Below are 115343 nucleotides of genomic sequence, written 5' to 3'. Positions count from 1 at the left end.
CGAATTGCGCCGGACCCTGGCCGGCGCACAGGGCGATATTACGCGCTGCGCGGCGGCGCTGAGGACGCCCAGCGAAAGCCTGCGCCGGCAGTTGCGCAGGCATGGCTTGATCGGCTGAGCGGAGAAGCTGGCTTAGCCCTTGAGCGTGCCGCTGCCGCCGACCTCGGCTTCAGGGTCAAATCCGAAGACCCGCACCTCGTCCACCGCGCCCATGCCGCGCGTGATGCGCACCGTCATTGAGAACGACAGCTTCCATAGGCCAGGGGACAGGGCGATGTCCAGCGTGCGCTTCCAGTATTGGCTCACCACCCGTTCGGCCCGCGGCGGCATGATGTCGACGTTCTCCACCACGCCGGAGAAGTCGAGCGCCATCGGGTAGCAGGCGCCTATGGCTTGCTGGAATGGCGAAGGCGCCGCGTATAGCGTGTCCAGTTCGACGCCGCGCTGGATGATTTGGGGCCGGGTGATGAACACGGCGTCGATGATTTGAAACGAATCGAATTCGTTGGCGAGCGATCCGCTGCAGCTCACCTTGACGCTGAGCTGTTCGCCCGGGATGAAATACAGGCTGTCGGCATATGTCCCTTCGGTCGGATCCGGTTCCGGTGTGTTGGGCGTATCGCGCGTCAGCGTGTGTGCCAGGTTGCTGCTGGTCTGATCGGCGTCGAACGTGAGATTCAGCGTGACACGAGGGGGAGGCGGCAGGGTTCCAGTGTGGCTCATCGGGTATTCTCCATGGCAAGTGTTTGAAAACGGGAATCGCGCCGTAGCGCGACCAACTCAGGTTCCGACTCGATCAGCGAAAACGGATAACCTAAGGCTATGGCGCGGGCCAGATGGGCAAGGGCGGCGTCGCGCTTGCCGCCGATCTCATTGGCCAACGCAGCGCGAAAGCGCACGTCGGGATTGCGCGGGGCGGCGGTAACACCACGCTCGCTCCAATCGAGCGCCTGCGGCTCATGGTCGAGGTGGACCGCATACAGCCCCATGCGGGTCAGGAAGGTGGGGTCGTCCGGCGCACGCGCCAGTATCGGGCGCAGCAGTTGCATGGCGCGCCGATAGGCGTCGCGCGAGGCTTGCTCGCGCCCTGGTATCCAGCGCAAGGCGTCGGCCAGGTTGGCCCACTTCAGGTAATCGTTGGGACCGCCTTTAGCGGCGGATACCGCGTGCTCAAACGCGGTGCTGGCGCCGAGAAAATCGCCGCGGCTGAACAGTACCGTGCCCAGGTTGCTGTACAAGACGCCACTATGTTGGACGCTCAAGCCTTGCTGCAGCACCGCCAGCGCCTCATCGCCGCGCCCAAGGCGCAACAAGGCGGCGCTGAGGTTGGCATGGCTCTGCACGGCGTCAGGTTCAAGCCGCAAGCTGCGCCGAAATGCCTGTTCGGCGCCGGCATAGTCGCCTTGCTGGAAGTGAAGCGTGCCTTCGAGATCGGTGAAAGTACGTTCGTCCGGCATGCGTGCCTGGGCCTGGCCGATCAGCGCGGCGGCCGCGTCATAGCGCTGCATGCGCAACAGCACATTGATTTTGGCGTTGAGCGCCGACATGTCCCCGGGATCGAGCGCGAGCGCGCGATCGGCCGCCGCCAGCGCTTCGCCGCCGTGGCCCTGCAGCGCCGCGACCCAGGCCTGGGCCGCGTGCGCCAACGCCAGTTGATCGTTGTCGCGCAGGGCCAGGCTGGCAGCTTGCGCCGCGCGGGTCAGCCAGGTCTCGTCGCGGCCGTCGCCGATATAGCGCATGCTGTATGCCAGCGACTGACCGGCGGCGGCGGCGGCATGGTCGGGGCGGCGGGCCAGGATGGCGCCGAAATCAAGCAGCGCCTGATCGATGGCGCCGTCGCGGTCAAAGTGGCGCAAGGCATCCATGCCAGCCTGCATCGAGGCCGATTCGGAATGCGCCGGCGCCGACGGCGCCAGCCAGGCCGGCGCGCGCAGGGCCAGCCCGATTAAGCCGGCGCCGGCCAGCAAGGCGGCGCCCAGCAGCACTTGCGCGCGGATGCCGGCGGGGCGCCGCCGGCGCCATGGCTCCACCGGCGCGCTGACGCCAGCGACGCCGCGCAGTTGGGCGATGCGCTCGCATACTGCCAGCATGCTCGGCAGACGCAACTCGGTGTCGCGTGCGGTCATCGCCAGTATCAATTGCAGCAGACCGTTATCCATCGAGTTCGCGTATTGCCATTGATGAGAGCTGGTTTGCATGAGGGCGGTGGCCAGCGCCAGCCCTTGCAAAGCGGCGAACGGCCGTTCACCGGTGACCAGCTGGTACAGCACCACGCCGAGCGCATAGATGTCGGTGCCGGCAGTGGGAGGGCGGCCCGCCAGCCGCTCCGGCGCCATGTAGGCGATCGTGCCCAGCGGATCCTCGGGCGCGCCCGACTGAGTGGCGAGCGGATCGATATGGCGTGCCAGGCCGAAGTCGAGGATGCGCACCGTTCCGCCTGGTTCAAGCATCAGATTGCCCGGCTTTAAGTCACCGTGGATCAGACCGGACGCGTGCGCCTCCGCCATGGCTGCAGCGACCTGGCCGATGATGTCGAGCGCGCGCGATGGGTCGGACGCACAGTCGGCGACGTGGCTGCGCAGGGTGTTGCCGCGCACCAGTTCCATCACTATGTATTGGGAACGGCCATCGTCCTCGAATCCGAAGATCTTGACGAAGGCGAGGTGCTGCAGCGACGCGGCCAGACGCGCCTCGCTGATCAGCTTATCTGTGCCTGGTTCGACAGCGGCAATATTCAGGCATTTCAGCGCGACGCTACGATACAGCATCTGGTCCCATGCCTCGTACACCTGGCCATATCCGCCTTCACCTAAACATTTACGCAATTGGTAATGTCCGACACTTTCCATACGTTGATCGGGCGCCAGGGGAATGGCCATAAGTGCCTGCTCCAATGTAAATGGCCTCACAGAGGGAGGGATGAAATGGTCATAGAATACCATTCAATCTAAGATTAATGTCAATATTGCCGCTGGATAGGAGGGACTGCCGGGATAGACAATGTCCGGCCGTGACCATGCGCGCATGGTCACTCAAAAGAAGAGCGATTGAGGTGCGGCTATGGCAGCGATACCGCGCTCTTGCGCGGCGACGCTTTTTATGAACGATCACCCCTGGTGTCGGTTGGCGGGTGATGAAAAATTCCTGCGCCGTAACAGCAGATACACGGCCGGCACCACGAACATCGACAGCAGGGGCGCGGTGATCATGCCGCCGACCATCGGCGCCGCGATGCGCTGCATGACCTCGGAGCCGGTGCCCGAACCAATCATGACCGGCACCAGGCCGGCGATGATCACGGCCACCGTCATCGCCTTCGGCCGGACCCGCAGCACGGCGCCTTGCCGAATGGCGTCCAGCAGCTCGGCCTCGCCTGCCGGACCTTTCGCCAGCCGCGCCTCCCACGCGTGCTTCAGGTACAGCAGCATGATCACGCCGAATTCGGCCGATACGCCCGCCAGCGCGATGAAGCCGACGCCGCTGGCGACCGACAGGTTGTGTCCCAGCGCCCACAGCAACCAGATGCCGCCGGCCAGCCCGAACGGCAGCGTCGCCATGATCAGTGCCGCCTCGTCGACGCGCTTGAAGGTCAGGTACAGCAGCACGAAGATGATCAGCAAGGTCATGGGCACGACGATCTTGAGCTTGGCGGTCGCGCGTTCCAGGTATTCGAACTGCCCGGACCAGGACACCGAGTAGCCGGCCGGCAGCGCGACCTCCTTGGCGACCAGCTGCTGCATCTGGTGCACCGCGGAGCTCAGATCCCGGCCCCGGATGTCGACATACACCCAGCCCGACAGGCGCGCGTTCTCGCTCTTGAGCATGGGCGGTCCGTCGTTGATGCCGATCGTGGCCACATCGCCAAGGCGGATCTGGGCGCCGCGTTCGGTCAGCATCGGCAGCTCGCGCAATTTTTCGACGGAGTCGCGCACTTCGCGTGGATACCGCACATTGATCGGAAAGCGCTGCAATCCCTCGACCGTCTCGCCGATATTGTCGCCGCCGATGGCGCTCGACACGATGCTCTGCACGTCCGCGATGTTCAGGCCGAAGCGCGCCGCCGCGTCGCGGTCGATATGGATGTCGACGTAGCGGCCGCCGTTGAGCCGCTCCGCCAGCGCGGACGACACGCCAGGCACGCCCTTGACGACCCGTTCGATCTCGCCGGTGATGCGGTCGATCTCCCGCAGGTTCGCGCCGGCCACCTTGACGCCGACGGGACTCTTGATGCCGGTGGCCAGCATGTCGATGCGGTTGCGGATCGGCGGCACCCAGATGTTGGACAGGCCGGGCACCTTGACGATGCGGTCCAGCTCGGCAACCAGCTTGTCGGTGGTCATGCCGGGCCGCCACTGGTCACGCGGCTTGAACTGGATGGTCGTCTCGAACATCTCCAGCGGTGCCGGATCGGTGGCGGACTCGGCCCGGCCGGCCTTACCGAACACGGTTTGCACCTCCGGCACGGTCTTGATCAGCCGGTCAGTCTGCTGCAGCAGCTGCGCCGCCTTGCCGGCGCCCATGCCGGGCAGGGCGGACGGCATGTACAACAGGTCGCCCTCGTCGAGCGGCGGCATGAACTCTCCGCCCAGGCGCGCCATCGGCCAGGCCGTCAGGAGCGCGATCAGGCCGGCCGCGACCAGCGTGGCCTTGGGATGGCGCAGCACAATCTCCAGCAACGGCCGGTAGAGCGCGATTAGCCACCGGTTCAGCGGGTTTTTCTGCTCGTCGGGAATGCGTCCGCGTACCAGGTAGCCCATCAGCACGGGGATCAATGTCACCGCCAGCCCGGCGGCCGCCGCCATCGCGTACGTCTTGGTGAAGGCCAGCGGCGCGAACAATCGCCCCTCCTGCGCCTCCAGCGTGAATACCGGAATGAAGGACAGCACGATGATCAGCAGCGAGAAGAACAGCGCCGGGCCGACTTCGGCCGCCGCGTCGCCGATCACCGTCCATTGGGCTTCGCCGGCCAGCTTCTGGCCGGGGTGGGCGTGATTCCACGCCTCGATGTGCTTGTGGGCGTTCTCGATCATCACGACGGCCGCGTCGACCATGGCGCCGATGGCGATCGCGATGCCGCCCAGCGACATGATGTTGGCGTTCACGCCCTGGTAGGACATGACGATGTAGGCGATCAGGATGCCCAGCGGCAGGGACACGATGGCCACCAGCGCCGAGCGGATATGAAACAGGAATGCCGCGCACACGAGGGCGACGACGATGAACTCCTCGATCAGCTTGTGCTGGAGATTGTCGACCGCGCGTTTGATCAGGTTGGACCGGTCGTACACGGGGATGATTTCGACGCCGGCCGGCAAGCCTGCCTTGAGCTTGGCCAGTTTGGCCTTGACCGCTTCGATGGTTTCCAGCGCGTTCTTCCCCGAGCGCATGACGATCACGCCGCCGGCGACTTCACCCTGACCGTCGAGGTCGGCGATGCCGCGCCGCATCTCCGGGCCCAGCTGCACCCGCGCCACGTCGCCCAGGCGTACCGGGACCCCGGCATCGCTCGTCATCAGCGGAATGCTCCGGAAGTCGTCCAGCGTCCGCAGGTAGCCCGACGCGCGCACCATGTATTCCGCCTCGCCCAGCTCCATGACCGAGCCGCCGGTCTCCAGATTGGCCCGCCGCACCGCCTCGATCACCTTGCCGTGCGGGATGGCATAGGTGCGCAGCTTGTCGGGGTCCAGCACGATCTGGTACTGGCGCACCATGCCCCCGACGCTGGCCACCTCGGAAACGTTGGGCACCGCCTTCAGCTCGAACTTCAGGAACCAGTCCTGGTAGGCGCGCAGCTGTGACAGGTCGAGCTTGCCGCTGCGGTCGACCAGCGCGTATTCATAGATCCAGCCGACGCCGGTCGCGTCCGGGCCGAGTGCCGTCTTCGCCTGCGCCGGCAGGCGCGCTTGCACCTGGTTCAGGTATTCGAGCACGCGCGACCTGGCCCAGTAGGGATCGGTGCCGTCCTCGAACAGGATGTAGACGAAGGAGTCGCCGAAGAAGGAATAGCCGCGCACGGTTTTCGCGCCGGGCACCGACAGCATGGTGGTGGTCAGCGGGTAGGTCACCTGGTTCTCCACGATCTGCGGCGCCTGGCCCGGATAGGTGGTGCGGATGATCACCTGTACGTCCGAGAGGTCGGGAATCGCGTCGAGCGGCGTGCGCGCCAGCGACCACACACCCCACGCGCCGATGAACACGGTCGCCAGCAGGACCAGGAAGCGGTTGACGATCGACCAGCGTATCAGTTTCGCGATCATTGCTTGACTCCCGCGGGAGCCTGGGAGGTGCCGTCCTGGCGCTGTCGGAGGTCGAAGGCGACGCGGTCGCCCACGCCGACATTGCGCGGCAGGCCCGCCGGCGGCGTCTTGAACCCCATGCTCATCGCGCCCCTTTGCAGCGGGGCGATGGGAGCGGACGACTGGGCGTCGCCCATCCGGGTCGCCGTCCCCTTCAGACTGGCCTCGGAATCGAGCAGGAACTGGCCCGACAGGACGATCTTCTGCCCGGCGGCCAGACCCTTGCGGATCTCTGTCATGCCATTGCCTTCGCCTCCCGGCTCCACCTCGACGGGCTGGAACTTTCCGCCATCCTGCGCCAGTATCACGACGCTGCGCGTGCCGGTCTGGATCACCGCCTCCGACGGCACCAGCAGCACGTCGGCGCCGCGATTGGACGCGAAGGTGATCGTGGCGAACATGCCAGGCACGAGTTGTCCGCCGGTGTTCGCCAGTTCAATGCGCGCCCTGAGCGTGCGCGTGGCAGCGGTCACCTCCGGCAAGACCGCGCCGACCTTGCCCTTGAAGACGCTTCCCGGCAGCGCCGGGGTTCGCGCCTCGACCGCGTCGCCCGCCCGCACCTTGGCCGCCAGGTTCTCGGGCACGTCCGCGTTCACCCACACCGTGGACAGGCCGTTGATGCGGAACAGCAGCGCCCCCGGCGCCACCGTCATGCCTTCGCGCGCGCCCAGCTCGGCGACCACGCCGCCGACAGGCGCGGAGACGGTGATGCGAGGGTGCACCTTGCCGCTCGATTCGACCAGCCGGATCTGCGCCTCGGACATGCCGGCGAGCCGCATGCGCTGGCGGGCGCCGTCGACCAGCGATGTGGTGTCGCCTCCCTGCATGCGGCGGGCGGCCAGGTAGTCTTCCTGCGCCGCGATCCAGTCGGGGATGTACAGCTCGGCCAGCGGCTGTCCCTGTTTGACCGGGTCGAGCGGCGCGCGCACATGCAGGCGCTCGATGTATCCATTGCTGCGGGCCTGGACCACCGCCACGTCGCGTTCATTGTAGGCGACGCTGCCGACCGCGGCGACGCCGGAAGGCAGCCTGCCCGTGGTGACCAGCGCCGTGCGTACGCCCAGGTTCTGCTGCACGCGGGGGCTGATGGTGACGGCACCGTCGTCGTCATCAGCGCCGGCATAGACCGGCACCAGTTGCATGTCCATGAACGGCGACTTGCCGGGCTTGTCGAACTTTTGGCCTGGCACCATCGGGTCGTGCCAATAGAGTGGCTTCTTGGCGGTCGCGGCGGCGGAAGCCGCTGCTGTGCCGGTGACTGCCGGCATCGCTTGCATGCCCTGGTGCAGGCCGAACCGGTAGGCGGCGTATCCGCCGGCGGCGACGGAGATCGCGAGCAGCAGCGCGGGTATGTTCTTGTTCTTCATTGGGATTCCTGTTGATGATTCATGGCCGCATGCTTGACCATTTCGCCGTCTGGAAAGAGGAAGTTCAGTTGCGCCCATAGCCGCGCGGTATCGAGCTCCAGCTGGAGCGCCTGCAGACGCATCTCCGCCTCGTTGCGCCTTGCCGCCAGCACTTCGGCCAGCGTCGCCTTGGCGCCGCGGTAGGCGGCCAGCGTCGCCTGGCTGCGGTCACCGGCCAGCGGCAGCACTTCGCGGTTGTACCGGGAAACCCGCTCCTTTCCACTCTGCCACTCGACGATCAGGGTGCGTGTCTCGGCGACGTGGTCGCGCTGCATCTCGTCGCGCTCGGCCTTGGCCTGCTCGACCTGCGCGAGCTTGGCGGCCAGTTCCCGGTCCTGCCGGTTCTTCCTGTCCCATTGCAGCGGCACCGAAATCCCGATCGACACCATGTTCGAATAAGCCGAGCCGCGCTGTTGGAACGCGACCTCCACGCTCCAGTCGGTGCGTCGGTTGGCCTGGGCCAGATTGACGTCCGCCAGCGCGATGTCCTCTTGCCGGTTCAACACCGCGATCTGCGGGTGGTGGGCGAGGGCGGGGTCGAGTGAGGCGGGATCCAGGCGGATGCTGTCGACGTCGGGCGCTCCGGCAACGGTGCTCTCGCCGCCGGTCCAACGGGCCAGCCTGGTCTGGGCGACACGCAGCCGGCCGCCTATCTCGCTGCCCCGGTCATTGAGCGTGAGCAGGGCGGCGCGGGCCGCGAGGATGTCGGACTGGCCGCCGCGCCCACCGCGGTAGGCCGCCTCGGCGGCTTCGATCTCCTGGCGCGACGTGGCCGCCTGCTGTGCGACGGCCTCGGCCATCTGTCCCGTGTAAAACACCTCCAGCCAGGCAAGCGCGGTGTCGCGCTGGATCGCGGCGATGGCAACGTCCTTTTCAGCCTGGGCCTTGTCCGCCTCGCGTTCAAACCGCGCCGAGCGCCAGCGCAATTTGTCGGCGCGCGTCCATTCCTGCGACACGCCGACACGGCGCATGGTCATGAAATCATTGCCCAGACTGAGCCGATCGGCGCCGCTGACCGGCAGATTGTCGATGCCGACCTTGAGGACGGGGTCGGGCAGCTGGCCGGCCGCGACCGCCATCTCAAGCGACGCCGCAGCCGCTTGATCCAGGGCGCTCATCTGGCGCGAGCGGGCGACTGCTTGTTGTTGGGCCTGCCCCAGCGTCAGCGGTTGGGACTGCGCCGGCGCTGCGGGCTCTGCGGCAAGGAAGGCGAGGGCGACACCGATCACCGACCAGGTGCGTGGACTGCCAGTGCGCGCATGAAAACGCACGAATTGCGGGGATGACATGGAACCTCCAGAATGCGATGGACAACATTGCGCTCGCCAGCCTCGGCGACGCGATGACGAACTAGGCGGTCTGGGGGATTAAATGCGGAAACAGCAGTTGCGGATGGCGATGGGCGGGGCGGTCGAGCGCGCCAGGGCGATCGACCGGTAAGACGGTGTGTCGGACTACAAGCCAGTGTCGATATGCCGCAGTTCCAATATCAGCGCGCTCGGCGCGAATGGCGGCACGTCCGCCGCCGGTGACTTGTCGAGCGGCTGCTTGGCGGGTTCGCCATGCGCGTGCAGATCACAGAGCTGGGGCTGTCCGGGATCCATGCCCTGGCAGTTTGGCATGCCGGCCATGGTGGCCTGGGTCGCTGCGGCGTCATCCTGGCTTCCCGCCGGCGCGCCCGGGCACACGTACGACGCCATGGCAAGCTGCATATACAGCATGCTGAGCAGCGCGACGATGGCCGTCAGAAGGCGCGTGGATCGGGAGGTCTTCATGGGGAAAGCGATGTTGATGGTCCGGTTAGCGTATGTTGGTTCACATGTGGTGTCAAGTACCTGGCCCAGTTGGCGCAGCCGCGTCGCAGCGAATGGCCGCAGTACTCCTGCGCGAACGGGACACCTGCGGCATCGAACAGGGAGCGCGGCAATGGCACCAGGCTGTTGATATGCGGCCCGGCATCGCCGATGTGTCCCCAACGGTCGATGCCCCGGAAAAGAGGCGCTCATCGCGATTTTGGCCTCGGGCGAGATTCCGCCAGCCTTTTTACTTCCGTTAATCGGGCACTTTTACTTCACCGGACGCCGGACGGTTTGTCCGTAAGAGGCGACATAAGTGATGGATTAAATTTGACATAATATAAATTATGCGAAGAGTTTCAGATCGAACTAAAATATCCCGGTCGGAGCCACGACATTGATTTTGGTATATCATTGACAATCAAGAAAGTGTGTCGAATCGATTTCAAAGTCGGGATTCCAGCTTATGCAGCATCCGCTTGCTAGCCTCTGGCGCCATCCGGCACGCGCGCTGTTCTACCAATCCACGGAGCGACCCGAGTACGCTTCTTCCGGCCTGGACGGATCGGACCGACCACAGCCGATGGGCACCCGGCGGCGCTTTGTTTCTGAGGTCGACGCTTTCGACTATTTGCGCTACTGGCTGGGCGAGCCAGGTGCGCGCTCCGAACTCAAATCGATCCTGCAACGCTCGGGCCCGTCATTGGCCGGCGCGCATTCGGGCGTGGACGGTTGGCAGCATGCGCTGGCGCGGCGCATGGCAACGGGCGCCGTGGTGATCGTGGAAGAAAATACCCGCCTGGGCGCCCCTGGGCGGCTGATCGCTCCAACAACTGCCGGCACGACAGATGCTGCTTTGGCCGCCCTGCCGCTGCTAACTGACGCAACGTCCGTCATGCCACCGCCAGTACCGGAACCAGCGGCGGCAACGACCACAGCGGAGACCAGCGACGCCCCACCTATCGTTGCATCGGAATTATCGGCGACCGATGTTGACCAGATTGCGCAGGCGGAAGCGCTGGAGACGGCCGCCAAGGATGGCACGCCATTTTGCGAGGTATGCGAGGCAGCGCGCAAGGCAGCACAACAGTCGGCGGAAGCCGAAGCAAATCAGATTGCACAGGCTGATACATTGGAAAAGGCTGCGCACAATGGAGCACCATTCTGCGAGATTTGCGAGAAAATGCGAGCAATTCAGGAGTCTTCGGATGAATGACGTCACACTGCAGCCCCTGATCGATAAGCTCTGGGCTGATAACACCGAGCTGGAAGGCTGGCACGTCCATTGGATACTCGATGGAGCGCGCGATCCTGACATCGTTACACTAGTCCGTGCCAGTGGCTTGGAACATGCCTGCCTGTTTTCGGGACAGATTCACCCCCGGCTACAGGCTGCAGCCCCCTATCTCGTGCATTTGCCCGCAGACTCGCCGGCGACCACCGAACTGCTGAAGCGCGGCTGGGGTAAGGCATGGGGCATCTTCACCGTCGCCAAGGCTGACGTCACGCTGGCCGAGCAGCGCCTTCATCTGAAGAAATTCCTGCGCGTACAGACGGAAGACGGGAAAGTACTAGCCTTTCGCTACTACGACCCGCGCGTGCTCACCATCTATCTCCCCACGTGCACAGGCGTAGAGTTTCGTGCATTTCTAGGCCCGTTGTCCAGGCTCATCGCAGAATGTGACGAGGGCAGCAAGGCGCTGGAATTCACGCTGCACGAGGATGCCATGCGCATCCAGGAACACGCCGTCGTACCCGTACCGCTTTGATACGCGTACGACAGTTGGCCTAGCTGGACGCAGCCGACGCCTTGGCGCGCGCCACATGCAATTTTTTGTAACTGTCGATCAGGCGCTGATGCCGGTCGAGCCCCTCCAGTTTCATACTGGTCGGCGTCAAGCCGAAGAAGCGCACGCTGCCGTCCACTGAGCCGATCACCGCGTCCATCCGCGCATCACCATACATCCGGCGGAAATTGACCAGGTAGTCATCCAGTTCCAGGTCGTCGTCCAGGATCACCTCCAGCACCACGTTCAAGGCCTGGTAGAACAAGCCGCGCTCCAGCGTGTTGTCGTTGTATTGCAGGAAGGCTTCCACCAATTCTTGCGCCGCCTCAAAATCCTGCAAGGCGAGCTGGATCAGCAGCTTCAACTCCAGCACCGTCAATTGGCCCCAGACCGTGTTCTCGTCGAATTCGACGCCGATCAAGGTGGCGATATCGGAGTATTCATCCAGTTCGCTGTTTTCCAAACGCTCGATCAGCGCTTCCAGGCTGGCATCATCCAGGCGATGCAAGTTCAAGATATCGGAACGGAACTTCAATGCCTTGTTGGTGTTATCCCAGATCAGATCTTCCACCGGATAGACTTCCGAATAGCCCGGCACCAGGATGCGGCAGGCGGCAGCACCCAGCTGGTCATACACCGCCACGTACACTTCCTTGCCCATGCCTTCGAGGATGCCGAACAGGGTCGCAGCCTCCTCGGCATTCGAGTCTTCACCGTGACCGGAGAAATCCCACTCGACAAATTCGTAGTCCGCCTTGGCGCTGAAGAAGCGCCACGAGACGATGCCGCTCGAGTCAATGAAGTGCTCGACAAAGTTGTTGGGCTCGGTCACGGCGTTGCTGACAAAGGTAGGCCGTGGCAAATCGTTCAGGCCTTCAAAACTGCGGCCTTGCAGCAACTCCGTCAGGCTGCGTTCCAGTGCCACTTCCAGGCTCGGGTGTGCGCCGAACGAGGCGAACACGCCGCCGGTGCGCGGATTCATCAAGGTCACGCACATCACCGGATACTCGCCGCCCAGCGACGCATCCTTCACCAGCACTGGGAAGCCCTGTTCTTCCAAACCGCGTATGCCGGCTAGAATGCCGGGATATTTCGACAGCACTTCCTGCGGCACATCCGGCAGCGCGATTTCACCTTCCAGAATTTCGCGTTTAACCGCCCTCTCGAAAATCTCCGACAGGCACTGGACCTGGGCTTCGACCAGGGTATTGCCGGCGCTCATGCCATTGCTGACGAAGAGGTTTTCGACCAGGTTGGACGGGAAATACACCACCTCGCCATCCGACTGCCGCACATACGGCAGCGAGCAGATGCCACGCTCCACATTGCCGGAATTGGTGTCATACAGATGCGAGCCGCGCAGCTCGCCATCCGGATTGTAGATTTCCAGGCAGTACTCATCCAGAATTTCCGCCGGCAGCGCATCTTTGCGGCCAGGCTTGAACCAGCGTTCGTTCGGGTAGTGCACAAACGCCGCCTGCGCGATGTCCTCGCCCCAGAATGTGCCGGCGTAGAAGTGATTGTTGCTCAGTCGTTCGATATACTCACCCAAGGCCGACGCCAGCGCGCTTTCCTTGGTCGAGCCCTTGCCGTTGGTAAAGCACATCGGCGAATGCGCATCGCGGATATGCAGCGACCACACATTGGGCACGATGTTGCGCCACGATGCGATCTCAATCTTGATGCCCAGACCCGCCAGCAGGCCCGACAAATTGGCGATGGTCTGCTCCAGCGGCAGGTCCTTGCCCGCAATGTAGGTGCTGGCCTCGGAAGCCGGGTTCAGCATCAGCAAGGCCTGGGCATCGGCGTCCAGATTGTCCACCGCCTCGATGACAAACTCGGGGCCGGCCTGGACCACTTTTTTCACCGTGCAACGGTCGATCGACCGCAAGATGCCTTCGCGGTCCTTGTCGGAGATATCGCTCGGCAACTCAACCTGGATCTTGAAAATCTGCTGGTAGCGGTTTTCCGGATCAACGATATTGTTCTGCGACAGGCGGATATTGTCGGTCGGAATATTGCGTGTCGAGCAATACAACTTCACAAAATAGGCGGCGCACAAGGCCGACGAGGCCAGAAAATAGTCAAACGGCCCCGGCGCCGAGCCATCGCCCTTGTAGCGGATAGGCTGGTCGGCGATGACCGTGAAGTCGTCGAACTTGGCTTCCAGGCGTAGCTTATCGAGAAAGTTGACCTTAATTTCCATGGGTAAATTCCAATTTTTGCGCAAAATAATCCGCCATTATCCGCCCTTCTCGCCTTGCAGCAAAGGCCGTTGAACACGCTCAGGCCGGGAACGGTGCGCCGCCGCCGGCATGAACAGTCGCAACGAACTTATTGCGTACCAGCAGCAACGCCGCCGCCAGGTTCCAGACCGCCTGCGCCACCAGGATGCTGAGTATGGCCGCCAGGCTCATATTGGCGCCAACCACAATGACGGTGCCCACCACCAGCGCGCCTGACAGCAGTCCAAGCAGCCCCACGCCCCGCTGAAGTCCGCGACCGCCCAGCAACACCAGCGACCACCCTATTCCGGCCGCCGCTTGCAGCACCCAGCCCACCCGCGCCAGATCGGTCAAGGCGACACCTATGAAAGCGATCATGTTGTAGCCCTGTTTGGCACTGTCGGGCGAGGCGCCGGCGAACATCACGGCCAGGTCGCCGCTGACAAAACCGTCGAGCGTGGTCGCGCCTATCATCGCCACGCAGCCGATCAGATACGTCGTCAAACTGGCCAGCACCAGCGGCCGCCGCACATCCAGCCGGGTCGCCAGGCTGGCGTAGCCGAAGGCATAGGCCAGCACGCTGGCGATCGCCACCGCATGCACCAGCGACTTCATCGGCCGCATGGCCGCCATGCTGGCCATGATCTCCTGCGGTGTGGTGCCGGTCGCGCCCTGGTCCAGCGCGACAAAGAGGGTCGATAATATCGTTGCGGCGGCGATCGCCAACCCGGCGGTGCGGGCCGACGACCGGTGCTGCTGGTCAGCCAAGGTCATTGCAGAGTGGTGCATGGTGTCCCCTTTTCTGGTCTAAGGCATGAGGTTTATTCCGCATGCCGGGGACGACTTTAAGGGGACTGCGATGCTGGTTTATGTAGTTTTTGTAAATTAATGTGAAGCTGCGGCGTCTTGCGCCACCACCTGTTCCAGCGAGTTGAAGAAATGCGGCCAGCCATACTGGGCGCCTTGGTAGGCCTGCTCCTGGTCCGGACGGAAGCCGGTTTGTTCCATCCGCAAATGGGTGCCGGTCGCGGTGGCGGCCAGCGTCCACGTCACCACGCTTTCCAGACCCAGCGCGTTCCAGGTGTAGGCAAGCGTCTTTTGCGGTTCGACTTCCATCACCTGGCAATCGACCGTGCCCCAGTCCGCGCGGAAATTAAAGTGATGGCCCGACACGGCCAGAAAGTCATTCTTCATCAACCAGGCTTCGATCAGATGCGGCTGGGTCAGCGCCCGCCACAGTTTTTCCGGCGGATGTGAAAACTCCCGTTCGACGACGACGGTGCGGAGTTGGTGTGCGATATCGTTCATTATTGATCCATCCTTTTGAGTAGGTCATCAAGATCGTCGAACTTGCCATCCCAGAAGCGGCTCATCTGGCTGGTCCAGTCCAACAGCGGGGTCAGCGCCTTCAGCTGCGCGCTATAGTGGGTTTGGCGTCCCGCATGCCGGTCCCGCACCAGCCCGGCTTGCTTCAGCACGGCCAGATGCTTGGACACCGCCGGTTGCGACACCTGCGCATGGGTGGTCAACACCCCTACGGTTTGTTCGCCGCCTGTGCATAGCTGTTCGAAGATGGCCCGCCGGGTGGGATCGGCAAGCGCGCGAAACAGCTCGTCATGGGAGTTTGTCATTTCAATTCATAGCCACTAAGTTATGGATTGAATCATAGCCATCGGGTTATGAATAGTCAAGCGAAAAAATGGGGACGCCGCGCCGGTGCCGCTATGCCGCCCCGGCTATAGCAACTGTAAGCATTTGCCCTGCCGCCAATCATGCTTATCGGATAACATAACGCCCTTGAACCACACCACCATCAAGGAGAAAACATGTTTACCAGTGCCCGCAACCAACTGAGCGGCAAAGTCTCGGCCATCCAACGCGGCGCAGTGAATGACGAAGTCGCCATTACCTTGCCCGACGGCCAAGTGATCGTCGCCATCCTGACCCACAGCAGCACCGAATCCCTGGGCTTGCAAGCCGGCTCGGACGCCTTCGCGCTGATCAAGGCTTCGTCCGTCATCCTGCTGACCGACACCACGGGCATACGCCTGTCGACCCGCAACCAGCTGAGCGGCACCGTGAGCGAAGTGATCAAGGGCGCGGTCAACTCGGAAGTCATCCTGACCCTGGGCAGCGGCACCGTCATCACCGCCATCATCACCAACGACAGTGTGCAAAGCCTGGGCCTCGCCGCTGGCAAGACTGCAACCGCGGCCTTCAAGGCGTCCAGCGTCATCGTCGGCGTCAAAATCTAAGCCGGACGCGCGCCGTGCAACGGTGCGTGGCGCGCACGCTTGACATGTCTGACGACTCGGGATATCTTCACAATCATTGCCCTATTGAAAGTTTTCATAAAACTTAATCCGGGCGAGTTTCATCTGCACCCACCCAGCAAGCCCAACCTTAACTGAATCGCAGTACCCGACAGGAAAGCCACGCCCGGATGTGGAATCGCTTCCACGCCCTCCGATTTTCGCCACCACGAATCAGGACCGAAGGACGCACCATGAATAATCGTTGCAGGAATCTAGCGCTAGCGGGTCTCCCCGTAGCGTTGTCGCTACTGCTGGCCGCTTGCGGCGGTGGTGGCGAACAGGCCGCCACACCGCAAGCGGCGCGCATGCTCAGCGCGATGAGGCTCCAGGGTGGCGCCGCCGCCTCGGCCGAAACTGCGCTGACGCCAATCAACGCCACGGCCAGTTCGTCCGAACGGGGCGATTTGTCCGCGGCTGCGGCCATCGACCATAACGACAGCACCCGCTGGAGCAGCGGTTTCAGCGACGACCAGACCCTGACGCTGGACTTCGGCACGTCTCAAACCATCAGCCGTGTCCACATCGCCTGGGAAAACGCGCATGCCGCCCAATACCAGCTGCAAGTGTCCGACGACAACGCGACCTGGACCACGATCAAGACCGTCGACAACAGCCAGGGCGGCATTGAAGACTGGATCGGCCTGACCGGCCAGGGCCGCTACTTGCGCGTGCAAGGCCTCAAGCGCTCCAGCCAGTACGGCTATTCGATCTTTGAAATCCAGGCTTACACCGGCACGCCGGTTACAACACCGCCGGTGGACAACACGCCACCCGTGGTGATCGACCCGAGCAAGCCAGGCGTGGCCATCAAACCGCTGGCGGCGACCTCGTCGGCGGTGGAGAACGGCGGCCTGTCGGCGAGCATGGCCATCGACGGCAAGGCCACCACCCGCTGGGCCAGCACCGCCGAAGACGGCGCCTGGATCCAGTTCGACTTCGGCGCCAAGACCCAGGTCGGCTACATGAAGCTGCAATGGGAGAACGCCTACGGCAAGCAGTACGCGCTGCGCGTGTCCGACGACGGCCAGGCCTGGTCGCAGGTGCGTTACGTCGGCGCCGGCCAGGGCGGCACCGAAGAGTTCTACAACCTCGGCATCAACGCCCGCTACATCCGCCTGCAAGGCGTGGCGCGCGCCACCCAGTACGGCTACTCGCTGTACGAAGTCGAATTCAAGACGCCGGGCAGCGACAATACGCTGTCCAGCACCACCACCTCGCCGCTGAAATACCCGGCCAGCGGCGCCGGCTGGGCGCCCTTGCCCGCCGCCACGCAACCGCTCGAAACGCTGCAATTCACGCTGCCCGACGGCACCCTGGTCACCCGCTTCGGCGCGCGCGGCCTGGCCCGCCACGGCCGCGAGCGCGGCGAAGAGTGGAACGAGATCGGCTACGGTCCGAACGAAACCGTCGATCCGGCCACCGGCCTGCCGCTCGACAAGGGCCCGGGCAACTACCTGACCTTCGTGTCGAACTACTTCAAGAACCGTACCTGGGGCGTGGAGATCATCGACAACAGCCGCGTACCGGGCGTGACCAAGCCGGTGCTGATCGTCAACCAGTACACCACGGTCGACTTCCTGTCCGGCGGCATCGCCTTCTTCCGCGGCTTCGACCGCCCCGGCGTAACCGGCTATGGCTGGATGGCGCCGGGGGAACTGGTGGACCGCAACGTCCCCGTCTGCAATCCGGTGGCCTTCCCCGCCGCCGGCAAGCTGGCCAGCGTCGACGGCATCAACGGTCCCTGCACGCTGCGCATCCGGGACTATCCAGGCCACGGCGCGCTCGACGCCAACGGCATGCCCAACGGCCAGAACGTGCCGGCACGTCCGCTGGTGACCGGCGATATCATCGAAGTCTCGCCGTCGATGTTCTCCACCACCGCATCCATGACCGCCAACGGCGACACCGGCGGCATACGCTACTACTCCTACGAGTGGACCTACGTGGTCGGCGCCGGCCTCAAGCCGTGGTACGGCGTGCAACCGCGTTTGAACTCGGTGCCGCTGCCGGAGGAAACGCTGTCCGGCGGCCAGGGCTCGGTGTCGTACAACTACTCGGACAACGGCCTGTTCATGTTCCAGCAGCCGCACAACAACATCGGCATGCAGAATATGCAGCGCTTTGTTGAAGGCCGCCGCCTGGTGCACACCAACTTCACCACCGGCGACCACAACGAACCGGGCAACGACCGCTACCTGCCGGCCGTGGGTTTGCAGGGACAGCGCTTCAACCAGTCCGCCTGCATCGCCTGCCACGTCAACAACGGCCGCAGCGCGGCGCCGACCGCCATCAACCAAAAGCTCGACAACATGGCCATCCGCGTGGCGACGACCAATGCCCAAGGCCAGCAACTGCCGCACGCGCTGTACGGCACCGCCATCCAGATGAACGCGGTATCGGCCAGCGGCGCGCCGCAGAATTGGGGCAGCACCGTTAGCGTGGGCGGCTTCGAATCCCGCACCGTCAAGCTGGCCGACGGCACCACAGTCGAACTGCGCAAGCCTACGCTGGCCTTCGAGGGGCCTGCGCCGGACATCTACTCGCTGCGCGCCGCCCAGCCGATGATAGGCGCCGGCCTGCTGGAAGCCATACCGGAAGCGGACCTCATCGCCCGCGCCCGCACCGCGCCGGACGCCGATGGCGTGGTCGGCGTGGCCAACTATGTCTACGAACCGGAAACGGGCGCTGTGCGCCTGGGGCGCTTCGGCTGGAAGGCCGGCAAGTCCACACTGCGCCACCAGGCCAGCGAAGCACTGCTGCTGGACATGGCGGTCACTTCACCGGTCTACCCCAACCGCGCCTGCGCCACCGGCCCAACCGGCTGCGCCGCCGGCGGCACGCAGAAAGGCATCTCGGAAGCCGACCTGCAATCGATCTCGCGTTATCTGTCGCTGGTGGCGGTACCGGCCCAGCGCAGCATACCGAGCGGCTTCCCGAAAGGCGTGGCTCCGCTGGATGAACATCGCGTCGATGCCCAGCAAGTCGCCGCCGGCGCCAAACTGTTCCAGGGTATGCGCTGCGTGGCTTGCCACACCGCGGAAATGAAGACTGGTTCCGGCCACCTGTTTGCAGAGCTTCGCAACCAGACCATCCGTCCCTACTCCGACCTGCTGCTGCACGACATGGGCACGGGGCTGGCCGACAAGTTCGTCGAAGGCCAGGCCAAGGGCGGCATGTGGCGCACGTCGCCACTGTGGGGCATAGGATATACGGACAAGGTGATGGGCAACAGCAGCAAGGTCGGCTACCTGCACGACGGCCGCGCGCGCAACCTGACCGAGGCTGTCATGTGGCACGCCGGCGAGGCCGAAAAATCGCGTCAACGCTTCGAGAATTTGTCGAAGGCTGATCGCGATGCCTTGCTGGCTTTCCTGAAGTCCCTGTAGAGACAGCGGCCGCCGTCAGAGCGCTGACGGTGGCTGTTGGGAGGTGAGGATGGCGGCGGCCAGTATGGCGCCAAGCAGCAGCGCCATCTCGATACGCAATGCCAGCCGCACCGTGACTACACCCTGGTACGAACGCGAGGCGGCTGGCAAACCAATGAATTTGTTATAGCCGCCGATGCCGATGGCAGCCAGCACCAGGGCGATCTTGCCCAGCAAGATAATGCCGTAAACGGTATTAATCAAATTCCCGGCGTTGCCGACGCGATGCCAACCACTGTAAATGCCGGTGACAACGATGGCAATAACGGCTCCCATCGCGGCACGCGACATCCAATCCAGATACCGGTTCCTGTCGGCCGCCGACATCTGCGCCGACAGCACGCAGCAGCCAGACACCGCCACCACGCCGACCCAAACCGCGATCGCCGACAAATGGATGGACTCCGCCGCCATCGGCATAGTCCAGATGCCCTCCTCGCCTGCATGTCCCATGGAGGCGCGCGTGACCGCAAACACCAGCATGGCCGCCGCAACGGCCATCTCGCGCCCCGCCGACCGGCCCCGCGGCCAGCGCAGCGCCAACACCACAAGCAGCGCAGCGATGGCGGCGCAGCAGGTCAGGCCGTAAGCCGTGCTGGTGACCATCATCCAGAACATGCTACATGCTTCCAACAGGCCAGTGCCGCCCATGACGGCGGTTGCCGCCAGCAACGACAGAACGCTGGCGACTACGGCAACGCCGGCCGCCAGCAAATCGAAGGAGTGCAACCGTACATCAATACCGGACGGCAGCCAGCGCCGCGCACACCAGGAACCGGCCAGCCAGCTGAAGCCGCACACCAGCAGGAATGCAGAGCTGATTTGCAGCAGCCACACCGCATCGTAGCCAGCCCCCATTATTTGACCGTGAACGTGAAATCGCCTTTGCGGCGATGGCCGTCATGGCCCGCGACCGCCCAGCCGACCGTGTAGGAGCCAGCCGGCAGCTGCGGCAAGACCAGTCGCAGGATCGCTGGATTGGCCTCGTCAACGGTTGCCTTGGCTTTGTCAGCGCCGACAACTACTTGGCCTCCCGCATCCGTCAACGTGATGCTGCTGAAGGCCGGCTCCACCTTTTCGTTGAACGTGAGCGCGATCGCCTTCGGCGCCGCGGCCAGCACGGCATTGGCCGCCGGATCGGAACTCTTCAGGCTTGCGTGGGCGGCGGCGAACGGCGCGGCCAGCGTGGCTGTCACGACGATCGCCGATGCCAGCATGGTTTGTAATGTTTTCATCTGTTTTCTCCTTAATGTCCGCTATGGCCGCTCGGCTTGCGCACGGTCAGCTCAACGTCCGGTTGGTTCAATGCCGGCATGGACTGGCCGCCGGCGGTATATTTGCGTGCTGGTTCCGGCAAGGCGCCGGTCCATTCGTAGGCCTGCGTGCCCGGTGGGTGCTTGTACCAGCCCGGGTCCGTGTAGTCGCCGCGCTTCTGCTCCTTGCGCACTTTGACCACGGTGAACATGCCGCCCATGTCCACGCCGCCAAACGGGCCATCGCCCGACATCATCGGCAGCGTGTTTTCCGGCAGCGGCATCTGCATGCCGCCCATCGAACCACCCTTGTCGCCCATGGTCATGTAGTCCGGTACGATCTTGTTGATCTTTTCGGCGATGCCGCTGTGGTCCACCCCTATCATGGTCGGCACGTTATGGCCCATGGCGTTCATGGTGTGGTGCGCCTTGTGGCAGTGGAAAGCCCAGTCGCCCGGATCGGTGGCGATGAACTCGATCGCCCGCATCTGGCCGACCGCGACATCGGTCGTCACTTCCGGCCAGCGCGAAGCTGGTGGCGTCCAACCGCCATCGGTGCCGGTGACGTGGAATTCGTGGCCGTGGATGTGGATCGGATGGTTGGTCATGGTCAGGTTGCCGACGCGGATGCGCACCTTGTCGCCCTGCCGCACCGGCATCGAGTCGATGCCGGGGAATACGCGGCTGTTGAAAGTCCACAGGTTGAAGTCCAACATGGTGTTGGTCTTGGGCGTATAGCTGCCTGGATCAATGTCGTAGGCATTCAGCAGGAACACGAAGTCCCGGTCCACCGCGTACTGCGTATGGTCTTTCGGGTGCGTGACCCAGAAGCCCATCATCCCCATCGCCATCTGCGTCATCTCGTCGGCATGCGGATGGTACATAAAGGTGCCGGGCCGCCTGGCGACAAACTCGTAGACAAAGGTCTTGCCCGGTTCGATGCCAGGCTGCGTCAGCCCGGTCACGCCGTCCATGCCGTTCGGCAGGCGTTGGCCGTGCCAGTGCACGCTGGTGTGCTCCGGCAGCTTGTTGGTGACGAACACGCGCACCCGGTCGCCCTCCACCACTTCGATGGTCGGGCCGGGCGACTGGCCGTTGTAGCCCCACAGGTTGGCCTTCATGCCGGGCGCCACTTCGCGCACCACCGGCTCGGCGATCAGGTGGAACTCCTTGACGCCGTTATTCATCCGCCACGGCAGCGACCAGCCGTTCAGCGTCACCACCGGGTTGAACGGGCGGCCGTTGGACGGCGGCGGCGGCACGTGGGTGTTCGCATTATCCATCGTCATCGCTTCCGGCAGCGTCGCCGCGCCGGCCTTGCTGATGGCGGCCGCGCTGACTGCGATGGCGCCCGCGCCTTTGAAGAAGTCTCTACGTGAGGTCATGGGTTCATCCTTGTTTCGTTGGCGCTGCCGCCGTTGACGGCTGCTTGCAGGCGGGTCTCGGCGATCCAGAAATCGCGCTGGGTATCGATGGCGGTGTTGACGCTGTTGAGCTGTTCGCGCGAGTCGGCCAACAGTTCGAACACGCTGGCCAGCATGCCGTTGTAGCGCAGCAGGACCTCGTCGGAGATTTTTTTACGCAGCGGCACCACCTCGTCGCGGTAGTTGCGCGCGATCTCGTAGGTTGTGCGGTAGGACGAATACGCCTCGCGCACTTCGGAGCGGGCGCGCACCGCCGTATCGGCAGCGCGGTGCACGGACTGCATGTACTGCGCCTGCGCACGCGCCACCTTGGCGCTGCCCCAGTCGAAGATCGGCAGTTCAAACGTCACCTGGTAGCCGTTTTCACGCGGCAGCCCGATGCTGCTCTTGTTGGCGTAGCCGGCGTCGAACACGTTGATGAAGCCGGTGGCCTTGGTCAGGCCGAGGGCGTCGGCCATGGCTTCGGTATCACGGCGCGCGGCCAACATGTCCAGCCGTTGGGACAAGGCCTGGGCTTCGGCGTTGTTCATCTCGCGCGGTTGCGGCGGCAGATCGGGCAAACGATCCGGCAGCACGAAACTCTGCTGCTCGCCGGACAAGCCCAAAAGCCGTATCAATTGTTCGCGCGAGGCCACCGCTTCGTGGCGGCTACGGGCCAGCTGCGTCAACGCATCCTGGTAGAAGGCGCGCTCGCGGGCCTGATCCAGCTTGCTCCAGTTGCCAGCCTTGGACATTTTTTCCGCCAGCTCGGACGACGCTTCGGCGGCGCCCCGTACCTGATCCGCAAACGCGGCCGATTGCGCTGCCGCCACGGCCATGTAGTAGGCGCGCCGCGTGTCGCTCGCCAGCTGGACGGCCTGCGCGGCGGTGCGCAGCTTGGCCTGTTCGAAGCGCCGCTGTTCGATGCGCGAGCGGGCCGGCAACGTCAGCAGACCGGCGATGTCGAACATCACGCTGCGATCGATTTCGGTCTCGCCGCCGCCGCGTATGCGGCCGAAACCCAGGCTGGGGTTACGCATGCGGCCCGCCTGGACGAACTCGGACTCGGATACGCCCAGCTCCGCAAAGGAAGCCTTGAGCGCGGGGCTGTTGAGCAGTGCGATCTGCACCGCGGTTTCCGGGGACAGCGTTTGCGCCAGCAGCGTGCTTACTTGTCGGTCATTATTGGTGTCGCGGGAGAAGCCGGCCGGCTGGCCAATGCGCTCTTGCGTCAGCCGCGAGACGTCATTCAGCCCGCCGTCACTGGACAGGCTGGCGCACCCCGTCAGCAGAACGAGCGAAAGTCCTGCGGGTAGCAGTATAGGGATGTGTTTCATAGAATTCCTGAAAAATTACGGATACGCGGGACCAGCCCGCAGCGTCGGCAAAGTCAGGACAGGCGCGGCGGACGCTCCAGCGTGGCGGGAATATAGGCGGTCATCGACGGGTCGGCTGCGATGAAGCCGGCGCCGGATACCGATGCGGGCAACACAAGGGACGGCACGGCGGGTGGCGCCAAAGCACCCACGCAGCTGACGCAATGACTGCACTTGCCATGCGCGCCGGACGCCTGCTGATCCGATTTCGCAGGTGCGCAGTGCCCTGCTTTCGCCGCCGGTTGGCTGGCCACCTGCATAGTCGTTGTCAACGCAGCGCACGGAATCAGGACGACAGCAGTCCCTTGCAGCGGCAGGGCTGCTATTAACATCCAGAGCAGGAAACGAATGAATAGGCGCATGGTCGGCTAAATGGTACAGCAGTCTCTCTAAAACAGGCAACTTCGCACACCTTACACCTTCCCACTGCGGTAAGGTCAAGTCCTATTTGAGGATGACCCGTGCGACCACCGGGTGATGGTCGGATGGGTAGCGCCGGTCCAGCGAGTCGCTTAACACCGCATATTTTTGCACGTCGAAATGGCGGTCGACGAAGATGTAGTCGATCCGCTCCGTCATCGCCGCGTCCAGGTGGAAGTCGTTGAAGGTGCCGATGGGGCCATATGGCGGCGCCGCACTGACCCGGAAGGCGTCGCGCATGGCCTTGGCCATGGTCTGTATCTGCACCGTTTCCGGCGTCGAGTTGAAGTCGCCGACACAAATAGCCGGTGCGCCACGGGTGATCTCGGCCATTTTGCGCAACACCAGGTCGGCGGAAGCTCGTCGGGCCTGTTCGCCCTGGTGATCGAAATGGACAGAGAAGACGAAGAACGAGCGGCCGTTGCTCCGGTCACGCAGGCGCGCCCACGACGCCAGCCGGTGGCAGCAGGTCGCGTCCCAGCCGAACGAGGGGCGGTCCGGCGTTTCGCTCAACCAGAAGTCGCCCTTGCCCTGCAAGGCGAAACGGCGCTTGCGAAAATAGATCGCTGAATGTTCGCCGGCGCTCTTGCCGTCGTCACGGCCAACGCCGACATGGTCGAATTCCTCCATCTGGGCCAGATCGGCGATTTGATCGGCCAGGCCTTCCTGGGTGCCGAAGATATCGAACTCGTGGTAGCGGATCAGCGACTTGACCATCTCCTTGCGCGCCGGCCAGGCGTTGGCGCCGTCGCCGGCATTGTTGTAGCGAAGGTTGTAGGTCGCGACATTGATCGGCGCCGCCATCACTGGCGCGCAGGCGATGGCGAGCAGCATGGCAAACATGGACACACGTGCGCGCAGCGAAAACATCATCAGATTTGCTCCGAGAAACCCCGTCCTTCAGGGCGGGGAGTGAAAGGAGCCGACTGCAAAGCAGTCGTCGCCCTTTGGTTAAGATAACTGTATATAATCACAGTATGATTTTGGTCTATCGTTACCGAGTGAAGTCGCTGATCGGCTTGCTGAACAAGCAAAGCCGGGCGTGCAATTTCGTCTGGAATTTTTGCAACGACAGGCAGAAAGACGCTCTGCGGTTTGGTCGTCGTTGGCACACAGGTTTCGACCTGAACAAGCTTACGCAAGGCAGCAGCAAGGAACTGGGCCTGCACTCGGGCACGATCAATGCGGTTTGCGAGCAATACGCCAAGTCGAGAGCGCAGAAAAAGCGCCCTTTTTTGCGCTACCGAGGCAAAAAGAACCTCGGATGGGTTCCGCTCAAGGGGCGCGAACTGAAACGCGAAGGTGATGCGTTCCGGTTCGCCGGCAATACGTTTCGCGTGTTTAACAGTCGCCCGCTCCCGGAAGGCAAGATCAAGGACGGTACGAATTTTTCCCGCGACAGCCGGGGTAACTGGTTTCTCAACATCGTGATTGAAGTTGATGCGACGGCCGCTCACGCGCGCGCGCCGGTGCGAGGGGTGGGAATTGACCTTGGACTGAAAGACTTCGCGACGCTGTCCACTGGCGAGAAAATCGAGGCGCAGCGGATTTACCGCGGTATGGAACAAGCGCTTGCTGTCGCCCAGCGTGCGCGCAAGAAGCGCCGGGTGAGAGCGATCCACGCCAAGATAGCCAATTGCAGAAACGATTTTCACCATAAATTGTCGAGCCGTCTGGTGCGTGAGTTCGACTACATCGCGGTGGGCAATGTGAGCGCCGCCGGACTTGCCAAGACCAGCATGGCGAAGTCCGTTCTCGATGCCGGCTGGTCGTCCTTCCGAAACAAACTGGCGTACAAGGCCGTTAAGCATGGCGCATGGTTCGTAGAAGCGAATGAAAGATTTACCTCCCAAACCTGTTCGAATTGCGGCGCCTTGCCCGGTTCGAGGCCGAAAGGTATCGCAGGCCTTGGAATAAGAGAGTGGCAATGTAGTGATTGTGGTTGCGTACATGATCGCGATCTCAATGCTGCGTTGAACATTCTCCGTCGCGGACGTGCGACGCTAGATGTAGGAATCCCCGTGCTTTAGGACGGGGAGGACGTCAAGGTGCATGCAGCGTATATCGGTTTATCAGCCGCCGCAAGCCCGCTAGACTTCAGGCGTATGGAAACGGAGGCTGCGATGGATACAAGAATTGTCTTTGGAATTGGTGTCGCGTTCGGACTGCTGGCCTGGTCCGTGTTCGGCGCGCTTTATGTGTGGCCGCAGCTGCGGCAGCGCTCCTTCGCCGACGCGCTGCGGCCCTTGCTGGCCATGCACGCGTTTCGCTTCATCGGCATGTCGTTCCTGGTGCCGGGCGTGGTGTCGGCCGATCTGCCCTTGCGGTTCGCCCACAGCGCCGCCTGGGGCGACCTGCTGGCGGCGCTACTTGCCCTGTTGGCCCTGGCGTCATTACGCAGCCGGGCGGGATATGCGTTTGCCTGGGTCTTCAATCTGTGGGGTAGCCTGGACCTGTTTAACGCCTTTTACCAGGCCGGCGCTTCCGGCCTGGCGCCCGGCCAGTTCGGGGCCGCGTACTTTCTCCCCACTTTCCTGGTGCCGTTGCTGCTGGTGTCCCACCTGCTGATATTCCGTATTTTGGTGAGCAGGCGATGATATCTGCTAATCGGCGAGCCCTGACGGGATGATCTCGGCGATCATCTCGCCTTCCTCATCGATGCCGCATTCGTGGAAGCCGAAGCTGCGATAGAACTCGCGCGCCACCGCATTATCCGGCTTGTAGTAGATGATGATGCGCTGGACATCGGGCTTCGCGCGCAGTTCCGCCAACAGCAGCGCCATCGCCTTGCGGCCTATGCCCTTGCCCTGCCGTGGATAATCGACCATGAAGCGGTAGATGCCGTACAGGCCGGGGACATCGTCCGCGCGGCAATCGTATAGCAGGAAGCCGGCAGGCTCGCCGTCGCAGTAGATCCCGTGGGTGAAGAAGTCGGGATAGAACTTGGACTGCGCGATCGAATAGGCATTGCTGTCCAGGTAATCGCGTTGATGTTCCGGCAGTTCCATATCCATGAAACTCTCGAAATTGTCTTCATCGATGTCTTGCAGTGTGACGTGGGCAGCCATTGAGATCCTCAAGCGATGATATTCAGGCCGCCATCGACATACACGGTGCTGCCTGTCAGGCGATGCGCATATTGCGAAGCCAGGTAGGCGCAGGTGTTGCCGACATCGAGGATATCGACCAGTTGCCCCAGCGGCGCCCGTGTCGCCGCGTCGCGCAGCAGCAGTTCGAAGTCCTTCAGACCGGAGGCGGCCCGCGTTTGCAGCGGTCCTGGCGAGATGGCGTGTACGCGGATGCCGTGGGGACCCAGCTCATAGGCCAGATAGCGGCAGCACGCTTCCAGCGCCGCCTTCACCGGGCCCATGACGTTGTAGTTCGGGACGACCTTCTCGGCGCCGTGGTAGCTCATGGCGAACATGCTGCCGCCGTCCGTCATCAGCGGCACGGCCAACTTGGCCATGCGCACGAAGGAGTGGCAGGATACATCCATCGCCTGCAAAAAACCTTCCAGCGAACAGTCCAGCAGTCCGCCTTGCAGATCGGCCTTGGGCGCGAAGGCGATCGAATGCACCAGGATATCCAGCTTGCCTTGCTTCGCCAGCGTGGCAAACAGCGCTTCCATCTCGCCGGGCTTCGTCACGTCCAGCGGCAGCAGCTGCGCGTCGATTTCCGCAGCCAGCGGCGCTACGTACGGCAACGCCTTTTCGTTCAGATAAGTGAGCACGACTTCCGCGCCCAGCTTGCGGAACGCCAGCGCACAGCCCCAGGCGATCGAATGTTCGTTGGCCACGCCCACCACCAGCGCGCGCTTGCCGGCCAAAATCGGATAAATCGTTTCCGTGTTCATGCATGCTCCAATAAGGTCAGCGTGTGACGGGCTATCATCAATTCTTCATTGGCGGGCACCACCCAGACCGCCACTTTGCTATCGGCGGTGCTGATGCGCGCCACGCCGCGCGGATAGTCCGCGTTGGCGGCGGCATCCAGCTTCACGCCCAGCCAGGCCGCGTCGCGGCAGACGGCGGCGCGCAAGGCGACACTGTTCTCGCCTATGCCGCCCGAGAAGACCAGCGCATCGAGCCCGCTCAAGGCGGCCGCCAGCGAACCAAGTTCGCGGCCGATGCGATAGACCATTAAATCAATCGCTGCCTTGGCGCGTGGATCGTCGCTCTGCTCCAGCGTGCGCATGTCCGACGAAATCCCGGAGACGCCGAGCAGGCCCGATTCCTGGTACAGCATTTTCTGCACGGCGCCGACATCCATGCCCAGTTCATCGATCAGGTAGAGCACCACGCCGGGATCGAGCGCGCCGCAACGCGTGCCCATCGGCAGGCCGTCCACGGCGGTAAAACCCATCGAGCTGGCAACGCTGCGTCCCGCCGCCATCGCGCACATGCTGGCGCCGTTGCCCAGATGCGCAGCCACCACCTTGGCGCCGGACAGCGATGGATCGGCGTCCGGCAGGCGGCTGGCGATGTATTCGTATGAAAGTCCGTGGAAACCGTAGCGCCGCACGCCCTGCTCCGTGATCCGCGCCGGCAGCGCGAAAGCCTGGGCTTGCGCCGGCTGCCCAACGTGGAAGGCGGTGTCGAAACAGCCGATCTGCGGCACGCCCGGCGCCATCGCCATCACGGCGCGCACCGGCGCCAGGTTGTGCGGCAGGTGCAGTGGGGCCAGTGGTATCAGCTTCTCCAGCGCTGTCAGCACTTCAGGGTTCAGGCGCTGCGGCCCGCTGTAGGCCACGCCGCCATGCACAATGCGATGCCCGACCGCCACCACGCGATGGCCTTCGAGGTGGGTCTGCGAGAAATCGATCAGGAAGCGCATGCCGGCTTCGTGGTCCAGCGGAGCGTCCGGCCAGCTGCGCTCTCCAATGGATTTGCCCTGCGCGTCCTGGGCGCTGAAGCGCGTGACGCCGCTGTACAGGTTCTCGATCTTGCCCTTGAAGGTCAACGCCAGCGCGCCGCCGCTGAACAGCGAGAACTTGATGCTCGACGAGCCGGCGTTGATGACGACGATGCTATCGTTGGGGGCCATCGCGTCAGTCTCCGAGGATGCGGGCGCTGGCCAGCTTGTCGTGCGCCACCAGCACCGCCACCGCGCAGGAGGCGAGGCGCGCGGTCACCGAATCGGCGCGGCTGGTCAGGATGATCGGCACGCGGGCGCCGAGCACGATGCCGGCCGCCGCGGCGCCCGCCATGAAGGTCAGGCTCTTGGCCAGCATATTGCCTGCTTCCAGATCCGGCGCCACCAGGATGTTCGCCTTGCCGGCCACCGGCGATACAAGATGCTTGATGGCCGCCGCCTCCGGATCGATGGCGTTGTCCATCGCCAGCGGACCATCGAGGATGCCGCCGGTGATCTGGCCACGGTCCGCCATCTTGCACAGCGCGGCTGCGTCGATTGTCGACGGCATCTTGGCGCTGACCGTTTCGACCGCCGCCAGGATGGCCACCTTGACGGGATCGAACTTGAGCACATGGGCCAGGTCGATGGCGTTCTGGATGATGTCGACCTTGTCGTCCAGCGTGGGATTGATGTTGACGGCTGCGTCGGTGATGATCAGCGGCTCGCTGCGGCCCGGCACGTCCATCACGAAGCAGTGGCTCAGGCGGCGGCCGGTGCGCAGGCCGGTGTCGCCGGCCACCACGGCGCCCATCAACTCGTCGGTGTGCAGGCTGCCCTTCATCAGTACCGAGGCTTTTCCTTCGCGGATCAGCTCCACCGCGCGGAACGCCGACGCGTGGCTATGTTCAGTGTCGATCAAGGGTAGCGCCGAGATGTCCAGTCCCGCCTCTTCCGCAGCCTTGCGGATGCGCGCCTGCGGACCGACCAGTATCGGGCTGATTAAACCCATGCGGGCGGCGTCCAGCGCCGCCTCCAGCGCATGGCGGTCGCACGGGTGCGCGACGGCGACCGTCACGGGGCCTACTTTGCGCGCCGCAGCGATCAGTATGTCGTAATTCGGGTGAGACGTGTTCGGGGCATTCATCTACTCTCCTCGGCGGTAAGCCAGGGAAATGATAGCAATAACTGCAAATAAAGCAATTGAAAATTGCTGCGCTGCCGCATGGATTTTTTTCAGATGGTTTAACCCCGTTTGCTGGGCTGCGCCGTTTCATGTTGGACGCCGGGCTTTTCCGGTGAAGGAGACGTCATGTTACGCCCACTGCTAGTCGTGTTTTTTATGGCGGTATCGACGATGGCCCACGCCATCGCGCCGATACCGCCCATCATGCCGCCCCGCCTGATCGTGCCGCGCGCGCAAACGCCGGTGCGTCTGCAAAGCCTGCACCTCAACGCAGAGATTAGTGGAGGCCTGGCGCAAACCACCGTGGAGATGGTGTTCTACAATCCCAATACGGTTCAACTGGAAGGCGAGCTGCAATTCCCGCTGCTGCCCGGACAACGGATAACGGCCTTCGCGCTGGATATCGACGGCGCGCTGCGGCCGGCCGTGCCGGTCGAGAAGGCCAAGGGCCGCATGATCTTTGAAGAGGTCGAGCGCCGCCGCATCGATCCGGCGCTGCTGGAGGTCACGCAGGGGAACAATTTCAAACTGCGCGTTTATCCGATACCGCCGCGCGGTACCCGCACCGTGCAGCTGAAATACGCCGAACCGCTGGCGCGCAATGAAGGCCAGCGCCTCTATCGCCTGCCTCTGGCGTACGGCGACGCCATCGCCGAATTTGATCTAGAACTAAACGTGCACGGCGCGACCTCCGCGCCGCAGCCTCGCGGTGTGTTGGGCGGCATGCAGTTCGAGCGACAGCAGGACGGCTATCGCGCCCGCGTGACCAAAAGCGCTTACCGCGCCGATGGCACGCTGGAACTGATACTGGCCGCCTCCACGCAGCCGCAAACGTTTGTGCAGGAATTTGACGGCGATACCTACTTCCTCTGCGAGATCGCCGTCGGCGGCAACAGCGCGCCACAGGTGCGCATGCCGCCTGCCGTATTGGGACTGTTGTGGGACAGCTCCGGCTCGGGCGCACAGCGCCAAACCGAAGCCGAACTGGCCGTGCTGGATCACTACTTCAGAGCCGTGCCCAATGTGGAAGTGCGCCTGATCCGCCTGCGCGACCGCGCCGAGGCCAGCCAGCGCTTCCGCATCTTCAACGGCAATTGGAGCACCTTGCGAACCGCACTGGCGGCAACCGCCTACGATGGCGCCAGTGCGCTCGGCGCGTGGAAGCCGGAAGCGGACATCAACGAATACCTGTTGGTCAGCGACGGGCTGTCCAACTATGGCGATGCGCCCTTCCCCACACTGGCCAAGGCCCAGCGCTTGTTTGCCTTGAATTCGGCGCTGGTGTCGGACAGCGGGCGCCTGGCCGCGCTGGCGGAACGCAACGGTGGCCGCCTGGTGCAGCTGCAAGCGGACCAGCCGGCGCAAGCCTCGCAAGCGCTACTGGCGGATACGCTGCGATTGAGCGATATCACCGCCAACGGCGCCAAGGATATTTCGGTGGAATCGCATGAACCGCAAGACGGCGTGCTGCGCATCACAGGGCGACTGGCGCAGCCCTCGGCGGAACTGACACTGACCTTGACGCAGCAAGGCAAGAACCACACTGTGACCCTGCCAGTGAATGACGGTGCGCCATATCATCCGCTGGCCGCCGGCGTGTGGGCCGGTTACCGCCTGCAAGCGCTGGAGGCGGACTATGACTTGAAGCGCGGTGAAATCCGCCGCATCGGCCAACGCTTCGGCATACCCACGCGCGAGACCTCGCTGCTGGTGCTGGATCGCCTGGACGACTACATACGCTACGACATCGAACCACCGGCAGCCTACAAGGAGGCCTACGCCCAGCTCAAACAGAACCGGCTTGTATCGCAACGGCGCGTCACCGTTCAGCACACCGACCAGATTGTGCGCGAGTTCGAACAAAAGGTCGCATGGTGGGAAAAGAGTTATCCGAAGTCCGGCGTGCCAAAGCGGATAGACCTCAAGGAGTCCGGCGAAGTATCAGCCGACGCCGCGCCAGAGTCAATCAGGGCGGCACGCTCGGCATACGCGCCGCCACCGGCGCCTCTGGCAGCGCCCGTGGCAAGCTATGGTCGAATGGAGTCACAACGCGCGGAAACGACCGCTAAGCCTCAGGCGGCAGCGGTCGGCGACCCAGGCACCGCCAGCATCCAGCTCAAGAAGTGGTCACCCAACGAGCCGTACCGCGCCCGCATGAAGTCCGCCAAAGCGGCCGACCTGTATGCGATTTACCTGGACGAGAAACCGAACTACACCAACAGCAGCGCCTTTTTCCTGGACAGCGCCGACATGCTGCTCGAACAAGGCCAGCGCGACCTGGCGCTGCGCGTACTCTCGAACCTGGCGGAAATGAACCTGGAAAACCGCCAGGTCTTGCGCATCCTCGGCTACCGCCTGCTGCAGGCTGGTGAGCCGGCGCTGGCGATTCCGGTCTTCCAGCAGGTGCTGCGGCTGGCCGAGGAAGAACCGCAATCGTATCGCGACCTGGGACTCGCCTACGCCGCCGCCGGCCAGGTGCAACCCGCAATCGACCAACTTGCGGAGGTGCTCAACCGCCCGTGGGACGGCCGCTTCGCCGAGATCGAACTGGTGACGCTGGCGGAGCTCAACGCCATCGTCGCCAAGGCCGCCGCCAAGCCGGATACCAGTCGCATCGACCGCCGCCTGCTGCGCAACCTGCCGCTGGCCTTGCGGGCAGTGCTGACCTGGGACGCCGACAACACCGACATCGACTTATGGGTCACCGATCCGAATGGGGAGAAATGCTACTACGCCAACCGCTACACCTACCAGGGCGGCCGCATGTCGCGCGACTTCACCGGCGGTTACGGGCCGGAGGAATTTTCACTACGGGTGGCCAAGCCGGGCAAATATCGCGTGGAGGTCAACTCGTTCGGACATAGCCGGCAGATCGTGGCCGGCGCCACCACTGTGCAACTGCGCCTCAGCACCGGCTTCGGCACGCCGAAACAGCGCGACCAGATGGTGACGCTGCGCCTGCGCGACACTGGCAGCACGGTACTGGTCGGGGAATTTGACGTTAATTGATCGCGTCGAGCTGCTGCCGTAATTCTGGCGGCACCTCGGCATCGGGATAGCGCATGCGGAACTTCAGCCACTCCGCCTGCGCTTCTTTCGTTTGGCCGGCCTTCAGCATGTCGGTCATGCGCGCCAGCCAGGCCGGCGCCGACAAGGTTTCCGCCGCTGGCGCGCTCCGCATCGACACTGGCGCCGCAGCGGAATAGCCCAGCGCCTTCGGATCAGGCGCGGGCGCAGCAAGCATCATAGGCTTCTGCGCGCGCGCGTAGTCGGCGCTGGCCGACGATTCGACAGCAATTGGTTTGGGTGGCGACGGCGCCGCTGCGATGGCGCCATCCGCGATGACGATATCAGCGACAGGGGCCGGCCGCGTCGCTGTCCGAACCGTTGACCGCTTCACCTGCGCGAGCTTCGGCGGGGGCGGCGGTGGTGCCGACACGGCAGCGGAAGGCGCTTGCTCCGCCGGGCTTGCGGCAACCATTTTTGCATCCGGCGCCGCAGCCTCCTGCGAGACCACCTCCGGTCCGAACGCCTGCGGCATCAAGCCGCGCACCACAAACAAGGCCAGCACCACGCTGGCGGCAAGGCCGAGCGGAACCCGCGCGCGCCGCAGATAGTGGCGCGCCGGCGGTGCTGCAGGCACGGCATGATGCACAGTGTCGTTGGCCGCCGCACCCGGCACGGCGGCACCGTCCAGGTCCGAGGCCGCCCGCGCCAGGATGGCGGCCGACAAAGCCTCCGGCAGCTGCGGCTGCGGCAGCTCCCGCAGCTGACGCGCCACATCCCCCTCGCCTTTGAGGAAGTCTTCGAACTCTGTGTCTTCAGTGTGATCGTGTGGATTCATGCTCTCGCCTCTTCGGCCGCCGGCGCCAACTCCTGCCGTAACTTGCGCATCGCATAACGCAGGCGGCTTTTCACAGTCTCCACCGGCGCCGCCACCAGTTCCGCGATTTCTTCCAGGCTCATGCCGTTGAACTGCTGTAGCACCAGCGCCTCGCGCTGGTCGACCGGCAGCAAGCGTATCATCGCATGCAAACGGCTGGTCTGCTGCTTGCGTTCCAGTTGGCCGTCGGGCGCCGGGCTGTCATGTGCGGCGTCGGCCATGTGATCGAACCAATCGTCCTCGCCGCCGTCGCTGGCCAGCAGCACGTGCTCGTTCAGGCGTATCAGGTCGATCAGGCGGTTGCGGGCGATCTGGAAGAGATAGGTGCGGAAGCTGGCGCCGGGCTCGTAGCGCGCGCGGGCCTGGTGCAGATTGGCCCAGCTGTCCTGCATGATGTCGTTGACCCACTCGCGGCGCGGCGATCGCCATGCCAGGAATAGATACAAGCCCTGGCTGTGCCGCCGATACAGTTCCGCGAACGCCGCCAGATCGCCATCGCGATAGCTGAGCATCAGGACTTCATCGGATCGTGGCGCGGACATGGCGTAATGATAACGCAAGCGCCTGGCCGCGAAAGCCCGCGTATTGTTACCAAATATTGCCGGCCCCGAAAGGCGTCATCGTCCGTTACATTGTCCAGGTGCGCATGCCGATCCAACCGATCGACCATGCATAAGCGGCGATGACCAGTATCCCTGCCGATGTGAGCCCGGCATGCCAGCGCACCAGCCGGCTGGCGTGCCTGGTCCTCAGCGCGTACCACATGCCCGCCGCCGCAAGCAGCGGGAAGGCCACGCTGCACAACAAAATCAGCAGTGAAAGCAGGCTCGGCGTGGCCAGCATTGCCATGGTCCCGATTCCTCCGGACAGGCCGATCAAGGGCAAGATAAAGGTGGCGCACAAGCTGCCCACGGCCAACAACGGCATGACCCGCACCTTCCAGCCGCCCCTCGCTTGCAGGGTCTTCCGATATGCGGCCACGCCCCAGACAGGCAAAGCCAACAGGTCGAATACGCCGCCTAGCAAGGCCAGCGCAGCCACCGTGGCGTAGCCGGCGATGCGCCACGCGGCTTCGCGCTTGCGGTCACCCAGGCCGCCCGACAGCAGGTAGGTCTCTCCGTCTTGCACGGCGAAGGCCAGGCTGGTCGCTTCCCGATCGGCGCGGCGAAAAGTGTGTTTGCCGGTCGGCAGATAAGGCTTGCCACTGATGCGCAGGCCGCCATCGGCCAAGGTGACCCGCGACATGCCCAACACCTCCGCATAGGGACGCATCAAGTCCTTGGCCGGCGTCACATTGCGATAGAAACCGGTCAGTGCGGCGAGTTCCGCCTGGTCGACGGGGAACAGCGGCGCTGGGGAAAACACATGCTTGCGGCTCAGGTAAGCCTGGATCAAGCCGGTAACCGGCGTCCGGAAATCCACGCCTTCGCCGCCATTGGCCAGCACCACATAACCACTGCCTTGCGCAACGGAATAGCCGTACACGGAAGTAAAGGAATCGATCTCTCCGTTGTGCCCTCGAAAGCTCGGCCCGGCTTCACTCAACGGGAAGTTGCCCAGGCCATAGCCTTCGTCCAACCCTGCCCGCGCGGCCAGCGAGGACTCGCCATGCTCGATACGCTCGACTGCCTGCGCCGACAAAATCCGCTGTCCATCGACCGTGCCCCTGCCCACAAAGAATAGAAGCAGGCGCGATAGTTCCCGCACGCTGGTGGCCAGCGATCCGGACGGCGGCATGATGATGTGCTGGTACGGCGTCGGCTTGCCGTCGGGGGCGTAGCTCTTGGCCAGCCTGGCCGCCGGTTCCGGCGTCAGCGTGAAATCGGCGCTCGCCATGCCCATCGGCCGCAACACGTGGTCACGCTCGTAGGCAGCAAAGTCCTGTCCTGAGACTTTTTCCAGCACATAGCCCGCCACCGCCGGGCCAGCGTTTGCATAGACGGCAAACTGGCCCGGCCGCCAACGACTGACATACTCGGGGCTGGCGAACTCGACACCGCGCCGCACCGGCCAGCCGGGACCGTTCTGCAGCTCGACGCGCGTACTGATGTCAGGCCACCCCGTCGTATGTTCGAGCAAGTGAACGAGCCGTACCGGGTCGCTTTGTTCCCATGGATTATGGAAGCTGATTTCGGGCGCCAGGTCGGCCAGTCGCGCGTCCAGTTTCAGTTTGCCGTTTTCGACCAGCTGCATGACGGCGATGCTGGTGAAGCTCTTGGAAATCGAGGCGGCACGGAAGATCGTATCCGGCGTGACCTGTGCGGCGCTGGCCTTGTCCGCCACGCCATAGCCCTTGAGCAGGACTACCTTGCCATCTTCCACCAGGGCGAGCGCCGCGCCCGGAATGCCGCGCTGCGCAAACATTTTCGCCAGGCGCTGGTCCAGCTCTTGCAGGGTGGATGGCGCGGGCTCTGCGGCGACGGCCGACGTGCCGCTGGCCATCGCCAGCAACAGCGCGCCAAGCAAACGGAGGGTTTTTGCGCGGACAGTGCCGGGCATGCAGTGATCTGGCGACGATGGCATTGATGCTCCATTGAATGTGTTTAGTGTGCTAGTGAAGTAGCACAGTATCGCAATCATAGAGCATCTTGGCTGAAATGCAAGCCGATTTTTAAGGCTTAGTAAATCTCGCGGCGCAGACGCTGCATTTGCTGTTCGTGACGCTCCACCCAGCGGCGGGCGTCGTCCAGCTGCCGCTCCAGTTGCCGGATATAGTCGACCAGATCGCGCCGCTCCTGCTCGCGGCGGGCATCCTGCTTCCTGGTGTCGTCGTTGACGACGCGGTCCTTGGCCTCCAGGTTCGAGCGGATCTCGCGCAGCAGCCGCTCCAGTCGACGGTGCGCGTCGTTCAGGCGCCCCGAAACCTCGTTGGCGTCGTCAACCGCCTGACGATGTTTGGCCGCAGCCACTTCATAATCCTGCCCGCTGACATAGGCGTGCTTTAACTGGTTGCGCAATTCGACGCGGCAGACGTCGACCGCCATGCCGCTGTTGGTGCGGCCACGTTCAAAGGCATTCTCCGGCAAGCAGTATTTGGCGTTCTGCGCGTCCCATGCCGACGTGTACAGGTCGCGCGTCGCCGCGATCACAAACACGCCATTGCGGCCGGCGTTGGCGATGCGATCGTCCAGCATGAAAGGCTTGCCGTAGCCGTCGTCGGCGCCGGCCTGGCGCCAATAGTCGGTCAGGCGCGCTTCCCAGGCCTGGCGATACTCGGATTCGAAAATCTTCAGGCCCTTGGCGCGCGCCTCCTTGCTGCGCAAGCCGAAGTCCTTGCCGCTGACGGCATCCTGCGTGCCGAGATTGCGCCAGTAGTTGACGATCTCCCCGTTCCAGGCGGCGCGATAGGCTTCTTCCTGCACCTGTACGCCGGCGCTGCGGGCGCTGGCCGCACGGTCACGGAAGGCGCTGTCCGGCGTGCCGTTGCGCGCATCGGTGTAGCCGGCGTCCTGCCAGAAGGTGCGGTTGCCGATCTGCCAGCCATCGGTGTAGGCGGCTTCGTCGAAGCGCAGCTGCATGCCGGCAGCCTTGGCGCGGGCGGCATCCTTCTGGGCTGACAAGGGCTGGCCGTCGGTGCCTGAGCGTTTGCCCATCCCTTTCCAGTAGTCGGAATTGCCGATCGCCCAGCCGGCATCGTAGGCGGGACGGTTCAGGGGTGTCTTGTGTTTGCGGACCTCGTCGCCGGCGGCGTGCGCGTCATATTGCGACTGGAGTCCTTTGCCGCCATCCTGCTGGCCAAGCTGCGACCACAGGTCCCAGTTGCCCTGCGCCCAACCGGCGATGTACTGCGCCTCGGCGCCGATGGCTGCGGGCTTCTTGTCATCGGCATGATCCTCGCAGAAATCCTTGCGCTCGGAGTAGTCGGACGGCTCGCCCGACACACCGTCCTTATGCCCGATGGCGGCCCAGTCGCCGACTTTGCAATCGGCGATGCGCTGCATGGTGGATTGGCAGCCGGCCAGCAGCAGCGGCACGGCGAGGATCAGCGGTCGAAAACGGGTCAGATAGTTCATGGCGGCTTTTGAGAGTGTCAGCGGCCCGATTATATGGCATAAATAACAAAGAAAATATACGTCACTCCCTTACATCGGCAAAGCTCACCGCGACCAGCAATCCCGGCCCATCCTCGCGATTGGCCAGCTGGATGCGCCCCTGGTTGCGCGCGGCGGCGCGTTCGGCGATGGCCAGGCCCAAACCGCTGCCCGCCTGGTCCTGGTCCGGCAGACGGAAGAAGCGTTCGAATACTTTGCGCTGCATTTCCGGCGCGATGCCGGGCCCCTGGTCGGCGACCGAGAGGACAATGCGGCCCTCCGCCTGGGTCAGAGCCACCGTCACGCGGCCATCTTCCGGCGAATACTTGACGGCGTTGCTGACCAGGTTATCGATCAACGACGCCATGCTTTCCATGTGCATGGCCAGCATGCAGCGCTCCGGCGCCTGCAATTCGATTTCGATATGGCGGGTGGCGGCGATCTGCCCGGCCAGCGCCAGCCGGTCCGCCACCAGTTCGACCAGGTCGCGCGGCACCAGGCTGGCGTGGTCCCGATCACCGCCCGAGCGGGCCAGGGCCAGCAACTGGTGCACCGTGTGCGTGGCGCGCTGCACGCCTGTACGCAAGCCCTGCCCCGCCTCCTCCAACCGCTGTGCGGTGCGTGTCGTGGTCAGCGTATCGGCGTTGATCTGGATGATGGACAGCGGCGTCTTGAGTTCGTGCGCGGCATCGACCAGAAATTCCTGCTCGCGCTCCAGCCTTTCAGTCAGCCGTTCCATCAGGCGATTGACCGATCCGACCAGCGGCGATAATTCCAGGTACGGCGACGGCGCCAGCGGCGACAGGTCGGTGGCCGAGCGTTCTTCGATCTCGCCGACGATGGACTTCAACGGCCGCAACCCGACGCGGATGATGAACCACGCCGGCAGCAACAGGAACGGTACGCTGAACAGCAGCGGCGCAAAATAGTAGCCGATGCTGGACACCTGCAGCATCCACTCGCCGATCACCTCCGTCGCCATGCGCACGGTGACGCCGGTGGCGGGATCGTCTTCGACCGACACCACCCAGCCATCCTTGAGCGGCTGGCCGCGCGGGCCGGCGGCGGCATCGGTGGGCGGCAGGCCCGGGTCCGGCGAGGTGTAGACCAGCTGTCCATGCCGCCATACCTGCGTTTGCAGCGCCGGGATGTACCAGCCCAGCTCCGTGTAGAGCGCGTAGTGCAGCTGCTCCATCTTGCGCACCAGCGGCTTGACCTGTTCCGGCGGACGCTCGCCGACCGTTTGCATCAGCACGATGATGCGCAAGGCGCTGGCGCGCAGTTCGCGTTGCATGTCGCGCCGCTTGCTGGTGCGGGTTTCATAGACGTCCAGCGCCAGGTTCGCCAGCCAGATCAACATCATCACCGAGATGAAGCCGAACAGCAGGCGCTTGAACAGCGAACGGTTGTGCATCGTCATTTGTCGACCACGTAACCGACGCCGCGCACGGTGCGGATATAGCCCTCGCCGATTTTCTGCCGCAGGTGCGACATGTGGACGTCCAGCGCCGCGCCCTCGCTGTGCGGCAGCGCGCGCGATTCCAGCTCGCGCCGGGTCAGCACGCGGTCCGGATAGCGCATCAGCGCGTGCAGCAGCGCGAATTCGGTTTTCGACAGGATGACGTTGGCGCCGGCGCGGGTCAGCAGCATGCGCTTATCGTCCAGCACCAGGTCCTTGACCTTCCACACCGGCTCACCGGCTTCGCTCCAGCCGGTGGCGCGCCGCATCACCGCGCGCAGCCGCGCCAGCAGTTCCGTGACGACGAATGGCTTGACCAGGTAATCGTCGGCGCCACGATCCAGGCCATTCAAGCGGTCTTCCAAACTGTCGCGCGCGGTGATGACCAGGATCGGCAGCGTGTGGCCGGCCGAGCGCAGTTCGCGCAGCACGTCGATGCCGTTCCCGTCCGGCAGGCCCAGGTCCAGCAGCACAGCGTCGAACGGCTCGTTCTCCACCCAATGACGGGCGTCGCTGGCGCGGCGCACCCAGATCACTTCCTGTCCCGCATCCTGCAAGGCCGCTTGCAAGGCCTTGCCCAATTCCAGGTCGTCTTCGACCAGGCAAATCTTCATATGTCGCTACCTCATTCGTGAAGCCCGTATCTACGCATCTTCCCGCCGAACTGTCAATCGTCTGCGCGCCACAGCGTTAGGACAACCTTAAGGTTCCTTTTGGATGGCGTTAAGGAAGACTGGGGACAATCTGCACACACTAAAAACGAGGGAGAGCAGATGGACAGCAACGCAGGGATCAAAACGACACTCACGCCTATCGCTGCGGCGGTGGGATTGATGCTGGCATGCGCAGCCGCAGCCGCGCCGGCGATGGCGCAACAGCAGGCCGGCGACAGCGCCGCCCAACCGCTCGAACAGGTGGTGGTCACCGGCATCCGCGCATCCCTGCAGCAGGCGCTGGCCCGCAAGCGCAATAGCGACACGCTGTCCGAAGTGGTATCGGCCGAGGACATCGGCAAGATGCCGGACAAGAACGTGGCCGACGCCATCCAGCGCGTACCGGGCGTGAACATCTCGTCCTCCGCCGGCGGCGAAGGCGGTTTCGCCGAGAATGACCGGGTCAGCATCCGCGGCACCAGCTCCAGCCTGACCCAGACGCAGGTCAACGGCCACGCGATCGGCACCGGCGACTGGTTCGTGCTCGACCAGGCCGGCGCCGTGGGACGCAGCGTTAGCTACGCGCTGCTGCCGTCGGAGATCGTCGGCGCCGTCACGGTGCAGAAAAGCCAGCAGGCCGACATGGTCGAAGGCGGCGTGGCCGGCTCGGTCAACATCGAGACCCGCAAGCCGCTCGATTTCAAAAAGCAGCTGACGGTGGAAGGCACGGTGCAAGCCATCTACTCCGACCTGCCGAGCAAGACCGATCCGCAAATGAATGCGCTGATCGGCTGGAAGAACGACGCCAAGACCTTCGGCGTGCTGGTACAGCTGTTCTCGGAAAAGCGCCACGAACGCCGCGACGGCCAGGAGTTCTACGGTTACACCGCCATCGCCGCCGACAGCAACGCCGCCAAGGCGCACCCGGAACTGGCCGGCATCCTGGCGCCGGCCGGCATCAGCGCCTCGCTGTTCGAACAGACCCGCAAGCGCACCGGCGGCGCCTTCGACCTGCAATTCAAGCCAAGCAAGGACCTGAGCTTCGACATCAACGGCTTCAGCTCGCAGCTGGACGCGGCCAACTACAACCGCAGCTTCTACAACAACATCGCCGCCAACATCAACGCCACCAATCCGGATACCGGCGCTTCGGTCGGCGTGATCCCGTCGGCCTACACCATCAAGAGTGGCACGCTGGTGGCAGCCACCATACCGGCATCGCAATACCCGGCCGTCAGCGCCACCCAGACCTACAACTCGTCGCTGTACTCGGCCTTCGGCGACCAGATCTACCGTCCCGGCTCATCGTCCTCGTCGGCCTACCTTGACCTGGACGGCAGCTACAAGGTCAACCAGGACCTGCGCATCAGCGGCAGCGTGGGTTACACGCGCGGCTCCGGCAAGACTCCGGCCGATATCGGCTACGAGGCCGGCCTGACCGGGGCCGGCTCCAGCTACACGCTGAACGGCATGTCGCCGGCCACCATGTCCTTCCCCGGCGCGGACACCTCCAAATTCACCAACTACGTCACCGCTTCGGCATGGGGCTCGCACGTTATCACCAAGGACAGCGAAAAATACGCGCAGGCCGATGGCGAGTTGCGGCTCGATCGCGGCGTCATGGAATCAGCCAAGTTCGGCGTGCGCTTCTCCGAGCACCATCGCAGCGTGAGCCAGCCGGAGAACCGCGGTTGCAAGGCCTGCGACGGCACCACCTCGGCGCCGCTGCCGGCCTGGAACGGCGCCACCTACCCATCCAACTTCGGCAACGGCATCACCAACAGCGCAAACTTCCTGCGCAATGTGTGGCAGATCAATCCAGGCGACATCGCCGCATGGGCGGCCAAGTACGACTTGGCAGGCGGCCCGACCACCGAAAACTGGGCCGGCGAAATGGACGTCAAGGAGAAATCCAGCGCCATCTACGGCATGGTCAACCTGGCCGGCGACGGCTGGCGCGGCAACGTGGGCGCGCGCTATGTGCACACCAACCAGGCCACCATCACCAACATCCCTGGCGGCGACCATCCCATCGGCCAGGACAACGTGAACGGCGTCTACACGCCAACGCTGAACCAGACCGGTTACAACGACTTCCTGCCAAGCGCGAACTTCAAGTTCGACCTGTCGCCCAAGCTGGTGGCGCGCACCGCCGTCGCCAAGACGATGGCGCGCCCCGACTTCAGCGCCATGGTTGGCGCGGTCACGCTGAACGACACCAACCTGACCGGCAGCAGCGGCAACCCGAACCTGAAGCCGGTCCGCTCGACCAACTACGACGTCGCGCTGGAATGGTACTTCGCGCCGAAAGCGCTGCTGTCGGCCGGTGTGTTCTACATGGACATGTCGTCCTACGTCACCTACGGCACGGCCAACCTCACCTACTTCAACAACTCGTTCAAGCGCTTCGACAGCTACGCCATCTCCTCGCCGACCAATATCAGCGCCAAGAACAAGGGCGTGGAGCTGGCCTACCAGCAGCACCTGTTCGGCGGCGTTGGGGTGCTGGCCAACTACACCTACACCGACGGCAGCGCGGCCGACGGCAAGCCGGTAGTCGGAAATTCCAAAAACACCTACAACGCTGAGACCTACTACGAGGACGACCGCTTGAGCGCCCGCCTGGCCTACACCTATCGCTCCAGCTTCTCCGGCGGCTTGTACAACAGCTTCCCGCAGGTGATGGCGGGAACCGGCAACCTGGCGGCGTCGATCAACTACAAGATCAACGAGAACCTGTCGATCACCTTCGATGCGCTGAACATCAACAACGCCGTGCTGCGCTACTACGGCGAGAACAAGGACCAGCCTATCGCCTCGTATTCGAACGGCCGCCAATACTACCTGGGGTTGCGTGGCAAACTCTAAACCGGCGCGAACTCTTAAACTATGCGTATCAATTCTATCGACTCGCTGCGCGGCCTGACGGTGGCCGCCATGCTGCTGGTGAACGACGCCGGCGACTGGTCGCACGTCTACCCCTGGCTGGAACACGCCGAATGGCACGGCTGCACGCCGCCGGACTTCATCTTCCCCATCTTCATGCTGATCGTGGGAGTCTCCATCAAGCTGGCGCTCAACCCACGCCTGGACGCGGGTGCAGACACCGCGCCGCTGGCGCGCGCGGTCCTTTGGCGCGGCCTGCGCATCGTGTTGCTGGGGATCGCGCTGCACGTGGTGGCAATGCTGCTCCTGAACGGACGCGGTTTCCGCCTGTTCGGCGTATTGCAAAGGACGGGCATCTGCTTCGCGGCGGCGGGGTTGATGGCCATCTACTTGCGCAGCGCCCGCGCCCAATGGACGGCTTTCGCGGCGATCCTGCTCGGCTACTGGGCGCTGCTGGCGGCGGGCGGCTCGCTGGAACCAGGCCTGAACCTGTCCGACCGCATCGACAGCGCGCTGCTGGGCCACCTGGCCTACCAGTACGACGCGGCCACCGGCATCGGCCACGATCCCGAAGGCATCCTGGGCACGTTGCCGTCGCTGGCCACGGTCATCCTCGGCCTGCGCGCCGGCGATTGGCTGCGGCGCGGCCAGACCCGCACGCTGGCGATGGCGGGCGCCGCGGCGATGCTGCTGGGCGGCCTGTGGTCGCTGGCGCTGCCGCTGAACAAACAGCTGTGGACCTCGTCGTTCGTGCTGTGGACCGGCGGTTTCGGCATGCTGCTGATCGCACTGGCCCATCAGTTGATCGACGTGCGCGGCTGGCCGGCGCTGGGCCGAGCCATGGGCCTCAATGCCATCGCCGCCTACGCCGGTTCCTGGATCGCCACTTGCGTGATTGAAGGCAGCGGCCTGATGGGACCACTCTACGCCCACGTCTTCAGCGGCCCGCTGACGCCAATATTTGGACCATGGGTGGCCTCGCTGACGTTCGCCGTCGCATTCACGGCGTTCTTCTGGCTGGCCATGGCAGGGGCTGAAAAGCGAGGGTGGCGCGCCACGATCTGAGGCACTTGCTTTTGTTTCGCAAGCGACGGTAGCGCTTCCATAGCTAGCACAGGCATCGCATCACGCTCAACTTACTTTACAAATTAAAAATATTCCATTTTAAACATTGTTCATACATAATGTATTAAGAACAAGTTAATTGACCAAAATCAATCGACTTTCCATACCGCCAGCGGCCGGAAGCCCGCTTGAAATTCGAATTCTGGAGTTTTTACATGCGTATTAAATCGATAATGTTAGCCCTGTCCGCCGCAGCCGCCCTGTGCGCAGGCGTGGCAAATGCCGCCGTCCCTGGCGAACTGATCGTCAACGGTGGTTTCGAAGTCGGCGACTACGGCCAAATCGGCTACGCCGGCCATGCAGTTCAGGGCTGGACCAGCACCGGCTACAACTTCCTGTTCAGCGACAGCAACGCCGACCAAGGCGGCGTTCCCGGCAGCTACGGCAACCTGCAACTGTGGGGCGCCGGTAATGGTCCCGCCAACGGCCTGGGCGCCAGCCCGGCCGGCGGCAACTTCATCGCCGCCGACGGCGCATTTCAAATCGCCCCGGTGAGCCAGACCGTCAACGGCCTGGTCGCTGGTCAGCAATACAATCTGAGCTTCTACTGGGCTGGCGCGCAGCAATACAACTTCAACGGCGCCACCACCGAGCAGTGGAAAGTGTCGCTGGGCGGCCAAACCCTGTCGACCGCGGTGAAGAACAACGCCAGCCACGGTTTCACCGGCTGGCAGAAGGAGACCTTCACCTTTACCGCCACCGGCGCCAGCGAAGTGCTGAGCTTCCTGGCGGTGGGTACCCCTGCCGGCGTGCCACCGTTCTCGCTGCTGGATGGCGTGTCGATGACCTCGGCCGTGCCTGAGCCACAAACCTGGGGCATGCTGGGTCTGGGCATGGGCCTGGTCGGCTTCGCCGCACGTCGCCGCAAAGCCAAGGCTGCTTAACTCGCCGCCTGTCTGAATCGATGCCGGACGTTCGCGTCCGGCATTGTCGTTTCCGCCCTCTACTGCCCCATGACACTGATGAACCAACTGCTCGCCCACCTGCCTACTTTCGCCGTCAACGTGGGACGGCTATGCGTGTGGCTGGTGCTGCTGTCGCTGCTGTTCGTGCCGCTGGAGCGCTGGCTCGCGGTGCGCAAGGCGCATCTGCCACGCCGCGCGCTGGCGATCAACCTGGGCCTGTACTTCCTCAACAGCCTGCTGCCGGCCGCCGTCCTGGGGGCGTTGATGTCCGTGGTTGCCGTGGCGGCGCAAGCGTTGCTGCCGGCCGCTGTGCCCGCCGCCGTGGGCGCCTTGCCGCTGGCGGTGAAATTGCCGCTGTCCCTGCTGATCGCGGAAATCGGCTTTTACTGGGGCCATCGCTTGAGCCACCAGCTGCCGTGGCTGTGGCATTTCCATGCGGTGCACCACAAACCGGAACACCTGTACTTCCTGATTAACACCCATGCGCATCCGGTCGACATGATCGTCACCCGCTTGTTCGGCATGACGCCGCTGTACGTGCTCGGCCTGGCCGGCGCCAGCGCGGGCGGCAGCGCCACGCCGGCGCTGGTGATCGTGATCGGCACGGTCTGGGGTTTTTTCATCCATTCGAACCTGCGGGTCCGGCTCGGCTCGCTGGAATCGATCATCGCCACGCCTGCCTTCCATCACTGGCACCACACCAGCGTGGCGCCGCTGGACCGCAACTTCTCGTCGACCCTACCCTTCCTCGACCGCGTCTTCGGCACCTGGCACTTGCCGGCCGGCTGGCCGCTGGCTTACGGCTTGGCCGAGAGCGCGCCTGCGGCGACACAACGCCAGGATGGCGCCGCCTGACGCCGCGCTGCTTCGCAACGATGCCAGCGCTACGCCGGCTCGGCGTCGGGATAGAAACGCGGGCGATAGTGCCGAAAAGCGTCGCGTATCAGTTCGCGTAAATTTTGGTCATGCCAAGGCTTGGCAATGAACTTAAAGATCTCGCCCCGGTTGACGCTCTCGGTGACGGTCGCCAGATCCGTATAGCCGGTCAGGATCAGGCGCACGGTGTCGGGATACATGCTCCTGACGATGGACAGGAACTCGGTGCCAGACGTGCCAGGCATGCGTTGGTCGGTCACCACCACCTGCACGGCATTGAGCGCCAACAGCTCCAGGGCCTCGTCAGCACTGGTCGCGGTCAGGATATGGTAGCTATCCTGGCGCAACAGGCGCTTTAGCGCAGACAAGATATTGGGCTCGTCGTCCACCAACAGCAAGGTATCGGCCCGGGCGGCGGCTTCCCGCTCCAGCGCCAGGCGGCGGTCGGTGCTCAGCATGTGCTCGAACTCGTGCGCCGGAACAGGCGGACTGAAGAAATAACCCTGAATTTCGTCGCAACGCAACCTGCGCAGATATTTTAACTGAGCGGCAGTTTCAACGCCCTCGGCCACCACCCGCATATTCAGATTGTGGGCCATGGCGATGACAGCGGTCGCAATGGCCGCGTCCTCCCTGCTGCGGGTAATCTCGGTCACGAACGCGCGGTCAATCTTCACTATGTCGAATTGAAAGCGCTTTAGATACGCCAGCGAGGAATAACCGGTGCCGAAATCGTCCAGCGCCAGCGCGCCGCCTATCGCTTTCAAGGCCGCCAGGCTGGCGGCGGCTTCGTCCGGATCATCCATCAGGATCGATTCGGTCAGTTCAAATTCCAGATACTCCCGCTCCAGTCCGCTGCGCTGCAATGCCTCAAGTATGGTCGACACGGCTTGCCGCTTCTTGAACTGGATGGCCGACAAATTCACCGCCACCGGTACGATCTTGAGATGACGCCGACGCCAGTCCGCCTGCTGGTCGCATACCGCATTAATCACCCAGGCGCCGATCGGCAGGATCAAGCCGGTTTCCTCCGCCAGCGGGATGAAATGGAAAGGCGAGACCAGGCCTTTGTCCGGATGTTGCCACCGTATCAGCGCCTCGGCACTGACGATGCGTCCGCTGATCAGATCGACCCGCGGCTGGTAATACAGCAGGAATTGTTGGGCATTGATGGCCTCCCGCAAATCGTGCTCCAGCTGGAGCCGCAGGGCGATCGTGGCATTCATCTGGGTCGAATAGTAGAGGTAGCGTTCGTTGGACGATTTCGCTTTCTTCAGCGCCGCTTCGGCATGCTTGAGCAGGCGCTCGGCATCCTGGCCGTCCTGCGGATAGACGGCGATGCCGGCCCGGATGGTCAAGTGGATAGCCTTGTCGAGGATGCGGAAAGGCTGCTCCAGCACCGTGGCCAGCTGCTGCTCGAACAGTTCCACCACATCCACCACTTCGCGCACCTCAGGCATGAAAACGGCAAACATATCCCCCCCGATCCGGGCCAGGCGCGCCGATTCACTCGACGCCGCCTTGAGCCTGGCGGTCACCTCGCGCAGTATGGCGTCGCCCACATGGCGGCCATAGACATCGTTTATCTGAGAAAAACGAACCAGGTCGATGACCACTACCCCGATACTGCTGGCGCCGGCGTGGGCGTCGCTGAGGCACTGTGCCAAGCGCTCATGGAACAGCATCTTGTTGGGCAAGCCGGTCAGCAGATCAAAATAGGCGATATAGTTGAGTTGGTCCGCCTTGGCGATAAAGTCCATGCCGAACGCAATATCGCCGGCCACCTCGTTCAGCAGCTTTAATTCCTCCAGGTCGAACAAACCCACTTCGCTGCCGAACAAGACCAGCACGCCGGCGGCGCGTTGGTCCAGCATCAGCGGCAAGGCGGCCACCGACCACAGTCCCCGGCGTATCAAGTCGTCCCGCAATGGCGCCATGGACAGTTCCTTGCGCACGTCGTTACAAATGACTGCGCGCCCTTCCCTTAGCGCGATGCATGCCGGACGTTCGCTGTCTGGCGTGCCGGCGCGCGCCGTCAGGCGGACCTTGTCGATATAGCCGTCGGGCGCGCCGTGCCAGGCCACCACGGTGGCGTCCTGGGTGCCAGCCTCCATCAAGCCGATAAAGGCCATGCTGTAGGCGCCCTCGTCGACGGCAATGCGGCATATCTCGCTGAACAGGGTGTCGCGATCACGGATGCGCACGATCGCAGAATTCACGCTGGACAAGACGAGCGCAATGCGCGCCAGACGGGCGATACGGTGTTCCTGTGCTACGTGAACGGTAATATCGTCGGCGATGCCGGCGATGCGCACGATCTGCCCGCTGCTGTCGGCAATCGGAAACCCGCGCGAGCGTATCCAGCGCAACGCGCCGTCCGGCTGCAGGATGCGGTAGGTTAGGTCGAAGCGCCCGCTCGCGGCCCGCTCGGACGCGTTGTCCTGGAGCGCATCCCTGTCGTCCGGGTGGACCGCGTCCATCCATGAGTCCGGCTGCTCATACAGGCTGGCGCAACTGCGGCCCCAGATATCTTCGTAGGCAGGACTGACATAGAACAAGCGGGTGTTGTCGATATCGATCAGGAAGAACACCTGCCGTATGTTCTCCGCCAGTTGCCGGAAGCGTAGCTCGCTCTTTTGCAGGTCTTCCAGCGCGGCCGACAAAGCCGCTGTGCGATCCGCGACGTGCTGCTCCAGCGTGGCGTTGATGTGCCGGATTTCCTGGTGGGCGACTGCGAGCTGCCGTTCGCCCGCGTGTTTATGGACCGTCACCTCTATATTGAGTTGCAATTCGCGGTCATCATATGGCTTTAGCAAAAATGCGTAGGGGGTGCTTTGGGTGGCGCGTCGCAGCGTCTGGTTATCGGAATGCGCGCTGACAAAGATGACCGGGATGTCGAGTTCGCGCCTCAGGACGGTGGCCGTCTCGATGCCGTCCATCGCCCCTTGCAGCCGGATGTCCATCAGCACCAGGTCCGGCTGGTGTTGGCGCGCCAGGTCCAGCGCCTCGTCGCCGCTGGCGGCGATACCGCACACCAGGTAGCCGTTTTGCCTCAGGCTGCCCTTGAGATCTTCCGCGATCACCGCCTCGTCCTCGACGATCAAGATGCTAATCGGGTGTGCGGTCGCCGTTGCGGGCGTCTCGTCCGCATGTTTTCTGACCGCCTGCTCGATATTGAATTGCAGCTGCGGGTCGTCGTAGGGTAGGCCGGGATGGCTCGCCTTGACGCGCTGAAGCGCCAGTTCGTCCGAATAGGCGCTGAGAAAAATCACCGGCACGTCCAGTTCGCGCCGCAGGATGTCGGCGGTCTGGATGCCATCCATGGTGCCTTGCATCCGGATGTCCATCAACGCCAGACCGGGACGATGGAGGCGGGCCAGCACCAACGCCTCCTCGCCGCTGGCGGCGATGCCGCAGACATGGTAGCCGCGACGGGTCAGCTGCGCCTCCAGGTCGGCGGCGATCGCGGCCTGGTCCTCAACGATCAGCAGCGAGGTCAGTATCATGGCTCGCCGGCGCGCGCTGGCAGCGTCAAGAAGAAGGTGGCGCCGGCGCCGGTCTGGCTTTCCGCCCACAGCGCGCCGCCATGGTGTTCCACAATCCGCTTCACGATCGACAGGCCCACTCCCGTCCCGGGGAAATCGGCGGCGCTATGGAAGCGCTGGAAAGGTTCGAACAGCTTCTCTGCACCGGCGGCGTCGAAGCCGACGCCATTGTCGCGCACAAAAAAAGTATGCATGGCCGCAGTCCCCTCGCCTCCCGTCTTGACCCCTACCTCGATCGCTGGCTGCGCCTGCCCGGACGTGTATTTGATGGCATTGCCCAACAAATTGGCGAACACCTGTCGCAGCATGACATCGTCACCAACGATCATCGGCAATGGCGCGCAGCTGAACTGGACCGGCCGCGTTTCCAAGCGCGCGCTCAGGCCACGAAAAATATCCTGTACCAGCCCGTGCACGTCGATCTCCGTCAGCGCCAGGTCCTGTCCCCGATTCAGGCCGAGAAAACGCAGATAGCCTTCCGTCATACTGATCATTTCCCGCGCATTTTTTTGCACCTGGTCGAGGAAACGCTGCCCACTCGAATCGAGCTGCTTGCGGTGCTGCTGGGTGAGCAGATAGGAGAAGCCGGCAATGGCGTTCAGCGGCCCCCGCAAATCGTGGCTCACCGCTGCGGCGAACGCCTCCAGCTCGGCGGTGGTCGTGGCGTTGCGCGCCTGGTCGGCCAGCAGGTTTTCCACCTGGTGCGCCAGTGCCTCCACGCGGCTTTGCGTGGCCAGGCGGTCCGTCGAATCGACGATGACGACCACTGCGCCCAAGATGGTGCCGCTCTCGTCGACGATGGGCGAGGCACTGTCGTCGACAAACCGTTCTTCGCCCGAGCGCGTCAGCAACAGGGTGCTGGGATCGATACGTATGGTCAGGCCCTGGCGCAGCGCGCGCGTGGCGGGATCTTCCAGCGGCGCCCGGCTAACACGGTTCACCAGCCGCACCACGTCGGCGAACGGTTTGCCGGCCGCATCCGCCTGGCTCCAGCCGGTCAGCTTTTCCGCCGCCGGGTTGACCAGGATAATCTCGGCCATGGTATTGGTGGCGACCACCGCATCGCCGATACTGGTCAGCGTCGCGGTGAGCCAGCGCGCCACGCGCCGCGCTTTACGCTCCATCTCGCGCCGGGCCGGCGCTATATCCAAGGCCGCGCATAGTTGCACGTCATCGAAGGGTTTGACGATGTAGCCGGCGGGATCGGTCAGGCGGGCGCGTTGCAAGGTGGCGGCGTCGCTGTGCGCGGTCAGGAAAATGACGGGCAGGTCCAACTGTTCCCGCAAATACTCGGCCGCATCGATGCCCTCGGCCTTGCCATGCAACATAATGTCCATCAGCACCACGTCGGGTACCGTCAGGATCGCCAGCCGTATCGCCTCGGCGGCGGTATCGGCCGCCCCCGTCACTTCGTAGCCCTGCACTCGAAGACGCTGCTGAAGATCTTCCGATACGACGATCTCATCTTCTACAACCAGGACGCGAATTTTTTTCGATGCATATTCCATATGCTATGCCGGCGACTTGAGCACCGACTCCTTGATGTGGATGTCGAACGACGTATGGCCGGGTTCCGAGCGCATCGAAAGACCGGCCCGTAACTGCTTGGCGAACATGCGGACCAGCCGCAATCCCAGCGAGCTCACGTGTTCGAGCTGAAAATCCGCCGACATGCCGACCCCGTCGTCGTGCACCATGAGCGCCAGCTCGCCGTCCGCCAGGGCGCGCAAGGTCACCGTCAGGCAGCCTCGCCGATCGGCTGGAAACGCATACTTCAGCGCGTTGGTCACCAGTTCATTGAGCATCAGTCCCAGCGGCACCGCCGTGTCGATGCTCACCATTGCAGGATCGGTCTGGCACTCCAGGCGCACGTGGGGGTTGGCCGTGTAGGAGCGCATCAAGATGCCCGTCAGCGAGCGCACATAGTCGGCCAGATCCACCGCTGCCAGCGTTTCCGACTGGTAGAGCTTTTCATGGATCAGGGCCATCGACCGAATGCGTCCCTGGCTGTCCTGGAACTGCCGCAAGGTTTGCGGGTCGCTGATATAGCCCGATTGCAGCGACAGCAGGCTGGCGATGATTTGCAGATTGTTCTTGACCCGGTGGTGGATCTCCTGCAGCAGCGCCTCCTTCTCCTTCAGGGAGGCGCGAATCTGGTGCTCGATCTCCTTGGTGCGGGTGACGTCGCGGATGGCCGCCGACACCAGCGCGCCTTCATCGGTCACCACCGGGCTTAACAGAATTTCGGTTGGGAACTCGCTACCGTCCTTGCGCCGTCCAAACAACTCCAGGTCGGCGCCCATCGGACGGACCTGCGGATCGGCGTTAAAGCCCATACGGTAGCGCGGATGCTTGGCTCTGAAGCGTTCTGGCAGCAATACCTCGATTGTCGAGCCCAGCAGCTCCTGGCGCGCATAGCCGAACAGGGTTTCCGTTTGCGCGTTCACCAGCACGATCCTGCCCGCATCGTTGACGATGACGATCGCGTCCGGAGCGGTTTCCAGCAGCGAGCGAAACCGTTCTTCCAGATGGGTGCGTTCCTCCATTTCACCGGCTAGGTCGTCGAGGATATTCAGGACGGCCTTTTGCATTTCCTCCAGACGAATTTTTTCGTCGTCGGAATCGTCCAGGATATTCAGCACCGCCTTTTGGGTCAGTTCCAGCAAGCTCCTTTCCTCGGCGGCGTCCTCCAGGATATTGAGCACCGCGCGCTGGGCCTCGTGCAGGCGCGCGCGTTCCTCGGCCGCATCGTCCAGGATGTTGAGGACTGCCCTGGCATATTCCTCCTGGCTGAACTGCTGGTCCGGGTCACGCCGGTATGCCACAATGTCTGGCATCGGCGTCACCTGCCTTCGACGGTGCGTAGCTGGCCGATCGCCCTCTTGTGCTCTTCAATCTCCTTCTTCAGCTCGATCATCTTGAGCTCGCGTCCGACCGTCAATCGTTGAAAACGTTCGAGCTCGGCCAGCCGCTCCAGTTCCTTGGTGCGCTGTTCGGCAACTTCGGCCTCGGCTTTCTTCTGCGCCGTGACATCGCGTGCTGCGGCGAACACGCCCAGCACATTGCCGCGCGTGTCCTTGTAGACGGAAGCGTTGTACAACACATCGGTGAGTTTGCTGTCGCGATGGCGGATAGTCAGCGGATAGTTGGAGACCAGGCCTTTGTCGAACACTTGCTTGTAGCCTTCGCGCGCTTTCTCCGGTTCGGTGAAGTAGTCGGAGAAATCGGTGCCGATCAGCTTTTCGCGCGCCAGTCCGGTGATCTCCGCAGAGGCCGCGTTGACGTCGGTGATCTTGCCTTCGGCACTGATGGTGACCAGCGGATCGAGCGAGGCCTCAATCAGGCTGCGGGCATATTGCGAAGCCTGCTTCTGTGCGGTGACGTCGCGCGCCGCGGCAAACACGCCCAGCACGTTGCCGCGCGCATCCTTGTACACCGACGCGTTATACAGCACGTCCGTCAAGCTGCCATCCTTGCCCCGTATCGTCAAGGGATAGTCGGTGACATAGCCTTCGGCGAACACTTGTTCGTAGCCTTCGCGGGCCCTGGCCGGTTCGGTGAAGTAGTCGGAAAAGTCGGTGCCGATCAGCTTCCCGCGCGGCACGCCGGTGACCTTGATCGAACCTTCGTTGACGTCGGTGATCTTGCCTTCCGGGCTGATGGTGACCAGCGGATCGAGCGAGGCCTCAATCAGGCTGCGCGCATATTGCGACGCCTGTTTTTGCGCCGTCACGTCGCGCGCGGCGGCAAACACGCCCAGCACGCTGCCCTGCGCATCCTTGTACACGGAGGCGTTATACAGCACGTCGATCAGGCGTCCATCCTTGTGGCGGATGGTCAGCGGGTAGTCGGTGACCGCGCCGCGCGAAAACACTTGCTGATAGCCTTCGCGCGCCTTCTCCGGCTCGGTGAAGTAATCGGAAAAGTCGGTGCCGATCAGCTTCTCGCGCGGCACGCCGGTGACCTTGATCGAGCCCTCGTTGACGTCGGTGATCTTGCCTTCCGGGCTGATGGTGACCAGCGGATCGAGCGAGGCCTCGATCAGGCTGCGGGCATAGAATTGCGTGGCCCTGAGCTCTTCGGTCAGGCGAATTTCATCGGAGATATCCTTGGAGATCAGCAGATAGCCGATGGCCTTGCCTGTGCTGTCGCGGCGTGGCGTAATGACCACACGCGCCGTAAAGCGGGAACCGTTGTTGCGCACGCGCGTCAGCGTGCCTTCCCACTTCCCGTTCTCCATGGCCGCCGCCATGATTTGTTCAGGACGGCCGGAGGCGATGTCTTCCGGCGTGTGCAGCATCGACGAGTTGGCCTTGCCGATGACATCCTCCGGCTCGTAGCCGTACAGCCTGCGCGCGCCGGCGTTCCACAGCTGGATCTTGCCCTTCAAGTCCTTGCCAATAATGGAGTACTCGGTCGACGACTCCAATATGTTCTGCAAAAATTCTGATTGCTCGTTGGTGGTCGCCATCGGACCGTCGCTGCCGGGAGCCGGATTGCTGAGCGAGGACATATCTGTGCCTTCTCGTAAAAGCTGAGGATACGGAAGCCGTTTCGCGACTCTATATTCACCGGGCCGCATGACGTCCTGCAGGACGAGAAAGCCAAGTCAATACTCATTCAAAAGTCACTAGACCAGCTGGCATATGGTGCGGTTGCTGATTGGAGTGTACTCGCAGCAATCCCGATGGTCCATCAATTAGTTAAAGTTTCCGCAACTCTGCAATTCCGCGCAACGCGAACCACGGCCGCTTCCAGAACGTCCATCGGCCAGTGTGCGACTGCCGATGCGGCATATGCACCGGCACCGGCACAAACTTAATCTGGCGCAGCAATGCCGGCGCGGCGTCTGCAATTAGCGCCGCGCCGCTTCGTACAGCGGCGTCACCTTGGGCATCAACGCGCCGAGATCGGCGATGCGGGTCTGGTCGGACGGATGGGTGGACAGGAACTCGGCCGGCGCCTTGCCCTTGTTGGCGGCCGCCATCTTGTTCCACACCGAGAGCGCCGCGTTCGGGTTGTAGCCGGCGCGGGCGGCCAGTTCCAGGCCCATGCCATCGGCTTCCGATTCGTTCTGCCGCGAGTTCGGCAACGCGTACAGATAGTGCGCCACCTGATTGGCGGCCTCGACCTGCGCCGCGCTGTTGGGCGCGGCCGTCAGCGCCGCCTGGCTCAGGGCGTTCTGCGCGTAGGCTTTCGACACCCGCTCGCGGCCGTGCTCGCGCAAAGCGTGCGCCACCTCGTGGCCCATGATGACGGCGATTTCGTCGTCGCTCAGTTTCAGTTGACGCACCAGGCCGCTGTAAAAAGTGATCTTGCCGCCCGGCGCGCACGAGGCGTTGAGGATGGGCGCGTCGATCAGCACCAGTTGCCAGTTCCATTTGACGGCGTCGTCGCGGAAGGCGCCCACCTGCTTTTCCAGCCATGTGGCGATGCGGGCCAGACGTTCGTACTCGGCGCCGCCGGTGACCAGGCGGCCGGCCGCCTTGGCCTGCTGGTTTTGCTGGGTGTAGTTCACCAGCGCCATTTTTTCGACCGTATCGGCCGACACCAGCATCAACTGCTGCCGTTGGGCGCCGACGACGCCGGGTTTGGTGGTGGAGGCGCAGCCGCCCAGCGCCAGCGCGATGGCCAAGGTGCAGGCCGGTGTACGTATGCGTTGCATGGAATTCTCCCTGTTGGACGTGGAGCTCTCATTTTCCACAAGGAAAATATTTCCCGTCTAATCCAGATCAAGCAGGGAGCAATCCTTCGCTATAATCCAACGTCCTCACTATGACGAAGAAAGCTTCGGATGATCAAAAGTTTACGTATGGCCGGCGCGCTGCTGCTGGCTGGCCTGTCCGGCGCGGCCGTGGCCGACACCTTCGAGACCATCGAATCGGCGCCGCTGAAGGAAGTGTGGCTGAACGGCGGTTTCTACTCCTACCATTTCCAGCGCGACAAGGGCCTGAACGACAGCAATCCCGGCCTGGGCGGCGAGTACCGTTTTTCGACGGTGGCGTCGGCGACGGCGGGCCGCTTCTACAACAGCGACCGCGGCTATTCGAATTATGTGGGCGTGTACTACCAGCCGTGGAAGGTCGGCCCGGTGCGCCTGGGCGCGGTGGCGGGCGGCTTCAGCGGCTACCCCAAGATGCGCGACGGCGGCTGGTTCCTGGCGGCCATCCCCACCGCCAGCTTCGAATACAAGAGCGTGGGCGTCAATGTCGCCATCGTGCCGACCTACAAGGATCGGCTCTATGGCGCCATTTCCGTCCAGCTCAAGCTGAAGGTCTTCGAATAAGTGCGGGGTGGGTTAGTGGCGCGCCTTGGACGAGGTCGCGATGTGGTCGAGGATGTGCTTCGGCACGGCGGCGTAGTGCTTGAACTCCATCGTGTACGTGGCCCGGCCCTGCGTCAGCGAACGTAGCGTGGTGGAGTAGCCGAACATCTCGGCCAGCGGCACCAGCGCCCGGATGATCTTGCCGCCGCCGCCGGGAATCTCGTCCATGCCCTGTACCATGCCGCGCCGCGCCGTCAAGTCGCCCATGGCGTTGCCCATGAACTCTTCCGGCGTTTCCACTTCCACCTGCATCATCGGCTCAAGCAGCACGGGATCGGCGCGCTTCATGCCGTCCTTGAAGGCCATCGAACCGGCCATGCGGAAGGCGTTCTCGTTCGAGTCGACATCGTGGTAGGAGCCGAAGGTCAGCGTCACCTTGACGTCGACCACCGGATAGCCGGCCAGCACGCCGCTGCGCAAGGTTTCCTGCACGCCCTTGTCGACCGCAGGGATGAACTCGCGCGGCACCACGCCGCCCTTGATAGCGTCAACAAACAGATAGCCCTTGCCCGGCTCCATCGGCTCCAGGGTCAGCACCACGTGGCCGTACTGCCCGCGTCCGCCGGACTGCTTGACGAACTTGCCTTCGACATCGCTGGCCGTCTTCTGGATGGTTTCGCGATACGCCACCTGCGGCTTGCCCACCGTCGCCTCGACGCCAAACTCGCGCCGCATGCGGTCGACCAGGATTTCCAGGTGCAGCTCGCCCATGCCGGACATGATGGTCTGGCCCGATTCCTCGTCGGTATGCACGCGGAACGACGGGTCTTCCTGCGCCAGCCGGTTCAGGGCGATGCCCATCTTCTCCTGGTCGACCTTGGTCTTCGGCTCGACCGCCTGCGAGATCACCGGCTCCGGGAAGATCATCTTTTCCAGCACGATCACGTGATCCGGCGAGCTCAAGGTATCGCCGGTGGTCACGCCCTTCAGGCCCACCGCCGCCGCGATGTCGCCGGCGTAGACCTCCTTGATCTCCTTGCGCTCGTTGGCGTGCATCTGCAGGATGCGTCCCAGCCGTTCCTTCTGGCTCTTGGTCGGGTTGTAGACCGTGTCGCCGGAATTGACCACGCCCGAATACACGCGGAAGAACGTCAGCTGGCCGACGAAGGGATCGGTCATGATCTTGAACGCCAGCGCCGAGAACGGATCGCTGTCGCTCGGATGGCGCTCGATCGGATTGTCATCCTCGTCGTGACCGGCAATCGCCGGCACGTCCAGCGGCGACGGCAGATACTCGACCACCGCGTCCAGCATCGCCTGCACGCCTCGGTTCTTGAAGGCGCTGCCGGCCAGCATGGGCACGATCTCGTTGCGGATGGTGCGCTGGCGCAGTCCGGCCTTGATCTCTTCTTCGGTCAGCACGCCGCCGTCCAGGTATTTCTCCAGCAGCTCGGGCGAACCTTCGGCGGCGGCCTCGACCATTTTGTCGTGCCACTCCTGCGCCAGCGCCTGCAGGTGCGCCGGGATGTCCTCGTAGCTGAACTTGACGCCCAGGCTCTCGTCGTCCCAGTTAATCGCGCGCATCTTGACCAGGTCCACCACGCCATGGAAGTTGTCTTCCGCGCCCAGCGGAATCTGGATCGGAATGGCGACGCCTTTCAAGCGCGCGGCGATCTGCTCGCGCACGCGGAAGAAGTCGGCGCCGACGCGGTCCATCTTGTTGATGAAGGCGATGCGCGGCACGGCGTACTTGTTGGCCTGGCGCCAGACGGTCTCCGATTGCGGCTGCACGCCGCCGACGGCGTCATACACCATGACGGCGCCGTCGAGCACGCGCATGGACCGCTCGACCTCGATGGTGAAGTCGACGTGGCCGGGCGTGTCGATGATGTTGATGCGGTGCTCAGGGAAATTGCCCGCCATGCCTTTCCAGAAGGCGGTGGTGGCGGCCGAGGTGATGGTGATCCCGCGTTCCTGCTCCTGCTCCATCCAGTCCATCGTCGCGGCGCCATTGTGCACTTCGCCGATTTTGTGGTTGACGCCGGTATAAAACAGGATGCGCTCCGTGGTCGTGGTCTTGCCAGCGTCGATGTGCGCGCTGATGCCAATGTTGCGGTAACGCTCGATGGGGGTCTTGCGGGTCATCATTCTCTCCTTGATGCAATGTGAATGCAGGAAGTCTCAAGTGTAGCGATTAATGCAAATTTCAAGAGCTAGCTTATTTCTGCCGTGCGACATGACTAACGGCAATTAATATAGGCTGCAGAATAACTAGCAAGTTTAACTGAAAGTTTTCCATGACTGTTCCATCGAAACACGCCCTGCTTCTGTCCTTGGGCATGGCCCCGGCGCTGGCACTAGCCCAATCCGCCGCACCGCCAGCGGCCACCGATCTGGAACTGCGCATCGAACGCTGCTCCGTGCTGGGGGACGCCAGCGCCCGCCTGGCGTGCTACGACCGTCTGGCCAAGACAGGTCCCGCCATTCAGGCGCTCGGCGGCGCCGCGGTCGGCGTACCCGATTCTGGCAAGGTCAGCAAGATCGCCACCGCCCTGACGCTGCCCTCCAGCACCCAGCCGGCCGATCCGCCCGCCGCGCCGGTGCTGCCGCCCGTGGTCGCCGCGATGACCACCATACCGCCGGAAGACACCGTCTCGCGCATGGTGCAATGGTGGGAGCTGGACCGCTCGGCCAAGCGCGGCGTGTTCAACGTCCGCCCGCACCACGATACCTATCTGATGCTGGCCAATTACAGCACCAGTTCCAATGATGCGCCTTTTGACGATTTCACGCCGGCTGGCGTCAAGTCGCAGCACACGGAACTGACCTACCAGCTCAGTTTCAAGATGAAGCTGATCGAACAGGCGTTCAAGACGCCGATCGACCTGTGGTTCGGCTACACCCAGAACAGTTTCTGGCAAGCCTACAACCGCGCCGCCTCCAGCCCCTTCCGCGAGACCAACTACCAGCCCGAGCTGATGCTGACCACGCCGTTGAACCTGAACCTGGGCCCGGCCCTCGACGTCCGCTACCTGACCGTGGGCATGGTGCACCAGTCGAACGGCCAGACCTCGACCTTGTCGCGCAGCTGGAACCGGGTGTATGCGGAAGTGGGCGCCGAGCACGGCAAGCTGGGGGCGCAATTGCGCTTCTGGAAGCGTTTGGACAATGCCCGCTCGGACAATGACAACATCGACATCACCGATTATCTCGGCCATGGCGACCTGAACGTGAGCTACCGCAGCGACGGCCATACGTTCTCGCTCATGGCGCGCCGCAATTTCTCGACGCGCCATGGCGCCCTGCAGGCGGGCTGGTCATTCCCGGTGCTGGCCAACCTGAAAGGCTATGTGCAAGTATTCAGCGGCTATGGCCAGAGTCTGATCGACTACAACTATTCGCAGAAATCGCTGGGAGGCGGCTTCCTGGTGGATTTCTAGGCCGGCTTAGCGGCCTGGCGAGCCGCGCAGTATGCGCGCCGGCAGCATGACCACGGCACGCAGCAGCTCGAACACGCCTTCGACGCCGATGCCGATCAGGCGGAACGGCAAGGTGATCAGCCAGAACAAGGGATACAGCACCAGCGCCAGCAGAGCCAGCGGCCAGCACAGGAACAGCAAAACCAGCCACAGCAGAAATCCGAACATGAGATGCTCCCGATCCAGTTGATGCGTTGTCAATGCTGTCACTGTAGTGCGGCGCTCCCCGGCGGGCAATTGGCATGCGACCAACGGCAGAAAACCGCGATCAATCGCGCGAAACGGGGAATGAATGGGGATTATTGGCCGACGCAGATGATCTTGGTGATGTACTCATGGGCGTTCGGCTTCTTCTTGGACGCCCATTCGATCGCCTGGTTGGCTTGTTCGATAGTCAAGATCGAAGCTTTTTCCTTCGATTTGATGAAGGAAACGCCTTCAAACACGCCGTCCTTGCTGCGCATGACTTTGGCGAATACGGGTGGTTTCTGGTCGCCGTCGGCGATCTTGTTCTGCTGGATGAGGTAGCGTTGGTCGTTCTGTTCCATATATTTCTTTCTGCAAAAGACGAAATATACGCTTCAGAACGACCCGCGTGAAGAGCTTTTTAAGCGTAGGCCGGCACGTAGCTGGCCGGTTGCAGCGCTGCCTCGTACAGGATTTCGGCATGCAGCGAGGCTTGCAGCGACGGAATCGAGCCGCCGGCGCGGTACTGGAAGCTCACTTGCAGCACATCGCCTTCGCGTGCCTTGACCGGGTTGGCCAGCGGCAGCGTCATGTAGTGGTTGAGCCAGTCGATGGTGGTCGAACGCTCCGCCACCACGGCCAGGATGTTCTTGGTGACGAAGCGCATGGCGTTGATCTCGCCGCTACGCTCGACCACGAACTTGCCCTGCCATGCATAGGTCAGGTCGTTCGGCTGGTTGAAGTCGATGATGCTGTACACCGCAGGCTGCGCCACTTCCACGGTGCCAGGGTAAATCACATTGGTTTCCTGGAATTGCACGATGGGCGCGTAAAAACCTTCGAAGTCATATTCCTGCTGTAAAGGCTGGACCGCCATGATGACCGCTTCCGGCAGGAACACCGGCAACGGGCCGCCGAAGCGCTCGGTATAGCGGCGCTTGAACGATTCGATCACTTCCACCTGCTTCTCGCGCAGCATGCCGACGTGGATCATCTCGCAGATCACCACATCGACCGGTTCCGGCGGCAGGTACTCGAAGGCGTCGGCGTGGACCACTTCGACCTTTTCGCCGTTGGGGTTCAGCGCCAGCATCTTGCGTGCTTCCTTGACCATGTCGGGATTGAATTCGACGCAATACACCTTGTCCGCCTTGGCCGCCGCGAACCACGACAGCACGCCGGTGCCGCCGCCAAGCTCCAGGACCTTGGCGCCCGGCTTGACGGCGTAGTCGATGGCCGACTTGAAGCCGTGCATACGGTTTTGATCCATCAGCATATTGTGATGGTAGTGGACTGGAATGAATTGCCCCAGATAGCAGCTTTCAATCTCGCGTTCGTTCAGCATGGATATCCTTGGTTAATGCGCATTGTGTCTGGAGGCAATGCACTGGATCCATTATCGTTAACAATCTTGACCAAGCAAACCCGGAGATAAGCGCCAAAAACCCACCAATTCGGGCCTTGTCAATTCGGCACGCCCTTAGCGTTTGGCCTTCGCGGCCAGGTGGGCATCGATGGTTTTGGCGATCCAGGGCTTGTCCGCGTGGGTTGCGAACTCGGCGGCGGTCTGGTGGAAGCCGCCGTCTTTCAGGGTCGCGTCGGCGCCCTGCTCCAGCAATAATTCCACGACGTTTTCCTGACCTTCGCGGGCGGCGATCATCAGTGGCGTCATGCCGGATGGCGATTCGGCGTCGATGTAGGCGTGGTGTTCCAGCAGGATGCCGGTGATCTCGGTACTGCCGGCCGCCGCCGCGTAGTGCAAGGCCGCCCAGCCCTTCTGGTTCACCTGCGCGCCGCGCTTGAGCATGTCCACCACGGTCGCCTTGCTTTGGCGGAAGGCCGCCATCATCAGCGCGGTGTTGCCGTTGGGCGCCTTGGCTTCCAGGTCGATGCCCGGTTGATCCATCAGCAAGGTCGCGACGCGGTAGGCTTCGTAACGCATTGCGACGATCAACGCGGTTTCGCCGCCCGGCTCACGCAGATTGGGGCTCAGTCCGCGCTCCAGCAGCTTTTTGACGCCGGAGACATTATCCAACTGGGCGGCGCGGAACAGGTCGACTTCATCGTCGGTTTGCCCGGCGGCCAGCACGGGCATCGTCAAGGTGGCGGCCAGGACGGCCAGCAGCATGCGGCGTTTTGATAGATTCAGCATTAAGGAACTACGCTACCACGTTGAATAGTTTGAAGAAATTGGCCGTCGTCTGCTCGGCGACCTGCTCCACCGGCACGCCCTTGAGCTTGGCGATATATTCACCGACGTGGGCCACGAAACCCGGCTCGTTCATCTTGCCGCGGTGCGGCATCGGCGCCAGGTAAGGCGAATCGGTCTCGATCAGGATGCGTTCCAGCGGCACTTCCAGCGCCACCGCCTGCAAATCCTTGGCGCTCTTGAAGGTCACGATGCCGGAAAACGAGATGTAGAAGCCCATCTCGATCGCCGCGCGCGCCACTTCCAGCGATTCGGTAAAGCAATGCATCACGCCGGCCACGCCGCCCGCCTCCGTGCCCGCACCCTCTTCGCGCATGATGCGGATGGTGTCTTCGCTGGCATTGCGGGTGTGAATAATCAAAGGCTTGCGCGTGATTCTTGAGGCTTTGATGTGAGTGCGGAAGCGCTCACGCTGCCATGCCAGGTCGCCTTGCAGGCGGAAGTAATCCAATCCGGTCTCACCGATGGCGATGATCTTCGGGTCGTTGGACAGCTCCACCAGCTGTTCGACGGTCGGTTCAGGCGTGTCCTCATAATCCGGGTGCACGCCGACCGAGGCGTAGATGTGCGGATACTCGTGGGCCAGTGCCAGCACCTGTGGGAAATCCGGCAAGTCGACCGACACGCATAGCGCATGGGTGACTTTGTTGTCGGCCATCTTGGCCAGGATCTCGGGCATGCGAGCAGCCAGCTCGGGGAAATTAATGTGGCAATGGGAATCGATAAACATGCCGTGATTGTAACCTAAGCACGCCTGGCCTAGAATCGGCGTTCCTATTCACTGCAGGAGTTTGCCTGATGTTCAGCCGCCTTCCTTTTACCCTCGCCCTTGTTTTGCCGCTGGCCGCCATTGCCGCCGATGCGCCGCCCCAGCAGTTTGCCGACCTCGGCGACGTCCGGCTCGAAAGCGGCGCCGTCATCAAGGATTGCAAGCTCGGCTATCGCACCATCGGCACGCTGAACGCGGCGCGCTCCAACGCCGTCGTGTTCCTGCCCTGGCACACCGGCAAGAGCGGCGAAGCGGTAGCGTTGCTGGGCCCCAAAGGCTTGTTCAATACCGCCGGACACTACGTGATCGTCATCGATGCGATCGGCAATGGCGTGGCTTGCTCGCCGTCCAACAGCGCGACGCAGCACGGTACGGCCTTCCCGGCCTTCAATGTGCGTGACATGGTCGAGTCCGAACATCGGCTGCTGAGCGAGAAGCTAGGCCTCCAGCACATCCACGCCATCGTCGGCTACTCGATGGGCGCGACACAGGCTTTCCAGTGGATGGTCAGCCATCCCGGCTACATGGACGTGGCGGTGCCGATCGCCGGCACGCCGCGCCAGACCAGCTACGACCTGCTGTTCTGGCGCACCGAGGAGGCGGCCATGCTGGCCGATCCGCAATACGCCAGCGGCGACTACAAACAAAATCCCAAACTGCCCCTGTACCACCAGATTTTTTCACTGAATTTCGACACGCCGGCCTACCGCGCGGCCAAGACCAAGCCATCCGAAGTGGACAAATTCATCGCGGAGACTGTCGAGGATGACCCGGACGCGGCCGACGCCAACGATATGCGCTGGCAAATGCGCGCCTTCCTGACCCAGGATATCGGCGACGATGCCGCCAAGAAGGTCAAAGCGCGGGTCCACATCATCAACCCGCGCCAGGACTTGATTGTTAATCCGGCGCCGGCGCTGGCGTTCGCGCACCAGATCAAGGCCACGACCACAGTGCTGCAGGGCGATTGCGGCCACTCGGCGGTGGTCTGCGCAAGCGACCAGATCCGCGCGGCGGTAGACCGCGCGTTGAAGTAACGGTCAGCCTACGCGCTTGCCCAGAATGATCAGGTCGCGCTCGATGCCGTCCAGATTGGCCACCTTGGGCAGGTTGGCCCAGGTCTCAAAACCGAATTTGGCGAACAGGCCCAGGCTGGGCTTGTTGTGGCCGAAGATAAATCCCAGCAAGGTGTGCACCTTGATCGCTGGCGCGTGGGCGATGGCCTGCGCGATGCAGTAGCCGCCCACGCCCTTGCCGCGCCAGGCCTCGGCCAGGTAGATCGAAATCTCCGACGTGCCCGAATACGCCGGGCGGCCGTAGAAGTTCGAGTACGACATCCAGCCCAGGATTTCCGGCTGGCGGGACGTATCGCCGGCTTGCTCGATGATCCACAGCGGCCGCTTCTCCGGCGTGTGCTCGTGGAACCAGCCCAGGCGCGATTCCACCGACACCGGCTCGGTATCGGCCGTGACCTCGCGCGAGGCGATGGTGGTGTTGTAGATCGCGACGATGGTTGGCAAGTCGTCGAGCGTGGCGAGGCGATGGCGGAAAGCTGTGGTCATGTCGGAAAACGGTGAGGGAGTATTTTAAAACTAAAGCGTATGCGTGGCGCGCGAGGAACGCAGCGCCGCGCCGAGGATTTCTTCGATGCGCAGGCGGGCACGCTGGCCGCTCTCGTCTTCCGGGAAGTGCACGCCTATGCCCTGCGCCTTGTTGTTATGCGCGCCGGGCGGCGTGATCCAGGCGACCTTGCCGGCGATCGGGTATTTGTTGACGTCGTCCATCAACGCCAGGATCAGGTAGATCTCGTCGCCGATTTTGTAGGGCTTCTGGGTCGGCACGAACATGCCGCCGTTCTTCAGGAAAGGCATATAGGCCGCATACAGCGCGGCCTTCTCCTTGATGGCCAGCGACAATACCGTCGGCCGTGCCACGGCAGGCACGGTGTTCGGGTCGAGAGGGCTGGCAGCAGACATTAATTCCCTTTCAGGCGCAGCAGGCGGCGTAATCGAGCAACATATCCTCCAGGAACAGCTTGGGCGACAGCGGATGGTCGGCCGTCGCGCGGCGCTCGTTGGCGCCCTTGATCGCGGCCAGCAGGCGGCTGACGTGGATCTTGGAGGCCAGGCTGGCCAGCTCCTTCTGGTAACGAGGATAGTACCGGATGTTACCTGCCAGTTTGTAGGAAAACACATCATAAAGCCAGCGCTGCAACCATGAAACCTGTGCACTCAATGGCACTTTTTGCAGTTTGTCGGCAACTTTCAACGCGCCTTCCACGCTGGGGTGTGCCAACAGTTGCAGCAATACTTCCAGATCGTCACGATTGCCGACTTCGGCCTGCGCCATCGCCGCCAGCGGTGCGCCACCCTGCTCGCGCAGCCAGCTATCGGCGTCCGGCACGCCTTGCGACTTCAGCCAGGCCAGCGCTTCGGCGTGGCCAGGCATCGGCAGCGCGAACTTGCGGCAACGCGACAAGATGGTCGGCAGCAGCCGGTCCAGGCTATTGGAGGCAAGCAGGAACACCGTGCCCGGAGGCGGTTCTTCCAGCGTCTTCAACAGCGCGTTGGAGGCCGGCATGTTCAGCGCCTCGGCCGGATACAGCACCACCACCCGCAGCCCCTGGCGGTGGGTGGAAATGTTCATGAAGTCCGCCAGGTTGCGGATCTGCTCGATCTTGATCTCTTTGGATGGCGCCTTGGCCGACTTGGCGCTCGTCTTCTTGGCCTCGCCGTCGCCCTCTTCGCCGTCGGCCGCCGGCTCGTCTTCCAGCGCTTCCGGCCGCACGCGGCGGTAGTCCGGATGGTTTTGCTGGGAGAACCAGCCGCAGGACGCGCACTGGCCGCAGGCATGGCCGTCCGGCAGCACGGCCTCGCACAGCAAGCCCTGGGCGAAGCGTTCGATGAAGTCGGATTTGCCTATCCCGGCGGCGCCATGAAACAGGATGGCGTGCGGCATGCGCTGGCGCAGCAGTTGCAGCTGCTGCCAGGACGCTTCCTGCCACGGATATATGGAATTGCTCATTGTTTGGTATTCTGTTTTAAAACAAGCGCTTATGCAATACTTTTAAAGTGCAAGCAATTCATCGAGGATGGCGGCGATCCGGACCTGGATGTCCGCAATGGACTGGGTCGAATCGATCACACGGAATCGGGAAGCGAACTGGGTGGCGCGGCGCAGGTACTCGTTGCGGGTGGAGGCGAAGAAATCGGCCTTCTCCTGCTCGAACTTGTCCAGCGAGCGGGTGGCGTCCAGCCGGGCGCGCGCCACTTCCAGCGGCACGTCGAACAGCAGCGTCAGGTCCGGCTGCAGATGCGGATGCACCCATTGCTCCAGCGCTTCCAGCTTGGCCAGGTCCATGCCGCGGCCGCCGCCCTGGTAGGCGAAGCTGGCGTCGGTGAAACGATCGGAAATGGCCCAGGCGCCGCGATGCAGCGCCGGCTCGATCACTTGCGCGATGTGCTCGCGGCGGCTGGCGAACATCAGCAGCGCTTCGGTTTCCAGGTGCATCTTCTCGTGCAGCACCAGTTCGCGCAGCTTCTCGCCCAGCGGCGTGCCGCCCGGCTCGCGCGAGCTGACCAGGTCGACGCCGCGCGCCTTCAAATAGTCGCCGACGAAGGCGATGTGGGTCGATTTTCCGGCGCCGTCTATGCCTTCGAACGTAATGAATTTACCGCGGTGTTGAGTCATAAAAACTTTATCTTTGAAACTTGTTCACTGCCCGATTGTGGTCGGTCAAATTATCGGAGAACTGGCTGGTGCCGTTGCCCTTGGAAACGAAATACAGCGCCTGCGTCTTGGCCGGCGACAGCGCCGCCGCCAGCGATTGCACGCCCGGCAAGGCGATCGGCGTCGGCGGCAAACCGGTGCGGGTATAGGTATTGTAAGGGGTGTCGGTCTCCAGGTCCGATTTATGGATCTTGCCGTCGTACTTGTTGCCCATGCCGTAGATCACGGTCGGGTCGGTTTGCAGCAGCATGCCCAGCTTCAGCCGGTTGACGAACACGCCGGCGATCATGCCGCGCTCGGACTTTTGCCCGGTTTCCTTTTCGACGATGGAGGCCATGGTCAGCGCCTCGTACGGCGTCTTGTACGGCAGCGCCGGATCGCGCTTGTCCCAGGCGTCGTTCAGGCGGGTCAGCAGCATGGCGTGCGCCTGCTTGTAGATCTGCAAATCGCTGGCGCCCTTGGCGAACAGATAGGTATCCGGGAAGAACAAGCCTTCCGGCAGCTTGTATTCGGAGGCGATGGCGCGCATCACTTCCTTGTCGGACATGGCGACCGTATCGTGCTTCATGCCCTTGTGGGCGGCAATGGCGGCCCGCATCTGGCGGAAGGTCCAGCCTTCGATGATGGTCAGCTGCTCCTGCGCGAACTCGCCGCGCACCAGCTGCTCGATCAGGCGCAGCGGCGTGGTGCCGGGCTTGAGCTCGTAGGCGCCGGCTTTCAGCTTGCCGCTCTTGTTGGTCACGCGGGCAAGCAGGTTGAACAGCAAGGGCTCGATCGGCACGCCCGCTTCGGCGATCTGCTGGCCGGCGGCGTGGGCGCCGCTGCCGGGCGCGATGGTGAATTCAATGGCTTCGATCTCGTCGCCGATGATCGGGTGCTGGGACCAATACATAAAGTAGCCGCCGCCGGCAATCGCCAGCATGATGCATAAGGTGATGATTTTTTTGATAAAAGCCATTGTTAAAGCCATAGGGTTGGAACAAGTCGCACAGCTTGCCACTTCTTGGCACAGTCCGCCAGTGCGCGTTTTGCGCGGTATCCGACGCGATCCGTCCGACATCACTATAATGAGCCCGTAATGATAATGCTTTAATCGTCAAATTATTGGAAATTATGTCTTCTTGGAATGAACTTTTAGCTCAGCAAGCGCAGCCGCTGACCACCACCCAGCTCGCCGTGGGCTTTGTCGCGCCCATCAGCGACCAGGGCCTGATCGCGCTGGACGGCGAGGAATCGGCCAGTTTCCTGCACAATCAGCTGACCAACGACGTCGAACACCTGGGCCTGGGCGAAGTCCGCCTGGCCGGCTACTGCTCGCCCAAGGGCCGGCTGCTGGCCTCGTTCCTGATGTGGCGCAGCGAAACCACCATCTTCCTGCAACTGCCGCGCGAGATCCAGGCGCCGGTGCAGAAACGGCTGTCGATGTTCGTGCTGCGCGCCAAGACCAAGCTCAGCGATGCGAGCGAGTCGCCGGCCAATCAGCTTGTGCTGGGCCTGGGCGGCGGCATGGCGGAAGAAGCGCTGCAAAACTGGTTCGACCCGCTGCCGGGCAAGCCGTTCACCAAGGTCGACCATCCGCTGGGCACCTTGCTCCGGGTGGCCGATGCGTTTGGCGCGCCGCGCTACCAGTGGCTGATGTCGGCGGAAGTCGCACAGACCGTGGCGCCCGAGCTGGCCGCCAAGCTGTCGGTCGGCCGCACCGACGCCTGGCATCTGTCGGAAATCCATGCCGGCATTCCGCAGATCACCAAGGCCACGCAGGAACAGTTCGTCCCGCAGATGATCAATTTCGAACTGCTGGGCGGCGTCAATTTCAAGAAGGGCTGCTATCCGGGACAGGAAATCGTCGCCCGCAGCCAGTATCTTGGCAAGCTCAAGCGGCGCACCACGCTGGTCAGCATCGCCGACGCGGCGGCGGCGGCCGGCGTTGAAGTGTTCGCCACCGCCGATCCCGAACAGCCATGCGGCATGGTCGTCAACGCCGCCCCCAACGGCAAAGGCGGCATCGACGCGCTGGTCGAAATGAAGCTGGCCGCCATCGACGCGGCCTCGGTCCGTCTTGGCTCGGCCGGCGGCGCACCGCTGACCTTCCTCGACATGCCGTACGTGCTGGACCCACTCGATCTCTAGCATGGATCTCTACATTTACTATCAGGTCAAGGATGCCGACGCGGCGTTCTTGCTGGCGGCGGTCGTCCCGATGCAGGCAGCGCTGGGCGCGCGGCACGGCGTCGTGTGCCAGCTCAAGCGCCGTCCCGAAGCCAGGGACGGCCAGCAAACGTGGATGGAAGTGTATGCCGCCACGCCGGCCGGATTCGCGTCCGCGCTGGATGAAGCCGTCGAACAGGCCGGCCTGTCCGCCTGGACCGCCGGCCCGCGCCACACCGAATTGTTTATGGATTTAGTCACATGTGCCTGATCGTTTTTGCCTGGCGGGTCATCCCTGCGGTACCGCTGGTGGCGGCCGCCAACCGGGATGAGTTCTACCAGCGCGCCACCGCGCCGGCGGCCCCGTGGCCGGAACATCCGCAGATTTTCGCGGGCCGCGACTTGCAGGCCGGCGGCAGCTGGATGGGCATTACGCAGCTAGCGCCCGGCAACAAGGCCTCGCGCTTTGCCGCCATCACCAACATCCGCGCACCGTCCGAGCATCGCGACAACGCCCCCTCGCGCGGCCATCTGGTGGCCGACTACCTGGCCGGCAACATGACGCCACAGGAATACGTCGACGCCATCCGCGCCGATGCCGCCGCCTACAACGGCTTCAACCTGGTGCTGAGCGACGGCGACACGCTGATCTGGTTCTCCAACCGCGGCGACGACGACCCGCGCAACGGCAAGCCGCTGGAACCGGGCGTGTACGGCCTGTCGAACGCGCTGCTGGACGCGCCGTGGCCCAAGGTGTTGAAAACCAAGGCGCAGTTCGCCAGCCTGCTGTGCCTGGGCGCGCCGGACGACGCCTACTTCGAAATGCTGGCCGACACCACGCCCGCGCCCGACCAGCGCCTGCCGGAAACCGGGGTGCCGCTGGACCTGGAACGCATGCTGTCGGCGGTGCGGATCGAAAGCCCGAGCTACGGCACCCGCACCTCCACCGTGGTCAAGCTCTACGCCGACGCCCCTGCGACCTTGCAAGAGATGCTGATACACTAGCAAGCAGAACTGTTCGCGCACGGCCACCCCGGCCCGCCGCAGGCTTCTCACTTGCTTAACCTCCATGCGTGTATCGCCGTTGTTGTCCATTCCGTTACTGATGCTGCTGGCCGGGCAGGCCGCCGCTGCCTGCGCGCCGCTGCGCTTCGGCTACACCGACCAGGCAGTGCCGCCCTACTATCTCGGCGTTGGCGCGGACGAAGGCAAACCAGCCGCCGGCGCCCTGGCCGACCTGACCCGCGAAGCGGCCGCCAGCGCCGGCTGCACCACCGTGATGGTGCGCATGCCGCCGCCGCGCCTGCGGCTCAGCATGGAGAGCGGCGAGATCGACGCCACCTCGCTATTCTCTCCCGACGTGGTCGGCCCTTCACCGAACATCGTCTATCCCCTCGACAAGCACGGCAAGCCTGATCCCGCCCGCGGCATGGCCTTGTACAGCGTGGTGTTTGTGCGCACCAGCGATGATCTGCCCAAGCACGGCGACCCGGCGATCATCATGCGCGGACGCATCATCGGCCTGTCGCACGGCGCGCCCCACATCAAGGTCTTGCGCGAGCGCGGTGTCCAGGTCGACCAGGGCGCAGCCAATCCGGACACCAATTTCGAAAAGCTGCGCCACCACCGCATCGACGGTTTCGCCGTATCGCTGGCGTCGAAGGACGACATGGACGCCACCGTGGCGGCGCGCTACGGCAAGGAATTCACGCGGCTCGACAAGCCCTTGTTTTCGACCACGGCCTGGCTGGCTCTCAACAAGACCTACTACGAGCAAAACCGGCGGCAAGCCGAAGCCATCTGGCATTGGTACGGCACGCACGGACCTGCACGCCTGAGTGCCCTGCTCAAAAAGTACGGCAACTAGCCGCCAGCCGGTCGGTATTGAGGGCGCTCCAGTCTCCGGTGCGGATAACGGGCTTGACGGGGTTGGTCATCGGCGTGCAGGCTAGTTGGGGAAGCACGATTGTCGCATGCGGGACGCCGGACCAGGCCATTGCCGCGAAACCGGGGACAGCCGTGGCGTCGAAACCGGCGCCACGGCAGCTGGCCGTGCCTTGGGCCTGCTTAAGGCGTGTCGCTCCAGGTGCTCATGACAGTGTTCATGTCACGCACTTTCGCCAACTGATATTTGCGGGCGTTGGTGGTCGTCACGTTGAACGAAGAATCCTGATAGCGGAAATCATAGACCCACAGCGCGGACAGCGGCACTCGGTTATCCAGAATGGCCCCGGTGATCTCATCAAACCTGGCGCTGGTCGTCGATGGCGAGCCGATCTCCGGGGCGCCAAATTCACCCAGGAAGAATGCGCGTTTCTCGAGCCTGGATTGAGCCATGGCGGCGGCCAGCACCTGGCTATAGGTACCCGTCTTTTGACCGAAGTATAGTTTCATATCTTCCGGGTTGGGATCCAGGTACAGGTGCATCGTCAGTGTCTTGAGCGGGGCGGGTTCATTGCTCGACAGGTACTGGCCAAACTCCTTCTCCGTATCCGATTTCCACGCCGTAGGGTTGGCGAAAACGAGATTGTAAGCGCAGTAGCGCGGCACATTGTTACCGCTGAATACGGGATTGTGCGAGTCGATCGACTGCACCGTTGCCGCGAAAAGCTGCAAGGCGCTCAAATAATCTCCCCTGACGATATTGTCCGCCAACGCACCTGGTTTTTTTGGATCCGGATCATCTGGCGGCAATGAGCCTTGCCCCACATCCACCGGTTTATAGATGTAGTTGGTCTCCTTCAGATCGATGAAACTACTGCCCTCGTTGGCGAATTCCCAGCCCCACAATGCGGGATGGCCCTCGTAGCGCTTAACCAACTCAGTCGTGATGCTGACCATGGCTTTGCGGGTGACACTTTGGTCTTTTCCCCACGCCGGCATGCGCTCTTTCTGGAAATCCGAAAAACCGGTCCAGTTGAAGAACACACTCATGACCACGCCAACGTTCTTACTCTGCGCATAGTCCATGAACTTGTCCAGGCGCGCCAGCACTTCCGGTTTGAGTCCATCCTTGGTGGCGTTCAGGACCAAGGCAAGGTCGCTTGGCCAGAAACCGAGCGTGTTCATTCGGAAGAAAGGAATGTTGTTTTTACTCAGTTCATCGATGCCGCCTTGGTAGCTCAGATCGTTCCGCGTGAACGCATTGAAGTAGTTGACCCCGACGCCGTGGAAGGGCTGGCCGTCCTTGTAGTACTTGTCGCCCACCACGGTGAGCGGGCCGGCATAGGCAGAGCCAGCGTAGATCAGAGCGGAACCCAGCAGAGCACCCAGTACTTTCAATTTCATAGATCGCCTTCGTCAAGTGGCTTTGACAGTTGCTCTACACATGTAAAGGCCGCCGCACCGCATTTAAGTGAATATTTCACAAGATTTACATTTTACCCATGTAAACCAGATTCAATACTCACCAACGGTAACTGAACTTCAACGTAGACTTTCGCATGCAAGATGCCACTCAAAGAAGTCGACATACGCGCGCCACCGGGGACACGCCAGGCCTTAGTTCGGCAGCACCCCCGTAGTCGAGGCCGCCACGGCGCGCTATGGTCGCTGGCGCGCACCTTCACCACCGAGCACGCGGCGAGGCGGTCAGCCGTCGCACCGGGCGGCGCGAACGCCGCAACCCGACGGCGCAGGAACAGGACGAGACGGCATCGAATGACGCCCAAGCCGTCATCGTTTTCACGCGGTAGGCGGCCGGCGGGCCGCCGTAGCGGGCGCCGGCGTAGTTGTCTGGCGCTGCTTCCAGGCCCTGAAGATGCGCTCGGCCTGGGCGTCGGCATCGTTCTTCTGCGGCTCGCTCAGTTCTTTGGCCCAGGCCTCCAGCATGGACTTCGGATAAACGCCTTCGTCGGCATTGATCGCGCCCAGCACCTTGTTGGCCGCCGTATACTCCATGTACAGGTCGGCCGTGCTGATGACCTTGCCCAGCTCGGCGTAGCCGCTTACGCCAAAGAGCAAGGCATCGGGATAGCCTTGTGCGATGCGTTCATCAAGGCGCCGTAGCGCATCGGCGCGCCATTCGACCACGACCGGATCGCCCGGCCGCTGCTTCAACGCGGCGCGGTCGCCCTGCGGGCCGGCGAAAATATAGACCGCCAAAGCACCAGGTATCCCCTGCTCGACGGCGTAACTCAAGAGATGAAAACGGTCCAATCTGGTCCTGCCGGTCAAACCCGCGCATATCCTGCGCAGCACCTGCAGTGTGGGCTCGCCGGCCTTGTGCTCCACCAGCTGGAGTTGAAAACCGGTGTCCAGCTTGTCGAACTTGACACTCACGTCATCGACGATTTCCTTGTCCCTCTCCAAGGTCAGGCACTCACCGATCTTCTTGTATGCCTCAAATGATTTTTCCGGATCCCCGGCGGCCGCGCGAACCATATCTTCGACGCGGACTTCGGCCTGCGGTGCCGGCGCGGCATGTGCTGTCGCGGCGGCAGGCACGGCCGGCGGGGCAGCTTTGCCGTCATGGCCGGCTGGACTTGCGCTGAGAATTGGAGCGGCTTCGTCTTGCGGTCGGGTCAGCCAATCGACGCCCTTCCAGATAGCCGCCGCAGCGACCAAAACGGACAATATCCAAAACAGTCTTTTGGCGGTAAGCATAAGATGCAAGTGAGTAGACTTGCCATTAGCTTAACACGATGTCGTTATGCCAAAATACACGCTTTGTCGCCGCCATCGCCAGCGCGGCAGTCAGCCCACCTCAAATACCGCGACGCCCTCGCTTCCCTCGGCCACACGGGCGACCACCGCCCCTTGCGGACTGACTATGCAAGTACAGCCGAAACTGATCTGTTCCCCAGCCGTTCCCACCACGTCGGAGGAAGCGACCCAACAAGCCGTCTCGATTGCCCTTTGCCGCAAATTCTCCACGCTGCGGGACCGCCACTTTTCTGCGGTCGCGGAGGCTAGCATGTTGTTGAGGGGGTAGCAGATCAGTCGGGCGCCTTGCTCGCTCAGACGCCGGGCGCTCTCGGGGAAATTCGCATCGAAGCAAATGTTGATGCCAAACGTCAGGCCGGACTTCTGGAAGACAGGCGCCTCGCGCCCCGGCAGGAAGGCACGCTCGTTAGGATGGCTCTTGGCATACACACCCCGTAGCGCGCCCTCGCCGATCACCGCTGCGGAGTTGTAGTAGCCGTCCGCGCGTTGCTCGATGAAGCCCACAATCACATCCACGCCGGATGACGGCAGCATCGCCAAGACATTCGCGAATGCCGGACCATCGACCGCCCTGCGGGCTATCGTAGGCAGGTCGGTTGCATAGCCCTGCAAATAGCACTCGGGGAAAAGCGCCAGGCCGATACCCTGGCTTTCACACCAAGCGATGTCGTCGCTCAGGCGGCGGGCTGCCTGAGCAATATCGTCAAAGACGGGCTGGCGCTGAAAAGCCGCCACGCGCAGCCTCGGCAAGATCAGCCCAGCTTCATCTTGGCCCGCAGCGCTTCGCGCACATGCGGCGTGGCGGCGTAGGGATCGCCGGGGTTGGTGCCGGCGACGATGTGCTCCATGCGCTCCTGCACGCCGGCCAGCGCACCCGGATGCGAGTAGATGTAGAAGTCGCCGTTGGCGATGGCCTTGAAGGTGATCTCCGCCACGTCCTGCGCCGACACCTTGCCGGACGATACCGCCTTGTCCGTCATCGCCTGCGCCGCCAGCTGGCTGGCGGTCGGGCCCTGCGTCATGCGCACGTCCTCGGGACGGTTGCGGTGCGACTGGCTGATCCCGGTCGGCACAAAGTACGGGCACAACACCGACGCCCCGATCGGCGCGCCGACCAGTTGCAGATCCTGGTACAAAGTCTCCGACAACGACACCACCGCATGCTTGGAGACGTTGTACACACCCATCGCCGGCGCGTTCAGCAAGCCCGCCATCGACGCTGTGTTGACGATATGGCCTTCGAACGACGGATCGCTCTTGGCCGACTCCAGCATCAGCTTGGTGAAGATGCGCACACCGTGGATCACGCCCCAGACGTTCACGCCCATCACCCAATCCCAGTCGGCCTCGGTGTTTTCCCAGATCAGGCCGCCGGAGCCGACGCCGGCGTTGTTGAACAACAGATGCACGGCGCCGAATTCAGCGACGGCCGCGTCGGCCAGCGCCTGCACTTGCTCGCCCTTGCGCACGTCGCACAGGCGCGAGATCACGCTGGCGCCCTGCGCCTTCAGCTCGTCGACGGCGCGTTGCAGCGCATCGACCTGCACGTCGGCCAGCACCAGCTTCATCCCCTCGCGCGCCGCCACACTGGCGAATTCACGACCCAAACCACTTGCGCCACCGGTGATGACGACGACCTTGTCTCTGAATGTTTTCATTTTTAGATAAGCTTTACCAGTTGTTTGCCGAAGTTCTGCCCTTGCAGCAGGCCCATGAATGCTTGCGGCGCGGCCGCGAGGCCGTCCGCTACCGATTCCCGGTATTTGATCTGGTGATTGGCGACCAGCACCGCCAGCTCCTGCAAGCCCTGCTGCCAGAACTCCATATGCTCGGTGACGATGAAGCCGCGCAGCATCAGGCGGTTGATCAGCAGCAGGCGCGAATTCTTGATCGGCATCTCCTGGCCGTTGAAGCCGGCGATCAGGCCGCACAAGGCCACGCGGGCGAAGGGATTGGTGCGCGCCAGCGCCGCGTCCAGGCAGGCGCCGCCGACGTTTTCAAAGATCGCGTCGACGCCGTCCGGCGTGGCGGCGGCCAGGTCGGCGTCCAGCTTGCCGGCCTTGTAGTCGACACAGGCATCGAAGCCCAGCTGCTTGACCACGTACTCGCACTTCTCCGGCCCGCCGGCGATGCCGACCACGTGGCATCCGCGCAGCCGCGCCAGTTGCCCGACCACGCTGCCGACCGCGCCGCTGGCGGCCGACACCACCACCGTGTCGCCGGCGCCGGCCTCCAGGATTTGATGGAAGCCGTACCACGCCGCCATGCCCGGCATGCCGACCACGCCCAGGTAGGCCGACAGCGGAATGCGGGTGGTGTCGAGCTTGCGCAGCAGCACGCCGTCGGACACGCCCATCTCGGCCCAGCCCAGCATGCCGCCGACCGAGTCGCCGGCTTTAAAATAGTCGTTGCGCGACGCCAGCACCTGGCCCACGGTGCCGCCTATCATGGTCTCGTCCAGCGCTTGCGAAGTGGCGTAGCTCTTGGCCGCGCTCATGCGCCCGCGCATGTACGGATCCAGCGACAGGTAATGATTGCGGATCAGCACCTCGCCGTCGGCCAGCTCGGGCACATCCACCGTCTCCAGCCGGAAGTTCTCCACCGCCACCGGGCCGCGCGGACGCGCCGCCAGCACGATGCGCCGGTAGGTCTTGGGGATATCGGTCATGGTCAGACCGCCGACACGCCGCCGTCCACCGCCAGGATCTGGCCGGTGATGTGCTTGCCGGCGTCGGAGGCGAACAGCACCGCCGCGCCTTTCAAGTCTTCGTCGTCGCCCAGGCGGCCCAGCGGCGCATCCTTGGACAGTTCGTCCGGCCCCAGCTTCTCCAGCAAGCCCTTGGTCATCTTCGACGGGAAGAAGCCCGGCGCCAGCGCGTTGACGGTGATGCCATGACGGCCCCACTCGCCCGCCAGCGTGCGCGTGAAGTTGACCAGCGCGCCTTTCGAGGTGTTGTAGGCGATGGTCTGCATGGTGCCCGGCGGATTGCCGGCCAGGCCGGCGATCGAGGCGATGTTGATGATGCGGCCGTAGCCGCGCGGGATCATCGAACGCTTGCCCACCAGTTGCGACACCAGGAAGATGCTGCGGATGTTCAGGTTCATCACCTTGTCCCACGCCTCGAGGGGATGGTCTTCGGCCGGCGCGCCCCAGCTGGCGCCGGCGTTGTTGATCAGGATGTCGATATGGCCGAGGTGGGCCAGCGCGGCCGTCACCAGCGCGTCCGCGTGCGCATCCTGCGACAGGTCGGCGGCGATGGCGTGGGCGTTGATGCCGTGGCCGGTCAGGAAGGCCACCGCTTCATCCAGGTCCGCCTGCTTGCGCGAGGAGATGACGACTTTGGCGCCCTGCTCGCCCAGCGCCAGCGCCATTTGCAGGCCCAGTCCGCGCGAACCGCCGGTGATCAGCGCGGTCTTGCCGGCCAGGGAAAACAATTCTTGAGTTGTACGCATTGCGGTGTCCTTAACTGTTAGATTTCGTAGTCCATGCACTGGCGCGCATCGCGCACCGCGACGAAGAAGGGTTTCATGGCCACGTGATCGGGATGGTTCTGGTATTCGTCCAGCGCGGCCTTGTCGGTGAATTCGGAGTACAGCATCACGTCATAGGTCGCCTCCAGGCCGGGTTGGGCCACGACGGCCTCCAGCTTGAGCAGGCCGGGCACCAGGCCGATGCATCCGTCCAGCAGCGCCTTCATCTTGGCCGCGTTGGTGGCGCGGTCGGCGCCTTCGGCATGGTCCTTCAGTTTCCACATTACGATGTGCTTGATCATCTGGTCTCGCTTTCGTTATCGCTTGTCTAGAACCACGCGTCGCGCATGTCGAGCGTGGTGGTGTCTATGCTGGCCAGCAGTTCCAGTTGCTGTTCGACTTTCGGCAGTTCCCAGTGGAAGAAGTAGCGGCAGGCTTGCAGCTTGCCGCGATAGAAATCGGGGTCGCCGGTTTCCAGCGCGGCAGCGGCCAGCAAGGCTTGCTGCAGCCAGATCCAGGCGACCACCACGTGGCCGACCGCCTCCAGGTACAGGCTGGCGTTGGCCAGGGTTTTATTCAGGTCGCCGGCAGCATACAGCTTTTGGGTGACGAGTTCCACTGCCTGCCATGCGGCATCCAATGCGTCGGCGTGCGCCAGCAGTTCCTTGCTGATGCCGGCCAGCTCAGGCGATACAACATCCGGCGCGCCGACGCTGCCGCGCACCTTGCGTACCGTCTTGCGCAGCTCGGCGCCGAAAGCCTTGAACAGCGCGCCGTCCTGCACGGTGGCCTTGCGGCCCAGCAGGTCGAGGCCATGGATGCCGTGCGTGCCTTCGTGGATGGCGTTCAGGCGATTGTCGCGGTAGAACTGCTCGACGTTGTATTCCCGCGTGTAGCCGTAGCCGCCATGCACCTGGATCGCCAGGCTGTTGGCCTCCACGCACCATTGCGACGGCCACGATTTGGTGATCGGCGTCAGGAAATCCAGCAGCCGCGCCGCATGCTCGCGGGCTTCCGGCGTTTCGGCGCCGTGCTGTTCGTCGACCAGGCGGGCGCTGTACAGCACAAGGCCGAGGCCGCCTTCAACATAAGCCTTCTGGGCCAGCAGCATGCGCCGGACATCGGTGTGTTCAATGATCGGCAGTTGCGGCTGGGCCGGATCTTTTTGCGCCGGATGGCGGCCTTGCGGACGGTTGCGGGCGTAGTCCAGCGCATGCAGATAGCCGGTGTAGCCCAGCACCGCTGCACCCAGGCCGACGCCGATGCGCGCCTCGTTCATCATGTGGAACATATTGGCCAGGCCCTGGTGCGGCTTGCCGACCAGGTAGCCGACGGCGCCGCCCTTGCCTTGCGGCTGGAACTTGCCTTCGCCAAAGTTGAGCAGGCAATTGCTGGTGCCGCGGTTGCCCATCTTGTGGTTCAGGCCGGCCAGCACGACGTCGTTGCGCTCGCCGAGGCTGCCGTCTTCGTGGACCAGGAACTTGGGCACGATGAACAGCGAGATGCCTTTGACGCCCGGGATCAGCTTGCCGTCCGGACCGGGGATCTTGGCCAGCACCAGGTGCACGATGTTATCCGACAGCTCGTGCTCGCCGGCCGAGATCCACATCTTGTTGCCGCTCAGGCGGTACTGGCGTTCACCATCCTCGCCGGCTTGCGGATCGGGCACGGCGCGGCTGGTGATGTCGGACAGGCTGGAACCGGCCTGCGGCTCCGACAGGCACATGGTGCCGAAAAAGCGGCCGGCGAACATCGGATCGACATAGCGCCGCACCTGTTCCGGCGTGCCGCACTTGAGCAGGGTGTTGGCGCTGCTCATGGTGAGGAAGGTGTAGGCGCTGGTGGCCACGTTGGCCGCCGTGAAGTACGAGGCCAGCACCTTCTCCACCACCACCGGCAGCTGCATGCCGCCGCGCTCGAAGTCCTGCCCGGCCGCCATCAGGCCGGCGGCGGAGAAGGCGTCGAGCGCCGTCTTCACCTCAGGTATGATCTTGACGCTCAGGCAGCGCTCGCCAGGCACCGCGTGCGGCTCCTGGTTGTCGCTCTTCTTGTTGTGCGGCGCGAACAGCTCGGTGGCGAGCTGCTCGGCCGTATCGATGGCGGCATCGAAGCTTTCGCGGTTGTGGTCCTGGAAGCGGGCGCGCCGCGTCAGCGCCTCCGCATCCAGCCATTCATACAGCATGAAGGCGATGTCGCGGCGCGACAGCAGAAGGGACGGCATGGCTTACACCACTTCGAACAGGCCCGCCGCTCCCTGGCCGCCACCAATGCACATGGTGACGACCACATATTTAACGCCACGGCGCTTGCCTTCCAGCAGCGCATGGCCGGTCAGGCGCGCGCCAGACACGCCGTACGGGTGGCCGACGGCGATCGCGCCGCCGTTCACGTTCAGGCGGTCCATCGGGATGCCGAGCGTGTCGGCGCAGTACAGCACCTGCACGGCAAACGCTTCGTTTAACTCCCACAGGCCGATGTCCTCGACCTTCAGGCCGGCCTTCTTCAGCAGTTTGGGAATCGCGAACACCGGGCCGATGCCCATTTCGTCCGGCTCGCAGCCGGCGACGGCGAAACCGCGGAAGATGCCCAGCGGCTGCAGGCCCTTGGCGGCCGCGGTCTGCGCGCTCATCACGATCGACATCGAGGCGCCGTCCGAGAACTGGCTGGCATTGCCGGCGCTGATGACGCCGCCCGGCATGGCACTGCGGATCTTCGACACCGCTTCATAAGTCGTGTCGGCGCGGATGCCTTCATCGGCCGAGATCGTCACTTCCCTGGTCAGCAGCATGCCGCTGGCCTTGTCGGCCACGCCCATGGTGGTGGTCATCGGCACGATCTCGGCATCGAAGCGGCCGGCGGCCTGGGCGGCGGCGGCGCGCTGCTGGCTCTGCACGCCGTATTCGTCCTGGCGCTCGCGGCTGATGTTGTAGCGCTTGGCCACGGTTTCCGCCGTCTGCAGCATCGGCCAGTAGATTTCCGGCTTGTGCTGCGACAGCCAGACTTCCTTGTACATGTGCATATTCATTTCCTGCTGCACGCAGGAGATCGATTCCACGCCGCCGGCGGCGTAGATGTCGCCTTCGCCGGCGATGATGCGCTGGGCGGCGGTGGCGATGGTCTGCAGGCCGGACGAGCAGAAACGGTTGATGGTCATGCCGCCGGTGGTCACCGGGCAGCCGCCGCGGATGGCGATCTGGCGCGCGATGTTGCCGCCGGTGGCGCCCTCGGGGTTGGCGCAGCCGATCAGCACGTCTTCCACTTCGCCTGCTTCGATGCCCGCGCGGCTGATCGCCGCTTGCAGCGCATGGCCGCCCAGGGTGGCGCCATGCGTCATGTTGAACGCGCCTTTCCACGACTTGGCCAAACCAGTACGGGCGGTTGAAACAATGACGGCGTCGATCATGAAAGTCTCCTATGAGTGGGTGTTTTTAGTGAATCCAGAATAGCATATTTTAGTACGGTCGTTCGCAAATATTTATGTAAGGTTCATGTAAGTTTGGAGCAAGCTTTGTGTAAGGTTCACGCGGCACACTGCGCACAAGCTGACGGAAATGTAACTATCTCGGCTGGGGAAATTCAAAAAAATTACAGGAGATATAAATGACGACAACATCAGGCACTGCCGATCCGCGCAACCTGCCCAAGTCCGGCGCGATCACGCCGGAAGAACGCAAGGTGATCTTTGCGTCCTCGCTGGGGACGATTTTCGAGTGGTACGATTTCTATCTGTACGGCTCGCTCGCGCCTATCATCGCCAAGCAGTTCTTCATCGGCGACCCGACCACCACCTTTATTTTTGCGCTGCTGGCATTTGCAGCGGGCTTCATTGTGCGCCCATTCGGCGCGCTGGTGTTCGGCCGCCTCGGCGACATGATCGGCCGTAAATACACCTTCCTGATCACCATCCTGATCATGGGCGCCTCGACCTTCATTGTCGGCCTGCTACCCGGCCATGAAGCGATCGGCATCGCCGCGCCTATCATCCTGGTCTCGCTGCGCATCCTGCAAGGCCTGGCGCTGGGCGGCGAATACGGCGGCGCAGCCACCTACGTGGCCGAGCACGCACCGAACGGCAAGCGCGGCTCCTTCACCGCCTGGATCCAGACCACGGCAACGCTGGGCCTGTTCCTGTCGCTGCTGGTGATCCTGGGTACCCGCACCGCCATCGGCGAAAAAGAGTTCGCGGCCTGGGGCTGGCGCGTGCCGTTCCTGGTGTCGGTGCTGCTGCTGGGCGTATCGGTGTGGATCCGCCTGTCGATGAATGAATCGCCGGCGTTCGCCAAGATGAAGGCCGAAGGCCGCACCTCGAAAGCACCGCTGAGCGAAGCATTCGGCCAATGGCGCAACCTGAAAGTGGTGATCCTGGCGCTGGTCGGCCTGACGATGGGCCAGGCCGTGGTGTGGTACACCGGCCAGTTCTACGCACTGTTCTTCATGACGCAAGTGCTGAAGATCGACGGCGCCAACGCCAACATCCTGACCGCCATTTCGCTGGCGCTGGCCACCCCGTTCTTCATCTTCTTCGGCATGCTGTCCGACAAAGTGGGCCGCAAATGGATCATCCTGGGCGGCTGCGTGCTGGCCGCGGCAACCTACTTCCCGCTGTTCGGCGCGCTGACCCACTACGGCAATCCGGCACTGGAAACCGCGCTGCAGAACTCGCCGGTGGTGGTGATCGCCGACCAGGAATCGTGCCACTTCCAGTTCAACCTGACTGGCCAGAAGAAATTCCCGTCCTCGTGCGATATCGCGACCGGCATGTTGTCGCTGGCCTCGGTCAACTACACCACGCAGGCCGGCCCGGCGGGCAGCGTTGCCAAGATCAAGATCGGCGACAAGGAAATCACTTCCTTCAACGCGACCATGACACCCGACGGCCTGAACTTCGACAAGGCCAGCAAGGAAACCGAAGCGGCACTGAAGAAGGAAGTCGGCGCCGCCATCAAGGGCGCGGGCTATCCCGCCAAGGCTGACGAGACGCAGATGAACAAGCCGATGATGGTGGGCGTGCTGTTCATCCTGGTGCTGTATGTGACCATGGTGTACGGTCCGATCGCCGCCATGCTGGTCGAGATGTTCCCGACCCGCATACGCTACACCTCGATGTCCCTGCCTTACCACATCGGTAACGGCTGGTTCGGCGGCCTGCTGCCGACCATCTCGTTCGCGCTGGTGGCGTTCAAGGGCGACATCTACTACGGCCTGTGGTATCCGATCATCATCGCCCTGATCACGGCCGTGATCGGCGCGCTGTTCGTCGCTGAGACCAAGGACAACAACATTTACGCCAACGACTAAGCTTCTGGGCCTAGCCCGCAATAGCCGCCAGCGATGGCGGCTATTTTTTTTGAACGGCCATAAAAAAGCCGCCAAATATGGCGGCCGAGGCGCTTAAACGAGAAAGCGTGAATCTTTCGAATTTGGTATGAAGCATCGACGCCAAGCTGCCCGGCACAGCTCAAAGGCTGGCTACGAATCGCAAAGTATCGGGGAAGTGATGGACTCTGCCACTAAGGGCGGGATATGACACGCTTCATGTTAGCCTCCACAAAAACGATGGTTAGTAACGTGCTACTCACGCTGCAACTCGAACCGTTTTTTAGGGCTTCGAAGGTTTGTTTGATGCTATATGGAAAGTATAGTCCGTTTTTTTGAAAATACTCACACCCCGGCAAATTTATTTTGGGGTGTGAGTTTTTCCCAACATCAACTATTAAAGCCCTTGCCCTCGTCGGCCAGCTTGACTAGCAGCGGCGCCGGCTTCCAGGCGCTGCCCTGGTGGCCCTGGGCGTATTTGTTGATCGCCGCCAGCACGTTCGGCAAGCCCACCGTGTCGGCGTAGAACATCGGGCCGCCGCGGAACAGCGGGAAGCCGTAGCCGGTCAGGTAGACCATGTCGATGTCCGACGCGCGCAGCGCGATGCCCTCTTCCAGGATGTGCGCCGCTTCGTTGACCATCGAGTACACCAGGCGCTCGATAATCTCCTGGTCGCTGATCTTGCGGCGCGCCACGCCGATATCGGCCGAGTGCTGCACGATCATGGCGTTGACCTGCTCGTTCGGATAAGCCTTGCGGTCGCCTGCCTTGTAGTCGTACCAGCCGGCGCCGGTTTTCTGGCCGTAGCGGCCCATCTCACACAGCAGGTCGGCGGTCTTGGAGTAGCTGATTTCCGGCTTCTCCACATAGCGGCGCTTGCGGATGGCCCAGCCGATGTCGTTGCCGGCGAGGTCGCCCATGCGGAACGGCCCCATGGCGAAGCCGAACTTCTCGACCGCCTTGTCGACCTGCTCCGGCAAGGCGCCCTCTTCCAGCAGGAAGCCGGCCTGGCGGCTGTACTGCTCGATCATGCGGTTGCCGATGAAGCCGTCGCACACGCCCGACACCACGCCGGTCTTCTTGAGTTTCTTGGACAGCGCCAGCGCGGTGGCCAGCACGTCCTTGCCGGTCTGCGCGCCGCGCACGATTTCCAGCAGCTTCATCACGTTGGCGGGGCTGAAGAAGTGGGTGCCGATCACGTCTTGCGGACGCTTGGTGAAGCCGGCGATCTGGTTCAAGTCCAGGGTCGAGGTGTTGGAGGCCAGGATGGCGCCCGGCTTCATCACTTCGTCCAGCTTGCGGAACACGGCTTCCTTGACGCCCATTTCCTCGAACACGGCTTCGACCACGATATCGGCCTGGCCGATGTCTTCATACGCCAGCGTGCCGCTGACCAGGGCCATGCGCTGGTCGAACTTCTCCTGCGTCAGCTTGCCCTTCTTCATGGTGTTTTCATAGTTCTTGCGGATCGTGGCCAGGCCCTTGTCCAGCGCTTCCTGTTTGGTCTCCAGCATGATGACCGGGATGCCGGCGTTGAGGAAGTTCATGGCGATGCCGCCGCCCATGGTGCCGGCGCCGATCACGGCGGCCTGCTTGATGGCGCGCACCGGCGTATCGGCCGGCACGTCGGGCACCTTGCTGGCGACGCGCTCGGCGAAGAAGGCGTGGCGCAGCGCCTTCGATTCGGTGGTCTGGATCAGGTGCAGGAAGCGTTCGCGTTCGAACTTCATGCCGTCTTCGAACTTCATCGTGACCGAGGCGGCCACCGTTTCCACGCACTCCAGCGGCGCCGGGAACGGGCCGGACATGGCCTTGACGGTGTTGCGCGAGAATTGCAGGAAGGCTTCGTGGTTCGGGTAGTCAACTTTGCGGTCGCGCACTTTCGGCAGCGGACGCGCATCGGCGATGGTCTCGGCAAAGGCCACGGCCGAACTGACCAGGTCGGCGTCGGCGGCGAACACGGCGTCGAACAGCGCGGTGTTGGCCAGCTTGTCGGACAGCACCGGCGTGCCCGAGACGATCATGTTCAACGCCATTTCCAGGCCCAGCACGCGCGGCAGGCGCTGCGTGCCGCCGGCGCCCGGCAGCAGGCCCAGCTTGACTTCCGGCAGCGCGATCTGTGCGCCCGGCATCGCCACGCGGTAGTGGCAGCCCAGCGACAGCTCCAGCCCGCCGCCCATGCAGACGGTGTGGATGGCGGCGACCACCGGCTTGGTCGAGCTTTCGGCGGTGGCGATCAGCGTGTGCAGACTGGGCTCGCTCAGCGCTTTCGGCGAATTGAATTCCTTGATGTCGGCGCCGCCCGAGAAGGCCTTGCCGGCGCCGGTGATGACGATGGCCTTGACGGCGTCGTCCGCCAGCGCCTGCTGAATGCCCTTGACCGCCGCAGTGCGGGTGGCCAGGCCCAGGCCGTTGACCGGCGGATTGTTCAGCGTGATGACGGCAACCGTGCCGCGGACTTGATATTCAGCAGTCATGTCTCTTCCTTATGTTTTAGTGGAGCTTTAATAAGATCGTCAGCCCACTCACTATACCGCATAAAAGAACGGTCGTATTATTATTTTTAGCGACGTCACGACATGGTACAGGACGGGGTGGCAGCATGCGTGGCGCTAGGTTAAAGTAGCGCCATGCCGGCAGCCGCCGGCCATGCCAATCTTGAGGTCAACCATGTCTATTTCCCGCCGCGCCGTCGCCCTGCTGCTCCCCTTGACGCTGGCCGCAGCCAGCGCCTATGCGCTCTCGCTGGCCGATCTGAGCAACCAGGACGCCACCGGCGGGCTCAAGGCGGCGCTGGACAAAGGCTCGTCGCTGGCTGTGGCCAAGCTGGGCGCGGAGAACGGCTTCCTCAACAACGAGAAGGTGCGCATCCCGTTGCCGAAGATCCTGGAACAGGCGCGTCCGCTGCTGAAGATGACCGGCAAGGGCCAGCAGCTCGACGACCTGGTGGTGCAGATGAACCACGCGGCCGAGGCGGCGGTGCCGATGGCCAAGCCGCTGCTGGTGGACGCCGTCAAGTCCATGAGCATCACCGACGCCAAGAACATCCTGACCGGCGGCGACACCTCGGTGACCGATTTCTTCCGCGAGAAGACCGCGCCGAAACTGGCGCTGCAGTTCCTGCCGATCGTGAAAAAGGTCACCGACCGCTCCGACCTGGCCAACAAGTACAACACCGCGATGGCGATGGCGCCCAAGCTGGGCGTGCTGGCCAAGGAACAGACCACAGTCGAAGGCTACGTCACCCAGCGCGCGCTGGACGGCCTGTACACGATGATAGGCGAAGAAGAAAAAGCCATCCGCGCCGATCCGCTCGGCGCCGGTAGCAAGCTGATCGGCAAGGTGTTCGGCGCCCTCAAGTAACAGCAGTTCTCCTGCCTCAGCCCGGTTCGCCGGGTTTTTTTTTGTCTTGATGTCTCGCCCGCCATCGCTTAATATAGATAGGTAGCCTACCTATATTGAATGCCATGACCAAAGAAACCCCGATACCCAAGGACGCCATCGCGCTGGCCGACGAGTTGAGAGCGGCGCTGCATCATGTGTTCCGCCGCATCCGCCAGGAGGGCGACAGCGATCCGCATGGCCTGAGCTTGCAACACAAACTGCTGCTATCGACCATCAGCCGGACGCCCGGCATCGGCGTGGCCGAACTGGCGCGCATGGAAAAGCTGCGCGGCCCGACCATGAGCGGCCACATCAAGGCGCTGGAAAACGCCGGCCTGGTGCGGCGCGACGCGCCCAATCCCGAGGATCGCCGCCGCGTCGGCCTGCAGCTCACGCCGCAAGGCGCGGCGGTGATCGAAGATATCCGCAGCCGTCGTCTCGACTGGCTGGCCCGCAAGCTGGCGCAGTTGCAGCCGGAAGGCGCGCAGGCGCTGCGCGCAGCCATCCAATACCTCAACGAGATCGGCGAATGACGATGCAGACAGAAAATCATCCGGTGACGGTCAGGGAAATCCGCGCCATCTACATGGGACTGGTCATCATGATCGGCCTGGCCGCGCTGGACCAGAGCATCGTGGCGACCGCGCTGCCGCGCATCGTATCCGACCTGGGCGGCATGGCCCACCTGTCGTGGGTGGTGACGGCCTACATGCTGGCGTCCACCGCCACCATGCCGCTGTACGGCAAGCTCAGCGACCAGTACGGCCGCAAACCCTTGCTGTACACGGCCATCATCACCTTCCTGATCGGCTCGGCCCTGTGCGGGCTGGCGCAGAATATGACCGAGCTGATCGTCTTCCGCGCGATCCAGGGCATGGGCGCGGGCGGTTTCCTGCCGCTGGCGCAGATCGTCATCGGCGACCTGATACCGCCGGCCGAACGGGGCAAGCGGCAAGGCAGCATCGCCGCCGTGTACGCCGTCACCAGCGTGCTCGGGCCGGTGGTGGGCGGCCTGCTGACGAGTTGGCTGTCGTGGCACTGGATCTTCTACGTCAACCTGCCGATGGGTGCGCTGGCCCTGTATGTGATCTCCAAATCCCTGCACCACACCAGCCCGCACCGCGAACACAAGATCGACTACCTGGGCTCGGTGCTGCTGACCGGCGGCGTCACGGCGGCGCTGCTGGTGCTGGCTTTGGGCGGCACGCAATGGCCCTGGAATTCCGATGAAGTGAAATACCTGAGTGCGCTGGCGGTGGCGCTGACGGCCGCCCTGCTGTGGCATGTGCGGCGCGTGCCGGAGCCGGTGCTGCCGCCGGACCTGTTCCACAATCGCGTGTTCAACATCGCCAGCGTGGTGCTGGCGCTGACCTTCGTCGGCATGATGGGTTCGAGCGTGTTCTTCCCGTTGCTGTTCCAGATGGTGATGGGCGTCAGCCCGGCCAATTCGGGCCTGCTGACGATGCCGATGATGGTTGGCCTGGTGATCGCCTCGTCGTTCAACGGCCGTGTGCTGGCCAGGTCCGGCGGCCGTTACAAGCCGGCACAGACCGTGGGCCTGAGCCTGGCGACCGTGTCGTTCGCCGTGCTGGCCTGGGGCATCGCGCACTCGGCGGGCTACCTGGTGCTGGAACCGGCCATCTTCGTGTTGGGCGCCGGGCTCGGCCTGGTGATGCCCAACATGACGATGGCGGTGCAGAACGCCCTGCCCGCCACGCGGCGCGGCGTCGGCACGGCGATGCTGGCGTTCTTCCGCTCGCTTGGCGGACTGATAGGCGTGACCGGTTCCGGCGCGATCCTGGCGCAGCGCCTGCACGGACAAGCCGCGACGGCCGACATCTATCGCCACGCCATCGCCAGCATTTTCACCACTGGCACGGTGCTGGTGGGCCTGGGCTTGCTGATGCTGATGTTCCTGCCGGAGCTGCCGATGGCCGCCCACCCCACCGTCAAAAAATAGGAGACCCCATGCAATTTCTCGCGCATTTCTTTACCGGCGCCTTCCTGTGCAATGCCCTGCCGCATTTGGCGGCGGGCTTGCAAGGGCAGACTTTTCCGACGCCGTTCGCCAAGCCGCGCGGCGTCGGCCACTCGTCGCCGCTGCTCAACGTGCTATGGGGGTTCGCCAATCTGCTGGCATCCATGGCATTGCTGGCCAATTTCCCGTTAGCCCTGGCATGGACAGCCGACTTGGGCGCAGCCTGCCTGGGCGCCGTGCTGCTGGGCGTGTATCTGGCGCTGCATTTCGGCAGGGTTCAGGCGGTCGGCAAGCGATAGTCCCGGTACTGCTCGCGCAGCTTGTTTTTCTGGATCTTGCCGGTGCCACCGACCGGCAGCGCATCGGCAAACACCACGTCGTCGGGCAACCACCATTTGGCGACCTTGCCCTGGAAGTGGGCCAGCAGGTCATCGCGCTTGAGTTCCTGGCCCGGCCGCACCACCACCACCAGCAGCGGCCGCTCATCCCACTTTGGATGGGCAACCCCGATGCAGGCCGCCTGCATCACCGCCGGGTGCGACATGGCGACGTTCTCCAGGTCGATGGTGCCTATCCATTCGCCGCCGGACTTGATGACGTCCTTGCTGCGGTCGGTGATCTGCATGAAGCCGTCGGCATCGATGGTGGCCACGTCGCCGGTCGGGAACCAGCCGTCTTCCAGCACGTCGCCGCCTTCGCCCTTGAAGTAGCGCGAGATGATCCACGGCCCCTTGACCATCAGGTGCCCGTAGCTGACGCCGTCCCAAGGCAGTTCCTTGCCATCGTCGTCGGTGATCTTCATGTCGACGCCGTAGATGGCATGGCCCTGCTTCTGCAAAATCTTGCGCTGTTCTTCCTGGCCCATTTGCAGATGCTTGGTCAGCAGGCCGCCGGTAGTGCCCAGCGGCGACATTTCCGTCATGCCCCAGGCATGGACCACCTCGACGTCGAACTCGTCGATCAACGTGGCCATCATCGCGGGCGGGCAGGCCGAGCCGCCGATCACGGTGCGGCGGAAGGATGAGAACTTCAGCTTGTTCTGCAGCGCGTAGTTGATCAGGCCCAGCCACACAGTCGGCACGCCAGCCGAGAACGTGACCTGTTCTTTTTCCATCAATTCGTAGACCGACTTGCCGTCCAGCGCCGGACCGGGGAAGACCATCTTGGCGCCCGACAGCGGCACCGAATACGGCAAGCCCCAAGCGTTGACGTGGAACATCGGCACCACCGGCATCACCGTATCGCGCGAAGAGACGTTGAGCGCATTCGGCATGGCGGAGCCGTAAGCGTGCAGCACGGTCGAACGGTGCGAGTACAGCGCGCCCTTGGGATTGCCGGTGGTGCCGGAGGTGTAGCACAGCGTGCAGGCCGAATTCTCGTCGAACAGCGGCCATGCATACTCGGGCGAATGGGAATTGATCAGGTCTTCGTAGCACAACAGGTTCGGGATCTTGGTCTCGGCCGGCATGCGGTCGGCGCCGCCGAACAGAATGAAACCCTTGATGCCCGTGCACAGCGGCGCGAACGCTTCCACCAGCGGCAGGAAGCAGAAATCAAACATCAGGTACTGGTCTTCGGCATGGTTGCAGATGTAGGCCAGCTGGTCGGGATGCAGGCGCGGGTTCAACGTGTGCAACACGGCGCCCGAGCCGGACACGCCGTAATAGGCCTCCATGTGCCGATAGCCGTTCCAGGCCAGCGTGGCGACGCGGTCGCCCATGCGCACGCCCAACCCGTGCAAGGCGTTGGCCAGGCGCTTGGCGCGCTGCTGGCAATCGCGGAAGGTATAGCGGTGCAGGTCGCCCTCAACCCGCTGCGAAACGATCTCGCTGTTGGCGTAATGCCGCGCGGCGAAGTCCAGGATGCTGGACACGAGCAGCGGCTGATTCATCATCTGGCCCATCAGCGGACTCTGTGGATACATGTATGCGGGCTCCTGGAAAAGTTGACTTTATAGGAATGAGTTTGGTATGCCCGCACAAAGACCGTCAATGCATTTCGATGCTGCACCGCAGCAGCCGTCCGCTGCGGTAAAATCGCAAGATCACGCCCTGCGGGGCCTTACTGCGAAACGGGAACTGCTATTACTGCCTCTAAACTGCCGCTGGACAACTCCTTCGCGTCCCTGCCGCCCGCTTTTTACACCCGCCTGATGCCCACGCCGCTGCCGGCGCCCTATCTGGTTGCCGTCAGCGCGCCGGCCGCTGCGCTGGTCGGGCTGACGCCTGACCAGGTCGCCGACAGTCTCGACGTCCTGGCTGGCAACGCCGCGCCCGAGCGCGCGCTGCCGCTGGCCGCCGTGTATTCCGGCCACCAGTTCGGCGTCTGGGCCGGCCAGCTGGGCGACGGCCGCGCCATGTTGTTCGGCGACGTCGCCACCGCCGAAGGGCCGATGGAACTGCAATGGAAAGGCGCCGGCCTGACGCCCTACTCGCGCATGGGCGATGGCCGCGCCGTGCTGCGCTCGTCGATCCGCGAGTTCCTGTGCTCGGAAGCGATGCACGGCCTGGGCATCCCGACCTCGCGCGCGCTGTCGGTAGCCGGTTCGGACCAGGGCGTGATGCGCGAGACGGTGGAAACCTCGGCCGTGGTGGTGCGCATGGCGCCCACTTTCGTACGCTTCGGTTCGTTCGAGCACTGGTTCTACCGCAACAAGAACGACGAGCTCAAGCAGCTGGCCGACTACGTCATCGACCGTTTTTATCCGGAGTTACGTGCGGAAGCCAATCCTTACAAGGCATTCCTGGCCGAAGTAACGCGCCGCACCGCGCATATGATCGCCCACTGGCAGGCGGTGGGCTTCATGCACGGCGTGATGAACACCGATAATATGTCCATCCTCGGCCTGACGCTGGACTACGGCCCGTTCGGCTTCATGGAAGCCTTTGATTCCGATCATATCTGCAACCACACCGACCAGCAGGGCCGCTATTCCTACGCCAACCAGCCGCAGGTGGGCCACTGGAATTGCTACGCGCTGGGCCAGGCGCTGCTGCCTCTGATCGGCGAAGTCGACGAAACCCAGGCCGCGTTGGACATCTACCAGCCCGAATTCGCCGCCAAGATGGACGAACTGCTGCACGCCAAGCTGGGCTTGACCTTGCTGGCCAAGCACAGCGAGGCCGATCGGGCGCTATTTGACGCCATGTTCGCGCTGATGCAAGCCAACAGCGTCGATTTCACCCTCTTCTTCCGCCGACTGAGCGGTTTGAAGTCGACCGATGCCAGCGGCGACGAGCCGCTGCGCGATCTGTTCATCGAGCGTACGGCCTTCGACGCCTGGGCCACGCAGTACCGCGCCCGCCTGCAAGCCGAGGGCAGCGACGACACCGTGCGCAAGCTTGCGATGGATCAGGTCAACCCCAAATACGTGCTGCGTAACTACCTGGCGCAAGTTGCCATTGAAAAAGCACAAAATAAGGACTTTACTGAAGTGGAGCGTTTGCTGTCAGTTTTGCAGCGTCCATACGACGAACAGCCTGAGCACGATCAATACGCCGCCTTGCCCCCAGACTGGGCAAGCCATCTCGAAGTAAGCTGTTCTTCTTAAGCGAGCACTAAGTCATGAGCAATAAAGTTAGCAAACCCGACGCCGAATGGCGCGCCATGCTGGACCCTATGGAATATCAAGTCACGCGGCATGCGGCCACCGAACGCGCTTTTACCGGCAAGTTCTGGGATCACCACGAACACGGCATCTACACCTGCGTTTGCTGCGACACGCCCCTGTTCCGGTCCGACGCCAAATTCGATTCCGGCTGCGGCTGGCCGAGCTACTTTGAAGCGCTCGATCCGGCCAATGTCATTGAAAAAACCGACCGCACCCATGGTATGCTGCGCACCGAAATCATTTGCGCGGTATGCGACGCCCATCTGGGCCATGTGTTCCCGGACGGCCCGCCGCCAACCGGATTGCGCTACTGCATCAATTCGGCTTCGCTGCGCTTCGATCCACAATAACGTTTGAGACACCATGAAATTTCTGTTCGACCTGATTCCGGTGCTGCTGTTCTTCGCTTCCTACAAGCTGTCCGGATGGAACGCCGAGGCGTCCCAGCACTTCATCAACACCTACCTGAGCGGCATCGTCTCCGGCGGCACGGTGACGCCGGACCAAGCGCCGATCGTGATCGCCACGCTGATCGGCATCCTGGCGACGATGGCGCAGATCGCCTACATCAAGCTGCGCGGCCGCAAGGTCGACTTCCTGCTGTGGTTCTCGCTCACCATGTTTGTATTCTTCGGCGGCCTGACCATTTACCTGCACGATGAAGATTTCATCAAATGGAAACTGAGCATCGTCTATTGGTTCTTTGCATCCGGCCTGCTGATAAGCGAATTCGTCTTTAAAAAGAATCTGATGCGCAAGTCGATGGAAGAGATCATCCAATTGCCGGACCTGATCTGGAGCCGTCTGAACCTGGCCTGGATCAGTTTCTTTGTCGCAATGGGCTTCCTGAACTGGTATCTCGCCTTCGTCTTGTTTAAAGGCGACACCAGTTCGTGGGTCAACTTTAAAGCGTTTGGTTCGACCGCGATCATGTTTGTGTTTATCATCGGCCAGACCATCTATCTGTCGCGCCACATGAAGGATGAAGCATGACCGATACCCGTATGGAGCGCATGCGCAGCCGCTTCCAGGCCGCCCTGGCGCCGCTGGAACTGACGCTGGACGACGACTCGGCGCTGCACGCCGGCCATGCCGGCGCCGCCTCGGGTGGGGGGCATTACAACGTTCGAATTGTTTCGTTACAATTCGAAGGGCTCAAACTCGTCACAAGACATCGACTCGTGTATGATTCCGTGCACGATATGATGCATAAAGAAATTCATGCATTGGCCATTACCGCATTGGCTCCGTCCGAAGTATGATGTAGCGCTTGGTCTGGAAACGGTCGCTATCGGTTTCAAAATAATTGAACACAAAGACTGATAGCCGATCCAACTCCTGCCCAGGCAATTTCGCTAAAACTTTCCCCTTACAGGAATTAATAATGACTTTCAAGCCAGCCAGTTTGCTGATTGCACTTCTCGCCGTTGCCGCCGTACCTGCATTCGCACAAAACGTTGCCGTAGTTAATGGCAAAGCCATCCCAACCTCGCGCGTGGACGCTGTGGTCAAGCAAGTTGTCGCCCAAGGCCAGCAGCCTGATTCGCCTCAGCTGCGCGATCTGATCAAGAAAGACCTGATCGGCCGTGAAGTGATGATGCAGGAAGCGGAAAAACAAGGCTTCGGTAAAGATGCAGCGGTCAAGACGCAAATCGAAAACGCTCGCCAGGCCATCATCGTCAACGCACTGGTCGGCGACTACATGAAGAAGAACCCAGTTTCGGACGCGGACATCAAGGCCGAATACGACCGCTTCGTGGCTCAGAACGGCGACAAGGAATACCACGTCCGCCACATCATGCTGGCCACCGAAGCTGAAGCGAACGACGTGATCGCCAAGATCAAAGGCGGCGCCAAGTTTGAAGAACTGGCAAAAGCATCGAAAGACACCGGTTCCGCAGCTAATGGCGGCGATCTGGATTGGGCAGTACCATCGTCCTTCCCACCGGCGTTCTCGGCCGCTTTCGTTGGCCTGCAAAAGGGCCAGGTCACCGAGAAGCCAGTTCAAACCCCGAACGGCTTCCACGTGATCAAGGTGGACGATATCCGCGCTGCCAAGCTGCCTACCCTGGAAGAAGTGAAGCCGCAAGTTGCGGAAGCACTGGCCCAGAAGAAATTGCAAGCCTACCAGGAAGAACTGGTCAAGAAAGCAAAAGTGCAGTAATGTTATAGATGAAGGCGGCGCCCTGCGGGGCGCCGTTTTTAATTTTGCGTTGGTACAATGCACCGCCCGAGTGCGATTTCTTGTTTCTTTATAGGATTTAATAATGATGTTGAAGCCAGCCCACCTGTTGTTAGCACTGATCGCTGCCGTCGCAGCACCGGCATACGCGCAAAACGTCGCGACCGTGAATGGCAAGGCTATTCCCGCCGCCAAAGTAGATCAAATGGTCAAGCAAGTGGTCTCGCAAGGCCAGCAGCCTGATAGTCCGCAGCTGCGCGAAATGGTCAAGAAGGAATTGATCGGCCGCGAAGTAATGATCCAGGAAGCGGATAAACAAGGTTTCGGCACCAAGGCTGAAGTCAAGGCGGCAATTGAAAACGCCCGTCAAAGCATTATCATCAATGCCATGCTGGCCGATTACGTTAAAAAGAATCCAGTTAAAGACACCGAAATCAAAGCCGAGTACGACAAGTACAAAGCCGCGATGGGCGAAAAAGAATACCACTCGCGTCATATCCTGGTAGCGACCGAACAGGAAGCCAAGGATATTATCGCCAAGCTGAAAGCCGGCGGCAAGTTCGAAGAATTGGCCAAAGTATCGAAAGACGGTTCGGCCAATAACGGCGGCGATCTGGGTTGGATGGCTCCAGGCAAACTGGTCAAGCCGTACTCTGATGCGATGATTGCCCTGAAAAACGGCGAGATTACCCAGACCCCGGTTAAAACCGAATACGGCTTCCACGTCATCAAACTGGAAGAATCGCGCGCCACCAAACTGCCTACGCTGGAAGAAGTTAAAGGCCAGGTGGCCGAAGCACTGCAACAGCGTAAAATCGCCGCCTTCCGCGACGAGCTGACCAAGAAAGCCAAGATTCAGTAATCAGTTTTTGCTTGATAAAAAAGCGCCTCGATCGAGGCGCTTTTTTTACGTCTGAAGCGCGCCGATCAAAGCCAAAATTTGGCAAATTCGCGCCAAGTACTGGCTTGTTTGTGGGGCTGGCGTGGAAATCATCTATACTTTCCCCATGAGTCCCGAATTCCGCGCCGCCCTCGATACCGCCCTCGCCTCTGCCGCCACGCCCGGCCGCGCACCCGTCATGCGGGCCTATATGCGCGATCAGTTTGATTTTCTCGGCGTAGGCACGCCGCAGCGCCGGATGGCAGCCAGCCCCCTGCTGAAGCCATTTAAAGGCGCCGGAGCGGATAATATTATTCGATGCGTCCATGAATTATGGGAGCTGCCGCAACGAGAATATCAATACATAGCCATAGACTTGCTCGCCATGCACTGCAAGGAATTGGCGCCTATCCACATTCCCGAACTGCTCGGGTTGGCGCAAGAGAAATCATGGTGGGATACGGTCGACGCGCTGGCGTCGGTAATCGGTGATATTTTGCGCCAGCGCCACGATGGTATGGACCAGGCTATATCTCACGATAATATGTGGGTGCGCCGGATCGCCTTATTGCATCAACTAGGCTGGCGCGACAAGGTCGATACAAACAGGTTATTCAATTACTCCCTCGCGCTGGCGCATGAGAAAGAATTTTTCATAAAAAAAGCGATAGGCTGGGCACTGCGGGATTATGCCCGCCATGATCCGGAAGCAATCCGGCTATTCACGCTAAAAGAAAAGCCCAAACTTTCAGCACTCAGTTATCGAGAAGCTAATAAGCACATCCGAACAGAAGCACATTAAAAAAGCCGGATCGCTCCGGTCTCCAATTCAGTGCTTAAACCGCCAAGCGTCTGCGTGCATAGGCGCCGACAATGCCCGCACCTAATAGCAGCATTCCGTAAGTTTCCGGTTCGGGTACCGCCGTTACTCTCCAACTTGCATTGATGCCCTGATCACTCATTCCTATGCCACCAGGAGGATGGTTGCCATCATCGTAGTACAGCACAGCATTCAGGGTATATGGATCAGGCATCGGCTTGATGGTGTAGCTATCAACGCTGATGTCGACTACCGGACCATGACCATAAAGCCAGAAATCGTTACCTTTCCCGCTAAACGACATAACTGCCTCTCCCAGATCGCCATACAATGGCCTTACCTGGTCGATGACGTTGATGACCTCACCAGCTAATTTCACTCCGCTGAACTGCAGCTTACGGATGACGTCACCTTCGCTTTGACCGCTAAAATCTGCCTCCAAGGTCCACGGTGCTGCACCGTGACCCGAACTGAACGTGTATGAAAGATGGTATTGCTGGTCTGCCGCGCTGGCGCCAACGCTAAACAATGCGGCGACCAATACAATAGATACCTGGAAAATTTTCACTTTGCCCCTCCTGGCCGGATCAGCCCGGCCGTTCGGCGGCGGGCGTAAGCGCCAAGGACGCCAACGCCCAGCAGCAACATGCCGTAGGTTGCCGGTTCCGGCACTGCAGAAACGCGCCAACTGGAATTGAGGGTGTAATCTTCGGCACTAATTGGTCCTTCATCCCAAGGGTTGCGCGGTACCCCCAATATCTCAAACCCAACAAAAAATGGCGCCCACTTAAATTGTGGCTGGGAACCAAAGATGTTCCCCCAGTTCCCGATCTTATCCTGCCCGCTGAATCTGAAATTGTTCTGGTTCCCGCTGACGGATACCAAGACAGGTCCGAGAGCAGGGTCGAAGTCAGACACATGAACGCCATAATTGTACAAGTGCCCGTTAAAGGTGAAGTCGAGCAGTCCCAGGTTTCCGATCAAATCGCCGTTACGTTCACCAGTGAAGTTTACTTCGACAGTATCCACCCAAACCCGATCATGCTTATTGAATGTGTAGGCTAGGTGGAATTGTTCAATCGCGGCCATTGCGCTGGTGCTTGTGAGCGCTGCGGTAATCAGTGGCAATACATGCTTAAGAATTTTCATTTTTGACCTTTACGGCATAAGTTTAAAAACATTATTGATAAATTTTTAATTATCAATTTATTATAATATAAACTACACCTCAACGGGCACAGGCGTAAAAAAACCCAAAGCTGAAGTTCGGCTTTGGGTTTGTCCTAAAACCGGATAGCGGTGTTTAGCCGACGAACTTGCGGGCGTTGCGGAACATGCGCATCCAAGGCGAATCCTCGCCCCACGATGCCGGATGCCACGACTGCTGCACCGAGCGGAACACGCGCTCGGCGTGCGGCATCATCACCGTGAAGCGGCCGTCGGCCGTGGTCACCGAAGTCAGGCCTTGCGGCGAGCCGTTCGGGTTGTACGGATAGGCTTCGGTGGCCGCGCCGCGGTTGTCGACGAAGCGCATCGCTGCCACGGCTTCGTTGATGTTGCCGGTCTGCGTGAAGTCCGCATAGCCTTCGCCGTGGGCGATGGCGATGGCGGTCTGCGTGCCGGCCATGCCGTTGAAGAAGATCGACGGCGAGTTCAGCACTTCCACCATCGCGAAGCGCGCTTCGAATTTCTCCGATTTGTTGGTGGTGAACTTGGGCCACGCATGCGCGCCCGGGATGATGGACTTCAGGTTGCTCATCATCTGGCAGCCGTTGCACACACCGAGGCCGAAGCTGTCGGTGCGCGCGAAGAAGCGGGCAAACTGCTCGGCCAGCGCGGCGTTGAACAGGATGGTCTTGGCCCAACCTTCACCGGCGCCCAGCACGTCGCCGTACGAGAAGCCGCCGACGGCGATGATGCCCTGGAAGTCATCCAGCTTGACGCGGCCGGCAATCAGGTCGCTCATGTGCACGTCGACGGCGTTGAAGCCCGCCTGGTGCATCACGTACGCGGTCTCGATATGCGAGTTGACGCCCTGCTCGCGCAGGATGGCAACGCGAGGACGCACGCCGGTCGCCAGGAACGGCGCGGCCACGTTCTCGGTCAGGTCGAAAGTGATCTTGGGCGTGATGCCAGGATCGGTTTCGTCCAGGATGCGGTCGTATTCGGCATCGGCGCAGGCAGGGTTGTCGCGCAGGCGGGCGATGCGCCAGCTGGTCTCGCTCCACAGGCGGTGCAGTTCCGAGCGCTGCTTGTTGTAGATGATCTTGGCGTCGCGGGTGAACTCGATCACGCCACGGTCGTTCGGCTTGCCGATGATATGGCTGCACGCGCCCAGGTTGAAGGTGCGCAGCACGTCCATCACCAGCGACTTCTCTTCCGCGCGAACCTGGATCACTGCGCCCAGCTCTTCGGAGAACAGCGCGCGCAGGGTTTGCTCATTGCGGCGTTCGGCGATCTGGCCGGCCCAGTTCTTCGCATCGCCCTGGTCGGCGCCATGGCCTTGTTCCAGGGTCAGGATGTCGAGATTGATCGACAAGCCTGCGCGGCCGGCAAAGGCCATCTCGGTCAGCGTGCCATACAGGCCGCCGTCGGAACGATCGTGGTAAGCCAGCAGCTTGCCGTCGTTGTTCAGCTGCTGGATGGCGGTGAAGAAGGCCTTCAGGTCTTCCGCGCTATCGACGTCCGGCGTCTCGTTGCCCAACTGGCCCATGACCAGCGACAGCGCCGACGCGCCCATACGGTTCTTGCCGCGACCCAGATCGATCAGGATGATGGAGGTGTCGCCCGCATCGGTCTTGATCTGTGGCGTCAGCGATTTGCGCACGTCGTGCACCGGCGCGAAGGCCGAGACGATCAGCGATACAGGCGAGGTGACAGCCTTGGCATCGCCCTCGTCCTTCCAGGTGGTGCGCATCGACAGCGAATCCTTGCCGACCGGGATGCTGATGCCCAGCGCCGGGCACAGTTCCATGCCGACTGCCTTGACGGTGTCGAACAGCGCCGCGTCCTGGCCAGGCTGGCCGCAGGCGGCCATCCAGTTGGCCGACAGCTTGATGTCGGAGATATCCTTGATCGGCGCGGCGGCGATGTTGGTGATCGCCTCCGCAACCGCCATGCGGCCCGACGCGGCGGCGTTGATGACGGCCAGCGGGGTACGCTCGCCCATCGCCATCGCTTCGCCCAGGTAGCCTTCGAAGCTCATCGCGGTGACGGCGCAATCGGCCACCGGCACCTGCCATGGACCGACCATCTGGTCGCGCACGGACATGCCGCCCACGCTGCGGTCGCCGATGGTGATCAGGAAGGACTTGTCGCCAACGGTAGGCAGCAGCAGCACGCGCTTGGCCGCTTCCTCCAGGTCGATGCCGGTCAGGTCGATGGCCGGGAATTCGTTCTGCACATGATGCACATCGCGCAGCATCTTCGGTGGTTTGCCCAGCAGGACATCCATCGGCATGTCGACCGGCTCGTTGCCCAGCTCAGGATCGATCAGCTTCAGTTGACGTTCTTCGGTCGCGGTGCCGACCACGGCGAACAGGCAACGCTCACGCTCGCACAGCGCCTTGAACATCGGCAGGCTGTCCGGCGCGATCGCCAGCACGTATCGCTCTTGCGATTCGTTGGACCAGATTTCCTTCGGCGCCATGCCGCTTTCTTCCAGCGGGATCTTGCGCAGGTCGAAGATCGCGCCGCGCTTGGCATCGTTGGTGATCTCCGGGAAGGCGTTCGACAAACCGCCGGCGCCGACGTCGTGGATCGAGATGATAGGATTGTTGGCGCCCAGCTGCCAGCAGCCGTTGATCACTTCCTGCGCACGACGCTCCATTTCTGGATTGCCGCGCTGGACCGAGTCGAAGTCCAGGTCCGCCGTGTTGGTGCCGGTGGCCATCGACGAAGCGGCCGAACCGCCCATGCCGATGCGCATGCCAGGACCGCCCAGCTGCACCAGCAGGCTGCCGACCGGGATGTCGTCCTTGTGCGTGTGCTGGCCGGAGATATTACCGATGCCGCCGGCGATCATGATCGGCTTGTGGTAACCGAACACGGTGTCGTGCGCGCCGGCGAACTGCTTGCCGATATTCTGTTCGTAGGTACGGAAGTAACCGCCCAGTACCGGACGGCCGAATTCATTGCTGAACGCCGCGCCGCCCAGCGGGCCTTCGATCATGATCTGCAAGGCCGAGGCGATGCGGTCCGGCTTGCCGTAGGCTTTACCGCTGTTGCGGTAGTCGGCTGCGGGCGCGGTGACGTCGCCGTCGTTTTCCCACGCTTGCACGGCGCCCGGCAGCATCAGGTTCGACACGGTGAAACCGGCCAGGCCAGCCTTGGGCTTGGCGCCGCGGCCGGTCGCGCCTTCATCGCGGATCTCGCCGCCGGCGCCGGTGGAGGCGCCTGGGAAGGGAGAAATCGCGGTCGGGTGGTTGTGGGTTTCCACTTTCATCAGCGTGTGCGTCAACTCGGTCATCGGCGCGTACTGGTGCGCGTCGCCCTGCGGGAAGAAGCGCATCACTTCCGCGCCTTCCATGATCGACGAGTTGTCGCTGTAGGCGACGATGGTGCCCTTGGGCTGCAACTGGTGCGTGTTCTTGATCATGCCGAACAGCGACTTCGGTTGAGCGACGCCGTCGATGGTCCAATCGGCGTTGAAGATCTTGTGGCGGCAGTGCTCCGAGTTCGCCTGCGCGAACATCATCAGCTCAACGTCGGTCGGATTGCGACCGGCCTTGGTGAAGGCGGCGTCCAGGTATTCGATCTCGTCGTCCGACATCGCCAGGCCCAGGTCCGTGTTGGCCTTTTCCAGCGCGGCCTTGCCCATGCCGATCACGTCCACCGATTCCAGCGGCTTCGCTTCCAGCGTGCGGAACAAGCCGGCCGCTTCGTCTGGATGGCGCAGCACAGATTCGGTCATGCGGTCGTGCAGCAGTGCGGCGACGGCCTGCACTTCTTCATCGGACAGCTTCTTGGCGGCGCCGATGCTGCTGCCCAGGATGCCCGTCTTCAGGTTGATGCGGAAGGCGATGCCGCGCTCGACGCGCTTGATGTGCGCCATGCCGCAGTTGTGGACGATGTCGGTGGCCTTGGAGGCCCACGGCGAGATCGTGCCGAAACGCGGAATGACGAAGAACTCTTCGACGGCGCCATCGGTGTTGTCGGCATGCGCCGGCTCACCATAGGTCAGCAGCGCGCCGAGGCGGCTGGTGTCGTCGGCCGATAACGCTTCGGCGGCATCGATGAAGTGGACATAGCGCGCCTGAACGGCGGCGACGGCAGGCAGCGCGGCTTGCAGTTGAGTTAACAGGCGTTGGCTACGGAATGCGGACAGGGCGTTGGAGCCCGGCAGAATCAACATGGTTGGAGGATGGTTGATGCAGCGTGGCTGCGGATTAAAGGTAGATGGAGCACGAGATACTTGTAATGCAGAATTTCCTTTGCGCGCATTATACCTCTTACCACGCTGTCTATACAGCGCCAATTCGGGCCAAAAAGTGCCGGCGAAGCAACATTCGCAGCCATTTTGAGCGCGAATATGCCCTTGGGCGGGGCCAACCACCCTGTTTTCATAACATTTTGACTTGCCATGGAGTATGCTAGATTTAACTTTAGCTTGGATGCGTAACATGGCGGAATATAGTGACTTGTCAGTGCTGATCGTCGACCCCAATCCGGGCATGCGCGGCAACCTGCACAACATGCTTAACCAGTCCGGCATCACCAAGATCGATTACGCGGTCAGCTCCGGCACGGCCATCCGCCAGCTGGGCAAGAAACCGTTCGACATCATCCTGTGCGAGTACGACCTGGGCAACGGCAGCGGCGAGAACAACGGCCAGGACGGCCAGCAACTGCTGGAAGACCTGCGCCACCACAAGCTGATCTCGGGATCGACGATCTTCGTCATGCTCACTTCCGAAGGCGTCTACAGCAAGGTGATCGGCGCGGCCGAGCTGACCCCGACCGACTACGTCCTCAAACCCTTCACCGTCGACGCGCTGATGCAACGCGTGCGCAAGGCGGTCGAACGGCGCGACGTGTTCCTGCCGGTGTATCAGCAGGTTGAGCTGGGCAATGTCCGCAAGGCCATCGGCGAGTGCGGCCTCGCGGAAGAAAAGAATCCCCGCTACGCGATCGAATTCGCGCGGCTGCGCGCCGAGCTGCTGGTGTCGCTGGACGAACTGGCCGACGCCGAGGTGGTGTACCAGGTCATCCTGATGAACCGCCCTGTCGCCTGGGCGCACCTGGGCATGGCGCGCTGCCAGTACGGCCAGCAGAAGTTCATCGAGGCGCAGGAGACGCTGCAGGAACTGCTGACCCACAATCCCAAGTTCATGGCGGCCTACGATCTGCTGGCGCGCACCCTGGAAGCGCTGGGCCAGCAGGAAGCGGCCAAGAAGATACTGGAAGACGCGGTGGCGATCTCGCCCAACATGGTGCACCGTCTGCGGCACCTGGGCGAGGTGGCGTTCGAGACGGGCGATGTCGGCGTCGCCGAGAAGGCGTTTAAACAAGTGGTGGCCAAGGCCAAGTACTCCGAATTCCGCGATCCCGAAGACCACGTCAAACTGGTCAAGACCCTGGTCAAGAAAGGCGACGCCAATCAGGCCAGCGGCGTGATCCGCGACATGGAGCGCTCATTGCGCGGCAGCGCCAACGTCGATGCCTGCCGCGCGATCGCCGCCGGCCTGCTGCAGGAAATGACGGGCAATATCACCGGTGCGGCAACCGAGTTGTCCAATGCGGTGACCGCCATCGGCGCCAGCCGCGGCCTGTCCACCGGCCTGAAAATCGGCCTGGTGCACAGCTGCCTGAACGTCAAGCTGGACCAACAGGCGTCCGAGCTGATGCTGAACCTGATGAACGACACCGAGAGCGGCGTCTCAATGGACGAGGCGGTGCAGGTGTTTGAAAAAGCCGGCCGCCACGACCTGGCCGAAGGCATGGGCGAGCAAATCAAGCATCAGGTGGAGGAACTGATCGCCCATGCGTCCGAGCAGCGCAGCCAGGGCGACCTGCGGGCGGCGGTCGATACGCTCAACGCGGCCCTGCGCAAGGCGCCGGCCAATATGGCGCTGCTGCCGGCGGCGACGTCGGCGATACTCAAGCAACTGGACGATCTGGGTTGGGAAGTGCCGCTGGCCGAACAATGCGCCTTCCTGCTGGAGCGCATGCGCAAGATCGATCCGGCCCATCCTTCGCTGGAGGCGCTGCAGGCGCAGTATTCGCACACCCAGCGCAAATACGGTATCGCCACCACGGCGTAGTTACAAAATCAGCGAGCCGGGGAAGTTGGACAGGTGGGAAATCAGATACCACGTCACAAAATACATGGCGCACAGCAGGAAGGCCGACCAGATCGCACGGTGTGCCGAGCTGCGTCCCCGCAGGAGCTTGAGTAGCATGCGCACTGAGTCCTCCCTTCCATCTGTTCATCGAACCAAAACTGTACGCCGCCTCCCTGTGCTGGACAAGCCGGGAATCGCTGGTACTATTTTGCGATGCCGATGGTACCGGCAGGCGCTTCGTCAGCCAGGTATCAAGGAAAAGACATGGGCGTCGACGCTGCCCATGCGCAGCCTGAGCCGGTTGCGGGCCAGGCATTCGTGCGTGGCGCCGGCCTTGCGCGCCACTGCCAGGCTGGGCTCATTGCCCGCCGCGACCACGATCTCCACCCGCGCCAACTGCAGCTGCTGGAAGGCGTAGCGCGCAAGCGCCGACGTTGCAGCCACCGCGGCGCCCTGCCGCTGTGCCGATTCACGCACCCAGTAGCCCAGATTGCAGAACCCGTGCACGGGGTTCAACTGGTTCAAGCCGCCGCCGCCGATCAGGGTCTGGCCGTCCGCCAGGAAGATGCCGAATTCGTGGGCACTGCCGTCGGCCCGGCTGGCGTCGCACCATTCGAACCACGACAGCGCCTGCTCTTCGGTGTACTCGGCATGCGCCCAGGACATCCACAGGCCGACGCTCGCCATCGATTCGCGCACGCCCGCAGCGAAGACCGGCGCGTCGGCGGCGATGAAGGGGCGCAGCAGGAAGCTACCGGCTGGCAGCGGCCTCATTGCCCACCCTCGCCGCCAACCGGTCCATAGCCGCCGCCGCCCGGCGTTTCGATGATGAACAGGTCGCCGGGCTGCATGTCGGTCTTGCCGATGTGCGCCAGCTGCTCGACGCTGCCGTCCGCCCGCACCACGGTGTTGCGGCCCAGGGCGCCCGGCGCGCCGCCGGCCATGCCGAACGGCGCGTGGATGCGGTTGTTGGACAGGATGGCCGCCGTCATCGCTTCAAGGAAGCGCACCTTGCGCGTGCCGCCGTTCCCGCCATACCACCGCCCCGCTCCGCCGCTGCCGTCGCGGATCGCGTAGCTTTCCAGGCGCACCGGGAAGCGGAATTCCAGGATTTCGGGATCGGTCAGGCGCGAGTTGGTCATATTGGTCTGCACCACGCTGGTGCCGTCGAAGCCGGGACCGGCGCCAGAGCCGCCGCTGATGGTTTCGTAGTACTGGTACTGCGCGTTCCCGAAGGTGAAGTTGTTCATCGTGCCCTGCGCCGCCGCCATCACGCCCAGCGCGCCATACAGCGCGTTGGTGATGCAGGTCGACGTCTCCACGTTCCCCGACACCACCGATGCCGGATAGTGGGGATTGAGCATGGAGCCCGGCGGTATCAGCACCTTCAGCGGTTTCAGGCAACCGGCGTTCAAAGGAATCTCGTCGTCCACCAGCGTGCGGAACACGTACAGCACCGCCGCCATGCACACCGCCGACGGCGCGTTGAAATTGTTCTCCAGCTGCGGCGAGGTGCCGGTGAAATCGATCTCCGCGCTGCGGCCGGCGTGGTCGACCCGTACCGCCACCTGGATCTGCGCGCCGTTGTCCAGCTGCAGCGTGTAGCTGCCGTCCTTCAGCGCGCTGATCACGCGCCGCACGGCTTCCTCAGCGTTGTCCTGCACGTGACCCATGTAGGCCTGCACCACCTCCAGGCCGAAGTGCGCCACCATCTTGCGCAGTTCGTCCACGCCCTTCTGGTTGGCCGCCACCTGCGCCCGCAGGTCCGCCATGTTCTGGTCCGGATTGCGCGCCGGGTAGCGTGCGCCGGTCAGCATGGCGCGCGTCTCGGCTTCGCGCAGTTGGCCGCCGGCGGCGCCCGCATTGCTTCCGTCCACCAGCTTGAAGTTATTGATCAACACCCCCTCTTCCTCGATCACCCGCGAATCGGGCGGCATCGAGCCCGGCGTGGTGCCGCCGATGTCCGCATGGTGGCCGCGTGAGCCGACGTAGAACAGGATGTCCGCGCCGGCCTCGTCGAACACCGGCGAGATCACCGTCACATCCGGCAAATGGGTGCCGCCGTTGTACGGGTCGTTGAGCATGAAGACGTCGCCGGCGCGCATCCGGCCCGAGTTCTCGCGCATCACCGTCTTGATGCTCTCGCCCATGGAGCCCAGATGCACCGGCATGTGCGGCGCGTTGGCGATCAGGTTGCCGTCGGCGTCGAAGATGGCGCAGCTGAAGTCCAGCCGCTCCTTGATGTTGACCGAGTAAGCGGTGTTCTGCAGGCGCAGCCCCATTTGCTCGGCGATCGACATGAACAGGTTGTTGAAGATCTCCAGCATCACCGGGTCGGCGTTGGTGCCGATGGCGCGGCGCTCCGCTAGCGCCACCACGCGCTTGAGCACCAGGTGGTCGTGCAGCGTCACCTCGGCCTGCCAGCCCGGTTCGACGATGGTGGTCGCATTCGCCTCGGCGATGATGGCCGGGCCTTTGACGATGTCGCCGATGCGCGTGGCGCCGCGCTGATACAGGCTGGTCTGGCGCCATTTGCCGTCGGCGTACATCGGCACCACCGCATGCGGCATCAGGCCGGACACGCGGCGCGCCGCCGGCTCCACCGATTCGGACGGCGCGTCAGACTTGCCGATCGCCTCCACCGATACCGCCTCGACGATCAGGGCCTTGGACGGCATCAGGAAGGAATAGCGCTTGCGATAGGCCGCTTCGAACTGCTCCTGCATGCTGTCGGTGGTATCGAACAGCACGATCAGCGCCGAATCGGTGCCCTCGTAGCGCAGGTGCACGCGGCGTATCAGCACGATGCGCTCATCCTCAACGCCCTGGTGCTGCAGGTCGGCGCGCGCCTGGCGGCCCAGCGCATGCAGGCGCGCCTCGAGTTCCTCCAGGCCTTCCGCGTTCAGGCGCTTTTCCACCGCGGCCTCGCGCATCGCGGTCTGGTCGGCCAGACCCATGCCGTAGGCCGACATCACGCCGGCCAGCGAATGCACGAACACCGTCGTCATGCCCAGCGCGTCGGCCACCAGGCAGGCATGCTGCCCGCCCGCGCCGCCAAAGCTGGTCAGCGTGTATTCGGTGACGTCGTGGCCGCGCTGCACCGAGATCTGCTTGATCGCGTTGGCCATATTGCCGACGGCGATTTCGATATAGCCTTCGGCCACCTGTTCCGGCGTGGTCTCCTTGCCGGTGGCGGCCTTGATCTGCGCCGCCAACTCGGCGAACCTGGCGCGCACGGCGTGGGCGTCGAGCGCCTGCCTGCCCTCCGCGCCGAACAGCTGCGGGAAGTGATGTGGCTGTATCTTGCCGAGCATGACATTGCAGTCGGTGACCGCCAACGGGCCGCCGCGCCGGTAGCTGGCCGGCCCCGGATTGGCGCCGGCGCTGTCCGGGCCGACGCGATAGCGGCTGCCGTCGAAATGCAGGATGGAGCCGCCGCCCGCCGCCACCGTGTGGATGCTCATCATCGGCGCGCGCATGCGCACGCCGGCCACCTGGGTTTCGAACACGCGCTCGAACTCGCCGGAGAAATGCGACACGTCGGTCGAGGTGCCGCCCATGTCGAAGCCGATCACCTTGTCGAAGCCGGCCAGCTTGCTGGCGCGGACCATGCCGACGATGCCGCCGGCCGGGCCGCTCAGGATGCTGTCCTTGCCGTGAAAGGCGCGCGCGTCGGTCAGGCCGCCGCTGGACTGCATGAATTGCAGGTTCACGCCCGGCATTTCCTTGGCCACCTGGTCGACATAGCGGCGCAGGATGGGCGACAGATAGGCGTCGACCACGGTGGTGTCGCCGCGCGCCACCAGCTTCATCATCGGGCTCACTTCGTGCGACACCGAGACCTGCGTAAAGCCCATCATGCGCGCCATCTCGGCCACCTTGACCTCGTGCGCGTGATAGCGGTAGCCGTGCATGAAGACGATGGCCAGCGAACGCAGGCCCATGTCGTAGGCCGCGGCCAGGCCGGCGCGGGCGGTTTCCATATCGAGCACGGCGACGGTGTCGCCATGCGCGCCCATGCGCTCGTCGATTTCGATCACATGGCTGTACAGCAGCTCGGGCAGCAGGATGTGGCGGTCGAACAGGCGTGGACGGTTCTGGTAGGCGATGCGCAGCGCGTCGCGGAAGCCGCGCGTGATCGCCAGCGCGGTCGGCTCGCCTTTGCGCTCCAGCAGCGCGTTGGTGGCGACCGTGGTGCCCATCTTGACGGCGCCGATCTGCGCCACCGGTATCGGCTTGCCTTTGGCCACGCCCATCATCTGGCGGATGCCGGCGATGGCCGCATCGGCGTATTGCTCGGGATTGTCGGACAGCAGCTTGAGCGTGCGCAGGCGACCATCGGGCGGACGCGCCACGATGTCGGTAAACGTACCACCCCGGTCTATCCAGAATTGCCAATCCATGCATGCCTCGTTACGATGACTGAAGCGTATATTGTAGTGGCTCGGCCGCGCACGGGACAGCGGCCTTACAACATAAATTAGATGCTAAAATTGCACCATGAACCCACTCTACTCCTGCGCGGAGATACGCGCCATCGAAGAAGCAGCGGCCGCCGCGCTGCCCGAAGGTGTGCTGATGCAACGGGCCGGCCAGGCCGGCGCCAACGCCGCGCTCGATCTGCTGCCGTTCTCCACCGCCAAGGCCAAGGTGCTGGTGCTGGCCGGGCCCGGCAACAACGGCGGCGACGCGCTGGAAACGGCGGCCCACCTGGCCTATGCCGGCGCGCAGGTGAGCATCCTGCACTTTGCGCCGCCATCGACGTCCTCCACCGAACGCGCGGTGGCCTTGCAGCGCGCCCAGACCAGCGACGCCCGCTTTGCCGAGCTTGACCTGGCGGAAGTGGCCGGCACCGAATGGACGCTGGTGGTCGACGGCTTGTTCGGCCTCGGCCTGCAACGCCCGCTGGGCGGCGCGCTGCGCGACTTGGCGCTGGCGGTCAACGGCCTCAAATGCTCGGTGCTGGCGCTGGACCTGCCCAGCGGCCTCGATGCCAACACCGGCGCCATCGTCGGCCCGGACGGCGTGGCCATCCACGCCACCCACACCGTCACCTTCATCGGCAACAAGCCGGGCCTGCACACCTGCGACGGCCGCGACTACGCGGGCCTGGTGGATGTGGCGCGCCTGGACATCGACATCGGCCACTTCGCGCCGGCGCGGCTGCACCTGAACGACGTCAAGTTTTTCTCGCGCCATTTGCGCTCGCGGATGCACAACTCGCACAAGGGCAGCTACGGCAACGTCGCGGTGATCGGCGGCGCGCGCGGCATGAGCGGCGCGCCGCTGCTGGCCGCGCGCACTGCGCTCAACAGCGGCGCCGGCCGCGTCTACGCGCTGTTCGTGGAAGACCCGCTGCCTTGCGACAGCGGCCAGCCGGAACTCATGTGCCGGCTCGCCGACGATTTCGACATGCGCTCATCGACGCTGGTGATCGGGCCCGGCCTGGGCGCCTCGCGCCTGGCCACCGCCCTGCTGGCGCGCGCCATCGCCAGCGACAGCGCGCTGCTGGCCGATGCCGACGCCCTCAACCTGCTGGCGGCGGAACCGTCGCTGCAAACGGCGCTGGCGCAGCGGCCCGGCGGCTGCGTGCTGACCCCGCATCCGCTGGAGGCGGCGCGCCTGCTGGGCACCACCATCGCCGAGGTCCAGTCCGACCGGGTGGGCGCGGCCCGCAAGCTGGCCGCCAAACTGAACGCCAATGTGGTGCTGAAAGGTTCCGGCACGGTGATCGCGGCGCCCAACGGCGACGCCGTCATCAACACCACCGGCAATCCGGCGCTGGCCAGCGCCGGCACCGGCGACGTGCTGTCCGGCCTGTGTGGCAGCCTGCTGGCGCAAGGCTGGCCTTTGTGGGAAGCCGCGCTGGCCGGAGTCTGGCTGCACGGCATGGCGGCCGATGTGCTGGTCACCGAAGGCACCGGCCCGATCGGCCTGACCGCCAGCGAACTGGTGCCGGCGATCCGCGTGGCGCTGAACCGCATGGTCCAGTACCACGGCCGCTGAGGCTCAACGCCTGGACAGGTCGGCTTCGATCGCCTTCAGGAAGGCAGGCTGCGACCACTCGACGTCATTGACATAGATCGCCGGTGAGTAAAACTGTCCCGCCGCCCGCGCGCGCCCCACGTAGACCTTGTTCGGGATGATGACCTTGGCCAGCCCCGAAGCAAGGTCCTGGGTACGCACCTCCATGTAGGTCGAATCGGCGGCGCTGGGCGCGCCGATCAATTTCGTATTCGGGAACATGGTAAAGTAGTCCAGCGCATCAAGACAGGCGCTGGCGCACTGGCCAGGCACCACCACATACACCGGCGCGGTGAAGGCAGGCGGATCGTCGGGCGGCTTGCCGGCGCCGCCGTCCTGCCCGCCCTCGACCGCAGGGTCCTGCTCGACATAGAACTTCTCGCCTCGCGTCAATGCGGCCTGCATGCCCTCGGCAATGAGGCCGATTTCAAGCGCGACGCTCTCCTGCTTCTCTTGCCGCAACAGCCCGACCAGCTCCGTCACATAGGCGATATTGGCGGGCGAGGTGCGCCACCACACATGCTCCTGCGCCGAGCGCGCGTTGATGCTGCGGGTCACCCGGTCCGCGCCCCACAAGGCCTGCGCAAACTCCAGGCTCCACGCCGACGAGCCGCCCTGGTTGTCGCGCAGATCGATCACCACCGCATCCGCGTCCAGATAGCGCTGCCGACGCTCGCGCACCTCGGCCGTCATCGCGCGATAGGCCTCGCGCTGCCGCTCGTCGGGCTGGAAAGTTGGCATCGAGACCCAGTACAGCTTTGCGCGCGGCTCGCTCAGGCCGACCGGCAATGTCGGACCGTTGTAGTTAGCATTGCGCCATAGGGTCGCTTGCTCGGTGAGCAGGCGCCAGGTCAGGCTCAACTCCGTCTGCTTGTCGTTCAGCGTGAACCGGCAACGCGCCGGCAGCTTGATGAAGGGATTGCCCTTGTCGATGAACACGTCGCGGGCGTACACCCACCAGTGTCCCCGCTCTTCGATGCGGCGCTCAAAGGCGAACACATTGCGCTCGGCCAGCTGGGTCATGGTCAGCCCATCGCAGCTGTCGATGCGCGCGCCGGCCGGCGGGCCGCCCGGTTCCGATTTGTAGACCAGCATGCCGTCGCCGCGCCATGCCGCCACGAAGCCTGGCCAGCGCAGCGGCAGCAGCTGGTCGATGGCGCCCACGGCAACGCCGGCGTGGCCGTCGTGGATCTGGGTATTGAAGCGCTGCAGTGCGGCCCGGTAACCGGCGCCGCTGCGCACCTGGGCGGCCAGCGCCAAGCCGGCCGCACGCGCCTTGGCCAGATTGGCGCGGAATGCGGGATTGGCGGGGTCGTGGGTACCCGGGTGGTTGTCCAGCGTGATCTGGTAGGCGGCTTCGATGTCGGCGATGGCCGCATGTCGCCATTGCAGCGGCGTGTGCGGCGCCGGTGTCGCGGCGGTGGACGCGCCGCCAGCCAGCATCAGCGTTAAGGCGGCCGCGCGGCGGACGAAATTGAGCATATAGTTTATATCAGCTTGTAAGAAAGGCTAGAACTTACGATATAAACAAGGCCCCGTCAACTCACACCAGGCGGCCCGCCGCGATGGTGATGGTGCGGCTGCAACGGGCAGCCATGGCCTGGTCGTGCGTGACCAGCACCAGCGTCGATCCGTGCTGGCGATTCAATTCGAACATCAGCTTGATGACGGCCTCGCCGGTGGCGGCGTCCAGGCTGCCGGTCGGCTCGTCGGCGAACAGCAGCGGCGGCTCGGTCACGAAGGCGCGCGCCAACGCCACGCGCTGCTGCTCGCCGCCGGACAAATACTTGGGATAGTGCTTCAGGCGACTGGCCAGCCCCACCCGCTCCAGCATCATTTCCGCGCTCTCGCGCGCGTGCTTGGCGCCGCGCAACTCCAGCGGCAGCATGACGTTCTCCAGTGCTGTCAGGTGCGCCAGCAGCTGGAAGGACTGGAACACAAAGCCCAGTTTTTCCTTGCGCAGCGCGGCGCGGCCATCCTCGTCCAGCGCGTAGATATCGACGCCGTCCAGCACGACCTTGCCGGCGCTGGGCGTGTCCAGGCCCGCCAGCAGACCGAGCAAAGTCGACTTGCCGGAGCCGGAAGCGCCTACAATGGCGAGCGTCTCGGCTTTTTGCACGGTAAAATCCACCTCGTGCAAGATCGTCAGTTCGCCGCTGGCGTCGGCCACGCGCTTGGCCAGGCCGCTGACGGCGATGGCGGGCTGCCTGCCGGACGCCGGCGCCGTCGCGACGCTGGCCGCCAAGCCCGGTCCATCCGGCATGAAATGGGAAGACGCTTTAGGGAAATCAGGCATGCTGAATGTGTTGAATAGTTTTAAAAACGGTTTATCAAGAAAACTGAGTGGTCAGGCTTTGGCCGCCCTGCTGCTGGCAGCGGCGGCGACGAGCGCCTATTCTGCACCAAAAACCGTGCTGGTGCTCGGCGATAGTCTGTCGGCCGAATACGGCCTGGCGCGCGGCGCCGGCTGGGTCGCGCTGGCGGAACAGAAGCTCAAGGACCAGAACATCCCGGCCACCGTGGTCAACGCCAGCGTCAGCGGCGAGACCACCAGCGGCGGCCGCTCGCGCCTGCCGGCGCTGCTGCAAAAGTACAAGCCGGCGCTGGTGGTGATCGAACTGGGCGCCAATGACGGCTTGCGCGGCCTGCCGGTGGCCGCCGCCGAAACCAATCTGCGGGCGATGGCCGATGCCGCCGCCAAGGCCGACGCCAAAATTGTCCTGATCGGCATGCGCATGCCGCCCAACTACGGGCGCGACTACGCCGACAAGTTCTACGCCATGTACGGCACGTTGAGCAAGGAGATCAAGGCGCCGCTGGTGCCGTTCATGCTCGACGGGATCGCCGACAAGCCGCAGCTGTTCCAGCCGGACCGCCTGCATCCATTGGCCACGGCCCACCCCACCATCCTGGCCAATATCTGGCCGGTCCTACAAAAAAGCATCAAGGCAAAATGAAGTATCCAGAAATTATCGGCTTCGACGACGCACTCCCGCAACTGGACCGCTTCGACGCCATCATCGACGTCCGCAGCCCGGCCGAATTCGCGCTCGACCACCTGCCCGGCGCCATCAACGCACCGGTGCTGGACGACGAGCAGCGCATCCGCGTCGGCACCATGTACAAGCAGGTCAATTCGTTTGAGGCCAAGAAGGTTGGCGCCGCGCTGGTGGCCAAGAACATCGCCGCCCACATCGAGGCGCTGTGGCTGGACAAGCCGCGCGAGTGGCGGCCACTGATCTACTGCTGGCGCGGCGGCAACCGCAGCGGCTCGGTGGCGCACATCCTGGCCAAGATAGGCTGGCCGGCGGCGCAGCTGGACGGCGGCTACAAAGCCTTCCGCGCCCACGTCAACGCCGCGCTGGAGCAGGCGCCGGGCTTGAATTTCAAAGTCATCTGCGGCACCACCGGCAGCGGCAAGAGCCGCCTGCTGGAAGTGCTGCACGCGCATGGCGCGCAGGTGCTGGACCTGGAGCAGCTGGCCGCGCATCGCGGCTCGGTGCTGGGCAACCTGCCCAGCCAGCCGCAGCCCAGCCAGAAGGCTTTCGAGACCGCCATCTGGCATGCGCTGCGCAACTTCGATCCGGCGTTGCCGGTGTTCGTGGAATCGGAGAGCAAGAAGGTCGGCAATCTGCGCGTGCCGGCCGCGCTAATGGACACCATGCGCGCCTCGGAATGTATCGCACTGACGCTGTCGCGCGAGAATCGCGTGCGCCTGCTGATGGAGGATTATGCGCATTTCACCGACAGCCCGGCCTCGCTCAACGAGCAGCTGGAACATCTGGTGGCGCTGCACGGCCGCGAAACGATCAAGCGCTGGCAGGCCATGGCGGTCGACGGCGCCATGCCGGCCCTGGTCGAAGAGCTGCTGGCCGACCACTACGATCCGGCCTACCTGCGCTCGATCGACCGCAACTTCGTCAAGTTCGCCCAGGCGCTGCCGCTGGAGCTGGACGCCATCGACGCCGCCGCCTTCCGCAAGGCCGCGCTGGACCTGATCGCCGCCGCCCGCCCTTAAAACAACAAAGCCCCGCTGATCGCCATGCGATACGGGGCTCTGTCCACACCGCGCTGTGACGACGCGGCAAAGCTGCCTCAGGTTTTTTTACGGCGGCGTCCCAGGAAGGACAGGATGCCCAGACCACCCAACATCATGATGTAGGTTTCCGGTTCAGGCACAGGGTTGGCATTCAGCGTGCCGGAGTAGCTGGTGGTGATGTTTTTCGAAATGCCAACGACTGTCAGTACCAGTTTTCCGCTGACCATGGTGGGGTCGAGCGTGCCACTTTCGAATGCGCCGACAGGCGTGAAGGTCAAGGCATGACCGTTCAGATTGGCGGAGATGAAATCGATATCGTGGCTAGATTGCAGATTCATGGTCTGTACCCAGACATCGACCAGGCTGGGACCGACCGAAGGGCTAAAAGTAAAGACATCGGTGAAAGTTCCCGCCACGCTGTGGTTCGCGTAAAAGCCCGAACTATAGCCGCCTACCGGATCGCCGCCCAGCGTGACACTAATTGCCTGACTATCGTCGGCGGCGTGACTTGACATCGCACTGGCCGCCAGCACGGACCCGACTAAGAGTGAAGATAGTTTCATTTTTTCCCCAGTAGTTAAGTGGAAGCCCAAGATGCGCCCGATGAGCTCGGTACGCAATCCAAAAATACACCGGTCGATTTTTGATGTCAATTAATTATTCAAAAAAGGCAACTAACTAGCAAAGTCGAAGGCGGGCAACCAGGGAGACGGGGAATGCTGCGGATGGCGCGAACACGCTGTATCGGCGGGGATAAGACGAAAGCGGGAAGCGCGTTGCGCTTCCCGGAGGACGACATTACTTCACTTCTGCTACTGTGGTTTTTACGATCGGCTTCAGGATCTTGACCTTGGCCTTTTGCTTCAGCAGTTCGATGTAGTCGTGCATCTCTTGCTGGGCAACGATGCTGCTGATCTGCTCGGCTTCCGACTTGCGGCGGGCCTCGTCCTGGACTTCAGGCTGCTGCACCTTGCCGATACGGTAGATGCCGTAGCCCATGCCAGGCACATCCACGCCCACGTAGGCAGGCAGTTTGGCGGTGTCGGCTTTCATCACTTCCTGCATGGCCAGGCCGTTCACGCCTTCCGGCTTGGAACGGGACACCAGCTTGGCGGCGCCGAAGCCGGTGGCGTCGCCCGATTTCTTGAAGGCGGCCAGTTTCTCGGCACCGGTCTTGGCGGCCAGTTTGGCGGCTTCTTCCATCGACACGCGCTGACGGATGGCGGCGTCGACTTCGGCCAGCGGACGCTTGCTGGCAGGCTTGAATTCGACGATACGGCCGGCCACCAGGGTGCTAGGCGCGGTCTCGACAGCTTCAGTGTTGCGCTTGCTGCTGATCGATTCGTTGGAGAACAGCGCGGCCAGGAACTTGGCGTTGTTGTACGGCGCCGTAGCAGCCATCGGCGACGGCGTGCGCGAGACATTGGCCGCCGTTTCGATCTTCAGGCCCAGCTTGTCGGCCACCGGCTTCAGGCTGTCCGACTGCTCGTAGACGGTATTGGTGAAGGCTTCCGCCATTTCCGAATATTTCTTCAAAGCCTTCTGCTTCTTCAGCGCTTCGGCGACTTCGGTCTTCACCTCGTCCAGCGGCTTGACCACGGCAGGCTTGAGCGCGGTCACGGTCAGCACGTGGAAACCGAATTCCGACTGCACCGGATCGCTGATCTCGCCCTGCTTCAGCTTGAGCACGGCGGCTTCGACCGGCGCTGGCAGCGCACCCTTGGTGACGATGTCCAGATCGCCGCCCAGTTCGCCCGATGCCGGATCTTCCGACTTGGCCTTGGCGACCTTGGCGAAGTCGCCTGGGGTCTTGCGCAGTTCGGCCACGATGGCGTCGGCCTTGGCCTTGGCGGCGGCGGTTTCAGCCGCGTTGGCGCCCTTCTTCAGCGCGACCAGGATGTGCGCGGCGCGGCGGCTTTCGGCCGTCGTGAAGCCGGCCTGGTTGGCGGCGTAATACGCGGCCACTTCGGCGTCGGTCACGGCGATCTGGCTCATGACGGCGCTACTGTTGAAGACCACGTATTCGATCTTGGCCTGTTCCGGCACTTCGAAGAACTTGGCGTTCTTGTCGTAGAAAGCCTTGACCATGGCGTCGGTGATCTTCACTTGCGGCACGAAGTCGGCCACCGGCAGCAGCAGCTCCTGCACTTCGCGCTCCTGCGCGCCGATATCGGACAAGGTCTTGGCCACGGCGCGCGGCGCGAAGCCGGTAGCCTCGATGGCGTTGCCCAGTTGTTGCAAGGTCATGTCGTGACGGATGCGCTGGTCATACATGGTCGGCGTCATGCCTTGCGCGGCCAGGATGGTCTTGTAGCGCTCCATGTCGAACGCGCCCTCGCCACCGAACTGCTCCTTGATGGTTTTTTGCAGCTGGGCGTCGCTGACGCTCAAATGCGAACGCACCACCTCGGCAGCCACGGCGCGCTCGGCGATCAGCTGGTCGAGGATGTTTTGCTTGAATTCCGGCGTGTCGAACATCTTCTGGTCGAACTGCGCGCCCAGACGCTGGCGATAGCTGTCCAGCTGGTTGCGCACGGCATTATCGAACTCTTGCTGGCTCAGGGGTTTGCCGTCGATTTTGGCGATCGTATTGGCGTCGTCGCCGAAGCTCTTGTAACTGCCGATGCCGACGAATGCGAACGACGGGACGATGATAATCGCCAGGAGTATCTGCATCAAACGTTGATGGGTACGAATAAATTCAAACATGGTCTGCCAATTCGGATTGAGTGGAACTTGCACATACAAAAAAGGCGAACTCGCGTTCGCCAATTCCGGTTGGCGGATTTTACAGCGCGCCCCCCTCTATAGCAAGAGTAAATCATTGGCAAAACAGTCACGCCGCCACACCGGACAACAAAAAACCCGCCGAGGCGGGCTTGGTGCTACGAGGCCGGCTATCAGCCGTGGCGGCGACGGCGCGCGACCACGCCCAACAGGGCCAGGCCACCGAGCAGCATGCCGTAGGTTTCTGGTTCCGGCACGGCGGTGATCGATACGCGGTCCAGCAAGGCGCCCTGGTTGTCGCGGCCCTGGTCGGCGAAGCTGAAGCCCACCAGGCCGTTGGTGCTGGCGGTGTAGGTCAGGCTGAAGGTTTGGAAACCATCGGCGGCCGAACGCGTGAAGACCTGGCTGCCGCTACCGAACCCCACCTCAACGGTGTCGTTGCCCGCGCCGCGGTTGTTGCCCGCCAGGTCGAACGACAGCTTGTAGGTGACGCCGGCGCTCAGCGCGACCGAGTTGAACAGCAGGCCGGCGCGGCCGGTCGAGCCGTCCAGGTCGACATAGCGGCCATTGCCCGGCACCAGATCGAAAAAGCCTGGCGCGCCGATGACGTCCACGGTGCCGCCGGCGACAGCCCAGCCGCCGTGGAAATTGGTTGCGTTCAATGCCAGCGTGTCGGTGTCGAAATTATCAGAAAAAACCGGCGCCGCCTGGGCTGCCGATGCGCACAGCAACGCTGCGGCAATAGCAAATTTCTTAAAAGCCATATTGTATCCCCTTGGTAAATTGTCCATCAAATAACAAAATGAATATAGATTCAGTACTACACGCTGCATCTTACTATTGATGAGCTAGGCACCCGCGCACGATACCACAGGTAAATATCTGTTTCTAAAGCGGATATTTATTACAAGGAAGGATATTCAAAGGAAGGGAATTGAATTAATGCGACCGGAAAAAGAAAAACCCCGCAGCTAATAATAGCTGCGGGGTATCTTGTTCTTGGCGGAGCGGACGGGACTCGAACCCGCGACCCCCGGCGTGACAGGCCGGTATTCTAACCAACTGAACTACCGCTC

The 115343-nt window shown here is 63.0% G+C and carries 98 protein-coding genes (1 of these 98 running past the window's edge); 35 read left to right on the top strand and 63 right to left on the bottom strand.

Annotated elements, in window-relative coordinates:
* Nucleotides 1-118, top strand: partial view of a sigma 54-interacting transcriptional regulator gene (locus AC07OK_RS06215; RefSeq protein ID WP_494689475.1) — the 3' portion only. 1379 nt of this gene lie to the left of the window's left edge; only the last 118 of its 1497 coding nucleotides appear in the window; its start codon lies off the left edge, out of view; its stop codon occupies nt 116-118.
* A 14-nt stretch (nt 119-132) separates the two neighbouring features.
* On the opposite strand, the gene AC07OK_RS06210 is transcribed toward AC07OK_RS06215, so the two are convergent.
* The 6 genes from AC07OK_RS06210 to AC07OK_RS06185 all read right to left on the bottom strand — a co-directional run bounded on the left by AC07OK_RS06210 (nt 133) and on the right by AC07OK_RS06185 (nt 9477).
* Entirely contained in the window at nt 133-723 is a 591-nt protein-coding gene (locus AC07OK_RS06210; protein WP_494689474.1) for a hypothetical protein, read from the bottom strand.
* Complete coding sequence (locus AC07OK_RS06205; protein ID WP_494689473.1) at nt 720-2825, bottom strand: protein kinase domain-containing protein; 2106 nt, start codon at nt 2823-2825, stop codon at nt 720-722. Before AC07OK_RS06205 ends, AC07OK_RS06210 begins: the two co-directional genes overlap by 4 nt.
* Nucleotides 2826-3107: 282 nt before the next feature.
* Nucleotides 3108-6257, bottom strand: coding sequence for an efflux RND transporter permease subunit (locus AC07OK_RS06200; RefSeq protein ID WP_494689472.1), 3150 nt, complete (start codon nt 6255-6257; stop codon nt 3108-3110).
* The gene (locus tag AC07OK_RS06195) at nt 6254-7663 is read right to left on the bottom strand and encodes an efflux RND transporter periplasmic adaptor subunit (RefSeq protein WP_494689471.1); all 1410 of its coding nucleotides are present in this window, start codon (nt 7661-7663) and stop codon (nt 6254-6256) included. Before AC07OK_RS06195 ends, AC07OK_RS06200 begins: the two co-directional genes overlap by 4 nt.
* Entirely contained in the window at nt 7660-8991 is a 1332-nt protein-coding gene (locus AC07OK_RS06190) for a TolC family protein (RefSeq protein WP_494689470.1), read from the bottom strand. The genes AC07OK_RS06195 and AC07OK_RS06190 overlap by 4 nt, the downstream gene beginning before the upstream one ends.
* Before the next feature lie 165 nt (nt 8992-9156).
* Nucleotides 9157-9477, bottom strand: coding sequence for a hypothetical protein (locus AC07OK_RS06185; protein ID WP_494689469.1), 321 nt, complete (start codon nt 9475-9477; stop codon nt 9157-9159).
* 487 nt (nt 9478-9964) lie between these two features.
* On the opposite strand from AC07OK_RS06185, the gene AC07OK_RS06180 reads away from it, so the two are divergent.
* The gene (locus tag AC07OK_RS06180; RefSeq protein WP_494689468.1) at nt 9965-10714 is read left to right on the top strand and encodes a hypothetical protein; all 750 of its coding nucleotides are present in this window, start codon (nt 9965-9967) and stop codon (nt 10712-10714) included.
* Complete coding sequence (locus AC07OK_RS06175; protein WP_494689467.1) at nt 10707-11267, top strand: DUF4123 domain-containing protein; 561 nt, start codon at nt 10707-10709, stop codon at nt 11265-11267. Before AC07OK_RS06180 ends, AC07OK_RS06175 begins: the two co-directional genes overlap by 8 nt.
* A 19-nt stretch (nt 11268-11286) precedes the next feature.
* Here the strand turns inward: AC07OK_RS06175 and AC07OK_RS06170 are convergent, their stop codons facing one another.
* The 4 genes from AC07OK_RS06170 to AC07OK_RS06155 all read right to left on the bottom strand — a co-directional run bounded on the left by AC07OK_RS06170 (nt 11287) and on the right by AC07OK_RS06155 (nt 15141).
* The gene (locus AC07OK_RS06170) at nt 11287-13491 is read right to left on the bottom strand and encodes an OsmC domain/YcaO domain-containing protein (protein ID WP_494689466.1); all 2205 of its coding nucleotides are present in this window, start codon (nt 13489-13491) and stop codon (nt 11287-11289) included.
* Between the two features lie 79 nt (nt 13492-13570).
* Complete coding sequence (locus AC07OK_RS06165) at nt 13571-14299, bottom strand: hypothetical protein (protein WP_494689465.1); 729 nt, start codon at nt 14297-14299, stop codon at nt 13571-13573.
* Between the two features lie 96 nt (nt 14300-14395).
* Nucleotides 14396-14818: an SRPBCC family protein gene (locus tag AC07OK_RS06160; protein WP_494689464.1), complete on the bottom strand. Its 423-nt coding sequence runs from the start codon at nt 14816-14818 to the stop codon at nt 14396-14398.
* A complete protein-coding gene (locus AC07OK_RS06155) occupies nt 14818-15141 on the bottom strand; it encodes an ArsR/SmtB family transcription factor (protein ID WP_217945272.1) in 324 nt (107 codons plus the stop codon). Before AC07OK_RS06155 ends, AC07OK_RS06160 begins: the two co-directional genes overlap by 1 nt.
* Before the next feature lie 195 nt (nt 15142-15336).
* Between AC07OK_RS06155 and AC07OK_RS06150 the strand changes: the two genes are divergently transcribed.
* Nucleotides 15337-15765, top strand: a complete 429-nt coding sequence (locus AC07OK_RS06150; RefSeq protein WP_494689463.1) for a TOBE domain-containing protein — start codon at nt 15337-15339, stop codon at nt 15763-15765.
* Between the two features lie 251 nt (nt 15766-16016).
* The gene (locus tag AC07OK_RS06145; protein WP_494689462.1) at nt 16017-19211 is read left to right on the top strand and encodes a di-heme oxidoredictase family protein; all 3195 of its coding nucleotides are present in this window, start codon (nt 16017-16019) and stop codon (nt 19209-19211) included.
* Nucleotides 19212-19226: 15 nt separating this feature from the next.
* Here the strand turns inward: AC07OK_RS06145 and AC07OK_RS06140 are convergent, their stop codons facing one another.
* The 5 genes from AC07OK_RS06140 to AC07OK_RS06120 form a co-directional block, all read right to left on the bottom strand.
* Nucleotides 19227-20108, bottom strand: coding sequence for a copper resistance D family protein (locus tag AC07OK_RS06140; RefSeq protein ID WP_494689461.1), 882 nt, complete (start codon nt 20106-20108; stop codon nt 19227-19229).
* Nucleotides 20108-20485, bottom strand: coding sequence for a copper homeostasis periplasmic binding protein CopC (gene copC, locus AC07OK_RS06135; protein ID WP_494689460.1), 378 nt, complete (start codon nt 20483-20485; stop codon nt 20108-20110). The genes AC07OK_RS06140 and copC overlap by 1 nt, the downstream gene beginning before the upstream one ends.
* 11 nt (nt 20486-20496) lie before the next feature.
* On the bottom strand, nt 20497-21888 hold the full coding sequence (locus AC07OK_RS06130) for a multicopper oxidase family protein (protein ID WP_494689459.1): 1392 nt from the start codon (nt 21886-21888) through the stop codon (nt 20497-20499).
* Nucleotides 21885-23243 carry a TolC family protein gene (locus AC07OK_RS06125; protein ID WP_494689458.1) on the bottom strand — a complete coding sequence of 453 codons (1359 nt, stop codon included), beginning with the start codon at nt 23241-23243 and terminating at the stop codon, nt 21885-21887. Before AC07OK_RS06125 ends, AC07OK_RS06130 begins: the two co-directional genes overlap by 4 nt.
* Nucleotides 23244-23726: 483 nt before the next feature.
* Nucleotides 23727-24575 (bottom strand): endonuclease/exonuclease/phosphatase family protein, encoded by an 849-nt coding sequence (locus tag AC07OK_RS06120; protein WP_494689457.1) that lies wholly within the window; start codon nt 24573-24575, stop codon nt 23727-23729.
* Nucleotides 24576-24679: 104 nt separating this feature from the next.
* Between AC07OK_RS06120 and AC07OK_RS06115 the strand changes: the two genes are divergently transcribed.
* A complete protein-coding gene (locus tag AC07OK_RS06115) occupies nt 24680-25732 on the top strand; it encodes an RNA-guided endonuclease InsQ/TnpB family protein (RefSeq protein WP_494689456.1) in 1053 nt (350 codons plus the stop codon).
* A gap of 93 nt (nt 25733-25825) precedes the next feature.
* Nucleotides 25826-26299, top strand: coding sequence for a DUF8737 domain-containing protein (locus AC07OK_RS06110; RefSeq protein ID WP_494689455.1), 474 nt, complete (start codon nt 25826-25828; stop codon nt 26297-26299).
* A 6-nt stretch (nt 26300-26305) separates the two neighbouring features.
* On the opposite strand, the gene AC07OK_RS06105 is transcribed toward AC07OK_RS06110, so the two are convergent.
* Genes AC07OK_RS06105 through AC07OK_RS06090 form a run of 4 tightly spaced genes read right to left on the bottom strand, consistent with a single transcriptional unit; the run spans nt 26306 to nt 29700 of the window.
* Nucleotides 26306-26770 carry a GNAT family N-acetyltransferase gene (locus tag AC07OK_RS06105; protein ID WP_494689454.1) on the bottom strand — a complete coding sequence of 155 codons (465 nt, stop codon included), beginning with the start codon at nt 26768-26770 and terminating at the stop codon, nt 26306-26308.
* Nucleotides 26771-26778: 8 nt separating this feature from the next.
* A complete protein-coding gene (gene fabI, locus AC07OK_RS06100) occupies nt 26779-27555 on the bottom strand; it encodes an enoyl-ACP reductase FabI (protein ID WP_494689453.1) in 777 nt (258 codons plus the stop codon).
* Entirely contained in the window at nt 27552-28745 is a 1194-nt protein-coding gene (locus tag AC07OK_RS06095; protein ID WP_494689452.1) for an acetate/propionate family kinase, read from the bottom strand. Before AC07OK_RS06095 ends, fabI begins: the two co-directional genes overlap by 4 nt.
* A gap of 4 nt (nt 28746-28749) precedes the next feature.
* The gene (locus tag AC07OK_RS06090; protein WP_494689451.1) at nt 28750-29700 is read right to left on the bottom strand and encodes a phosphate acetyltransferase; all 951 of its coding nucleotides are present in this window, start codon (nt 29698-29700) and stop codon (nt 28750-28752) included.
* Between the two features lie 165 nt (nt 29701-29865).
* Here AC07OK_RS06090 and AC07OK_RS06085 point away from each other — a divergent pair, with 165 nt between their 5' ends.
* A complete protein-coding gene (locus AC07OK_RS06085; RefSeq protein WP_494689450.1) occupies nt 29866-32748 on the top strand; it encodes a DUF2135 domain-containing protein in 2883 nt (960 codons plus the stop codon).
* On the opposite strand, the gene AC07OK_RS06080 is transcribed toward AC07OK_RS06085, so the two are convergent.
* The 6 genes from AC07OK_RS06080 to AC07OK_RS06055 form a co-directional block, all read right to left on the bottom strand.
* The gene (locus AC07OK_RS06080; protein ID WP_494689449.1) at nt 32741-33583 is read right to left on the bottom strand and encodes a hypothetical protein; all 843 of its coding nucleotides are present in this window, start codon (nt 33581-33583) and stop codon (nt 32741-32743) included. The genes AC07OK_RS06085 and AC07OK_RS06080 overlap by 8 nt on opposite strands.
* Nucleotides 33580-34164, bottom strand: coding sequence for a sigma-70 family RNA polymerase sigma factor (locus AC07OK_RS06075; protein ID WP_494689448.1), 585 nt, complete (start codon nt 34162-34164; stop codon nt 33580-33582). Before AC07OK_RS06075 ends, AC07OK_RS06080 begins: the two co-directional genes overlap by 4 nt.
* Before the next feature lie 85 nt (nt 34165-34249).
* Complete coding sequence (locus tag AC07OK_RS06070) at nt 34250-36121, bottom strand: serine hydrolase domain-containing protein (protein WP_494689447.1); 1872 nt, start codon at nt 36119-36121, stop codon at nt 34250-34252.
* Between the two features lie 119 nt (nt 36122-36240).
* The gene (locus tag AC07OK_RS06065; RefSeq protein WP_494689446.1) at nt 36241-37635 is read right to left on the bottom strand and encodes a DUF2799 domain-containing protein; all 1395 of its coding nucleotides are present in this window, start codon (nt 37633-37635) and stop codon (nt 36241-36243) included.
* A gap of 61 nt (nt 37636-37696) precedes the next feature.
* Nucleotides 37697-39073: a sensor histidine kinase gene (locus AC07OK_RS06060; protein ID WP_494689445.1), complete on the bottom strand. Its 1377-nt coding sequence runs from the start codon at nt 39071-39073 to the stop codon at nt 37697-37699.
* Nucleotides 39070-39726 (bottom strand): response regulator transcription factor, encoded by a 657-nt coding sequence (locus AC07OK_RS06055; protein ID WP_494689444.1) that lies wholly within the window; start codon nt 39724-39726, stop codon nt 39070-39072. Before AC07OK_RS06055 ends, AC07OK_RS06060 begins: the two co-directional genes overlap by 4 nt.
* 159 nt (nt 39727-39885) lie before the next feature.
* Between AC07OK_RS06055 and AC07OK_RS06050 the strand changes: the two genes are divergently transcribed.
* From AC07OK_RS06050 to AC07OK_RS06035, 4 genes are all read left to right on the top strand, one after another.
* Nucleotides 39886-42633 (top strand): TonB-dependent receptor, encoded by a 2748-nt coding sequence (locus AC07OK_RS06050; protein WP_494689443.1) that lies wholly within the window; start codon nt 39886-39888, stop codon nt 42631-42633.
* A 21-nt stretch (nt 42634-42654) separates the two neighbouring features.
* A complete protein-coding gene (locus AC07OK_RS06045) occupies nt 42655-43716 on the top strand; it encodes an acyltransferase family protein (protein WP_494689442.1) in 1062 nt (353 codons plus the stop codon).
* A 233-nt stretch (nt 43717-43949) separates the two neighbouring features.
* Nucleotides 43950-44660, top strand: coding sequence for a PEP-CTERM sorting domain-containing protein (locus tag AC07OK_RS06040; protein ID WP_494689441.1), 711 nt, complete (start codon nt 43950-43952; stop codon nt 44658-44660).
* A gap of 78 nt (nt 44661-44738) precedes the next feature.
* On the top strand, nt 44739-45536 hold the full coding sequence (locus tag AC07OK_RS06035) for a sterol desaturase family protein (protein WP_494689440.1): 798 nt from the start codon (nt 44739-44741) through the stop codon (nt 45534-45536).
* Nucleotides 45537-45565: 29 nt separating this feature from the next.
* Here the strand turns inward: AC07OK_RS06035 and AC07OK_RS06030 are convergent, their stop codons facing one another.
* From AC07OK_RS06030 to AC07OK_RS06010, 5 genes are all read right to left on the bottom strand, one after another.
* Nucleotides 45566-49063, bottom strand: coding sequence for an EAL domain-containing protein (locus AC07OK_RS06030; protein ID WP_494689439.1), 3498 nt, complete (start codon nt 49061-49063; stop codon nt 45566-45568).
* Nucleotides 49060-50610: a sensor histidine kinase gene (locus tag AC07OK_RS06025; protein WP_494689438.1), complete on the bottom strand. Its 1551-nt coding sequence runs from the start codon at nt 50608-50610 to the stop codon at nt 49060-49062. The genes AC07OK_RS06030 and AC07OK_RS06025 overlap by 4 nt, the downstream gene beginning before the upstream one ends.
* A gap of 3 nt (nt 50611-50613) precedes the next feature.
* On the bottom strand, nt 50614-51939 hold the full coding sequence (locus AC07OK_RS06020; RefSeq protein WP_494689437.1) for a sensor histidine kinase: 1326 nt from the start codon (nt 51937-51939) through the stop codon (nt 50614-50616).
* A 5-nt stretch (nt 51940-51944) separates the two neighbouring features.
* Nucleotides 51945-53615, bottom strand: coding sequence for a PAS domain-containing protein (locus tag AC07OK_RS06015; protein WP_494689436.1), 1671 nt, complete (start codon nt 53613-53615; stop codon nt 51945-51947).
* A gap of 342 nt (nt 53616-53957) precedes the next feature.
* Nucleotides 53958-54767, bottom strand: a complete 810-nt coding sequence (locus AC07OK_RS06010) for a M48 family metallopeptidase (protein WP_494689435.1) — start codon at nt 54765-54767, stop codon at nt 53958-53960.
* A 129-nt stretch (nt 54768-54896) separates the two neighbouring features.
* Here AC07OK_RS06010 and AC07OK_RS06005 point away from each other — a divergent pair, with 129 nt between their 5' ends.
* Nucleotides 54897-55388: a hypothetical protein gene (locus AC07OK_RS06005; protein ID WP_494689434.1), complete on the top strand. Its 492-nt coding sequence runs from the start codon at nt 54897-54899 to the stop codon at nt 55386-55388.
* Nucleotides 55389-55400: 12 nt separating this feature from the next.
* On the opposite strand, the gene fusA is transcribed toward AC07OK_RS06005, so the two are convergent.
* Nucleotides 55401-57512 (bottom strand): elongation factor G, encoded by a 2112-nt coding sequence (gene fusA / locus AC07OK_RS06000; RefSeq protein ID WP_494689433.1) that lies wholly within the window; start codon nt 57510-57512, stop codon nt 55401-55403.
* A 194-nt stretch (nt 57513-57706) separates the two neighbouring features.
* On the opposite strand from fusA, the gene AC07OK_RS05995 reads away from it, so the two are divergent.
* Complete coding sequence (locus AC07OK_RS05995; protein ID WP_494689660.1) at nt 57707-58807, top strand: phospholipase A; 1101 nt, start codon at nt 57707-57709, stop codon at nt 58805-58807.
* A 6-nt stretch (nt 58808-58813) separates the two neighbouring features.
* On the opposite strand, the gene AC07OK_RS05990 is transcribed toward AC07OK_RS05995, so the two are convergent.
* The 5 genes from AC07OK_RS05990 to AC07OK_RS05970 form a co-directional block, all read right to left on the bottom strand.
* On the bottom strand, nt 58814-59014 hold the full coding sequence (locus tag AC07OK_RS05990; RefSeq protein ID WP_020703231.1) for a hypothetical protein: 201 nt from the start codon (nt 59012-59014) through the stop codon (nt 58814-58816).
* 131 nt (nt 59015-59145) lie between these two features.
* Nucleotides 59146-59394, bottom strand: a complete 249-nt coding sequence (locus AC07OK_RS05985; RefSeq protein ID WP_494689432.1) for a hypothetical protein — start codon at nt 59392-59394, stop codon at nt 59146-59148.
* Nucleotides 59395-59453: 59 nt separating this feature from the next.
* A complete protein-coding gene (locus tag AC07OK_RS05980) occupies nt 59454-60377 on the bottom strand; it encodes a class I SAM-dependent methyltransferase (protein WP_494689431.1) in 924 nt (307 codons plus the stop codon).
* 135 nt (nt 60378-60512) lie between these two features.
* Nucleotides 60513-61184, bottom strand: coding sequence for an ankyrin repeat domain-containing protein (locus AC07OK_RS05975; RefSeq protein ID WP_494689430.1), 672 nt, complete (start codon nt 61182-61184; stop codon nt 60513-60515).
* 7 nt (nt 61185-61191) lie between these two features.
* Nucleotides 61192-61971, bottom strand: a complete 780-nt coding sequence (locus tag AC07OK_RS05970) for a TatD family hydrolase (protein ID WP_494689429.1) — start codon at nt 61969-61971, stop codon at nt 61192-61194.
* Nucleotides 61972-62039: 68 nt separating this feature from the next.
* Here AC07OK_RS05970 and AC07OK_RS05965 point away from each other — a divergent pair, with 68 nt between their 5' ends.
* Complete coding sequence (locus AC07OK_RS05965) at nt 62040-63047, top strand: alpha/beta fold hydrolase (RefSeq protein ID WP_494689428.1); 1008 nt, start codon at nt 62040-62042, stop codon at nt 63045-63047.
* 3 nt (nt 63048-63050) lie between these two features.
* Here the strand turns inward: AC07OK_RS05965 and AC07OK_RS05960 are convergent, their stop codons facing one another.
* The 5 genes from AC07OK_RS05960 to mltG are packed head-to-tail and all read right to left on the bottom strand — an operon-like array spanning nt 63051 to nt 66697.
* Nucleotides 63051-63572, bottom strand: a complete 522-nt coding sequence (locus AC07OK_RS05960; RefSeq protein WP_494689427.1) for a GNAT family N-acetyltransferase — start codon at nt 63570-63572, stop codon at nt 63051-63053.
* A gap of 30 nt (nt 63573-63602) precedes the next feature.
* Nucleotides 63603-63986 carry a PilZ domain-containing protein gene (locus AC07OK_RS05955; protein ID WP_036622204.1) on the bottom strand — a complete coding sequence of 128 codons (384 nt, stop codon included), beginning with the start codon at nt 63984-63986 and terminating at the stop codon, nt 63603-63605.
* A 10-nt stretch (nt 63987-63996) separates the two neighbouring features.
* Nucleotides 63997-65034 carry a DNA polymerase III subunit delta' gene (locus AC07OK_RS05950; protein WP_494689426.1) on the bottom strand — a complete coding sequence of 346 codons (1038 nt, stop codon included), beginning with the start codon at nt 65032-65034 and terminating at the stop codon, nt 63997-63999.
* 42 nt (nt 65035-65076) lie between these two features.
* Complete coding sequence (gene tmk / locus AC07OK_RS05945) at nt 65077-65700, bottom strand: dTMP kinase (protein ID WP_494689425.1); 624 nt, start codon at nt 65698-65700, stop codon at nt 65077-65079.
* 7 nt (nt 65701-65707) lie between these two features.
* Nucleotides 65708-66697, bottom strand: a complete 990-nt coding sequence (mltG, locus tag AC07OK_RS05940) for an endolytic transglycosylase MltG (protein ID WP_494689424.1) — start codon at nt 66695-66697, stop codon at nt 65708-65710.
* Between the two features lie 155 nt (nt 66698-66852).
* Here mltG and ygfZ point away from each other — a divergent pair, with 155 nt between their 5' ends.
* The 4 genes from ygfZ (at nt 66853) to AC07OK_RS05920 (ending at nt 69754) form a co-directional block, all read left to right on the top strand.
* A complete protein-coding gene (gene ygfZ, locus AC07OK_RS05935) occupies nt 66853-67869 on the top strand; it encodes a CAF17-like 4Fe-4S cluster assembly/insertion protein YgfZ (protein WP_494689423.1) in 1017 nt (338 codons plus the stop codon).
* Between the two features lies 1 nt (nt 67870).
* Entirely contained in the window at nt 67871-68158 is a 288-nt protein-coding gene (locus AC07OK_RS05930; protein WP_494689422.1) for a DUF4936 family protein, read from the top strand.
* Nucleotides 68149-68892: an NRDE family protein gene (locus tag AC07OK_RS05925; RefSeq protein ID WP_494689421.1), complete on the top strand. Its 744-nt coding sequence runs from the start codon at nt 68149-68151 to the stop codon at nt 68890-68892. The genes AC07OK_RS05930 and AC07OK_RS05925 overlap by 10 nt, the downstream gene beginning before the upstream one ends.
* Nucleotides 68893-68974: 82 nt before the next feature.
* On the top strand, nt 68975-69754 hold the full coding sequence (locus tag AC07OK_RS05920) for a hypothetical protein (protein ID WP_494689420.1): 780 nt from the start codon (nt 68975-68977) through the stop codon (nt 69752-69754).
* A 200-nt stretch (nt 69755-69954) separates the two neighbouring features.
* On the opposite strand, the gene AC07OK_RS05915 is transcribed toward AC07OK_RS05920, so the two are convergent.
* From AC07OK_RS05915 to AC07OK_RS05875, 9 genes are all read right to left on the bottom strand, one after another.
* Complete coding sequence (locus AC07OK_RS05915; RefSeq protein ID WP_494689419.1) at nt 69955-71175, bottom strand: cellulase family glycosylhydrolase; 1221 nt, start codon at nt 71173-71175, stop codon at nt 69955-69957.
* A 396-nt stretch (nt 71176-71571) separates the two neighbouring features.
* Nucleotides 71572-72492 carry a hypothetical protein gene (locus AC07OK_RS05910; protein WP_494689418.1) on the bottom strand — a complete coding sequence of 307 codons (921 nt, stop codon included), beginning with the start codon at nt 72490-72492 and terminating at the stop codon, nt 71572-71574.
* Nucleotides 72493-72582: 90 nt separating this feature from the next.
* Nucleotides 72583-73287 (bottom strand): carbon-nitrogen hydrolase family protein, encoded by a 705-nt coding sequence (locus tag AC07OK_RS05905; RefSeq protein WP_494689417.1) that lies wholly within the window; start codon nt 73285-73287, stop codon nt 72583-72585.
* A 17-nt stretch (nt 73288-73304) separates the two neighbouring features.
* Nucleotides 73305-74210 carry an SDR family oxidoreductase gene (locus AC07OK_RS05900; protein WP_494689416.1) on the bottom strand — a complete coding sequence of 302 codons (906 nt, stop codon included), beginning with the start codon at nt 74208-74210 and terminating at the stop codon, nt 73305-73307.
* Between the two features lie 2 nt (nt 74211-74212).
* On the bottom strand, nt 74213-75220 hold the full coding sequence (locus tag AC07OK_RS05895) for an NADP-dependent oxidoreductase (RefSeq protein ID WP_494689415.1): 1008 nt from the start codon (nt 75218-75220) through the stop codon (nt 74213-74215).
* A gap of 2 nt (nt 75221-75222) precedes the next feature.
* The gene (locus tag AC07OK_RS05890) at nt 75223-76005 is read right to left on the bottom strand and encodes an SDR family oxidoreductase (RefSeq protein ID WP_494689414.1); all 783 of its coding nucleotides are present in this window, start codon (nt 76003-76005) and stop codon (nt 75223-75225) included.
* 17 nt (nt 76006-76022) lie between these two features.
* A complete protein-coding gene (locus AC07OK_RS05885; protein ID WP_494689413.1) occupies nt 76023-76325 on the bottom strand; it encodes a Dabb family protein in 303 nt (100 codons plus the stop codon).
* Between the two features lie 26 nt (nt 76326-76351).
* Nucleotides 76352-78244: an acyl-CoA dehydrogenase gene (locus AC07OK_RS05880; RefSeq protein WP_494689412.1), complete on the bottom strand. Its 1893-nt coding sequence runs from the start codon at nt 78242-78244 to the stop codon at nt 76352-76354.
* Nucleotides 78245-78247: 3 nt separating this feature from the next.
* Nucleotides 78248-79426: an acetyl-CoA C-acyltransferase gene (locus AC07OK_RS05875; protein WP_494689411.1), complete on the bottom strand. Its 1179-nt coding sequence runs from the start codon at nt 79424-79426 to the stop codon at nt 78248-78250.
* Nucleotides 79427-79623: 197 nt separating this feature from the next.
* Here AC07OK_RS05875 and AC07OK_RS05870 point away from each other — a divergent pair, with 197 nt between their 5' ends.
* On the top strand, nt 79624-81321 hold the full coding sequence (locus AC07OK_RS05870; RefSeq protein WP_494689410.1) for an MFS transporter: 1698 nt from the start codon (nt 79624-79626) through the stop codon (nt 81319-81321).
* Nucleotides 81322-81729: 408 nt separating this feature from the next.
* Here AC07OK_RS05870 and AC07OK_RS05865 read toward each other — a convergent pair whose 3' ends face one another.
* The gene (locus tag AC07OK_RS05865) at nt 81730-83817 is read right to left on the bottom strand and encodes a 3-hydroxyacyl-CoA dehydrogenase NAD-binding domain-containing protein (RefSeq protein ID WP_494689409.1); all 2088 of its coding nucleotides are present in this window, start codon (nt 83815-83817) and stop codon (nt 81730-81732) included.
* Nucleotides 83818-84010: 193 nt separating this feature from the next.
* Here AC07OK_RS05865 and AC07OK_RS05860 point away from each other — a divergent pair, with 193 nt between their 5' ends.
* From AC07OK_RS05860 to AC07OK_RS05845, 4 genes are all read left to right on the top strand, one after another.
* The gene (locus AC07OK_RS05860; RefSeq protein ID WP_494689408.1) at nt 84011-84703 is read left to right on the top strand and encodes a DUF4197 domain-containing protein; all 693 of its coding nucleotides are present in this window, start codon (nt 84011-84013) and stop codon (nt 84701-84703) included.
* A gap of 104 nt (nt 84704-84807) precedes the next feature.
* Nucleotides 84808-85257 carry a MarR family winged helix-turn-helix transcriptional regulator gene (locus AC07OK_RS05855; protein WP_494689407.1) on the top strand — a complete coding sequence of 150 codons (450 nt, stop codon included), beginning with the start codon at nt 84808-84810 and terminating at the stop codon, nt 85255-85257.
* Nucleotides 85258-85259: 2 nt separating this feature from the next.
* A complete protein-coding gene (locus AC07OK_RS05850; protein ID WP_494689406.1) occupies nt 85260-86684 on the top strand; it encodes an MDR family MFS transporter in 1425 nt (474 codons plus the stop codon).
* A gap of 8 nt (nt 86685-86692) precedes the next feature.
* Nucleotides 86693-87001 (top strand): hypothetical protein, encoded by a 309-nt coding sequence (locus tag AC07OK_RS05845; protein WP_494689405.1) that lies wholly within the window; start codon nt 86693-86695, stop codon nt 86999-87001.
* Here AC07OK_RS05845 and AC07OK_RS05840 read toward each other — a convergent pair.
* Nucleotides 86980-88626, bottom strand: coding sequence for a 3-(methylthio)propionyl-CoA ligase (locus tag AC07OK_RS05840; protein ID WP_494689404.1), 1647 nt, complete (start codon nt 88624-88626; stop codon nt 86980-86982). The genes AC07OK_RS05845 and AC07OK_RS05840 overlap by 22 nt on opposite strands.
* A gap of 228 nt (nt 88627-88854) precedes the next feature.
* Between AC07OK_RS05840 and AC07OK_RS05835 the strand changes: the two genes are divergently transcribed.
* From AC07OK_RS05835 to AC07OK_RS05805, 7 genes are all read left to right on the top strand, one after another.
* Nucleotides 88855-90252 carry a protein adenylyltransferase SelO gene (locus AC07OK_RS05835; RefSeq protein WP_494689403.1) on the top strand — a complete coding sequence of 466 codons (1398 nt, stop codon included), beginning with the start codon at nt 88855-88857 and terminating at the stop codon, nt 90250-90252.
* Between the two features lie 14 nt (nt 90253-90266).
* A complete protein-coding gene (gene msrB, locus AC07OK_RS05830) occupies nt 90267-90662 on the top strand; it encodes a peptide-methionine (R)-S-oxide reductase MsrB (RefSeq protein WP_494689402.1) in 396 nt (131 codons plus the stop codon).
* A gap of 13 nt (nt 90663-90675) precedes the next feature.
* Nucleotides 90676-91305: a septation protein A gene (locus AC07OK_RS05825; RefSeq protein WP_494689401.1), complete on the top strand. Its 630-nt coding sequence runs from the start codon at nt 90676-90678 to the stop codon at nt 91303-91305.
* The gene (locus AC07OK_RS05820; RefSeq protein WP_494689400.1) at nt 91302-91574 is read left to right on the top strand and encodes a BolA family protein; all 273 of its coding nucleotides are present in this window, start codon (nt 91302-91304) and stop codon (nt 91572-91574) included. The genes AC07OK_RS05825 and AC07OK_RS05820 overlap by 4 nt, the downstream gene beginning before the upstream one ends.
* A gap of 122 nt (nt 91575-91696) precedes the next feature.
* Nucleotides 91697-92476 (top strand): peptidylprolyl isomerase, encoded by a 780-nt coding sequence (locus AC07OK_RS05815; protein ID WP_494689399.1) that lies wholly within the window; start codon nt 91697-91699, stop codon nt 92474-92476.
* Nucleotides 92477-92579: 103 nt separating this feature from the next.
* On the top strand, nt 92580-93356 hold the full coding sequence (locus AC07OK_RS05810; RefSeq protein WP_494689398.1) for a peptidylprolyl isomerase: 777 nt from the start codon (nt 92580-92582) through the stop codon (nt 93354-93356).
* A 121-nt stretch (nt 93357-93477) separates the two neighbouring features.
* Nucleotides 93478-94176 (top strand): DNA alkylation repair protein, encoded by a 699-nt coding sequence (locus AC07OK_RS05805; RefSeq protein WP_494689397.1) that lies wholly within the window; start codon nt 93478-93480, stop codon nt 94174-94176.
* A gap of 34 nt (nt 94177-94210) precedes the next feature.
* Here the strand turns inward: AC07OK_RS05805 and AC07OK_RS05800 are convergent, their stop codons facing one another.
* The 3 genes from AC07OK_RS05800 to purL form a co-directional block, all read right to left on the bottom strand.
* Entirely contained in the window at nt 94211-94762 is a 552-nt protein-coding gene (locus AC07OK_RS05800) for a PEP-CTERM sorting domain-containing protein (RefSeq protein ID WP_494689396.1), read from the bottom strand.
* Complete coding sequence (locus tag AC07OK_RS05795; protein ID WP_494689395.1) at nt 94759-95343, bottom strand: PEP-CTERM sorting domain-containing protein; 585 nt, start codon at nt 95341-95343, stop codon at nt 94759-94761. Before AC07OK_RS05795 ends, AC07OK_RS05800 begins: the two co-directional genes overlap by 4 nt.
* Before the next feature lie 154 nt (nt 95344-95497).
* Nucleotides 95498-99547, bottom strand: coding sequence for a phosphoribosylformylglycinamidine synthase (gene purL / locus AC07OK_RS05790; RefSeq protein ID WP_494689394.1), 4050 nt, complete (start codon nt 99545-99547; stop codon nt 95498-95500).
* A 268-nt stretch (nt 99548-99815) separates the two neighbouring features.
* Between purL and AC07OK_RS05785 the strand changes: the two genes are divergently transcribed.
* Nucleotides 99816-101456 (top strand): response regulator, encoded by a 1641-nt coding sequence (locus AC07OK_RS05785; protein ID WP_494689393.1) that lies wholly within the window; start codon nt 99816-99818, stop codon nt 101454-101456.
* Here AC07OK_RS05785 and AC07OK_RS05780 read toward each other — a convergent pair whose 3' ends face one another.
* From AC07OK_RS05780 to AC07OK_RS05770, 3 genes are all read right to left on the bottom strand, one after another.
* The gene (locus AC07OK_RS05780) at nt 101457-101594 is read right to left on the bottom strand and encodes a hypothetical protein (protein WP_494689392.1); all 138 of its coding nucleotides are present in this window, start codon (nt 101592-101594) and stop codon (nt 101457-101459) included.
* A gap of 123 nt (nt 101595-101717) precedes the next feature.
* Nucleotides 101718-102251: a GNAT family N-acetyltransferase gene (locus AC07OK_RS05775; RefSeq protein WP_494689391.1), complete on the bottom strand. Its 534-nt coding sequence runs from the start codon at nt 102249-102251 to the stop codon at nt 101718-101720.
* Complete coding sequence (locus tag AC07OK_RS05770; protein ID WP_494689390.1) at nt 102248-105880, bottom strand: hydantoinase B/oxoprolinase family protein; 3633 nt, start codon at nt 105878-105880, stop codon at nt 102248-102250. The genes AC07OK_RS05775 and AC07OK_RS05770 overlap by 4 nt, the downstream gene beginning before the upstream one ends.
* Nucleotides 105881-105977: 97 nt before the next feature.
* Here AC07OK_RS05770 and AC07OK_RS05765 point away from each other — a divergent pair, with 97 nt between their 5' ends.
* Nucleotides 105978-107483, top strand: a complete 1506-nt coding sequence (locus AC07OK_RS05765) for an NAD(P)H-hydrate dehydratase (protein WP_494689389.1) — start codon at nt 105978-105980, stop codon at nt 107481-107483.
* A 3-nt stretch (nt 107484-107486) separates the two neighbouring features.
* On the opposite strand, the gene AC07OK_RS05760 is transcribed toward AC07OK_RS05765, so the two are convergent.
* Together AC07OK_RS05760 and AC07OK_RS05755 are read right to left on the bottom strand one after the other, a co-directional pair.
* Entirely contained in the window at nt 107487-108983 is a 1497-nt protein-coding gene (locus tag AC07OK_RS05760; RefSeq protein WP_494689388.1) for a S41 family peptidase, read from the bottom strand.
* A 61-nt stretch (nt 108984-109044) separates the two neighbouring features.
* Nucleotides 109045-109764 carry an ABC transporter ATP-binding protein gene (locus AC07OK_RS05755; RefSeq protein WP_494689659.1) on the bottom strand — a complete coding sequence of 240 codons (720 nt, stop codon included), beginning with the start codon at nt 109762-109764 and terminating at the stop codon, nt 109045-109047.
* A gap of 31 nt (nt 109765-109795) precedes the next feature.
* Between AC07OK_RS05755 and AC07OK_RS05750 the strand changes: the two genes are divergently transcribed.
* A complete protein-coding gene (locus tag AC07OK_RS05750) occupies nt 109796-110458 on the top strand; it encodes an arylesterase (RefSeq protein ID WP_494689387.1) in 663 nt (220 codons plus the stop codon).
* Nucleotides 110455-111519 carry a tRNA 2-selenouridine(34) synthase MnmH gene (gene mnmH, locus AC07OK_RS05745; RefSeq protein WP_494689386.1) on the top strand — a complete coding sequence of 355 codons (1065 nt, stop codon included), beginning with the start codon at nt 110455-110457 and terminating at the stop codon, nt 111517-111519. Before AC07OK_RS05750 ends, mnmH begins: the two co-directional genes overlap by 4 nt.
* 77 nt (nt 111520-111596) lie before the next feature.
* Here mnmH and AC07OK_RS05740 read toward each other — a convergent pair whose 3' ends face one another.
* The 3 genes from AC07OK_RS05740 to AC07OK_RS05730 all read right to left on the bottom strand — a co-directional run bounded on the left by AC07OK_RS05740 (nt 111597) and on the right by AC07OK_RS05730 (nt 115031).
* Nucleotides 111597-112193 carry an FxDxF family PEP-CTERM protein gene (locus AC07OK_RS05740; RefSeq protein ID WP_494689385.1) on the bottom strand — a complete coding sequence of 199 codons (597 nt, stop codon included), beginning with the start codon at nt 112191-112193 and terminating at the stop codon, nt 111597-111599.
* 145 nt (nt 112194-112338) lie between these two features.
* Nucleotides 112339-114249, bottom strand: a complete 1911-nt coding sequence (locus tag AC07OK_RS05735) for a SurA N-terminal domain-containing protein (protein ID WP_494689384.1) — start codon at nt 114247-114249, stop codon at nt 112339-112341.
* 191 nt (nt 114250-114440) lie between these two features.
* Nucleotides 114441-115031, bottom strand: a complete 591-nt coding sequence (locus AC07OK_RS05730) for a PEP-CTERM sorting domain-containing protein (protein ID WP_494689383.1) — start codon at nt 115029-115031, stop codon at nt 114441-114443.
* Nucleotides 115032-115343: the final 312 nt, after the last annotated feature.

It is taken from the genome of Duganella sp. GW821-FHT07G03, from assembly GCF_059418605.1.
The sequence above is the reverse complement of the archived record's forward strand: the minus strand, read 5'-3'. Positions and strand labels throughout refer to the sequence as shown.

What these genes read in the sequence shown, in the direction of transcription:
- AC07OK_RS06210 (WP_494689474.1), bottom strand. Translation starts at nt 723, where the DNA reads ATGAGCCACACTGGAACCCTGCCGCCTCCCCCTCGTGTCACGCTGAAT.
- AC07OK_RS06200 (WP_494689472.1), bottom strand. Translation starts at nt 6,257, where the DNA reads ATGATCGCGAAACTGATACGCTGGTCGATCGTCAACCGCTTCCTGGTC.
- AC07OK_RS06195 (WP_494689471.1), bottom strand. Translation starts at nt 7,663, where the DNA reads ATGAAGAACAAGAACATACCCGCGCTGCTGCTCGCGATCTCCGTCGCC.
- AC07OK_RS06190 (WP_494689470.1), bottom strand. Translation starts at nt 8,991, where the DNA reads ATGTCATCCCCGCAATTCGTGCGTTTTCATGCGCGCACTGGCAGTCCA.
- AC07OK_RS06185 (WP_494689469.1), bottom strand. Translation starts at nt 9,477, where the DNA reads ATGAAGACCTCCCGATCCACGCGCCTTCTGACGGCCATCGTCGCGCTG.
- AC07OK_RS06180 (WP_494689468.1), top strand. Translation starts at nt 9,965, where the DNA reads ATGCAGCATCCGCTTGCTAGCCTCTGGCGCCATCCGGCACGCGCGCTG.
- AC07OK_RS06175 (WP_494689467.1), top strand. Translation starts at nt 10,707, where the DNA reads ATGAATGACGTCACACTGCAGCCCCTGATCGATAAGCTCTGGGCTGAT.
- AC07OK_RS06170 (WP_494689466.1), bottom strand. Translation starts at nt 13,491, where the DNA reads ATGGAAATTAAGGTCAACTTTCTCGATAAGCTACGCCTGGAAGCCAAG.
- AC07OK_RS06165 (WP_494689465.1), bottom strand. Translation starts at nt 14,299, where the DNA reads ATGCACCACTCTGCAATGACCTTGGCTGACCAGCAGCACCGGTCGTCG.
- AC07OK_RS06160 (WP_494689464.1), bottom strand. Translation starts at nt 14,818, where the DNA reads ATGAACGATATCGCACACCAACTCCGCACCGTCGTCGTCGAACGGGAG.
- AC07OK_RS06155 (WP_217945272.1), bottom strand. Translation starts at nt 15,141, where the DNA reads ATGACAAACTCCCATGACGAGCTGTTTCGCGCGCTTGCCGATCCCACC.
- AC07OK_RS06150 (WP_494689463.1), top strand. Translation starts at nt 15,337, where the DNA reads ATGTTTACCAGTGCCCGCAACCAACTGAGCGGCAAAGTCTCGGCCATC.
- AC07OK_RS06145 (WP_494689462.1), top strand. Translation starts at nt 16,017, where the DNA reads ATGAATAATCGTTGCAGGAATCTAGCGCTAGCGGGTCTCCCCGTAGCG.
- AC07OK_RS06140 (WP_494689461.1), bottom strand. Translation starts at nt 20,108, where the DNA reads ATGGGGGCTGGCTACGATGCGGTGTGGCTGCTGCAAATCAGCTCTGCA.
- copC (WP_494689460.1), bottom strand. Translation starts at nt 20,485, where the DNA reads ATGAAAACATTACAAACCATGCTGGCATCGGCGATCGTCGTGACAGCC.
- AC07OK_RS06130 (WP_494689459.1), bottom strand. Translation starts at nt 21,888, where the DNA reads ATGACCTCACGTAGAGACTTCTTCAAAGGCGCGGGCGCCATCGCAGTC.
- AC07OK_RS06125 (WP_494689458.1), bottom strand. Translation starts at nt 23,243, where the DNA reads ATGAAACACATCCCTATACTGCTACCCGCAGGACTTTCGCTCGTTCTG.
- AC07OK_RS06120 (WP_494689457.1), bottom strand. Translation starts at nt 24,575, where the DNA reads ATGATGTTTTCGCTGCGCGCACGTGTGTCCATGTTTGCCATGCTGCTC.
- AC07OK_RS06115 (WP_494689456.1), top strand. Translation starts at nt 24,680, where the DNA reads ATGATTTTGGTCTATCGTTACCGAGTGAAGTCGCTGATCGGCTTGCTG.
- AC07OK_RS06110 (WP_494689455.1), top strand. Translation starts at nt 25,826, where the DNA reads ATGGATACAAGAATTGTCTTTGGAATTGGTGTCGCGTTCGGACTGCTG.
- AC07OK_RS06105 (WP_494689454.1), bottom strand. Translation starts at nt 26,770, where the DNA reads ATGGCTGCCCACGTCACACTGCAAGACATCGATGAAGACAATTTCGAG.
- fabI (WP_494689453.1), bottom strand. Translation starts at nt 27,555, where the DNA reads ATGAACACGGAAACGATTTATCCGATTTTGGCCGGCAAGCGCGCGCTG.
- AC07OK_RS06095 (WP_494689452.1), bottom strand. Translation starts at nt 28,745, where the DNA reads ATGGCCCCCAACGATAGCATCGTCGTCATCAACGCCGGCTCGTCGAGC.
- AC07OK_RS06090 (WP_494689451.1), bottom strand. Translation starts at nt 29,700, where the DNA reads ATGAATGCCCCGAACACGTCTCACCCGAATTACGACATACTGATCGCT.
- AC07OK_RS06085 (WP_494689450.1), top strand. Translation starts at nt 29,866, where the DNA reads ATGTTACGCCCACTGCTAGTCGTGTTTTTTATGGCGGTATCGACGATG.
- AC07OK_RS06080 (WP_494689449.1), bottom strand. Translation starts at nt 33,583, where the DNA reads ATGAATCCACACGATCACACTGAAGACACAGAGTTCGAAGACTTCCTC.
- AC07OK_RS06075 (WP_494689448.1), bottom strand. Translation starts at nt 34,164, where the DNA reads ATGTCCGCGCCACGATCCGATGAAGTCCTGATGCTCAGCTATCGCGAT.
- AC07OK_RS06070 (WP_494689447.1), bottom strand. Translation starts at nt 36,121, where the DNA reads ATGCCCGGCACTGTCCGCGCAAAAACCCTCCGTTTGCTTGGCGCGCTG.
- AC07OK_RS06065 (WP_494689446.1), bottom strand. Translation starts at nt 37,635, where the DNA reads ATGAACTATCTGACCCGTTTTCGACCGCTGATCCTCGCCGTGCCGCTG.
- AC07OK_RS06060 (WP_494689445.1), bottom strand. Translation starts at nt 39,073, where the DNA reads ATGACGATGCACAACCGTTCGCTGTTCAAGCGCCTGCTGTTCGGCTTC.
- AC07OK_RS06055 (WP_494689444.1), bottom strand. Translation starts at nt 39,726, where the DNA reads ATGAAGATTTGCCTGGTCGAAGACGACCTGGAATTGGGCAAGGCCTTG.
- AC07OK_RS06050 (WP_494689443.1), top strand. Translation starts at nt 39,886, where the DNA reads ATGGACAGCAACGCAGGGATCAAAACGACACTCACGCCTATCGCTGCG.
- AC07OK_RS06045 (WP_494689442.1), top strand. Translation starts at nt 42,655, where the DNA reads ATGCGTATCAATTCTATCGACTCGCTGCGCGGCCTGACGGTGGCCGCC.
- AC07OK_RS06040 (WP_494689441.1), top strand. Translation starts at nt 43,950, where the DNA reads ATGTTAGCCCTGTCCGCCGCAGCCGCCCTGTGCGCAGGCGTGGCAAAT.
- AC07OK_RS06035 (WP_494689440.1), top strand. Translation starts at nt 44,739, where the DNA reads ATGAACCAACTGCTCGCCCACCTGCCTACTTTCGCCGTCAACGTGGGA.
- AC07OK_RS06030 (WP_494689439.1), bottom strand. Translation starts at nt 49,063, where the DNA reads ATGATACTGACCTCGCTGCTGATCGTTGAGGACCAGGCCGCGATCGCC.
- AC07OK_RS06025 (WP_494689438.1), bottom strand. Translation starts at nt 50,610, where the DNA reads ATGGAATATGCATCGAAAAAAATTCGCGTCCTGGTTGTAGAAGATGAG.
- AC07OK_RS06020 (WP_494689437.1), bottom strand. Translation starts at nt 51,939, where the DNA reads ATGCCAGACATTGTGGCATACCGGCGTGACCCGGACCAGCAGTTCAGC.
- AC07OK_RS06015 (WP_494689436.1), bottom strand. Translation starts at nt 53,615, where the DNA reads ATGTCCTCGCTCAGCAATCCGGCTCCCGGCAGCGACGGTCCGATGGCG.
- AC07OK_RS06010 (WP_494689435.1), bottom strand. Translation starts at nt 54,767, where the DNA reads ATGCAACGCATACGTACACCGGCCTGCACCTTGGCCATCGCGCTGGCG.
- AC07OK_RS06005 (WP_494689434.1), top strand. Translation starts at nt 54,897, where the DNA reads ATGATCAAAAGTTTACGTATGGCCGGCGCGCTGCTGCTGGCTGGCCTG.
- fusA (WP_494689433.1), bottom strand. Translation starts at nt 57,512, where the DNA reads ATGACCCGCAAGACCCCCATCGAGCGTTACCGCAACATTGGCATCAGC.
- AC07OK_RS05995 (WP_494689660.1), top strand. Translation starts at nt 57,707, where the DNA reads ATGGCCCCGGCGCTGGCACTAGCCCAATCCGCCGCACCGCCAGCGGCC.
- AC07OK_RS05990 (WP_020703231.1), bottom strand. Translation starts at nt 59,014, where the DNA reads ATGTTCGGATTTCTGCTGTGGCTGGTTTTGCTGTTCCTGTGCTGGCCG.
- AC07OK_RS05985 (WP_494689432.1), bottom strand. Translation starts at nt 59,394, where the DNA reads ATGGAACAGAACGACCAACGCTACCTCATCCAGCAGAACAAGATCGCC.
- AC07OK_RS05980 (WP_494689431.1), bottom strand. Translation starts at nt 60,377, where the DNA reads ATGCTGAACGAACGCGAGATTGAAAGCTGCTATCTGGGGCAATTCATT.
- AC07OK_RS05975 (WP_494689430.1), bottom strand. Translation starts at nt 61,184, where the DNA reads ATGCTGAATCTATCAAAACGCCGCATGCTGCTGGCCGTCCTGGCCGCC.
- AC07OK_RS05970 (WP_494689429.1), bottom strand. Translation starts at nt 61,971, where the DNA reads ATGTTTATCGATTCCCATTGCCACATTAATTTCCCCGAGCTGGCTGCT.
- AC07OK_RS05965 (WP_494689428.1), top strand. Translation starts at nt 62,040, where the DNA reads ATGTTCAGCCGCCTTCCTTTTACCCTCGCCCTTGTTTTGCCGCTGGCC.
- AC07OK_RS05960 (WP_494689427.1), bottom strand. Translation starts at nt 63,572, where the DNA reads ATGACCACAGCTTTCCGCCATCGCCTCGCCACGCTCGACGACTTGCCA.
- AC07OK_RS05955 (WP_036622204.1), bottom strand. Translation starts at nt 63,986, where the DNA reads ATGTCTGCTGCCAGCCCTCTCGACCCGAACACCGTGCCTGCCGTGGCA.
- AC07OK_RS05950 (WP_494689426.1), bottom strand. Translation starts at nt 65,034, where the DNA reads ATGAGCAATTCCATATATCCGTGGCAGGAAGCGTCCTGGCAGCAGCTG.
- tmk (WP_494689425.1), bottom strand. Translation starts at nt 65,700, where the DNA reads ATGACTCAACACCGCGGTAAATTCATTACGTTCGAAGGCATAGACGGC.
- mltG (WP_494689424.1), bottom strand. Translation starts at nt 66,697, where the DNA reads ATGGCTTTTATCAAAAAAATCATCACCTTATGCATCATGCTGGCGATT.
- ygfZ (WP_494689423.1), top strand. Translation starts at nt 66,853, where the DNA reads ATGTCTTCTTGGAATGAACTTTTAGCTCAGCAAGCGCAGCCGCTGACC.
- AC07OK_RS05930 (WP_494689422.1), top strand. Translation starts at nt 67,871, where the DNA reads ATGGATCTCTACATTTACTATCAGGTCAAGGATGCCGACGCGGCGTTC.
- AC07OK_RS05925 (WP_494689421.1), top strand. Translation starts at nt 68,149, where the DNA reads ATGTGCCTGATCGTTTTTGCCTGGCGGGTCATCCCTGCGGTACCGCTG.
- AC07OK_RS05915 (WP_494689419.1), bottom strand. Translation starts at nt 71,175, where the DNA reads ATGAAATTGAAAGTACTGGGTGCTCTGCTGGGTTCCGCTCTGATCTAC.
- AC07OK_RS05910 (WP_494689418.1), bottom strand. Translation starts at nt 72,492, where the DNA reads ATGCTTACCGCCAAAAGACTGTTTTGGATATTGTCCGTTTTGGTCGCT.
- AC07OK_RS05900 (WP_494689416.1), bottom strand. Translation starts at nt 74,210, where the DNA reads ATGAAAACATTCAGAGACAAGGTCGTCGTCATCACCGGTGGCGCAAGT.
- AC07OK_RS05895 (WP_494689415.1), bottom strand. Translation starts at nt 75,220, where the DNA reads ATGACCGATATCCCCAAGACCTACCGGCGCATCGTGCTGGCGGCGCGT.
- AC07OK_RS05890 (WP_494689414.1), bottom strand. Translation starts at nt 76,005, where the DNA reads ATGCGTACAACTCAAGAATTGTTTTCCCTGGCCGGCAAGACCGCGCTG.
- AC07OK_RS05885 (WP_494689413.1), bottom strand. Translation starts at nt 76,325, where the DNA reads ATGATCAAGCACATCGTAATGTGGAAACTGAAGGACCATGCCGAAGGC.
- AC07OK_RS05880 (WP_494689412.1), bottom strand. Translation starts at nt 78,244, where the DNA reads ATGCCGTCCCTTCTGCTGTCGCGCCGCGACATCGCCTTCATGCTGTAT.
- AC07OK_RS05875 (WP_494689411.1), bottom strand. Translation starts at nt 79,426, where the DNA reads ATGATCGACGCCGTCATTGTTTCAACCGCCCGTACTGGTTTGGCCAAG.
- AC07OK_RS05870 (WP_494689410.1), top strand. Translation starts at nt 79,624, where the DNA reads ATGACGACAACATCAGGCACTGCCGATCCGCGCAACCTGCCCAAGTCC.
- AC07OK_RS05865 (WP_494689409.1), bottom strand. Translation starts at nt 83,817, where the DNA reads ATGACTGCTGAATATCAAGTCCGCGGCACGGTTGCCGTCATCACGCTG.
- AC07OK_RS05860 (WP_494689408.1), top strand. Translation starts at nt 84,011, where the DNA reads ATGTCTATTTCCCGCCGCGCCGTCGCCCTGCTGCTCCCCTTGACGCTG.
- AC07OK_RS05855 (WP_494689407.1), top strand. Translation starts at nt 84,808, where the DNA reads ATGACCAAAGAAACCCCGATACCCAAGGACGCCATCGCGCTGGCCGAC.
- AC07OK_RS05850 (WP_494689406.1), top strand. Translation starts at nt 85,260, where the DNA reads ATGCAGACAGAAAATCATCCGGTGACGGTCAGGGAAATCCGCGCCATC.
- AC07OK_RS05845 (WP_494689405.1), top strand. Translation starts at nt 86,693, where the DNA reads ATGCAATTTCTCGCGCATTTCTTTACCGGCGCCTTCCTGTGCAATGCC.
- AC07OK_RS05840 (WP_494689404.1), bottom strand. Translation starts at nt 88,626, where the DNA reads ATGTATCCACAGAGTCCGCTGATGGGCCAGATGATGAATCAGCCGCTG.
- AC07OK_RS05835 (WP_494689403.1), top strand. Translation starts at nt 88,855, where the DNA reads ATGCCCACGCCGCTGCCGGCGCCCTATCTGGTTGCCGTCAGCGCGCCG.
- msrB (WP_494689402.1), top strand. Translation starts at nt 90,267, where the DNA reads ATGAGCAATAAAGTTAGCAAACCCGACGCCGAATGGCGCGCCATGCTG.
- AC07OK_RS05825 (WP_494689401.1), top strand. Translation starts at nt 90,676, where the DNA reads ATGAAATTTCTGTTCGACCTGATTCCGGTGCTGCTGTTCTTCGCTTCC.
- AC07OK_RS05820 (WP_494689400.1), top strand. Translation starts at nt 91,302, where the DNA reads ATGACCGATACCCGTATGGAGCGCATGCGCAGCCGCTTCCAGGCCGCC.
- AC07OK_RS05815 (WP_494689399.1), top strand. Translation starts at nt 91,697, where the DNA reads ATGACTTTCAAGCCAGCCAGTTTGCTGATTGCACTTCTCGCCGTTGCC.
- AC07OK_RS05810 (WP_494689398.1), top strand. Translation starts at nt 92,580, where the DNA reads ATGATGTTGAAGCCAGCCCACCTGTTGTTAGCACTGATCGCTGCCGTC.
- AC07OK_RS05795 (WP_494689395.1), bottom strand. Translation starts at nt 95,343, where the DNA reads ATGAAAATTCTTAAGCATGTATTGCCACTGATTACCGCAGCGCTCACA.
- purL (WP_494689394.1), bottom strand. Translation starts at nt 99,547, where the DNA reads ATGTTGATTCTGCCGGGCTCCAACGCCCTGTCCGCATTCCGTAGCCAA.
- AC07OK_RS05785 (WP_494689393.1), top strand. Translation starts at nt 99,816, where the DNA reads ATGGCGGAATATAGTGACTTGTCAGTGCTGATCGTCGACCCCAATCCG.
- AC07OK_RS05780 (WP_494689392.1), bottom strand. Translation starts at nt 101,594, where the DNA reads ATGCTACTCAAGCTCCTGCGGGGACGCAGCTCGGCACACCGTGCGATC.
- AC07OK_RS05775 (WP_494689391.1), bottom strand. Translation starts at nt 102,251, where the DNA reads ATGAGGCCGCTGCCAGCCGGTAGCTTCCTGCTGCGCCCCTTCATCGCC.
- AC07OK_RS05770 (WP_494689390.1), bottom strand. Translation starts at nt 105,880, where the DNA reads ATGGATTGGCAATTCTGGATAGACCGGGGTGGTACGTTTACCGACATC.
- AC07OK_RS05765 (WP_494689389.1), top strand. Translation starts at nt 105,978, where the DNA reads ATGAACCCACTCTACTCCTGCGCGGAGATACGCGCCATCGAAGAAGCA.
- AC07OK_RS05760 (WP_494689388.1), bottom strand. Translation starts at nt 108,983, where the DNA reads ATGCTCAATTTCGTCCGCCGCGCGGCCGCCTTAACGCTGATGCTGGCT.
- AC07OK_RS05755 (WP_494689659.1), bottom strand. Translation starts at nt 109,764, where the DNA reads ATGCCGGATGGACCGGGCTTGGCGGCCAGCGTCGCGACGGCGCCGGCG.
- AC07OK_RS05750 (WP_494689387.1), top strand. Translation starts at nt 109,796, where the DNA reads ATGCTGAATGTGTTGAATAGTTTTAAAAACGGTTTATCAAGAAAACTG.
- mnmH (WP_494689386.1), top strand. Translation starts at nt 110,455, where the DNA reads ATGAAGTATCCAGAAATTATCGGCTTCGACGACGCACTCCCGCAACTG.
- AC07OK_RS05735 (WP_494689384.1), bottom strand. Translation starts at nt 114,249, where the DNA reads ATGTTTGAATTTATTCGTACCCATCAACGTTTGATGCAGATACTCCTG.
- AC07OK_RS05730 (WP_494689383.1), bottom strand. Translation starts at nt 115,031, where the DNA reads ATGGCTTTTAAGAAATTTGCTATTGCCGCAGCGTTGCTGTGCGCATCG.